The organism is Flagellimonas sp. 2504JD4-2 (assembly GCF_053642935.1).
In genome coordinates this window covers 748,068-863,410 of the sequence record NZ_JBSIOV010000001.1, presented here as the reverse complement: position 1 = coordinate 863,410, position 115,343 = coordinate 748,068, and the positions used below count along the sequence as shown (strand labels likewise).

Below are 115,343 nucleotides of genomic sequence, written 5' to 3'. Positions count from 1 at the left end.
CTTGAATTCCTCTAACCTCTTGGACGGGTCCAGAGCCAGGTCAGGATTAACATTGTAATAATCCTTTACCGCGTAAGGAGATCCAGCGCGCCCTTTTACCACATCGGGGTCATCATTGGAAATTCCATAGGCCGTATAATCATTGATCAACGCATGATGGGGAACTCCTGTGTACCATACATGTGTAATGCCCAACTCCTTTATTTCCTGTAACGCTTTTTCGGTAAAATCGGCAAACTTCCCAACTCCATTATCTTCAATGGTTCCCCAAGGTTTGTTAGTGGTATTTGTATTTCCAAAAAGTCTTGTAAAAACCTGATAAACAACAGTTTTTTTCTTCATTGTGGATTCAACGGGTTTTTTATCGGTTTTTTGTTCGCATGACAGTGCAACTCCAAGTATTATAAAAGTAATACTATAGAGGATTTTTTTCATGCCTTAACAGTTTCCCCTGGGGTTAAGGTTACAGGTTTGCCATTTACTTGTATGGTGAGTTCCTTATCTCCGGTTACCCCAAAACTCACGTCACTTTCAGAAACCGTAATTGTTACGATTTGATTTCTGAAATTAATTTTAAAAGAAAAGGATTCCCATTGTTTAGGCATCTGTGGTGTAAAACAAAGTTGGTCGTTTTTGACACGCATTCCTCCGAACCCTTCCACAATGCTCATCCAAGTTCCCGCCATTGAGGTAATATGCAAGCCTTCTTCCACTTCTTTATTGTAATCGTCCAAATCCAATCGTGACGTTCTCAAATAAAAAGTATAGGCTTGCTCCATTCGACCCAACTTGGCGGCCTGTATGCTATGCACACAAGGAGAAAGTGAGGATTCATGTACTGTGAAAGGTTCATAAAAATCGAAATGCTTTTTTAAGTCCTCATCGCTAAAATCATTTTCGAAGAAATAAAATCCTTGAAGCACATCGGCTTGTTTTATGTAAGGGGAGCGCAATATTCTATCCCAACTCCATTTTTGGTTAATGGGTCGCTCCGATTTTTTAAGATCATTCACCTTAATCAGCACCTTGTCCAAAAAGCCGTCTTGTTGTAAGAACACCCCATGTTTTTCAGAATAGGGAAAATACATATTGCTGGCCACTTTGAGCCAATCCTCAGTTTCAGAAGCTGCTATCTTCGTTTTTGAGGATATGCGCTGATAATCCTCGGGGTATTTCTCTTTGACCACATTCAATTGCTCGGCTGTATATTCTAAACACCATTTGGCCGTGTAGTTGGTGTACCAGTTGTTATTGACATTATTCTCATACTCATTTGGGCCAGTAACCCCCAACATGACGTATTTACCCTTGTCCTCCGAAAAATTAACTCTCTGGTACCAGAAACGTGCTATGCCGATCAGCACTTCCAGCCCCATCTTTGGAATATAACTGTAATCTCCAGTGAACCGGTGGTAGTTATGGATAGCAAACGCAATAGCTCCGTTACGATGGATCTCCTCAAAAGTGATTTCCCATTCGTTATGGCATTCCTCCCCATTCATGGTCACCATAGGATATAGGGCAGCTCCATTTATAAAACCAAGTTTTTCTGCATTTTCTATCGCCTTTTCCAAATGATTGTACCTGTACTCCAGGAGACTCCATGCCACTTCTTGGTTTTTAGTAGCCATGTAGAAAGGCAAACAATACGCCTCAGTATCCCAGTAGGTGCTTCCTCCGTATTTTTCGCCAGTAAAACCTTTTGGCCCAATATTTAGACGTGAGTCCCTACCTAGATAGGTTTGATTTAACTGAAAAATATTGAATCTGATTCCTTGTTGGGCTTTGGTATCACCCTCGATGGTAATATCGCTCATCTCCCATATTTTGGCCCAGGCATCCTTTTGTTTTTGAAGCAGGTTGTCAAAACCAATATCATCAACTTGTTTCAAAACATTCTTTGCAGCTTGCACCAATTCAGATCCATTATGGTTTCTTGAAACGGTATAGCCTCCATATTTGATGAGGGATACTTTTCCACCTTTTGAAATCTTTCCTTCAAAATCAAGAGAAATATAGGTGTCAGCCTGTTTACCTATTTTGGGTTCCAATGATTTCCCTGAATATTCGGCTTCCGCACCCATATAAGTGCAGGTGGCAAAATTGGTTTTCATGGTATGGGCCTCAATGAAGGCACTTTTTCCTTCATGTTTAACCCCGGTGGTATTCCAGAACTTATCATCCCAGTTGGTGTCCTCATTGGTTATTCCACTATCCAAATAAGGTGACAGTCGCACTGAAGCATCAGCATTGAGTAATTCTATTTCCATTTTTATGGCGCCGACCTCATCGATATCCAAACTTAAAAATCTGATGATATTTGTAGAAATTTCTATTCCATTGGAGAGTGTTGCAACAAAACTTCGTTGATACCACCCTTCTTTCATGTTAAGTTCGCGTTTGAAACTTGAGACCTTATCGCAGGTATTCAAGTCCAACCGCACATCATCAATGTAAACATCAATACCAATCCAGTTTGGTGCATTTAATACTTTGGCAAAGTATTCAGGGTATCCATTCTTCCACCAGCCCACCCTGGTCTTGTCCGGGTAGTATACCCCGGCAATGTAACTTCCCTGAAATGTCTCGCCAGAATAGTGCTCTTCAAAATTGGCCCGCTGTCCCATGGCACCATTGCCAATACTGAAGAGGCTTTCTGAGGATTTGACCGTTTCCCGATCAAAATTATCTTCGATAATGGACCACGGGTCCACCTTTATATAGTCTTGGTTCATTATTAATTATAGTAAGCGTTAGTTAGTAAACAAATTCGTCCTTAAAAAAGGCGATGAACTTAGTTGATTGTGGAGTTTCTAATCACCAATGTCGGTTCCAAAATTTTAGTTTGGAAAGATTCCTCTTCTTTTTCGCTTTCCACTTTATCTATCAGCATTTGGGCTGAAATCTCCCCCATTTTTTCTCCATGCTGGGCCACAACGGTTAGACTGGGGTTTGCATATTTTGACAGTTTCCCGTCGGTAAATCCAATAAAAGAAATGTCCTCTGGAATGTTAAGTCCCCTTTCTTGCACCAAGCGCATACTGTACACGGTAAAAATCTCATTTACGCAGAGTACCGCATCCACCTCATTGGTCTCAAAAAATTTCTGAATGCTTTCCTCGTCCATTTCCATGGTCGATAGCTTTAGAATCCTAGAATCATCAACCTCAATATTGCTTTCCTGTAGTGCCTTACGATACCCTTGCGATCTGGCTTTGCTTACACTGAGATAGTCATCAGTGGTTATAAGCGCTATTTTCCTTCTTCCTTGGTCTATCAGCTTTTTTGTTGCGATGTAACCACCCAATTGATCATCAATTATTACTTTATCGCAATCTATTTCATTGGTGATACGGTCGAACAATACTACGGGTATTCCCTGCTCCGTTACCTCTTTTAAATGATTATAGTCCCCTTTCTGTTGGGTTTCCGAAGAAAGCGACATGATGAACCCGTCAATACTTCCATTGGCCAACATTTCCATATTGATGACCTCTTTGTCAAAAGACTCCTCGGAAAGGCACACAATAACATTGTAACCCCTTGCATTTGCATACTTCTCAATACCGCGGATCACCGTGGTGAAAAAATGGTGCACAATGGCCGGAATCACAACACCAATATTCTTGGTTCTCTTGTTCTTCAGACTGATGGCGATATTGTTTGGCTTATAGTTGTATAGCTTGGCAAAAGCCTGAACTTTTTCTTTTGTATCCCTACTTATTTCCTCACTGTTCTTAAGCGCCTTCGAAACTGTGGAAATCGAAACTTCCAGTTCTCTTGCAATATCCTTTAAGGTAATTTTCGCTTTCAAAAATGTTCTAAGTTTTGACTGTACAATTTAGTGCTAAATTTTGAAATATCTCATTTCACATTGCAACAATACATTTTTGACTTTATGTTTTAATGAAAGGTTAAAAAAATGAAACGAAATCCTTTCCGATTGTAAAATTTCTAGAAAAAATAAAAATGGTATATTAGCCGAAAAATTACATTTTTCCTTATATTCTTATAGCAAAGTTGTGATTTGAACAAAATAATTGCTTAAATTTTGTCAAGCTTTCACAACATCTAAAGTTATTAACACGAAACCGTTTTCGTAACATACGATTATATGGTTGGATTTCGAATAATACTTTTTTTGCATATGTTTAACACTTGAATTAAAATTAACTAAACTTAAAATTAATTATTTATGAAGATTACGCTACTAAAAAGCCTAATGTTGCTTGGGGCATTCATATGCTTCAATGCGGCCAAGGCACAGACGGTATCAGGTACTGTTTCTGATGCCAATGGTCCGCTACCAGGAGCTAGTGTCTTGGTGCAGGGCACTACAAATGGTACCCAGTCGGATTTTGATGGTAATTACACGCTGAACGACGTAGACAACGGTTCAGTGTTGGTCTTCAGTTATATTGGTTTCAGCTCACAGCAAATCACGTATAACGGACAGGCGACCATCAATGTAACGCTTCAAGAGGACGCAACTGCTCTCGATGAGGTCGTAATTATTGGTTATGGTTCAACAACCGTAAAAGATGCAACAGGTTCTGTTGCCGCTGTGACATCTGAAGATTTCAACGGCGGGGTAATTTCCTCTCCTGAACAGTTGATCCAAGGTAAGACCGCGGGTGTAAATATTGCACAGACCAGTGGTGAACCCGGTGCTGGTATCCAAGTTAATATTAGGGGTGCAAACTCGGTACGTGCCAACAACAATCCGTTGTTTGTCGTTGACGGAGTACCTCTTTTTGGACAAAATACGGATGCCGCGGGTACATCAGGAATTAGTAGTACTCCAGGGGTAAGTGGAAACTCCGCAACTGGTAACCCACTGAACTTTTTGAATCCCAATGATATCGAAAGTATCAGTATCTTAAAGGATGCCTCCGCAACCGCTATTTATGGTTCCAGGGGAGCCAATGGTGTTGTTATCATTACTACTAAAAGTGGAAAAGCAGGTTCTGGCGGATCTCTTGAATTCAGTACTAACTTGAGTATATCAACTCCTGTAAGAGAGCATGACCTATTAGATAGAGATGGTTTTCTTAACGCTATCACTGCTTCTGGTGGAAATGCAGCCGGTGTAGATTTTGGAGGCAATACGGATTGGCAAAATGCTGTGCTTAGAACATCTGTTTCCAATTCGAGTAACATTGCCTATTCACATAACTATGGCTCTGGAAATGTTAGAGCTACCTTTGGTTATCAAGATCAATTTGGTGTAGTGGAGAAGTCTGAATTCGAAAGAATAACAGGAAGAATAAATTGGAATCAAAGATTTTTGGATGACAAATTAAAAATAAGTATCCAAAGTTCCATTTCTAGAACAAATAGAGGACAACCTCCATTAGAAGGTGGTTCTGGATTTAGGGGTGATATTTTAGGAGCAGCATATTCTGCGAATCCAACCATTCCAAATGACCCTACTATTGATCCAGGAGGCGGACTTTTGAATGCAGCCAATTACCTTGAAAATATCCAAAACGAAACTACTACCGATAGGATATTGATTAACGGATCTATTGAATACGATTTTACATCTGAACTGACCGGTAAGATAAATTTAGGTTACGATACCTCTGATAGTGACAATGTTTCGGTTTTGTCAGGAGATATTTTCAATGTTGATGGTGTCCAAGGAATTGGAGCAGGAACATTCAATCGTCTTGAACGCGAAAACCAACTTCTTGAAGCTACCCTAAGCTATGCAAAGGAGTTTGACAATTCCAATTTAGATGTGGTTGTTGGATATGCCTTCCAGGATTTTAGAACCTTTGGATTCAACAGTGCAGCTAGAGGCTTTGGAACCACTGTACTTGATGAAATGAGCAGAGATTTGACTACAACCGTGAATAGTGCGGTCAATTCGATTTCCGGCTCTTTCCAACAATTTTACTATGCTCCAAACAGAGCGGATTTGACAATTAACCGTCTCTTCCCTAATCCAGTTACCGAGAATGTCGGATTCCAGTTTAGAAGAGGGGTACAAGCTTTGGTCTATGATAACTTTGACAACACTGATGAACTTCAATCATTCTTCGGAAGGGTAAATTACAGCATTGCCGGTAAATACCTTTTTACTGCAACAATGAGGGCTGATGGTTCATCTAGGTTCGGTCCAGAAAATCAATATGGATACTTCCCTTCAGGTGCATTTGCATGGCAATTGGCCGAAGAAGATTTTGTAGGAGACTCTTTTTCCACATTGAAATTAAGACTTAGTGCCGGTATCACAGGTAACCAAGATGGTCTTGGATTTGGACAGTTTGTCGCAAGACAGCGTTACAGCGCTCTTACACTTGAAGATAATATTAGTAATGGAGGAACTATCGATAGCGAAAATGGTTTGTCCATTGTAGCAACTGATCAGCCAAACCTGCGCTGGGAGGAAACTCTTGATTTTAACATTGGTTTGGATTTTGGTTTTAACGATGATAGATTTAATGGTAGTATTGATGTGTATCGAAGGGATACTCAAGATATCTTGTTACAGACTCCACCGGCAGCTCCTTCCATTAATCCATTCCAATTTGGAAACGTGGATGCCAGTGTGATCAACCAAGGTGTTGAAGTTGCTTTAAACTATGATTTCATCCAGTCAGATGATACTTCTTTCTCCGCTGGATTCAACATTGCATATAACGAAAATGAGATTAAGGATTTTGATGGATCGATCAACTTAGGTCCAATTAATGGTCCTGGTCTATCTGGTGCCTTCGCACAACGTTTTCAGGCAGGTCAACCACTTTTCTCTTATTACGTAGCCATTTTCGAAGGATTTGACGGAAGTGGAAATCCAGTTTACACCGATATCGATGGTAATGGCGTAGGTGATCCCGATGCCGATAAAACTTTTGTTGGTGAGGATGGTCTTCCTGATGTTACTTCCGGTCTATCTCTGAATTTCAGCCATAAAAACTGGGATGTGAGCACATATTTCGCAGGGCAGTTTGGTTTCTCCGTATATAACAATACAGCAAATGCCTTGTTCAATGCCGGACAGTTGAATACTTCTCGTAACGTAACTGTTGCTGCTGCCAATGCTGGAGAATCTCCCAATGCATCAACTGCGGTTTCCACAAGATTTTTGGAAAAAGGTGATTTTGTAAGATTACAGAACGCAACCGTTGGCTATAATGTGCCTCTTAGTGAAGGTAGCGTATTCAAAAGTCTGAAACTTTCAGTGACAGGTCAGAACCTATTCTTGATAACCGACTATAGTGGAATTGATCCTGAAGTAACTACCAATACCGGTCAGTTAAACTCAGCTGCCCTACCAAGTAGAGGTATTGATTGGACGGCTTTCCCAAATCCAAGGACTGTTACTTTTGGTATAAATGCATCATTTTAATAAAAAAATTGTAGAATCATGAAAAGAAATCGAAGTATAATTTACACGCTATCCCTTCTGGTTGTGGCAGGACTCTCGTCCTGTACCGACTTGGAGATTGAAGAATCGGATTCGTTTATTGATGAAGGCTTCCAAGGTCTTGCCAATACGTCATCTGCCGTGACAGGTTTATATGGATCGGTAAGTGGTCATTTGGGAGACCAAGCAAATATCTATGCTCTAAGAGAAGTTACCACAGACGCTTTACTTATCCCAACAAGGGGTGCTGACTGGGGTGATAACGGACGTTGGAGAAAATTGCACCAACATGAATGGGGCTTGGAAGAAGGAGATATCATTACTCCTTTTGATAACTGGAATGCCCGTCAGCTTGATGCATCACAAATCTTGGATTCAAGAAGTAATGCCTCCGCAGGTGAGGCTGCAGATGCACATTTTTTAAGAGCATATGCAATGTGGTCAATCTTGGACCTTTACGGTCAAGTTCCTTTTAGGGACACACAACTACCGTCCACTTCGGTACCTGAGGTATTGACTGGAGCTACAGCCGTAGATTTTATCTTGGCTGATTTGGATGCTGCGATAGCAGGTTTGCCAACAACCGCTGCAGGTAGTGGTGCGGCTTTGAATAGAGGAAGTAAGGCTGCCGCGAGATTTTTGAAAGCCAAAGTGCTTTTGAACCGTCATATTTATGACAACCAACAAACTGGTGGTGGTGGTTCTCCAAATGCTGCGGATATGAATGAAGTAATATCTTTGGTAGATGCTATCACTGCTGATGGATTTGCTCTTCAAGCAGGTTATTTTGACCTTTTCAAGCAAAGCGACGACAATGAAACCATCTGGTGGACAGAATCAGGTGTAGGAAATCGTATTTTCAACGGCCTTCACTACAATTCAACTTCCATTGGTGGTGGCGGTTGGAATGGATTCAGTACGTTGGCTGAATATTTTGACCTATTTGAAGGAGACCCAAACAGTAATAATGTTGATTTGGACTTGACACCACAAGACGGTCAGGAAGAACGAAGAGGTGGTGTGCCTAACATGGGACTTGCTTTTACCAATAGAGATGACACTGCCGACAATGGAGGTTTCGAAGATGGATCTAATGTTGGTTTCGGATTCTTACTAGGCCAGCAATACGATTTAGATGGTACTCCGCTAGAAGATCGACAAGGTGCTCCTTTAGTATTTTCAAGAGAGTTTGTCGATGGTGATGGAGCTCCAAATCTTATTAACAATGATGAGAAAACCGGTATCCGTGTAATGAAGTATAATCCTCGTTTTGGTGGGTTCACCAGCCATAGTATTCAATTCAGATATTCAGATGCCCATTTGATGAAAGCTGAAGCTCAAATGCGAAGTGGTGGAGACCCAACTGCATTGGTAAATGAACTTCGTGCCATCAGAGGTGTAGCACCAATCGGAAGTGTTAGCGAAACCGATTTGTTTGATGAAAGAGCACGCGAATTGTTCGTGGAAGGTTGGAGACGAAACGATATGATTCGTTTTGGTCAATACCTAAGAGACTGGGAATTTAAAGTGTCGAGCGAAATAGCAAACGATACTCGATTGTTGTTCCCAATTCCGCTTCCACAAATATTAGCAAATCCTAACTTGGTACAGAACCCAGGTTACTAAAAGCTTCTCTTAGAATTCTCACAAGAGAGAATAGCGATAATTGAAAAAGGCTGCCGATCGGCAGCCTTTTTTATTTCATAATGTAAGATTACCTTCTCTTAAAATACTCATGGGAAGAAGCTACTTCCTCATATTCACTATTCCTTATCCAATATTGCTCAAACCAGAACAGACCATAGACCTTAAACGCCATTATAGGATATAGCTATAGAATAAAAATCCACACAACTATTACTATTATTCAATCTCGTGTTGTTTATGGAGTACATTTCCCAGAACAATAACATAGAACTATTATAAGAAAAGGGCATCCCTTTACATTGAAAGAATGCCCTCAACTTTGAACTGTTATTTTCTAATAGCTATTTGGCGAAATAAATGTAAATCCCTATCACAATAAAACAGATAATAGCTCCAGCCTGCTTTACATATTTGTAGGGTGTAATCTCAACCTGTTTGGTGTATTGCTGAACAAACGCTTCTTTCTTAGGGTAAAATTTACCTATCAGTAACATGATTCCAGCATTCAACAGAAACAATACGGCCATTACATGCAGATAATGCGGGTAGGCATCTGCCTCTACCAATCGAAGCGCAGCATCATCCGTTATCCCAGAAGCTTTAGCAGCCTCCAACGCCTTCTCCACTCTGTTCGGACCAATAATAAACTGACTAATAATATAAAGTCCTGATCCCAAAAATATAGCAATTTTTGCTGCTATTGCAGGTACACGCTTTGTAAGGTATCCTACCACAATAATGGTTAGAATGGGAATATTATATATTCCATTGATTTCTTGAAGGTAGTTGAACAAACTTCCTGCGTTGGCAATTAATGGTGCAATAAACATTGCCGCAAGGGCCAAACAAACCCCAAATATTTTACCGTACTTCACCACAGTGGCTTCCGAAGCTTCTTTATTGATATGCTGCTTATAAATATCTATTCCGAAAAGGGTTACCGAACTATTCAATACACTATTGAACGAACTTAGAATTGCCCCGAACAAAACAGCCGCAAAAAACCCGACCAAGTATTTTGGCAATACAGCACCTACCAAAGCTGGGTAGGCAACGTCACTTGATTCCAAATTTCCTTCAAAGTAGTGATAGGCAATCATTCCAGGTAATACCAAGATAACGGGGCCCAATATTTTTAGGAAAGACGCCAATAACAATCCTTTCTGACCTTCAGCCAGATTCTTGGCTCCCAACGCCCTTTGTATAATCTGCTGGTTGGTTCCCCAGTAAAACAGTTGCACCAACATCATACCAGTAAAAATCGTGGAGAATGGTACTTCTTGTCCATGATTCCCCGTAGAATCAAATCGTTCAGGATTCGTCGACATCAAAGTATCCAACCCATCAAATACACTTCCATCACCAATGGCCATCAAACCAAAAACAGGAATCAGCACGCCACCAATGATAAGTCCGATTGCATTGATACTATCGGAAACGGCAACGGCTTTCAGTCCACCAAAAACAGCGTATATGGAACCTATAATCCCAATCCCCCAAATACAAATTACCAGAGCTGTAGAATCTGAAACATTGAGCATTTCCGGCACGTTGAACATTCCACTGATTGCCACCGACCCCGAATAAAGAATTACTGGCAACAAGACCACCACATACCCGGTCAAAAATAATCCTGACGTTATTGTTTTTGTGGCAACGTCAAAACGGTCTGCCAAAAATTGTGGCACGGTTGTAAGTCCTCCCTTCAAATATCTGGGCAATAGAAATACCGCTGCCACAATCATTGCTATCGCAGCCAAGGTTTCCCATGCCATTACAGAAAGTCCATCCTTGTAAGCACTTCCATTTAAACCAACAATTTGTTCAGTAGAGAGGTTGGTCAAAAGTAAAGAACCCGCTATAACACCGGCGGTCAGACTTCTCCCTCCCAGAAAATATCCATCTGAAGATTTTTCATTTGTGCTTCGTGTTGCTAAATAAGCAATGACCCCAACAAGTCCCGTAAAGCCCAAAAAAGAAAGTATTCCAATCATAATTAATTTGTGTTTGGTTGTGACCTCTAAATATAGCCCGATTATTTTTTAAAAATGAAGGATTTTTGGAAAAATGGAGTTCTGAAAGCCATAATCACAAACCCTCATTTTTTATAGTCAAAACATCACAAATTACCTTTATACTTACCTTAAGTTTACTTATATTGTACGCTTATTTGAGAGATGTATGAAAAGGAAGGTGATCGCAGTTTTTGTACTCCTTTTTTCCGCGATTTCTTGTCAAAATAAAGTGGAAAAACAGTTCAAAAAATTACCATCTGAACACACCGCAATCGATTTCGCCAATCAACTTTCCGAAACTCCTGAGTTGAATATTTTAACCTATCTGTATTATTACAATGGGGCAGGTATTGTTGCTGGTGATTTCAATAATGACACATTGATCGACCTGTATTTTACAGGGAATCAAGCGTCGGATGAATTATACTTGAACAAAGGGGATTTGACATTTCAAAAAATCACCCAACAGGCGCAAATTGCAAATGATGATGGATGGACTACAGGGGCCACCCATGTAGATATCAATAACGATGGTCTACTGGATATCTATGTGTGCAAGGTGGGCAATTACAAGCATTTGGACGATGCAAATCGCCTGTACATCAATCAAGGAAGGGATGAAAATGGTATTCCCTCCTTTAAAGAAGATGCAAAATCCTATGGTCTGGATTTTTCCGGATTCTCCACGCATGCCGCGTTTTTTGATTTTGATTTGGATGGTGACCTGGACATGTACCTGATGAACCACTCCGTTTTTCCGAACAGGACTTATGGCAAAGGAAATCAACGCAAAAAAGTGGACAGACTTTCAGGGGATGTTTTATTTCGAAATGATGATGGAAAATTTGTGGACATCAGTGCCGAAGCTGGAATCTTTCAAGGCAAAAGTGGTTATGGCCTTGGACTTTCCATAAGCGATTTGAACAATGATGGATATCCTGATATTTATGTGGGAAATGACTTTTTTGAAAACGATTATCTCTACATAAATCAACAAGATGGCACCTTCAGCGAAGCCATTTCCAAACCCGAAAATAAGTTGGGCCACACCACGCACTTTTCAATGGGCAACGACATTGCAGATGTCAATAATGACGGGCTTATGGATATTGTTTCCCTTGACATGCTGCCAGAAAACTTGGAGACCTATAAGACCTCCGGGCTGGAATATGGATTCCCAATTTATCAACAGTACCTAAAAAATGGGTATGCTCCGCAATACATGCAAAACACGTTGCATTTAAATCTGAACGGCGAAAGTTTTGCCGAAATCGGAAATTTAAGTGGGCTAGCGGCAACCGAATGGTCATGGGGAACACTATTGGCGGATTTTGACAATGATGGAAAAAAAGATGTTTTTGTATCCAACGGAATAAAAGGAGCAACCAACGATATGGATTTTATCAATTTTATTTCCAACGATAATATTCAAAGAAGAATTGAGCAAGGCATGTCAAGTTCCGATATGCCGTTGATAGAGGAAATCCCTGAAAAGAAAATTGCCAACTACTTTTTCAAAAACAACGGTGACCTCACTTTTTCTGATGTCACCGAGCAGTGGCTGGATAAAGAAACATCGTTTAGCAATGGAGGCGTATATGCGGACCTCGACAACGATGGCGATCTTGATATTGTGGTAAACAATGTTGATCAAAAGGCCTATGTATTGGAAAACACAGGCACGGAAAACAACAGCCTCAATATCAAGTTTAAAGGCAATACAAAAAATAATTTCGGTATTGGAGCCAAAGTCTTGGCGTATTCAAAATCACATAAAATATCGCAGGAAAATTTTGTTTCCAAAGGCTATTTATCCGCAGTTTCCCCGGATATGCATCTAGGTTTGGGCAAAGATTCCATATTGGATTCCCTAAAGGTTATTTGGCCAGGAGGCAGTTATCAAACATTGCACAATGTTGCCTTGGGAAAAACCATAGAGCTAAATCAAAACAAGGCAACCGCCAACTACTATGGCACCGGAAATGAAATTCCGCAATCTAGGTTTTCAAAACTGGATTCCTTGATTGATTTTACCCATAAGGAACGAACCTCTTTGGATTTTGATCGCGAGCCGCTTGTTCCTTTTGCCAATTCCAACGAAGGTCCTGATATTTCAGTTGCTGATATTAACAATGACGGACTTGACGATTTTTTTATCAGCGGAGCAAAAACCCAGAGTTCCTCACTGTATGTCCAAGGAGAAAATGGACAATTTCTGCCACAACAGCAGCCTCTTTTTCAAGAAAGTGCTGCCAATGAAGATACCTCGCACCTCTTTTTCAATGCTAATAATGATGAATTTCTAGATCTTATTGTTTTAAGTGGTGGTAATGAATTTAGAAGCGGAAAACCACTTAAGCCTAGATTATATCTCAACCAAAATGGACAGTTTAAGCTTGATGAAAACCAATTCAATAAGATAGAAATCAATGCTTCCAAAGTCGTCGCCATGGATTTTGATAAAGATGGCGATCAGGATATCGTAATGCTCTCAGATCAGGTTCCCGGTCAATATGGAAAGACCCCTGAGCAATTTGTGTTCCGTAATGATGGGAAAGGGAATTTCATGGAACAAACCAAAGAAATTGCCCCAGAACTTGCCTTTTTAGGGAATATCAAAGATGCGGTTTGCACCGATATTGATTCAAACGGTTACCAAGATCTAGTTGTTGTTGGACATTGGATGTCGGTTTCCATATTCTTAAATGACGGCAAGCAATTAAAGCTTCAAAAAACTAATGGTTTGGAAAACACCCAAGGTTGGTGGAATTCAGTTAAAGTGGCGGATATGGACAATGATGGGGATTTGGATCTTATTTGCGGTAACTGGGGCCATAATAGCAAATTCAAGGCTTCAGAAGAGCAACCAATCAGACTCTACCTCGATGACTTTGATGATAACGATTCCGTAGAGCCAATAATCACCCACTATCATAAGAGTACTGAAACTCCTTTTGCTTCAAAGGATGAACTGGTAAAACAGATGCCCTTTTTGAACAAAAACTATCTGTCCTATAAAGATTTTGCATCCGCCTCAATTCAAGATTTGTTCGGCAAAGAAAAATTGGACAAAGCAGAAAAAAAATTAGTGGTAGAACTTGCAAGTGTATATTTTGAGAACACAGGCCAGGGAAATTTTAGTAAAAGGGAGCTGCCCAAAATGGCCCAAGCATCCTCAGTATACGATTTTGCATTGGATGATATAAATGAAGATGGTTATCTGGATGTGTTAATTGTAGGGAATAATTATGAAATAAGCACCCAGTTGGGTAGATTGGACGCTTTTCATGGATTAATTTTACAAAACGACACAAACGGTGGCTTTAACATCGCAAAAAATCATGGCTTTGATGTTTTTGGAGCCATTAGAACGTTGAAAAAAATTACTATCGCCGACAAACCATCTTATGTTGTTGGGCGCAATAACGATTCACCTATTTTTTTGGTCAAAAATCAATGAAAAAATGAGAACACCTATTTTGAAGATATTTTGTTTGTCGCTGCTAATTGGAGCGTGTAACTCAACAGAAAAGGAGACCAGTTCAGAGGAAAAATCCGAAACCCTGTTTACTTTGCTATCCTCGGAACAGACCGGGGTCAATTTTGTAAATAAAGTCGAAAATCAGAAAAACTTCAACATTTTTAAATACCGTAATTTCTACAATGGAGGTGGGGTTGCCATCGGCGATATCAATAACGATGGTTTACCCGATATCTACTTGACTGGAAACATGGAACCCAACAAATTGTATTTGAACAAAGGCGACCTACAGTTTGAGGACATTTCTGAAAAGGCCGGGGTAACCGGAAACAAACCATGGTCCACCGGAGTGGTTATGGTGGATATAAACGCCGATGGGTTATTGGATATTTATGTGAGCAATGCCGGGAATTTGGAAGGCAATAACCACGACAACGACCTCTACATCAATAATGGAGATTTGACCTTCTCTGAAAAAGCCCATGAATACAATTTGGCGGAAACTGGCTTTTCCACCCATGCTTCATTTTTCGATTATGATAAAGATGGGGATTTGGATGCCTATATTTTGAACAATAGTAACATTCCCGTAAGTAGTTTGGGCTATGCAGAACAGCGCGAAGTACGCGCCCAGGATTGGGAAGGTGTACCCCATATTTTTAGGGGCGTTGGCGATATGCTGCTAAGAAATGACGATGGCAAATTTGTCGACGTCAGTGAGGAGGCAGGAATTTATGGAAGCCTAATTGGCTTCGGTCTAGGGGTTTTGGTCACAGACCTCAACAAAGATCTCTATCCAGATATTTACGTATCCAACGATTTCTACGAAAGAGACTATCTATACATCAATAACCAAGACGGTACGTTTAGGGAAGAAATAAAAGATTGGACGCAACACTTGAGCCTTTCGGCCATGGGAATCGATATAGCCGACATTAATAATGATGGGCACAATGACATTTTTATTACCGATATGCTTCCGGAGCCCGATCAAAGGGTAAAGTCCGTAATGGAGTTCGAAGGATACAACATCTATGAGCTAAAGCGAAGCAAGGATTTTTACCAACAGTACATTCAGAACACCTTGCAACTCAATAACGGAAATGGTTCATTCTCTGAAATTGCCTACTATAGTGGTGTTGATGCCACTGATTGGAGTTGGGCAGGCCTAATGTTTGACATGGACAATGATGGCCTTCGGGATATTTTTATCACCAACGGCATCAACCATGATCTTACCGACCTTGATTTTGTTGACTTTTTTGCCAATGAAATCATCCAAAAAATGGCGCTCACAGGTCGTAAAGAATCCATTGACTCCATCATCAGTAAGATGCCAATAAAACCACAACCTAATTATGCTTATCGAAATAAAGGAGATATCACTTTTGATAATGCCAATAAAGATTGGGGATTTGAGCTTCCAACCCGGTCCAACGGAGCGGCCTATGGAGACCTGGACAACGATGGCGACTTGGATTTGGTAATTAACAATGTTAACACAGAGACTTTTATCTACCGTAACAACACCAATGAACAGAAGAACCATAATTACATCCAATTAGAGTTTGAAGGTGAGGGCTCCAATCCTTTTGCGGTAGGAACAACGGCATTTCTGTACTACGATGATCAAATTATCAATCAAGAATTGATTCCATCACGAGGGTTCCAATCCTCTATGGATTATATGATGACCATAGGTTTGGGAGATGCCAAAAAGCTGGATTCCATTAGAATTGTATGGCCTAATGATAAAACCCAAAAGATAGTAGATGTCGATGTCAATCGAGTATTGAGTTTTAAACAATCTGATGCCACGGAAACATATTCCGCTCCATCGGAGAAAATAAAAAAGACCCTAATTCGTGAGTTGAAAAATACCGCGTTGACCTCTCATGAGGAAAACACCTATAGCGATTTTGACTATGAAGGGTTAATCTATAAAAAGACATCCCAAGAAGGGCCTTCTTTGGCCGTTGGTGATGTCGATGGCGACGGAAATGAAGATGTTTTTGTTGGGGGAGCCAGGGGGCAGTCTGGTATCATTTACACCCATAGAGGACAGGGGCAATTATCCAAAACTGCACAAGGAGCTCTCGAAACAGATAGCTCATACGAGGACACTGCTGCGGCATTTTTTGATGCCGATAGCGATGGCGACCTAGACCTTATTGTGGGTTCAGGAGGTAACGAAGTTGGAAAAGAGCGCACATACCGACCGAGATTATATTTAAATAATGGTAATGGCAAGTTTTCAAAGTCCAGTCAATCGCTACCTTCCGCTTTTAAGAACATCTCTACAATATCCACCAGCGACTTTGATGCTGATGGAGATATTGATGTCTTTATCGGTTCAAGAAATATTGTTGGAGTGTATGGGTTGGATCCTAACCACATCCTACTGGAAAATCAAGGGAATGGGGAATTTACAGACGCTACGGAAAGATTGGGATATGACTTAAAAGATGCTGGAATGGTCACGCATTCCCTTTGGGTAGATATGGATGGTGACGAAAAGGAAGATCTTGTAACTGTTTCCGAATGGGGTACGCCGAAAATATACAAGAATTCGGGCCGCAGAATATCCAAACTAGATACTTCATTGGATACCCTCAACGGTTGGTGGAATATCGTAGAGGCCGCGGATTTGGATAATGACGGTGATTATGACCTAGTGCTCGGTAATCAAGGTGAAAATCTGCACTATACGCCAAAAGAAGGACATCCCATGAAAATGTGGATCAACGATTTCGATGACAATGGTACCATTGAACAGATTGTTACCCAAAACTATGATGGGGGGGATTATCCTGTTCATCAAAAAAAGGAACTGACCGAGCAAATGGTATCCTTGAAAAAGCAGAATCTGAAGGCTTCGGATTATGCAAAAAGAACAATTCATGAGCTTTTCCCAAAGGAAGTTATTGAACGCTCCATTGTGAAAAATGTCAGTTACTCTGGGTCTGTGATTGCCATAAACGAAGGAGGTGGCAGGTTCACCATCAAAAGATTACCCAGTCGCGTTCAGCTTTCCTGTATTTGCGGAATTACCTGTACCGACATCAACAATGATGGCAATCTCGACTTGATTCTTGCCGGAAACGATTTTGAATACAAACCTCAATTCTCTCGATTGGATGCAGGGTATGGCAATATTCTACTTGGGGATGGTAAAATGGGCTTTGATTGGCAGAATTATGACGAAAGTGGGTTCTTGGTTCGCGATGAAGTGAAACATCTTAAACAATTCAAGGATCAAAACGGCAAAAGGTTTCTTATAGCCGCAATCAACGATGAAAAACCTAAGATTTTTGCACTTGATGAATAGAATAATAGGTTTTCTCATTGGTATTAGTTTGATGGTGGGGTGTACAAATAGCAATTCGCTGTTTGAAAATCCCCCACCAAGTAAAACCGGTATTGGATTTGAAAACAAGATTACGGAGTCGGACGACCTCAACATTCTCGACTACCTCTACTTTTACAATGGTGGAGGTGTTGCCGTGGGGGACATCAATGGAGATGATCTACCCGATATCTTCTTTTCTGGAAACCAGGTAAAAAACAAATTATATCTCAACAGGGGAAATCTTCAATTTCAAGATATAACCAAGTTTGCTGGAGTTGAGGGCAACAGTACCTGGAATACTGGTGCCGTAATGGGCGATGTTAATGGCGATGGCCTGTTGGATATTTACGTCTGCGCGGTAGTTGGAATCAATGGTTTCAATGGGCATAATGAGCTTTACATCAACAATGGTCCTTCTGGTGACTCGGGAGCAGTGACTTTTACCGAAAGCTCGATAAGGTACGGGCTGGATTTTGATTCCTACAGTTCTTCTGCTGCCTTTTTGGATTATGACCTGGATGGCGATTTAGACCTTTACCTTCTGAATCATGCTGTGCACACCCAGGATTCCTACGGGAAGGCTGAGCTTCGGCATAAAAGATATTATGAGACTGGTGATAAACTATTGCGAAACGACAATGGGAAATTCACTGAGGTGAGTGAGGAAGCGGGAATTTTTGGAGGTATCAATGGCTATGGGCTTGGTGTTGCCGTTTCCGATTTTAACCAAGATGGCTACCCCGACATTTATGTTGGAAACGATTTTCATGAAGATGATTATTACTACCTAAACAATGGCGACGGAACTTTTACTGAAAGCTTGAAAGAACATTTTGGTCATATCAGCAGATTTTCCATGGGGAATGATGTTGCGGATATCAACCATGATGGGCTTCCGGACATGATTTCTTTGGATATGCTTCCAGAAGATGAAGTTCCATTGAAGTCTTCCGAAGGGGATGATAATATCCAAACCCAAAAGTTACGCATCGAACAGTACGGCTATCATTATCAATTTACCCGCAACATGCTCTATGTAAACCAGCAGGATGGCAATTACATGGAAACCGCCCTTATGAGCGGCATAGCGGCTACAGATTGGAGCTGGAGTGCCCTTTTCGCCGATTATGACCAAGATGGGGAACAAGATCTTTTTGTATCCAACGGTATTCCCAAGCGCCCAAATGATTTGGACTTCATCAACTTTTTATCCAGTGATCAAATACAGAGCAAGGTCAACAACACCAAATTGGTGGATCAAGAGGCCCTCAACATGATGCCAACGGGAGCTACCCACAATTATGTTTTCAAGGGAAAATCCAATTTGATGTTTGAGGATATGTCTTCCCAATGGATTTCCAACGACACATTGATATCTGGGGCTACAGCACTTGGGGATTTTGACAATGATGGTGATATCGATATCGTAACCTCCAACTTGAATAGTCCCGCCTCTTTGTACATCAATAGAACCAACGGGAAATCAAATTACTTGAAAATTAAGTTCAACTATTCCAAACCCAACACCTTCGGGATTGGAACCAAGGTATATGCCTATGCGCAAGGACGCCTTCAATTCAAAGAATTGTATCTAAGCAGGGGATTCCAAGCTTCCAGCGAACCTATAATACACTTTGGATTTGGATTGGACGAAAAGGTGGATTCCCTGAAAGTAGTTTGGCCAAATCGCACCTATCAGATATTGAAAGACATCAATACCAATCAAACATTGACGATTTCGCCTGAAAACACCAAACCTTTCAATTATGACGGTACAAAGGGTCAAAAGCCAACACTTTTTGAGAAGGTTGACGGTGCTCTGGGCATTGATTTTGTGCACAAGGAAGACAACTACATCGATTTTAACCGGGAAAAATTGATTCCCTATAAAGCTTCCGACCGAGGACCTGCAATGGCCATAGGCGACCTAAATCATGATGGAAAAGAAGACGTTTTTCTCGGAGGTTCAAAATTTATTCCATCCAAAGTTTTTATCCAGCGAGATTCAACTTTCATTTCAAATAAAATCCCCGGTATTAGTCGCGATTCCATCAAAGAAAATGTAACTGCAGCTATTGTGGATGTCAACGGAGACCAAAAAAACGATTTGATTGTTGGGAACGGGGGTGCCGATTTCTTCGGACAATCCAAGCACCTTGTGGACAATGCTTATATACAAAATGATTCAACTTTTGTTGAGAGCGTACTCCCTGAATACTTTCAAAATGCCAGCGTGATCGAACCGTATGATTATGATCAAGATGGTGATATGGATGTATATATCGGAAATCATATTGTTACTTCCAAGTTCGGTGAATCCCCTACCTCCTATTTGTTGAACAATGATCAAGGTGAATTTTCCATTGTAAAAGATTTTGTTGCCGGCCAAGCTGGAATGATTACAGACGCTATATGGCACGATTTTGATGCTGATGGAGCAAAAGACCTTATTGTGGTCGGAGAATGGATGTCGCCGCAATTTTTCAAGAATACCAATGGGACTTTTTCGGAGGCGAAGCCAATGAGCATAAATGGTTTATGGCAAACCATAGAACCTTTTGACATTGATCAAGATGGTGACGATGATTATTTACTAGGGAATTGGGGTGAAAATTCAAAGTTCAAGGCTTCCGAAGAAAATCCGTTGAAAATGTTTTTTTCAGATTTTGATGACAATGGAAGCACCGAAACCATCATCGTGCTCAATAAAAATGGAAAAGAATACCCTATCCATGATTTGGACGACCTAGCTTCCCAAATGGTGTCGCTTCGAAAAAAATTCAACAATTATACCTCCTTCGCAGGTAAGGAGATTAATGAGGTTTTGGATGCTGAGGCCATAAAAGTGGCCCAAATCTTGTCGGTTACCGAACTGCGTTCAGGGTATTTGAAAAATGAAGGAGGGACTTTTACGTTCGTACCCTTTTCGGTTGAACTACAGGTTTCGCCCATTATGGATTTTCTCTCTCATGATTTTGACGGGGATGGACAGTTAGAAGTGCTGGCCGGAGGCAACTACTTTGGCGTGAAGCCATATCACGGTAGATTTGACAGCTTTCCGGGGGCATTGATTAAAAATGAAAATAATGTAATTTTGGGCAATCGCCTGGGGCTCGATTTCAATCAGAAGTCGTTACGTCACCTTGGCGTACTATCTATTGAAGATAAAAACTACCTACTTGCCATTTTTAATGATGAAAAAGCCCAATTATATCGAATCAACAAATAAAATAAATTGGTTATGAAGAAAAGTTTAGGAACACTGCTGATCATCGCACTTACATGTTTCTCTTGCGCAAAAAAACAGGAGCCCATTGTAATAACCGCAGCAGATTATCACAGTTCGGTTGATAAAGTGACGGAGGTTATGATCCATGATATTTTTTCACCACCCGTAGCCAGTCGGATTTACACGTATCCAAATGTGGCCGCGTATGAAATATTGGCCTTAAAAAATGATGATTATAAATCACTACAGGGCCAGGTAACCGATCTGTCCCCTATTCCGCAGCCGGAAAATGCCGAGCATGTCAATTATGACCTAGCAGCCTTGATTGCCCATATTGATATGAACAAAAGATTGATTTTTTCAGAAGATCGCATTGAGGCTTATCGCGATAGCTTGTACCAAAATTGGGAGGAGCAAAATTCCGTTGAATTTGAAGCTTCAAAAAAATTCGGTCTTAAGGTGGCTGACCATATTGCGGCTTGGATGGACAAGGACAATTACAAACAAACCCGAACCATGCCCAAGTTTACTGTTGATTCCGAAGATCCTTCAAGGTGGCAACCCACGCCTCCTTCGTATATGGATGGCATTGAGCCCCATTGGAACAAAATAAGACCCTTTGTCATCGATTCTTCCAATCAATTTAAACCAACACCTCCACCACCCTTTTCAATGGAAGAAGGTTCTGATTTTTACAAGGAGGTTGTCGAAGTATATGATATTAGCAATGAAATTACAGCCAAAGGAGATGATTCAGAAGAAATAGAGATTGCCAAATTCTGGGACTGTAATCCCTATGTTTCGGTTACAAGAGGACATTTAATGTTCGCAACCAAAAAAATTACCCCTGGCGCACATTGGATTGGTATTGCAAAAATTGCTGCCAAAAAAACGAATGCTGATTTTGGCAGAACCGTTTATGCTTACACCAAAACCTCCATTGCCATAGCAGATGCTTTTATAAGCTGTTGGGATGAAAAATATAGAAGTAGCCTTATCCGCCCAGAAACCTTGATCAATGATCATATTGACGATAGCTGGGAACCGGTTCTTCAAACTCCCCCATTTCCAGAGTACACCAGTGGACACAGTGTGGCCTCAGGAGCCGCAGCAATGGCTTTAACCAGTGTTTTTGGGGATGATTTTGCTTTTGATGATGACACCGAAGTTCCTTACGGACTGCCCGTTAGGTCATTTACCTCTTTTAAGGCTGCAGCGGATGAAGCAGCCATAAGTAGAATGTATGGTGGAATCCATTACAGAGCCGCTGTTGAAATCGGGGTCAATCAAGGTCGATCTTTGGGGCAATTTGTTGTGGACAATCTTGATATGAATTAAAATCCTAAATCCTTTAAAGTCTAGCTTCATAGTATGAGAAAAGTTCTTTTGAGCGTTTTGGCAATTTTGCTGTTGGCCCTAGCATGGTATTTATTTATTAAACCATCTGATTATACGGTGCGGTTTGAAGCAAAAACCTTCCCCGGGGCCATTAACCAAACTCTAAAACTTTGGGAAAAAACCTTGGATACAGTAACTGCTATATCCCAGGAAGGGGATGATATCTACCGTCTACGGCAAAAGGTCAAGTTTGGAGATTCAATCCATGTTTACGATTGGGAAATGGAAGCGATTACCGATTCTACATCCAAGGTAAGGGTAAATATCCATGATGAAAATCATAGCTTGTCGAACAAAATCAAAATCCCTTTTTCCGATACTGATTTTGAAAAACGCTCCAGAAAGACCGTTCTGGATTTTATGGAAAACCTAAATGACCACGTAAACAAATTTAAGGTTACCATTATTGGGGAAGAAGAGATACCAACCAAGTATTTGGCTTATGTTCCTGTAAAGGTCACCCAATTCCAAAAGGCCGGCGGGATGATGAGAAATTTAAACTACATTACCCACATTTTGTTGGAAAACAAGGTACAATTGGACGGCCAACCTATGGTTCAAGTTACCAAATGGAATATGGAAAAAGATAGTCTAGAGTATAATTTTGGGCAACCCATTATCCGGTCCGAAACCTTGCCTATGGACACAGAAATCAAGTACCAACGTATTTTCTCCAAAAAGGCCCTAAAAGCAGAGTATAATGGAAATTACATAACTTCGGATAGAGCCTGGTATGCGCTGTTGGACTATGCCAAAGCAAATGGCATTGAAGTGGAGCCGACCCCAATTGAAATTTTTTATAACAATCCTAACTTTGGAGGTAATGAGCTAAGTTGGAAGGCCGAAATTTATATGCCTATTAAGGAGGGAAATGAATAAGCTTGTTCCCATATTGCTTCTTCTTTTTGTACAAGCTTGTGCTCAAAAACCTTGGTACGGCGATTTAAAATTCGAGTGCAAGATCCCTTCAAACTTGAGTGAAGTTTCTGGTATTGTATCAACCAATTCTTCCACCATATGGATTATCGAGGACAACGGTAACAAAGACCATATCTACGCACTCAACCTAAAAGGGCAGTTGGTTAAAGAATTCAAAGTAAAAAATGCCAAGAACAATGACTGGGAAGATTTGGCCAAGGATAAAGAGAACAATATTTACGTTGGAAATTTTGGGAACAACCACAACGACCGAAAAAACCTTTCCATCTATAAAATCCCTGACCCCGATAATGAACCGGGCAATAAAATTGAAGCCGAAAAAATAGCCTTTCACTATCCAGAGCAAAAGAAATTCCCTCCCAAAAAATCAAAATTACTGTTCGATTGCGAGGCCTTTTTTTATAAGGATGGCTTTTTATTCCTCATCACAAAAAATAGAACACGACCCTATACTGGGAAAGCTTTGATCTATAAGATTCCAGCAGTCCCAGGTTCGTATGAAGCAAAATTGGTGGGTGAATTTACCTCTTGCACCAATCAAAAATTCTGTTCCATTACCTCCGCCGATATTTCACCGGACGGAAAAACAGTTGCCTTGTTGGGCTCAGGTTATATTTGGCTGTTTTCTGATTTTTCTGGAGATGATTTCACAAAAGGAACCCAGAGAACCATCGATGTACAACATCGAACCCAGCAGGAGTCCATTTGTTTTAAGGACAATACTACTTTACTGATTGCGGACGAGCAATCGCAAACAAAGGGCAGAAATCTGTACTCGTATAAAATCGATTAGAAACCGAATCCTACGCCAAAGGCAAATCGCATTCCGTCGGAACTGCCAAACAATCCAAAATTTGCAGATAGAATATCGGCTCCGTTCAAAAAGAAACCTCCTCCGTATGAATTATGCCATTTGTCCGAATCATCACCTGGGAACCATACCCTACCATAGTCAAAACCGCCATAAATTCCAGGAGTAACCGGTAACAATCCGGTTTGTCTGTTTCTAAAACTTAAGCGGAGATCCGTATTCTGGTAAAAGGCTGATTTTCCCGTAAAACGTTGGAATCGGAAACCTCGTAATCCATTGTTGGCGCCAATATTGGCCCCTTGGTAAAACTCAAAATCATCTCCGATGTTCACATGTCCTTTGATCTTGGTCGCCAAAACCAGTTTCCCATTGGAGCACAATTTTTGATCGATGGACAGGCTTGGGATGATATACCCGAACGCTCTGTCAGAATCGCTGATGTTGGCTTTGTATCCCGCATGTAACGAAAAGCTCATACCCATCGTTGGGAACGCTTCGTTATCCGTATTAGAATAGCCATATTCAGCGTCCACACCGAAGAAATCTTGTTGGGTATCTCTTCCCATATCCGTAAAAAAGTCCTCAATAAAACGATCTTCCGTTTCCTCAACATCATAATTTTCATAGGAAACACCCAAACGTACCTTTGAGCCCAATCGTCCCCTCCAGACCAAGGAAGGCGCAAACTTGATAGTCTTGATTTTCACTCTATTGAAATCAAGTTCAAGGGGTTCATCATCGTCATTGTTTACGGTTTCATTGCCAAATCCAAAGAAGTTGATGGCAAAATTTGGACTGGTAAATCGTGCATCCAGCTCCAAGTTCACTCCTTCAAAGACATTTGCGAATTCTCCATTATATCCCAAATCAAAACCATTGGTTGCAAAATAATAGGATGCATTAATAATGTGTCGTTGTGTAAACGGATTCTGCCTAAAACCATTGAATATATAGGTATTGGTAAACCCGATTCGAAATCCATCATCTGGGTTAGCGCCTATTGTAGGTAAAAATTGATTGTTGCTAGCCTTAATTTTAAGAAACTCATAGGTGTTGGTATCATAATCGTTTATCTGATGGATGGTACCCCCAAAAGCCTCATCATACGTATTCTTTTTGGTTCTAAAGTCGTAGGTGTGCACCTTTCGGGACTTTTCATCAATTTTATAGATATCGTTGTTCTGACCACCCACGATTCGAACCCTGATTTTTGATGTTTTGGTATTCACATCAAAAACGTCATCATCATCCAGACCATACACCCAAACCTCTTTGGTGTATTCGGGTTTGTAAGTTTTCTTGAAGAACAGATCTTTCTTTTCACCATTTTTGATGCGATAGGCGCGTACCTCCAAATCCCCGTTTGGAGCGGAAACAATGCTGAAATAATCATCCTTATCGGTACCCGTGATCACACTGTACTTGTTGATGACTCTAAAATACTCTTGAGCGGTTCCTACAAGATTACGCTTGCGGGACAACAAGGTGTTTTTGATCTTGGTGACGGTTTCATCCCGCACTTCTTCTGGAAAATTCAAAAGGGCTTTATCTATTGTCGCTTCGGTGATATGCTGTTGAATATATTTGGCTTCTTCTACCCATGTATCCAAATCGACCTCAGAGAGAATTGCCATATCCAAAGCAAATGTTCTAGGGGATGAAGTAAAACCCTTCACACTTCGGATTTCCTCACCAAAACCTTCAAAAATTCGAAGCCCTGGCACGGCCTTAGAACCAAATCCCAATACAAAACCGTCTCCCCATTGGGAATATGCTTGATCCCTATCCCTTGGAATAGGTTTATATATTTTTTGGCCATCCTTGTCTTCAAATTCTGCCCAACGCCATTGGTCTACATGACGATCCCAATCGCCAATGAGCATATCGAACAACCGCGCTCTGGCATATGCTGTCCCATCCAAACTATATTTTTCATCCTTGCGCAATTTTTTGATAAGGTCGTAGGTACTCTCAATCTTTTTGGTTTTTCCAAAACTCTCCAAATCAGAATGTCCGTCAGAAACATGTTCCTCAATCATGTACAATCCACCACCAAAATCATCATTGAAATCACCCAAAACAGATTGTTTTGGGATATAGAATAGTTTTGGATTGGTGTGGTAAATGCCAACAGCATCCGATAGTGCCCCAACGGTGAATGGAGCATATGGATGGGCCCCAGTATACAAATCCAACAATAGCTTTTCGGTATAGGTATCATCAAATTCACCAATAACAAATCGTTCTTGAAAGGCAATGGCCTGCAAATAACGTTCAGCGCTCTTGCGAAGATCCCTCATTACATATTGTTTGCCATCACCATCTTTTAATCGAAGTGAGTTAGACTGGTTTCCACCTCCCTTTCTTACCACTGAAAGACCTCCATAAAGAGTATCGAGCAACACCGTTGGCGCCTCCACTTTGGTTGCATAGTATTTTCTGTAGCGTTCTCCCCAAAGCCATTTATGGAATCCACTTTTATCAATTTCCTCTTCCGTATATATAGATGCCGCTTTAAAGGGCGGAAAATCACTGCTGTACGACACACTTTCCGTCGATTTGTTCGGCGGAAGTACTTGGGTATGAAAAAGCAGCTCTTCGGGACCTTCTCCTGCACCATAATAGGCAACTTCAGATGAGCCATCCGTAAAGACTTTCAATATGGCATATCCCGTTTTTCCCGTGGAAAATTTGCTGCCATTCAACAATCGAGTCGCGCCTTTTTTAGCCCCAGATCCACTTACAATCTGAGGAATCCCATTTTCAACAATATGTTGAAGGGTATGCTCATGGCCGGAAACAAAAATCACCTTATCTGAATACTGGGACAGGGTAATAATCCTATTCTTCAAATGATTGTACATTTTGTTCGATAAATCGGTGGTCGAAGCTCCGGATGTTTCCCGTAACAAATTTGCCAGTGAGCTGATCCCTGGCAGTGGAAAACCTTTGCCGCTGGGGTTCATATGTTCTTTAAACGAAAAATACCCTCCATGCGAACCATAAGTGAACATGGGATGGTGCATCGCCAAAATGGTAGTTTTATCAACATTTTTCTTTATCAAGCTCTCCAATTCTTCAAACAGTCTTCCGCGGTCCTTGATTTCACAATCATCGTTCATTGTCGGATGTCTGTCCCAATTGGTTAAGTACCACTCCGTATCTATGGCTATCACCAAGATATCATCACCTATCTCAATTTTTTCAAGAGGACAACCATTATCTGGCAGAAATACATCTTTGCTATCCAAAGCTTTTTGCACGTATTTCTCCTGACGCTCCAACCCTTTTAGTCCATTGCTGTACCAATCATGGTTCCCGGGAATAAAAACGGTTCTTCCCTTGAACTCTTTTACCGTGTTCAGTTGGGCATCTAAATGGTTCTTTGCCAAAGCATGCCCTGAAGGGTTGCTATTTTTATCAGGAAATCCAGCTGGATAAATATTATCACCTAGAAAAAGCACTGTACTATTCTTGTTCGCCTTTTGAAGTCGACCCTTAAATTCCTTTAAGGTACCATTCATATCTCCCATCGGGGATTTCCCGGCATCTCCAATTAAATAAAAGGTATGTTCAATTTCTTTGTCAGCGGAAACATCCGTTTTATTGAACGGAGTGGCATATTTTGCTTCGTAGGTTGCACAACCGGTTATAAGAACTAATAACAGTGCAGCTAAGTAATGTTTTTTCATATCTCTGAGGTTGATTCCAAAATTTTGTATTTTGGAGAATTCAAAGTACTGTTATGTCGGAAATTGTAGAAAAAGCTGAACAATTTGTCTCTGAAATTTTGGAAAACAAGTTAGATCCAAAGTTCCTATATCACAATTTGCGACATACCCAGCGTGTAGTTAAAAGTACTAAAGAATTGCTCAATTTCTACAATTTGGGAACAGCGGAAGAGGAAAAGTTACTTTTGGCGTCATGGTTCCACGACACAGGTTATACTAGAGGGGTCCAAAACCATGAAGAAACAAGCTGCGAAATTGCAACCCAATTTTTGACCGAGCATAAATACGATGCCAAAGGTATTGCAGAAATCAGTGCGAACATCATGGCCACCAAGCGCTATCACGAGCCTGAAAATTTGCAGCAAGAAATTATCCGGGATGCCGATGCTTCCCATTTTGCCCAAAAGAGTTATTGGGAGACAACTGATTTTTTAAAGGAGGAACTGGAGCTTTTAGGCATCGCCAAGTATTCCGGTAAGGAATGGAGAGACGCCAACATTAAAATGTTCCGGAATGAGCATCAGTTTTATACTGATTATGCCAAAGAGCATTGGGAGGAAGGCAAAGAGCGCAACCTAAAACAATTGGTCAAGGAAAAAAAGACCGAAAAAGAAATCGCCAAAAAAGAAGCGTTAAAGGCCAAATATAAGAGCGAAAGCCCAGATCGAGGGATTCAAACTTTGTTCAGGGTCACTTTAAAAAACCATTTGACGCTAAGTGATATAGCTGATACCAAGGCCAATATTTTGCTTTCTGTTAATGCCATCATCATTTCGGTGGCCTTATCAAACCTTATACCCAAGCTTGATAACCCATCCAATGCCTATTTGATTTGGCCCACGGTCATTTTTATCACTTTTAGTGTGGTTTCCATGGTCTTGGCCGTGTTGGCGACCCGACCCAATGTCACCAGCGGTAAGTTTACCAAAGAAGATGTGGAAAACAAGAAGGTAAACTTACTGTTCTTCGGTAATTTTCATAAAATGAGCCTTGGGGATTACGAATGGGCCATTCAGGAATTGGTCAAGGACAACCAATACATTTATTCTTCGCTGACCAAAGATCTTTACTTCTTGGGATTGGTCCTCGACAGAAAGTATAAGATATTACGGTTGACCTATACCATTTTTATTATTGGTATTGTGATATCCGTAATCGCCTTCGCTATATCATTCAACTTTTTTGGCGGAGTGGATAGGCTGTAAATTAAGATTTCAGCTCTTCCATCAAATCTTCGTACGTATAGGTACGTTCAGATTTAGTGTCTTTGGTATAGAGAATTTCGGCCCTGATTGCTTTTAATCCGGTAACCCCTTGCAATCCTTCCAACTCTACAATCTCAATATTGTTGGTAAAATACCCTTTGGACTTCAAGAATTTGATATAACGCATATATTCCTTCTCGTCCTTGCGTTGACTGTAAACGATAGCAAGCTTTCCTTTTTGGGTCAAACGTTCATTGGTTCCCTTGATGTAAGACTTGTCGATACGTTTTTTGATAATCTCATATCTGGCATTGTAAGTTCCATCCACATCAAAACGTTTTTCATCCATCCTAAAACGAATGGCTAACGAAGTACTATAGACCAAAATCAGGGATGCAACATCCAATTTTACGGGCAATTTTGGTTTTAGCGCGTAATACTTGTTTTCCATATCGCACATTACCTGAAGTTGCCACAACCTAAGATTGCTCAAATAGAGCTCATTGAAATTTCTATCATTGGCGATGGAGCTTCCAATGTACATGTTGTGTTCCACCCCATCGGTTTTGTAACGCTCAAAATAATGCGGGAACATCTCTTGGGCCTCTACTTGTTTTCTATCCAACAAAGCTGCCAACTCCATATTGGCCTCCATGACACTGTTGTCATAGTTTCTTCGATGGTCGTAGTATGACTCCGTACTTTCATCTATCTGGGCCTCGTAGTTTTCCACCAAACCCTTCAACACCTTGTTTTCATCCTTTAAATGTTTGAAAACAGGAGCGATTTCTTCTTTTACAAAATCAAAGATGGCCTGTTCGGTATGGGTGTATAAAGCATCTTTTACTTCTTCGAGATAAGTATTTACCCTGAACATCAGCTCCTCATAAATGGGCAGCTTGAATTTTTTGAAGGCCTCTTCCAAAACTCCATTGATTTCGGAGAGTTGAATCATTAAATCGCGTTGAATTGAAAGATTTCTCTGCTTTGAGGATTCCTTGATGTCAATTTGACCATAAAGCGGATAAACATCCTTGAAGACGATTTCCTTAAAAACAGGTTGATTCCCTACCAACTCATCTCCCATAAATCGTTTGGCCTCTTCTTGAAACTTCCAATACACTGACGAATGAACGGTAGTACACTCGTGTTGGATAATGGCGTCAATCAGGTTTTCCTCTTCTTCGATAGATCGAAGCACGGCGGAAACAATAAATGGCATTACATCCTCCAATTTATTGGCATTGACACTGTTCAGCTCATTTACTTTAGTGGAGACCAGTTCCAGTACACCCAACAAATTGCCATCGCTGGCAATAGGAGCCAAAATGGCACTTTTAATACCCTGTTCATACAGGTTTTTATAGGGTTGTTCCCCATTTGACCTCTTATAGTATTTCTCTACGTTGGAGATAGCAAAATAGGTGTTGTCCTTAAAGAGTTTATCGTGGGAATAGCTACATAGCATATCATCGCAAGATTCCATATCCTTTCCTTTAAGGATGTAGCTTTCTATACCCTTACCATAAATTTTAAGGAATCTATTGGTATGCGAATCATAGCCAGCAAACCCAACATTTATTTTTCGCAGATTGAAAAGCGACCTAAAAGTTTCTTGAAAACTGTCCATAAAGTTTTCATTTGCCCTTTTGTTGCTTCCTATCAGCGTAGATTTAATTTCTGAAATGGAATGTTCGGCGGTTACATCGAACATATTGGAAATCACAAAGCCTTTGGAAATAAAACTATTTGGTGGAATTTTCTCCTTCCATAGGTCAATGTTGTCAAAGTTCTCAAGAAGCTCGTCAACATCGGCCTGCGTAAGCTCTTTGGCTTTTTCCGTAGGCACAATTTCCATAAAATCCGCATTGTACAATATCCGGTAATGGCGCATTACCCCATTGGCATCCGGAATATCATAGAACAATGGTCTTCTAAAATCCATCATAAACCCGTAGTAAAAACTCAATACCACGGTACAACGCATAATATAATCTACGTTCTGCGGAAGATTCCGAATTTCCAGCTCGAAGCCTTCGCCTGCGTTTTTAAGAATATTTTGAAAACGTTCAGAGGAATTGAAAACCAAGGTTTCAAAAGGCGTGGATGCCGTTTTGATCTCGTTTTTTGTAAGTACGGGTGAAAATGTATCGGCCAAAATAATGCCGATTACATCCTTATGTTTGTCCAAAAGCTTGACATCACTAAACCCCTCCCTTAATTCTGGGTACGGCGCTTGTGCATCAAGAACATATTTGGCTCTTTCCGCCAAATGTTTGTCTTTGCTTTTTAGCTGTTCATCATAGTGTTGCAACAACTTGTTGAAACTAACCAGATGCAACATGGGACTCTCTGCCTGGTAATTCTGCTTCATACAGTATAAGTCGAGGTTTACTGCGCAAAGTTACAAAAAGAAAAAATGCACTCTTGTTAAGGGAATCTTTATGGATTTGTTGGCATTTTTTGGATATTTAGTGAAAATAGTTCCATGTCGTCCAGTTTTAGGTTAGATCGAGCATACAAAAAGGCCAAAACCATCTCTTTTGATGATGCGTCGAAATTTATCTTCTTCAGCGACTGCCACAGGGGCGACAACAGCTTTGCCGATGATTTTGCCAATAACCGAAACATCTATTTCCATGCCCTAAGTCATTATTATCGTGAAGGATTTCAATATTGTGAACTTGGTGATGGTGACGAACTTTGGGAAAACCTACATTTTGAATCCATTTTTGAGGCCCATAAAAACGTATATCAATTGTTGCGACAATTCCATTTGGAACAACGGCTCCATATGGTATGGGGGAACCACGATATGGTCTATCGTCAAAAATCGTATGTGGACAAGCATCTCTCGAGCTATTTTGAGCCCATAGATGACATGGACAAAGAACTTTTTCAAGGAATAACCTATCATGAGGCACTGATTTTGAAACATAAAGAAACCCAACAAGAATTGTTCTGTACCCATGGGCACCAGGCTGATTGGTGGAACTATACTTGTTGGCGTATCGGTCGTTTTTTGGTCCGAATTCTTTGGAAACCTCTTCAAGTGGTTGGGATTGCTGATCCCACCAGTCCCGCTAAAAATTATAAGGAGCTTATCCGCATTGAAAAGCGAATCAAAAAATGGATCTTAAAGAACAATCTTCGAATTACCATTGCAGGGCATACACATCGACCTAGATTTCCCGAACCAGGCCAGATTCCTTTTTTTAATGACGGTAGCTGCGTCCATCCCAGAAGTATCACCGGTATCGAAATCGAAAATGGTGAAATTTCATTGATCAAATGGCAAATCTCCACCAAAATGGATGGTACGCTCCAAATTGTAAGGGTACTATTGGAAGGACCAGAGAAACTTTCGCACTATACCCGATAACCCATATTTAGGTTCGCTTTGCCAAAGTTTTCATAGCATCGACAAAGACATCCAGCTCTTTAGTAGTGGTGTAAATGTTTGGGGTAATGCGACAACCAACTACACCGGACTCATCAATGGCCACCGTCCAAATCTTGAATTCTTCAAGTAAGGTTGTAGCCAAGTCTTTAGGTTTTATGTGCACAATTCCGACATTGGCTATGCCACAACTTCGATGTTCTTCAACGGGTGTATTGACCAAAATATTTGGGACATTCCGCAATTGATTGCTCCAATATCGTTGCAGATATCGTAATCGTTTTTCTTTTCGATGGATTCCCATAACTTTCAAATAATCGATGGCTTCGTTAATCGCTAAATAAATCTGAACCGGGTTCGTCCCAGTATGGTTCAAGCGTAAAATATCATATGGTTCCCTTCTGTGTTCTGCCAATAAGGGCCATATTTTGGGAATGTTCTTTTTCGCAACATATAACAATCCAACTCCCAAAGGAGCATTCAGCCATTTGTGAAGACTGGATCCATAATAATCGCAATTCAGCTCTGAAATGTTAACATCGATATGGCCTACCGCATGGGCACCATCTACCATTACTTCAACCCCATGTTTATGGGCCATGTCACAAATTTTCCGAATTGGAAGTATGTGTCCGGTTATGTTGATCATATGGCACACCATCAACAACTTTGTTTTGGGCGTAATCCGGGATTCATATAATGCTACAATTTCCTCGTCAGATTTGGGGTGATTAGGCACGGATATCTCTTTGCAAATTACCCCATAACGATCTCGAATTAGGTAGAAGTGATCACGCATGGCACCGTAGTCCTGGTGTGCAAAAATGGCCTCGTCCCCTTCTTTCCAGGGAAAACCTCCTATGATAAGATCAAGAGATTCCGTGGCATTCCTTGTAATAACCAGGGTCTTTGGGTCACATCCCACAAAATCTGCTAGTTTTTCGGTTACCTTTTGCTTGTTTTCCCATTGTATGGTACGCATGTAATAAGAACCCTCATAATTCACCATTTGGGTATGTTCCCATAATTTATTCAATACCGGGGTGGGCGTAATGCAGTAATAGCCGTTTTCCAAATTAATGTAATCTGGTTTTAACCTAAAGTCTTGTCTAATACGTTCCCAAAACCCATCACTCTCTGGAACCGGATAAGATAATTCAGTATATGTTTCTTGACCATTAACTGTGAATGGCACAAAAGGCACCGCTATTCCTGCCCGACCCAAATACTTTAAAAATTGTCTTTTTTCCATTTTTGGACGAATTACAAAACGTATTAAAGCTTGTTAACCATCAAGTTACAACATTACGCTCCAGATGCCCAAGTTTTGCTCAAAAACTACATGGAATGGTTTCTTTATATCGAAAATCCAGCACATTTAACAGCTATTTATCACTTCTATGGCAAGGTATTTGTTAACTTTAAGAAAAGTTATCGACCTATTTGCTATGAAAAAACTGGTAATTTTTCTGTCTTTCCTTGTATTATCCGGCATATCAGTACAGGCTCAAGGAGATATTCCGACCACCCGACCGTTAAAAATTGGGGAACGGAATAATTTGGATATCAAATCCAGCAACCAAGGTACTTCACTTCGAATACCTTCGGTTATCAGCGAAAACCTTACTTCCAAAAACGAAAACCCTGGTGTTAAAATGTTACCGGATAGGCAATTGCTGCAAGCGGGACATGACTTGGTAATTGACCCCAAAGTAGGCGAAAAAGAGAAAAAGGGCTCTGACAAACATCACGGTGATCAATATTTGGGTGATATTAAAACCACCGCTAAGTTCATTGGGATTGTTTGTAGAGACCATGAGTACGTTGACGGTGATCGGGTAAAAATTTACCTTAATGGTATTGTAGTTGAAGCCAATATATTACTTACGGGTTCTTTCAAAGGGGTCAATATCGATTTGGTAGAAGGCTTTAATCGACTCGATTTTGAAGCCTTGAACCAAGGTTCTTCTGGTCCAAATACAGCCCAAGTGGTCATCGCCGATGACAAAGGGCAGGTTATTCATAATAATCGATGGAATCTTTCTACAGGCTCCAAGGCCAGTTTAATTGTGGTCAAGGAAGAAAAGTAAACACTGTCATTCTCCTGGCTTGTAGTTTTTAACAGCCCTTTTTAGCACATCTTCTTTGTAATACGCTGCTTCTTTCCATTGAACATCTGCATACATTTGAATTTGGTCATCAAAATGTGGTGAATCAACATCCCCGCTTTGTCCCCCGGCCAAAATGGTCTTGGCCCTGACCTTATCACCAAACTCCACAGCTGCCACAAAACTGTTACCCCTAGTTCCGTATATCTTTTTGGTTCCATTGGTATAACGAGCTCCATATGCGGCCAATGCTCCCCACCTTCCACTGGCAAAACCGATCGGAATACTTGGTTTGGCATCATCAAAAGCTTGTCGGATTTCACCATTCAGCCGCTGATATCGGTTCACCTCTCCCCACGCCATTTCCCAAGTACCAAAATCAGTTTCAAGTTTTTCGATTATCTCCTGAAATAGTCTAAGTTTTTCTTCATTTGGAGATTCACTTCCCCAATATTCCACCAATTGCAAGGCATACTTTCCTTCCGGGCGTTCCGCTTTGGCATAACAAATGGTTCCATAATAATGGGCCAAAGTCATCGCCACAGATTCTACGGAAGTTTTAAAATCCCAATCCCGTAATGTTTTAATGGGTGCTTCTAGTTTTGCGTTTGGATGCTGATCATACGCTGCAATTAATCCCGGTATTAGCGCTTTAAACGCCGGCAAATATGGGTCATGCCCCAACTGAATTAAATCATCCAAAGTATACCCGCTTCGATTCGTGAGCAGTTCGATAGCATGAACTCCCCTAAAATTTTCTTGGTCACGGGACATGTATTTCGGATAATCGCCGCGTCTCGGACTATATTCCAACGCCGCCGTATATGGGGTGGAATTGCAGTTTTGAATCCAACCATTTTTGGGATTCAATACTAAAATGTTTTCATCAATCGTATGCAAACCTTTCCAATCCGTTAGCGGATTGCTACCCTCCACAGGTTGGGTAAAATCAAAGCTATCATCCCTTTTAGGGATAAAATTTCCGTGGAAATAGGCAATATTACCTTCTGCATCGGCATAGACCGTATTGTTGGAAGAATTGGTTCGGATGTCCATCATTTTTCTGAAACCATCGTATCCGTTCTGTTTGGTTCGGATGTAGGATTGTTCCAATGCCTTGACAGGTTCCCACATCATGGCCGATGCGGTCCATTGTCCATCAACAGCATGCGTAATGGGTCCGTGATGGGTTCGATACATCGGGAAAGTTTTTTCTTTAATGGTCTCTCCATCCTTATACTTTAATGTTACCTCTTTGGAGCCGACCAGTCTTAACTCATCTCCATAGTGATAAAGGAGGTTATCATCGTTTTTTACAATGGTTTCCTTAAATTCATCCAGTACATCCGTGTAGGTCGAGGTATGCATCCAGCCCGTTTTCTCATTAAAGCCTTGATATACAAAAAACTGCCCCCACGTCACAGCTCCATAGGCATTTAATCCTTCTTCACTGACTACATGAACCTCACCTCTAAAGTAAAATGAGGTGTGCGGATTTATCAATAACATCGTATTCCCTGACTCGGTCAATTTTCCAGAAATCGCTATACCATTTGAGCCCTGTGGCTCAGCCATCTCAGCCTCCTTTTGGCTTTTTATGAGTTGCATTTCGGGGATTTCCATTCCACCTTCATAAAATGCTTTGATTTTTTCCACGGAAATGCGTTCAATATCTCCGCCAATACTTCCTTCACTGAAATACATAGGCATCCAAGGCTCAAATCGCGTCAATAACTTGGGTTTCACTTCTGGATGGGTATGCAAATAGTAGTTGATCCCGTCAGCAAAAGCATCGCAAAGCTCTTTAAGCCATTCCGGACTCTTCTCATAATTGGCAATGGCTTCTTCTTGGGTCATGAAGAGTCGGGCACGCAAATCGCTGTACAAGGCCTCTTCCCCTTCTACCTCTGCCAATCGGCCTGTGGCCCAAATATAATTTTGTTCCACGCGGTTAAAATCATCTTCGCACTGAGCGTATAGTAATCCAAAAACAGCATCGGCATCGGTTTTTCCATAAATATGTGGCACTCCAAAATCGTCTCTTATAATGGTAACGTTTTCGGCCTGGGCTTGCCATTCTTCAAGTTCGGTTTGCGGTTTTTGGCTACATGCTGTGAAAAGCAGTACGATGGTCGCCATGCACAAAAATCTCATAAGGTCCATTTTATGTCATCAATGTACTGTAAATAGTTTTGATTTGCCAATCCATAAAAAAGCATTTCCCATGAAAGTTACCAGCTCCCACTGGCGCCTCCGCCCCCAGAACTTCCACCCCCTCCAGAAAAGCTACTGGAACTGCCTCCAGAGGAACTAGAGCCAAAAGAATGACTCCCGCCCGATGAGAAAGTTTTGCTCATGTAGGTGCTATCGCTCTTGAACAGTGAAAGTTTGAATCCTTCTTTTCCTTTGATAAGAATTTTGGCCATTGCCAATAAAACCGTAAACCCTAAAAAGCCTGCAAGAAGATAATATCCCCATGAAAAGTCATCCAACAAATACAAATGATTTTCGAGATTAATGCCAAGACCGAATATTTCAGTTGCAAAGAATAAGGGCATCAGAATAAACACCATCGAAAAGACAATAGGTATCATCTGAAAAATTACCATGAACACACCTTGTACAATCCCGAGTTTACCAATTAACATTCCCCTAAATGCCTCTACAGTTCCCGAGTATGTTTTGACGAAAATAAAACCTCCGGCAGCAACAAATATGAGCAGGAAAAAGCCCATAAAAATTCCGACTCCCCAACCAAGATCATTTTCAGATTCCAGGGCCGTTTTAAATTCTTCCAGCGCTTCGGGATTGTTCAAAAACTCAATAAGTTGATCAGTTGCTAGGTTCAATCCTTCAAAATAATCTTCCTCCTTAAATTCCGGAATCATGGTATTTCTAATAATGCCAGAAGCAACCGCATCTGTAATGTAGGGTTCCAACCCATAGCCCACTTCTATCCGAACTTCCCTGTCTTCCTTGGCAAAGAGAATGAGAATACCATTGTCCTTCCCTTCTTGTCCCAATCCGTTTTGGTTGAATGTTTCATTCGCGTATCCCTCAATGGTTTCATTTCCAAGAGCATTGATGGTCAAGATTACCAATTGGTTTGTGGTTTCGGTCTCGAATTGGGTAAGTTTCGCCCTTAGACCCTGAAGTTCATGGGGTGTGAAAATTTGGGCACTATCAGTAACGATTTCCTCCAACTGTGGATAGGACCGTTGCCCATAGGTTATTATGGAAAATACCATCAAAAAAACAAAAAGAAGGCTTTTTTTCATCATAAGAACACTACGGAACCATCTAAATATACGATATGTTGGCCCGTTCCGATACTTCTTTTGTACAAACTGTATCAATGGTTTTATGTCCGTATAATTTCAACTAACTTGTACTTCCTTTTGCACGTTTTAATGTCCGAGAAAAAAGTAAGTATTCTAACAGCATTCAAAACCATAATCTGGCCGAAAAGGAAATTGGTCTTTATTGGTTTATCTTTAATTGCCATTAGCAAAGCGGCAAGTTTTGTTGCCCCGGTTGCATCCAAGTACCTTATTGATGATGTCATTGTCAACAAAGATATCGGGATGCTCAAATATTTGGTAGCCGGTGTGATCCTGGCTATTTTTATCCAGTCGGTCACCTCTTTTTTGTTAACCCGGATTTTAAGTGTACAGGCACAATTTTTAATCTCGGAGCTGCGCGCCAAGGTTCAGAAACACGTACTATCGTTACCCATACGTTTTTTTGACAATTCTAAATCAGGTGCTTTGGTATCCAGAATTATGACTGATGTTGAGGGCGTACGAAATCTGGTAGGTACCGGTTTGGTTCAATTAGTGGGGGGAATTATTACAGCGGTTGTCTCGTTGATTCTCTTATTGGATATCGATATTTTTATGACGCTTTTCACCTTTATTCCTCTTATCATATTTGGTTTGATTGCCCTAAAAGCCTTTAAGATTATCCGCCCCATTTTTAGGGAGCGAGGTAAAATCAATGCCGATGTTAAAGGCAGGCTTACCGAAACTTTGGGAGGTATTCGGGTCATCAAGGGATTTAATGCGGAAAAGCAAGAACACACCGTTTTTGAAGAAGGTGTTGACCGTTTATATCGAAAAGTCAAAAAAAGCCTTACCACAAACGCATTTATGACCAGTTCATCTACTTTTCTGTTGGGTGTTGCGACCACGAGCGTTATGGGGTTTGGAGGTTATAAAATGATTGAGGGAACACTTTCTTTGGGGGAATTTGTAGAGTTTAATATGCTACTTGGGTTTATGATCGCTCCCATTATGCAGATGAGCAATATTGGGAGTCAATTGACCGAGGCATTGGCTGGTTTGGACCGAACTGAAGAGCTTATGAATATGGTTCCGGAAGCAAGTGAAGCTGAACGTAGTGTTGCGCTTGAATCCATTCATGGTGATATGGACTTCAACGATGTTTCATTTGCTTACGAAGAAGACAAGGAAGTTTTGCACAATATCAGTTTTAAGGTGAAGTCGGGGCAAGTTATTGCCTTGGTGGGTAGTTCGGGTTCTGGGAAATCCACTATTGCGGGATTGGCCGCAAGTTTTTTGACCCCAGATTCGGGTATGATTACCATAGATGGAAAGGATATGTCCAAAGTCAACCTCAATAGTTTTAGAAAACACTTAGGTGTGGTTTTGCAAGACGATTTTTTATTTGAGGGCACCATTAGGGAAAATATTCTGTTTCCGAGACCCGATGCAGCGGAAGATTTGCTTCAAAAAGCCATTAAGGCAGCATACGTAGATGAGTTTACCAACCGATTTGATGAAGGATTGGACACTCTAATCGGGGAAAGAGGAGTGAAATTATCTGGTGGGCAACGGCAGCGGATAGCCATTGCCAGAGCCGTTTTGGCCGACCCCCGGATATTAATTTTGGACGAAGCTACCTCAAACCTGGATACCGAGTCGGAAGCACTGATCCAGAAAAGTTTGGCCGAACTCACCAAGGGCAGAACTACCTTTGTAATCGCCCACCGCTTGAGTACTATTAGAAAGGCCAATCAAATTTTGGTTATTGAAAATGGTAGGATTGCCGAACAGGGCACCCATGATGAACTGATTGCTTCCGAAGGAAGATATTACAATCTGTTTACGTACCAAGCAAGGATTTAAGCTTCCTCTGGGGCAAGCTCAACCTCCAGGCCTTCGAGCTCTGGGGTCATATGGATTTGGCAACCCAGTCTACTGTTATCCTCAACAAAAAAGGCTTCGGCAAGCATGGCTTCCTCATCGTCTGACTTTTCAGGAAGTTCATGATCAGATTTCACATAACATTGGCATGAAGCACACATCGCCATTCCCCCACAGATACCAATGGTACCTTCAGGTGCCAGTTCGTAAGAGCGAACTACTTCCATTAGATTCATGTTCATATCCGTTGGTGCATCTATTTCGTGTTGCACACCATCACGGTCTGTTATCTTAATCTTTATGTCTGACATTTTATTTAGTGCGCTAGTGGTTTAAGTTAATGAGTGGGTTAGTAGTTATCATAAATAGTCGATTGAGATCAAGCTTTATTTCATGGATTTGATAAAAGCATACAACATTTTTGAAACCTCATTGGTCTTTTCAATCAATAATATCGATTTGTTTTTGTCGGTATAATTTAATCTTTCTGACAAATATAACATTGACCTTACTTCACTATTGGAAGCTAGTGCGAAGTAAAGAAATCTTTTGAAATCGGCATTGGATTGTCTTTCGAAACCTTCGGCTATATTATTGGAAATGGAAACTGATGCCCTGGTTATTTGATCTTTGAACCCAAAATCCTTTATGGCCGAAAATAGGTTATAAATTTCGACAGCCAAATCTTGGGATTTTTGCCACATTTTTAGATCTTCAAAACGTTGTACCGTCATATTTTGACTATCTCACTGTTCCACTATCCAACTGGCAACTTTAATCAATAGATTTAACGACAGCTTTTGGTGCTTCTTTTTTACTACCATCAAATCCAGTAACGCCGCCTACCGTGGTATACTTCATCACATATTTTTTATCCGGAAAGATTCTTTGATACGCACTTTGGCACATCAACGTGGCTTCATGAAAACCACATAATATCAATTTTAGCTTACCCGGATAGGTATTTACATCGCCAATGGCATAAATGCCTGGAATATTGGTTTGATAATCCAAAGTGTTGTCCACTTTTATGGCATTCTTTTCAATTTCCAGTCCCCAATCGGCAATCGGGCCCAATTTAGGTGAAAGTCCAAAAAGCGGAATAAAATTATCCACCTCCAGATCAATTTCTTCCAAATTGTCCGTTTTTCTAACAATTACCTTTTCAAGCTTATCGGTTCCACGAAGGTCGATTACCTCGGCAGGGGTTATCAAATTGATTTTTCCCTGGTTTTTTAACTGCTGTAATTTTTCCACAGAATCCAAAGCTCCCCTAAATTCATTACGACGGTGCACCAATGTCACTTCGGAAGCCACATCGGCCAAAAATATTGACCAATCCAAAGCGGAATCACCTCCACCTGCAATCAATACTTTTTTATCACGATAGACCTCGGGTTCCTTAATCATATAGGCTACTCCTTTGTCCTCAAAATCCGAAAGGTTGTCTAACAATGGTTTTCTGGGTTCAAAACTTCCCAAACCACCTGCTATAGTCACAATCGGTGCGTGATGTTGGGTTCCTTTGTTGGTGGTGACAACAAAAGACCCATCTTCTTGTTTTTCAATTTTTTCTGCCCGTTCCCCCAAGGTAAAGCCGGGTTGAAACGGTTTTATCTGCTCCATTAAATTATCTACCAACTCCCCGGCCAATACTTCGGGAAAACCAGGAATATCATAAATGGGTTTCTTTGGATATATTTCTGAACATTGCCCTCCAGGTTGTGGCAAAGCATCAATTAAATGGCATTTTAGTTGCAATAGACCTGCTTCAAAAACGGTAAAAAGACCCGTAGGTCCTGCTCCAATAATTAAAATATCGGTTTTAATCATTCAGAATCGTATTTGGATATCTGTGCAACTTATGATTCGTAGCGGGAAGGATTTATGACTTTTATCAGCCTAACCAACGTTAATTACTTCTTCAATTTGCGGGGCATATTTTTTAATGGTCATCTCGACCCCGCTTTTAAGGGTCATTTGGTTGACGCTGCATCCAATACAGTTCCCTTCGAGTTTCACTTTTACGGAGCCATTATCTATTGAAATCAACGAAATATCTCCTCCATCACTTTGAAGAAATGGTCTTATTTCATCCAAAGCTTTTTCAACGTTACTTTTAATTTCTTCTGATGTCATGCTCATTTCTTTTTAACAGCAGCACAACCTGCCATTGTTGTAATTTTTATCGCTTCAGTAGGTGGTAAATCTGTATTTCGCCTTACCAACTCCTGAACCACATTTTTGGTCAATTCCTCAAATGCCTCTTCAATTGGTGTTGCGGTTTGTAAAGCCGCCGGTCTACCAACATCTCCCGCTTCACGAATGCTCTGTACCAATGGAATCTCACCTAAAAATGGCGTATCCAAGTCTTCTGCAAGATTTTTGGCGCCATCTTTCCCAAAGATATGGTATTTGTTGTTAGGCAACTCAGTAGGAGTAAAATAGGCCATGTTTTCCACGATTCCCAGTACAGGAACACTAATTGCCTCTTGCTGGAACATAGCTACTCCCTTTCTTGCATCGGCCAACGCAATTTCTTGTGGAGTACTTACCACAACAGCTCCAGTGACTGGCAACGACTGCATTATGCTTAAGTGAATATCTCCTGTACCTGGCGGTAAATCCAACAACAGAAAGTCCAGCTCGCCCCAGTGGGCATCAAAAATCATCTGGTTCAGTGCTTTGGATGCCATAGGTCCCCTCCAAATTACCGCTTGGTTGGGTTGGGTAAAGAATCCAATGGACAACAGCTTAACCCCATAATTTTCAACAGGCTTCATCTTAGACTTGCCATTGACATTGACCGATAGGGGTTTTTCAAGGGCCACATCAAACATAATGGGCATAGACGGTCCGTAGATATCAGTGTCCAACAAACCTACCTTAAAGCCCATTTTAGCCAAGGTCACCGCCAAGTTAGCCGTTACAGTAGATTTACCTACTCCACCCTTTCCGGAGGCTACGGCAATAATGTTTTGAATTCCCGGTATCGGGTTTCCTTTAATCTGGTTCACCTTTGGTTTTGCTGGTGCATCAACCTTAAGGTTTACCTTTATCTTGGCCTTTTCGTAAACTTCCCTGTGTATGATCTTTAAAATCTCAACCTCAGTTTTCTTTTTGGCCTGAAGACTTGGGTTTTTAATGGTCACATCTACCTCAACTTCATCACCAAATACTTGCACATTGGTCACTGCTCCACTCTCCACCAAATTTTGACCTTCTCCGGGAGCGGAAATGTTTTCCAATGCTTTAAGAATATCTGCCTTGTTCAGCTTCATCGATCCTGTTTTTGTTTGCAGTCGTTTAAACTTATTCTAAATTACAAAGATACGGCTTGGTCTTTATTTTAAGAAGTTTGGGCATTGAAAATGAAGATGATGTGATTGGGTAAGACTATCGTAGAAGGGTGTAAGGGAGATTGGGTGTTGGGTGTTGGGTATAAAGCTAGCTGTTTATTCGTTTGTTCGTTTGTTCGTTTGTTCGTTTGTTCGTTTGTTCGTTTAAATACTACAAAGTTTCTCCACTGACAACTGACCACTGACAACTGACCACTGACCACTGACCACTGACCACTGACCACTGACCACTGACTAAATTAATTCCTTTCCTGGATCCCAAAAGTGCTTTTGCAAATCGATAATCTGGTTGTCCTTGACTTCAATTCCCTCATTTTCCAAGAGCTGTTGCATGAGACTTGTTCCATCAAAATGATGCTTTCCCGTAAGTATTCCTTTCCTATTTACCACACGATGGGCAGGAACCTCCTTAGCGGCAGAATTATTCATGGCCCACCCAACCATCCTGGCACTTCGTGCAGCTCCTAAATATTTGGCAATTGCTCCATAGGAAGTCACCTTCCCATAAGGAATCAATCTGGCAACTTCATAAACCTTGTCGAAAAAGTTTTTCTCTTCCATATTACTTATAGAAAATACGAATCAAAGTAATGACCAAAAGTACCAACATCAAAGCACTCAGTATGTAATTCGAATTTTTTGAAAATCGATTGGTCTTGGTCTCAAGCTTGTTAAAATAAAAGGTATAAAGGTACAGCACGGAAAATGTCCCTGCTCCTGCAGCCACAACAAAAGTTGTGATGTCCCAAGCTTCAAACTTGATCCAGCCAGCTTCATTCCACATGGCGTTCAGCCCACTATAGTAAGGTATTGTGAGTAGGTTGAGCGCTGCCAACAAAGTGCCTTTAAAAAAGCTGTTTTTCCTGCTAACCTTAACCTCCGTTATCTTCTGTTCTTTCTTGCGTTTCGCGGTTACGAAAAAATAGACCGCAAAAAAGGCAAACACCAACAAGGCAATCTTGAGCAGTATATCAATTACCTCAGGATTTCGATACAAAAACTTGGAAATCAAGACTGCTATATAGGCCTGGACCATAATCATGGAAGAAACTCCCAAGCTGAAAATAATGCCATTCAGTTTTCCCTTTTCAACACTTGTTTTTGCCGCATTCATGTTCAACAAACCGGGAGGAACTGTTGCCATAAAAGCAGCCGAAAAGGTCGCAAAGAAAAGTATAAGTACGTGCGTCATCGGTTAGTTGACCCTAAACTGGATATAGGTAATTGGTTTTCCCTGATCAAGATACTGATTTTCATAAAATGTCTGGATTTCAAGAACTTCCGGTGGACTTCCCGCATTCTTGTACACATCGTGATTGGAATACAACATTTCGTGTCCTTGTCCTTGCAACAGCCCAAGTGTATAGCCGTGCATAAATTCGCTGTCGGTTTTCAGGTGCACTACTCCTTTTGGTTTTAAAATATGTTTATATTTCTGTAGAAACACCGGGTTGGTAAGACGGTGTTTGGTTCGTTTGTATTTGATCTGGGGATCCGGAAACGTAATCCAAATTTCATCTATTTCATTTTCCTCGAAGAGCAGGTCAATCAATTCAATTTGCGTGCGCAAAAAGGCTACATTTTCCATGTTTTCTTCTATGGCCGACTTGGCACCACGCCAAAAACGTGCACCTTTGATGTCTATCCCAATGTAATTCTTGCTTGGATTCCGTTCAGCAAGCCCGACCGTGTATTCACCCTTTCCACAACCCAGTTCCAATACTATGGGTTGCTCTTTCTTAAAAAAGGAATTCCACTTTCCTTTGAGCTCAAATCCTGCAATTATCTCATCCCTTTTGGGTTGAATAACATTTAAAAATGTCTCGTTCTCCTTAAACCGTTTTAGCTTGTTCTTACTTCCCACCTCCTTTAAATTGAGCAAAAATTTAATGTTTTGGCAAAACTAAGGAAATCCAAAAGCAAAACAGCTTTTGTTTTTTTGTTGTCATGGAAAGTTCTAAACGTATCCTTGTGGCTCCATTGAACTGGGGGCTTGGACATGCTACTCGTTGTATCCCGATCATTAATGAACTTTTGGCCCATGGCCACCAACCCCATTTGGCTTCTGATGGAGTAGCTCTATCGCTTTTGCAGAAGGAGTTTCCCAATCTCCCCTCGTTCGAGCTGCCCTCTTATAAAATCACCTATGCTGAAAAGGGAAAGAATTTCAAAATAAAAATGATTTGGGATTCTCCCAAGGTGGTCAAGGCAATGGCGAAAGAAAAAAAGGTCGTCAAAAAATTGGTCAAGGAGCATCAAATTGATGGCATCATCTCAGATAATAGATTAGGTGCCCATTATAAAAAAGTGCCATGCATCATTATCACACACCAATTGAACGTTCTCTCCGGAAATACCACTTGGATGAGTTCCAAAGCCCATCAAAAAATCATTAAAAAGTTTGATGTGTGCTGGGTACCTGATGTGAAGGACAAACCTAATTTGACCGGAAAGCTTGGCCATTTAAAAAAATCCAAGATGAACATAGAATATCTAGGCCCGTTAAGTCGCTTTGAAAAAATGGATGTCAACGTGATTTATGACCTGATGGTGCTTCTTTCAGGTCCCGAACCACAACGTACATTTTTGGAAGAGAAAATTCTAAGCTTGCTTGCCGAATACCAAGGGAACGTGCTTTTTGTAAAGGGAAAAATTGAGGACAAACAAACCAAAGAGGAAACCATTTCAAAAAATGGAACTGTTAAAATTTATAATTTCATGCAGTCCGATGAATTGCAATTGGCATTGAATCAAAGTGGCAAAATTCTATGTCGTTCTGGATATACCACAGTAATGGATTTGGCAAAGCTGGAAAAAAAGGCATTTTTCATTCCTACTCCAGGTCAATATGAACAGGAATATTTGGCCATACGTTTGCAAAAGCAAGCTTTGGTGCCTTGCAGTTCGCAAGATGATTTTCAATTGGATGACCTGAACCGCTTGGAAGACTTTAAGGGATTGACTCAGTTTGATTCGCCTGTTGATTTTACAGTACTGTTCGAAGCCTTTTCCAAGGTGAAGGAAAATTCAGAGCCTACCCCTTCCTCACTTTCCACATAAATCTTTTCATCATGGGCCTCAATAATATGCTTAACGATAGATAGCCCCAACCCTGAACCTCCTTCGTTACGGCTCCCACTTTGGTCAACACGGTAAAATCGCTCAAAGAGCCTTGGAATATGTTGCTTGGGAATTCCATAACCGTTGTCCGTTACCCTGACGATTACCTTGTTCTTAATCAAATTTTCTACACTTACCTCCGTTGTTCCATTGGAGTGGCCATATTTTATGGAGTTCACCAGAAGATTACTGACCAGCTGTTGGATTTTTTCCTTATCAGCGTTCACATAAATGGGCTCATACTCCATATCGAACGTAAGCATGACATCTTTTTTGGCAGCCCTCATCTCCAATAGATCAAAGACATTTTGAATCAGCTCTATTATGTCAAAACTTTCACGTTCCAACTTTAACTCCCCAACTTCCAGCTTGGTGATCAGATCCAAATCTTTTACGATATAAATCAATCTTTCAACCCCTTTATTGGCTCTATTTAAATATTTTTCCCTGATTTTTTTGTCGTTCATTGCTCCATCAAGCAAAGTAAGAATGTAGCCCTGGACGGTAAACAAGGGAGTTTTAAGCTCATGGGATACATTCCCCAAAAAATCCTTTCTGTATTCTTCTCGGATTTTTAAAGTATCTATTTCAATCTTCTTGCCTTCAGCAAACTTCTCAATTTCCTGAATCAAAGTTTTCATATCGGTAGTAACATGTTTTGAAGAGAATGATGAAGATTCCAAAAGAGAAACATCATCATATATTTTTTTAACTCTTCTATAAATGAACCGTTCGACCCTTACCTGAATAATTATAAAACAGATCGCAAAGGTGATGAATGCATCGAAACCAAGAACCAACCAATCCAATTGATCGCTGGAATTGAGAAAAATGGCAAGTAAAGTGGTAAGGACTATTGTAATCAGTAGTGATGACCTAATGGCAAATTTGTAAGATTTCCTAAACCGTACAGCCATTATAAGACAAACTTATACCCCACGCCCTTAACGGTTTTAAAATGATCATCGCCAATTTTTTCGCGTAGTTTTCTAATGTGAACATCGATGGTACGGCCACCAACTACCACCTCATTGCCCCACACCTTGTCCATAATCACTTCTCTTTTAAAGACCTTATTGGGTTTTGAGGTAAGTAAAGAAAGTAGTTCAAACTCTTTTCTGGGCAACAAAACCTCCTCACCGTTGTTGATAATTTTATATTCTTCTCTATTTATAACAATGTTACCCACCTTTACAATCTCTTCAGATTCTTTTTTATCTTCCTTCAAACGTCTAAGCAAAGCCTTTACCTTACTCACCAATACTTTTGGTTTGATAGGTTTGGTGATATAATCATCGGCACCGGCATCAAATCCAGCAACCTGGGAGTAATCCTCTCCACGGGCAGTCAAAAATGTGATGATTGTATTTTCCAATCCAGATGTGTTACGAATAACTTCACAAGCTTCTATTCCATCCATTTCTGGCATCATTACATCCAGAATAATCAAATGGGGGTTCTTCTTTTTGGCCTTTGCAACACCTTCTGCTCCATTTTTGGCTGTGTAGACTTGATATCCTTCCGCAGTAAGATTATAGCTAACTATCTCCAGAATATCTGGCTCATCATCTACCAATAAAATCTTTATGTCCTTAGTATCCATAGGATAGTTTTTACAATGATCAGTGCCCAAATGTAAAGATAATACTATAACGGTGTTAATGCTTAACATTCATTTAATGTCATAACATTATTGTAACAGTTTTCAAATAAACACTTAACCTGACCGTAACATCGCATTTACACCCTGTAGCGTTCTTTGCCACCAAATTAAAAAATCCAACAGCGTTTGTATGAAAGCTTATTTAATACTTGTCTTTTCGTTTTTCACCTTAGCTAGTATTGCGCAAGAAAACGGCAGTATTGTGGGTAAGTTAACCGATAAGGAACTTAACAATGACCCGCTTCCTTTTGCCAATGTATTGATCAAAGGAACTACCCAAGGAACAACCTCAGATTTTGATGGCTTGTTTGAAATTGCCGATGTTGAATCTGGGACCTACACCTTGGTGATCAGCTTTTTGGGGTACGAAACATTGGAAATCCCCAATGTGGTGGTCGAATTGGGAAAAGTTACTGAAATCAATGCCGGATTGGGTGCCAGTAGTGTTGGATTGGACGAAGTGGTTGTAACAACCACTGCTAGAAAGGATTCAGAGGTTGCGCTTTTACTACAGCAGAAAAATGCGCTTGTCATTCAAGAAGCCATCAGTGCCGAAGCACTTACTTTAAAAGGCATTGATGATGCCGCTTCCGCGGTTGCACAAATTTCAGGTATCTCCAAGCAACAGGGATCGAGCAATGTATATGTAAGGGGGCTTGGTGATCGATACCAAAATACGACCATGAACGGTTTGTCCCTTCCATCCAATGATGTAAACAAGAAAAACATCGATCTTGATCTCTTTTCCTCAAGCATTATAGAAAATGTTTCCGTAAGCAAAGCTTACAATCCATCTTTTTACGGAGATTTTGCCGCAGGGAATGTCAACATCGATTCAAAAGAATATACAGGTGACGGTTATTTAGAAATTTCACTGGGAAGTGGTTTCAACAGCAACGCTTCTGGCGAGGATTTTGTAAGAAGCGAGGGACCAAGCAATTTTGGATTTTACAACAGGTACGACAATGATCCTTTTGCCGTAGTTCTTTCCCATGGTGTAGATCCACAGGAAGCTTGGAATCCCGTCAATATTTCCGGAGCAATTGAAGGAGGGTATTCCTTCAACTTTAATGATGATGAGTCCAGATTAAGTTTCTTCGGAGCCGCTAGTTTTAGCAATGGCTATCAACTGTTGGAAGGTCCTGCGCGGGACTTTACCAATGTTTTGAAAGTTGACTTTCCCAATGTACAGGAATTTAACTATAGCACGACTACCACAGCTTTAGCAAACGTTACCTATAAAATCAATAATGAACATAAACTGAAATACAGTTCTCTTTTTATCAACAGCTCTTCTGACGCTGTGGGCTTCTATGGTATCAACGGGCAGGGGACCAACCGGGATGCGATCATCACGACCGATGAAGGTTTTTATGTGATGAACGTTCAGTTTAACCAAGATATGATCTTTGTTAACCAATTGACCGGTCAGCACATATTTAATGAAAAGCTTACTTTGGATTGGGGAACTGGTTTTAACAAGGTGTTTTCCGATGAACCTGATAGAAAACGGATCACTTTGGAGAATTATCAGTTCGCATTGGACAATGATGATACTACAAATCCTGTTTTCTATACCAACATTCCTTTTGACAACCAACGCTTCTTTCAAAGCATTGAAGACGACGAATTAAATAGCTTCGTAAATCTTGGTTATCAAGCTTCTGAAAAAGTCAAGTTCAATTTTGGCTACAACGGCAGAAGAAAGGAAAGAAGGTTCAACAGTATCCGCTACGGGTATGAAATTCAAGATAGGGACAATACACCTATTACAGATGTAAACAACTTCAACACCATTTTTGATGTCAATAACATCAATATTCCAGAAGGTGAAGGGCTTTGGGATCTGCTTGTATTGAATCCCATCAACAACGAAATCGGTAACCGAAATAGACCAGGTCTTCCTGAAAACACCTATAAAGGTAATTTGAACATCCATGCCATCCATGCCGCTGCAGAAATCAGTTTGGGTGAAAAATTGGGCATAGTACCTGGTGTTCGATTGGAATCGTATAGCCAAAAAGTGGAATACGACGTGATTAACATCAGCGCGGTAGACCCAGGATTCAGAAGCGTTTATGAAAACATCTTCTTGCCCAGCTTGAACGTTCGCTATTCCCTGACTGAGAACTCTAATCTGAGGCTTGGGTTTAGTAAAACCGCATCTTTCCCAGAATTTAAAGAGGTTGCACCGTTTGTTTACGAATCCGTAACGCAAAGGGTCGGTGGTAACCCAGATCTTTTGGGTGGATTGGATGGAAATGGTTCAACATACTCGGACATATTCAACTACGATATAAAATATGAATGGTTTTTGGAACGCGGTGAGATTATCTCCATTGCCGCCTTTGCAAAGACCATTAAAGACCCCGTCAACAGAGTTGTTGCTGCCGATGCAACTGGTACGCAGCGCTACTTTAGAACCGGTGATCAAGCGGATATCTATGGTGCTGAATTAGAGGTTAGGAAAAACCTTTACACAGATGCTGATGACAACGCAATTGTATCGGTAGGTCTGAACGCTGCTTACACACATACAGAACAGGATTTGAAGGACATTCCAGGAGGTACTGAAAACACCTTCGGAACTGCATTTGACCGTGATTCGGATGAGCTGGAAGGAGCTTCACCATTCATTATCAATGCCGATGTAAACTATAGTCCAATCATTGGAAATTATAGACCAAAAGCAACTGTCGCCTTTTCATATTTCTCCGATCGCATTTTCTCATTGGGATCCGGAAGTTTGGGCAACATTGTGGAAAAAGCTGTTCCCACCTTGAACTTCGTATGGAAAAACTCCTTTGGAGAACATTTTGAAGCAAATCTAACAGCGAAAAACATCTTAGATCCAGACGTTACCCTTGTTCGTGAAGGAACGGATCTTGGAGACATTATCATAAGAGAGTATAACCTTGGGGTTAACGTTGGGCTAACCCTTAAATATAAATTTTAAATTTTTTTAAACTAACAGAAATGAAAAACAAGTTTTTATTTTTAGGTATAGCCGCTGCATTATTCATTGCTTGTGAGAGCGACGACACCTCAGACATCATCATTAATGACAACAGCATTACCACCACAAATAACAACAGCGGTGGTGGAGGTGACACTGATAGTTCCGTTAACCTAAACGGATTGTACACAGAGAACCTTACCCTGGATGCTGATATCGAATATATTATTACTGGACCAGTTTTGATGGCAGAAGGCACTACTTTGACCATTCCTGCTGGTATGACCATTAAGGCTGAGCCTATTGGTGTAAATGCATACATTGCCATTCAGCAGGGTGCAAGAATCAATGCGGTTGGTTCATCAAGTGAGCCCATCATTCTAACATCGAACGCTGCAACTCCTTCATCAGGTGACTGGGGAGGACTGATTCTTTGTGGTAGAGCACCTATCAACTCTACTCCTGATGGTTCTGACGATATCGCAACATCAGAAGTTGGCGCTTTAGGTTTCGGTGGAAATGTCCCTACGGACAATTCTGGTAATGTAGAATATGTAAGAATCGAATATGCTGGTGGTGCAATTGATGGAAACGCCGAGCTGAACGGTCTTTCTGTTTATGGTGTTGGTACTGGTACAACCATTGATTTTGTTCAAATATTTGAAGGATCTGATGACGGTTTTGAATTCTTCGGAGGGACTGTAAATGCAAGCCACTTGGTTGTTGTAAACGCAGAAGATGATTCTATTGACTGGACCGAAGGTTTCACAGGTTCTTTGACCGATGTTTACGTGCAGCACGGAACTTCACATGATAAAGCTTTTGAATGTGATGGATTCAACACTGACTTCAGTAACGAAGCAGGTTATTTTTCTGCACCAACAGTTACCAATGTAACCATTGTAGGAGCAAATGATGCTAGCGAAGCTATCAGATTGAGAGCTGGTACCAGATTTACCTTCACAAACATCGTATTCAATGATTTTGATGAAGCTTTTGATTTGGACGATGCCGATACTGGTACAGGTGTTGTTAACGACGAATCCAATATTATTGATGTTACCTTTAACAACGTTACAACCAACTTGAAAAACGATACGGGAGCTGCTTTCACAGAAGCAGATGTTATCTCAGGAGTGGGTAACGGAACAGGTACCGACGTTGCGACTTGGGGTGCAGGTTGGACCAGAGGCATCAACTAAAGCATAACGTATTTCAACGATAAAGCCCTGCAATGCAGGGCTTTTCTTTTACCGTTCATCGAAAAATGTAGCTTTTTTCCACATCTAAAGTCCTCTCAGTCTGCAAATTAATTATATTTGTGGCATAACCTTTGCAACCAAATCTTTATGAAGCAACTTTACTTCGTCTTTTTCTTTTTTGTTTGTTCTCTGGCATTTTCCCAACATGCCCAGAAGAATGCAGATATTGACGGGTTCAAGTTGTATCCCAATCCGGTTACTTATGGCAAGGTTTTTATTGAGACCAATCTCAATGCTCCCAAGAAAATTTTGATTTTTGATGTGCTTGGCACCCAGGTGCTGCAGACCACCATATTGGGCAAAGAGCTTAATCTATCCAGTTTGGACAAGGGAGTTTACATACTTCGCGTATTCGAAAACAATAAAGTAGCCACTAGAAAACTTATTGTCAAATAGTTACTGTTTTTAGCGTGTTTTGGCGATAAAACACCATCTTTTATCTCTTTACATACATAATTCTTTGTTTCACAACATTTTGTAGCCCAAAAAGGTAGGTTTATCTATTTTTATATTGCTATACCCCAAATCAGCATTCATGAAGAAAATCTACTTTCTATTCATTATGGCGTTACCTATTTTCAGTTTCGGTCAAGAATTGGTCAGTGTCAATACTGAGCAAAGACAAGAACTTAAGGGATTCAAGATGTATCCCAACCCAGCTTATGGAGATGAGGTATATGTAACAACCGCTTCAAACGGAACCAAGGAAATCAAGATATATGATGTTTTTGGTGAGGTGGTATTAACGGACAAAATTTCAACCAATACCTTAAATATATCCAGACTGGTTCCGGGAGTATATGTGCTGCAGGTAACGGAACAAGAAAAAACCATGACCAGAAAACTGGTCGTCAAATAAAAATTGCTGTAAAAAAGGCCTTTCCTCGGAAGGGCCTTTTTATTTTTGGGTACTTTTATCCACCAATGGAAAACAAGAGTATTCAACAAATTTTCTCCATATCCAGTCAAACTGATTTTAAAGAACTGGCGCTAAAAGTCTTTGCTTTTCAATTTCAACATAATCCTACATACAGAGCGTATTGCGACCATTTGCAAAAATCCCCCTCTAACGTTTTCCACATCCCAGATATTCCATTTCTTCCCATTGAGTTTTTTAAAACTCAATGGGTGGTTTCCTCTACAAAAGCACCACAAGCAATCTTCGAAAGCAGTGGGACCACTTCAGACAATACAAGCAAACATCATGTTGCAGATCTTTCCCTTTATGAAAAGAGCTTCGTTGAAGGATTCAATACCTTTTATGGACCGGTTGAAGATTATTGTATTCTGGCTTTGTTACCCTCCTACTTGGAACGCGAAGGTTCTTCTTTGATTTATATGGTCAATGACTTAATCAAGCAATCAAAGCATCCGAGTAGTGGCTTTTATCTTAATAATTTGAGCGAGTTGAGTCAAAAGCTTAATGGACTTCAAGATCAGGGGACCAAGATTTTGCTCATCGGGGTTTCGTTTGCTCTATTGGATTTGGCTGAGCAATTTGAAATGCCCCTGCGCAATACCATAGTCATGGAAACCGGAGGAATGAAAGGTCGTAGAAAGGAACTGATTCGGGAAGAACTCCATAGCATCCTTAAAAAGGCTTTTCAAGTTCCGGAGATTCACTCAGAATATGGAATGACGGAGCTGCTTTCCCAAGCCTATTCAAAAGGTGACGGCCTATTTGAATGCCCTCCCTGGATGCAAATAGTCACCCGTGACACCGAGGATCCCCTTGGAATACAATCCCATGAAAAAACTGGTGGGATAAACGTAATTGATTTAGCGAATGTGTACTCATGTTCCTTCATAGCGACCCAAGATTTGGGCAAGACCTATGCGAACAGGACTTTTGAAGTTTTAGGCAGATTTGACCACTCCGATGTTCGGGGTTGCAATTTGATGGCGCTTTAACCCTTTGTGTAGAAATAAGTAATCTCATCATCGGCAATCAATGGCTCATCCACAAAATATAATGTCAAAGTATCGTCTTTGATTTCATAGGTGAACTGTTTCCCATCTATTTCAATGATCTCTCCATTGTCTGAATAGGAATAAGTGCCTTCAGGAGCTATAAAGGGAGTCTGCTCGCTGTTCGCTATCAGTACTGTTCCATTTGCATCGTTAAAAGTCAAACTGTGGTTGGTAAAATCGAAGTCATCGCCAAAGAAACAAAAGCAGACCACATTTTGCAGCACCCACTTTTCTCCTAACTCGGGATTAATTGAACCGTCGTCCGACGAACAGCTCATCAGCACCAAAAGAATCACAAAAAGACTGATACCTTTTCTCATTTTATTTTAAGATTGATTCACCTTGTAGACGAGAAATTAAGCCAAGCGTTGCGTAATTAAGCAACAACCAAAACAAAATAATTTCTTCTACCCCGCTGAAGAATTACAAACTTATCATTGATCAAATCCACTTCGGTAATGCTGTAATCCTCCTTTACCTTCTGTTTGTTTACAGAAATGGAATTCTGTTTTAATTCCCTGCGTGCCTCTCCGTTTGAACCTAAAAAGCCTGTTTTGGCAGCTAGGGCACCGATCATATCCAACCCCGCATCAATATCTTCTTTGGATACTTGAGCTTGGGGCACTCCTTCAAACACATCCAAAAAAGTTTTCTCATCCAACTGCTTTAAGTCATCCGAGGTAGATTTCCCAAATAAAATATTACTCGCTTTAATGGCATTTTCCAAATCTGATTTGGAATGTACCATCGTGGTTATCTCCTCTGCCAATCGCTTTTGAAGTAATCTTAAATGTGGTGCTTCCTGATGCTCAGACACCAAACTTTCAACCTCTTGTTGCGTCAAAAAGGTGAAAATCTTGATATATTTTTCTGCATCCTCATCAGAGGTGTTCAACCAGTACTGATAAAACTTATAAGGAGACGTGCGTTCAGCGTCCAACCAAACGTTTCCACCTTCGGTTTTACCGAATTTGGTACCGTCCGCCTTGGTAATCAACGGGCAAGTCAGGGCAAACCCTTTTCCTCCACCAATTCTGCGAATCAGTTCGGTTCCCGTTGTAATATTTCCCCACTGATCGCTCCCGCCCATCTGTAGGGTACAATTATGGTTTTGATAGAGATATAAGAAATCATATCCCTGCACCAACTGATAGGTAAATTCAGTAAAGGACATTCCTTCTTTGGCGTCGGAGGAAAGTCTCTTTTTAACGGAATCTTTGGCCATCATGTAGTTGACGGTAATGTGTTTCCCAACATCCCGAATAAAATCAAGAAATGAAAAACTCTTCATCCAGTCATAATTGTTCACCAAAACAGCCGCGTTGGGCTCATCGCTTTCAAAATCCAGAAATCGACTTAACTGCGATTTCAGCGCTTCTTGATTGTGGCGAAGTGTTTTCTCATCCAAAAGATTCCGTTCTGCGGATTTTCCCGATGGATCCCCGATCATTCCAGTAGCACCTCCCACTAAAGCAAAAGGCTTGTGGCCAGCCAACTGAAAATGCCTTAGCATCATTACGCCTACCAAATGTCCAATGTGCAGTGAGTCCGCAGTAGGGTCAATCCCAACATAAGCTGCTTGCATTTCCTCCATGAGATGCTCCTCCGCACCCGGCATAACATCATGAATCATTCCTCTCCATTGTAGCTCCTGAACAAAATTCTTCACCTTCAAAATCTTTTAGAATAGGTGCAAATATAAAATGAAGTTCTTACATCACTGAATAAATCCAATACAATTGGGTACTTTTATCCAATGATTTTGGTAACTGGAGGTACTGGTCTAATAGGTTCGCATTTATTGTTCCATCTAACAAAAAGTGGGCAGCATGTAAAAGCCAGTTATCGAAACAAAGATTCCATTGAAAAGGTCTTGGAAATTTTTGGGTACTACTCTGACCACCCTAACGCTTTATTTGAGAAAATAACATGGATAAAAGCCGATATCTCGGATATCAGTTCATTGATGCCAATATTTGCGGGCATTGAATATGTTTATCATTGCGCAGCTCTGATTTCTTTTAGTCCAAAAGATTATCGGGCCCTTGTTAAAACCAATATAGATGGAACAGCCAATATTGTGAACCTCTGTTTGGAACATCAGGTAAAAAAACTTTGTTATGTAAGTTCCATAGCGGCAATTGGAGCGAGTGTCAAAGGAGAGGTCACTCATGAGGATAATGAATGGAACGATACGAATGTTTCCGTATATGGACTCACTAAGAATGAAGCTGAGTTGGAGGTTTGGCGTGGGTCGCAAGAGGGACTTTCAGTGGTGGTGGTGAATCCAGGTGTTGTTCTCGGGCCGGGCTTTTGGCATTCTGGAAGTGGAACTTTTTTCAAATATGCATCCAAAGAGAAAAAAAGTTATTTCCCAGGAGGTACTGGCTTTGTTTCCATTAATGATGTAACCCATGCCATGATTGCCTTAATGCATTCCAAGATTGATAGGGAACGATTTATTTTGGTAAGCGAAAATCTCTCCTATCGGGAACTTTTTGAAAAAATGGCTTCTAAGTTGGGCGTACAGCCCCCCACAAAACCAATTCCGTTTTGGCTATTGGAAATCCTCTGGAGGATAGACTGGTTGCGAAGTAATTTGATGGGAAAGAGAAGGAAACTTACCAAGAATGTTGTCAAAGGATTGTATCATCAAGAAACATATAGCAGCGATAAAATCAAAAATGCCATTGATTTTAAGTTCGAGGATTTAGATGACGCTATCGCGTTTTGTTGCAAAAAATTTAAGGGGTAGGAGTTTTATCTTTTGCCACCTTTACAATGGAGTCCCTTTTCTTTTCTTGGGCTTTTCGAACACTATCGTTTCTCTTCTGGGTAATCTGTTCTAAATCACCTGCTTTTTTCTCCAATATTGCCTCTACCTTTTCATAAATGGATTGATATTCCAACGGTATTGAAGCGTAATATAGATCGCTCTGTGCAAATTGGATACTGTCAATATCATACTTCTCGTAAAGAAAATCCATAATCTTCACCCCATTTTGCTCGAGAGCTGCTTTGTATGAAGATTTGGTTGAATTGAGCAGCGCCAAATCATGTAAAATGGAGACCATTTTTTCTTTTGGAATCAGGTTTTCGGGCTCTTCCACAACCTTCTCGTTGCAAGAGAACAACAATATTCCCAAAAAGAACAAAATACCTCTTTTCATATTTTATCGGTCGAAAGTGAGTCGTTTTGCGTTCTTTTCCGTTGAAAAGCTACCAAATTCGTAGGCCAAATGACCATTGACAAATGTGCGTGCCACTTCTGAGCCAAAGGTAACGCCTTCAAACGGGGACCAACCACATTTATACAAAATATTGGCTTTTTTAACTTCGTTTTGTGTGTTTCTGTTCACGTGGACCAAATCAGCATAGTAGCCTTCTTTGATAAACCCCCGTCTATCCAAATCGAAAAGTTTAGCAGGATTATGACACATCTTTTCAACGATTTTCTCCAAAGAAATCTTCCCTTGTTGTTCTTTTTGTAGCATCGCCAACAGCGCATGTTGCACTAATGGCCCTCCTGAGGGAGCTTTGGTATATGGATTGTCTTTTTCCTCTAGGGTATGGGGTGCATGGTCTGTGGCAATTACATCAATCCTATCGTCCAGTAGTGCTTCCCAAAGTTTTTCACGATCAGATTTTGTCTTTACCGCTGGGTTCCATTTGATCAATGTTCCTTTTTCAGCATAATCTTCATCCGAAAACCATAGATGGTGAATACATACTTCTGAGGTAATCTTTTTTTGTTCCAAAGGAATTTCATTGGTGAACAAATCCGTCTCTATTCCGGTGGAAAGATGAAAAACATGCAATCTCGCACCTGTTTTCTTGGCCAAAGCAATCGCATTGGAGGAAGAAATATAACAGGCCTCCTCACTTCTTATGATAGGATGAAGTTCTATCGGAATATCATCGCCATACTTTTCCTTGTATTTGGCAAAGTTGGTTCTTATGGTAGTCTCATCCTCACAATGTGTGGAGATAACCATTTCTGTGTTTCTGAAGATTTTTTCAAGTACTTCTTCGTTATCGACCAACATATTACCAGTTGAAGAACCCAGAAACAACTTTACACCTGAGCAGGCATTTTTATCCAACATTTTAAGCTCTTCCAAATTATCATTGGTACCTCCGAACAAAAAGGAATAATTGGCAAAAGAATCCCGGGAAGCTATTGCAAACTTTTCTTCCAGTTTTTCAATGGTAGTTGTTTGGGGATTGGTATTGGGTTGCTCCATAAAAGTTGTAATTCCGCCGGCTATCGCGGCACGACTCTCAGTAGCAATATTGCCCTTGTGGGTAAGCCCCGGCTCCCTAAAATGGACTTGGTCATCAATTATACCTGGAAGTAAAAGACTACCCTTTAAATCAATGGTTTTTGCATGGGAATCCGTTATATCGCTGTCCAACCGGGTTATGAAATCCCCTTCGAGCAGTACATCAGTTTCAAAAACCCTGTTTTCATTGACAACGGTAGCATTTTTTAGGAGGGTCTTCGACATTATAAAAAACTCTTTTTGAAAAATATACTTCTAAATTTCATGGCAATTACGCCAAATATGGCTTCGCGGATAATGGCGGAATTCATCTTCGATTTTCCATTGATTCTATCGGTAAAGATGATGGAGACCTCATCAATTCTGAATCCCTTGAGGTACGCCCTATATTTCATTTCTATTTGAAAGGCATATCCGATGAAGCGTACTGCATCCAAATTAATGGCCTCCAAAACTTTTCTATGATAACATACAAAACCTGCCGTGGGATCGTGTACCCGCATCCCTGTGATAATCTTTACGTAAAACGATGCGCCATAGGACAGCAATATTCTGAACAAGGGCCAGTTTACCACATTAACCCCTTTTTTGTATCTAGATCCAACGGCAACATCTGCGCCATTTAAACAAGCGCGGTGCAATCGGGAAAGATCGGCAGGTCGATGCGAAAAATCGGCATCCATTTCAAAGATGTACTCATAGTCACGTTCCAGTGCCCACTTAAAACCATGGATATAGGCGGTGCCTAGACCAGATTTTTCTTTTCTTACTTCCAAAAAAAGACGGTCAGCAAATTGATTCTGCAACTTTCGAACGTTATCGGCAGTGCCATCAGGCGAATTGTCATCGACTACCAGCACATGAAAATGCTTTTTTAAATCGAAAACTGTTTTAATAATGGCTTCAATGTTCTCAATTTCATTGAAAGTGGGTATGATCACCAGGCCGTCTGCCATTCGCAATAGATTAGAAGCGCTAAAATACGGTTTTCTCTGTTGCCGATCTATGTTGATAACTGTATAAATCACTATGCAGTAATCCAATATTTGTACCTTTGCGCCATCTAAAATTTCATTTGATGACCCAAAAGTTTCCCAGACTTTTTCTTGTTCTTCTGGCCATTCTTTTTGTTCTCAACCTTGTACAAAGCTATTTTACCGAGCTTATTTACGACGAAGCCTATTATTGGTACTACGCACAGCATCTGGACTGGGGCTATTTTGACCACCCCCCAATGGTTGCTTTTTTGATTAAGTTGAGCAGTCTCTTTTTTGATGGGGAACTCGGAGTGCGTTTTATGAGTTGTGTACTTTCTGTAGGAACATATGCCTTTCTTTGGTTACTTATCGACAACCCCAAAAAGAATGATTATATAATCCATTTTTTCCTATTGATGTTCTCAATGACCTTGATGAACGCCTATGGGTTTTTAACCTTGCCAGATACGCCTCTTTTGTTTTTTACAGCGCTGTTTCTTTGGTTGTACAAGCGTTTTTTACAGCATCCCTCATTGTTGATCTCAGTTTTTTTGGGTATTACAATGGCTGCTTTGATGTACAGTAAATATCACGCGGTACTGGTGATTCTTTTCGTATTTCTTTCCAACGTTAAACTGGTTACCGATAGAAAAGCGTGGTTGGCGGTGGCTGTTGCCTTAGTGTGTTATATTCCACATTTCCTATGGTTGTATCAGCACGATTTTGTTTCCATAAAGTACCATTTGTTCGAAAGACCCAACCAGGCATATTCCTTTGAAAAGTTCACATTGGGTTACTTTATAAACCTTATTGCCATTTTTGGACTGTTGTTTTACTGGGTCTATTTATCCCTGATAAAGACCAAATCTTCAGATCAGTTCGTAAAAGCATTGAAGTACCTAACCTATGGGGTGATTATTTTCTTTTTTATATCGAGTTTTAACAGAAGGGTGCAAACGCAGTGGATCATTGTGATTTCCATTCCGATGGCGGTTCTGGCATTCAACCATCTTTTGGAAAGTGCAAAAAGCAGAAAATGGATGCATCGGATGGGAATTGTCAGTTTGGTCATCTTGCTTTATGCCAGGGCTTGGTTGGTACATCAACCCTTAGTTCCTTTAATATTTGAAACCCATGGAAATAAACAATGGGTAAAGACATTGAAGTCCAAAGCGGAAAATGCTCCAATCGTATTCGCAAACTCCTACCGAAGAGCGCCCATGTATGAGTTCTATTCTGGAGAACCCACCTTTTCTTTAAACAACCATATGTATAGGAAAAATCAATATTCCATTGATAATTCAGAAGAACGTGTGCGGCATAAAAGAATTCTGCATGTCACCCAATATCGAAAAAGTGGTGATATTACATATTCATCCCCTTACGGGACAGTTTTTCATGGTGTTTTTATGGATGATTTTCAATCCTACCGTAAATTGCAATGTTTAGTGGCATTGTCAAGTGATTCAACCTCGCATGTATTGAAAGTTTACAATCCATATTCGTTTGACATTCCATTGGACCAATTGAGTTACAAAGTGGCGTACTCCAATAAATACAAAGAGGTGAAACAATTATTGCCAATCAAGGTAGCACCCCTTGCGGACAATCAAATTTTATTGAAATCAAACGATACAGCATATTACAGTTTTAAACTCCCTAAGCCGACAATTGAAAATCCTGGCTATTTTCGAGTTGGTGTATCAGAAAATGGACTTCTCCCTGGACTTAATGGCAAACCAATTAAAGTAAACCGATGAACCCTGTTTATAAAGTAGTGGATTCTTTAGATTGGATGACCATGGTCCTTTTCCTCAGTATGGTGGTACTGGCCCTTGGAAAGTATCTTTTTCAAAACAGATTCTTGAACTTTATTATTCTACCGTTCAATAACAAGTATGTGGTACTCCATAGCAAGAAAGGTCGATTATTGAATTGGTTTCATATTTTGTTGACCCTGTTCCAATTGGTGAACTTTTCGTTATTCCTTTTTCTGGTCGCAAAGACTTTCTTCAATTTTGAAACCGAAGATTTGCTCTTCTTTTTTATAATAATGGGAGGTGTTGTACTATTTCAATTGCTTAAATTGGTGCTCCAGTTGGTCAAGGGCTACATATTCAATACCCAAAACCTGATTGCAGAACTTCTTTTCAATAAAACTTCTTATCTAAACTATAGCAGTCTAATTATGTTTGTGGCCAATGTAATCCTTATTTACATTGCAAATGACTCTAAAATTGTGTTTTATGTGGCTTTTATCTTAATTGTTTCCATAAATGCCATAGGTTTTGTCAAGCTATTAAAGAACTATCAAAAAGCCGTTGTTCCGCATTTGTTCTATTTTATTTTGTACCTTTGCACACTCGAAATCGCACCCCTAGTGATAGTTGGAACCTATCTAAAAGATTGAAAGTTTATGAAAGTAAAGACAATTTTGGTTTCCCAACCTGAACCTAAAATCGAAAATTCACCTTATTCACGATTGATTGAAAAAGAAAAGGTAAAAGTTGATTTTAGACCTTTTATCCATGTTGAAGGAGTTCAAGCCAAAAGTGTAAGGCAACAAAAGATCGATCTCAACAATTTTACCGCCATAATTCTCACAAGTAGAAATTCTGTTGATCATTTTTTCAGGATTGCGGAAGAAATGCGCTTTAAGGTTCCGGATACCATGAAGTATTTCTGCCAATCTGAAGCGGTAGCCTACTATCTTCAAAAGTATGTTGTATACCGAAAGCGTAAAATATATGTAGGCAAGAGAACCTTTAACGAATTGGTTCCCTTAATCAAAAAATATAAGGATGAAAAATTCCTTCTACCTTCATCAGATACTTTAAAGGTTACTGTTCCCCAAGCATTGGACGAGCTGGAAGTTGATTGGAAGCGAGGGATATTCTACAAAACCGTTATTAGCGACCTTTCCGATTTAAGAAATGTCTATTATGACGTTTTGGTGTTCTTTAGCCCATCGGGAATTGAGTCCCTGCTAAAGAATTTCCCAGATTTTGAGCAGAACAACACCCGAATTGCGGTATTTGGAAACAGTACGGTCAAAGCTGCCACTGCTGCAGGTCTTAGAATTGATATTCAAGCGCCAACTCCTGAAACTCCGTCAATGACCATGGCGCTTCAGAAGTATATTACCAGCGTGAACAAATAATAGTTTCTTTTACAGAAATAAAAAAGGCCCGATCATCTGATCGGGCCTTTTGTTTAGAAAGCATATCGTTGCGGACCTCCCCGCCTGATTTCCTCACTGGCATAGGCCTCATACTTTTTGAAATTTTCCCGAAACGCATTCGTCAGTTTAAATGCCGTTTTATAGTAGGCATCATCATTGTTCCAGGTAGCTCTGGGACTCAGCACACTAGTAGGGACTCCCGGGCACTCCCGTGGTTGCGCCACACCAAAAACAGAATGGATATGGTAGTTGTCATAGTTGTACAATCCCAACGCACCACTTAAAGCCGCACTGATCATTGCGCGCGTGTATTTTAATTCCATACGTTTTCCAACTCCATATGGCCCTCCGGTCCAACCTGTATTGATCAGCCAAACATCGACTCCCGATTCCTGCATCTTGTTGCTCAGCATTTCTGCATACTTAGCTGGATGCAAAGGCATAAAAGGAGCTCCAAAACAAGCTGAAAAAGAAGGTTGTGGTTCGACCACACCAGCTTCCGTACCCGCTACCTTAGCTGTATACCCCGAAATAAAATGATACGCAGCTTGCGCTGGTGTCAATTTGGAAATGGGAGGAAGCACACCAAAGGCATCCGCAGTTAAGAAAAAGATATTTTTTACGTTTTTACCGATGGACGGAGTTTGAATATTATCAATATGATGGATAGGATAACTAACCCTTGTGTTCTGGGTGATTGAGGTATCTGCAAAATCGACAGTGCCTTTTTCATTCATGATCACATTCTCTAGGATTGCTCCTTTCTTAATGGCTCCATATATTTCAGGCTCCTTCTCTTTGGATAAATCGATCACCTTGGCATAACAACCCCCCTCAAAATTGAAAACTGCGTTATCCGCTGTCCACCCATGTTCATCATCACCGATCAATTTACGATCAGGGTCTGTTGAAAGGGTGGTCTTACCTGTCCCGGAAAGACCAAAGAAAATTGCGGTATCCCCTCCTTCACCCACATTTGCTGAGCAGTGCATGGGCAATGTGTTCTTGTACACGGGAAGAATGAAATTCAGCGCTGAGAAAATTCCCTTTTTTATTTCTCCGGTATACCCTGTCCCTCCTATCAATGCAATTTTTCTTGAGAAGTTCAAGATGGCAAAATTATGTTGACGTGTCCCGTCTACTTCTGCATTTGCAATAAACCCTGGGGCGTTCACCACTGTCCATTCGGGGTCAAAACCTGCCAATTCCTGCTCGGTTGGCCTTAAGAACATGTTATGGGCAAACATGTTCGACCAAGGATATTCATTGATTACCCTAATGTTCAGCTTGTAATCAGCATCCGCACAGGCGTAGCAATCCCGCACAAAAAGCTCCTTGTCGTTTAGATAAGAGATGACCTTGTCATATAACTTATCAAACTTTTCACTCTCAAAAGGGATGTTGATATTTCCCCACCATACTTTATCCTTGGTGATTTCATCTTCCACAATAAAGCGGTCCATAGGCGACCTTCCAGTAAACTCTCCTGTGTTGACGGCCAAAGCTCCCGATGAGGCTTCTTTTCCCATTTCTTTTTCAATGGTAACTTGATGCAAATCATCAGATGAAAGCTGATAATTAATACGATTGTGGTCGATTCCATAAGGCTTTAACGAAATCGATTTCGTAGTTGAGATAGGCGTACTCATTTAATTAATTTTAAGTTGGTACAAAGCTAGAAAATCTAGTCAGTTCCACCTTAAAATATTGCTTAATTATCTGATTTTTTGGTTAAAACATAAATGCCGAAGAGTGCCCATTTTGTCAATTCAAACCCTACATTCATCAAACCTATATCTGTCAACTTCCCATTTTGCATAATATTAGCCTGAATAATTGTAACACCAAAGTATGAAAATTACATCTGCCACCATTTTTACCACAGCTTTGGTTTTTCTAATGAGCTGTGGGAATAATTCGAGAACCAATAAAATTGAAGATTCCCAATCTACTAAAGCCTCCGTCCTAAAGGATTCAGAAATAAACGTTAGCGAGGAAGTGATAAATGCCATTTGCTTATGGCCAAAAGTTGGCTTACGCGACCACCCAGGCAGAAAAAACACTAAATACCTGACCACCATCTATTTTGGGGAAACTGTTCAATTTCTTAACAAGAGAAAACAAGCAGATGATAATAAAGAATATATTAATGTTAAGCTGTCCGATGGAACCGAAGGTTGGGTCAATGAATATTTGTTTGCCATGGATGGAAAGTTAGGTGTAATTGAAAATGCCACTGAAATATATAAAAGACCTGATGTGATGACTTTTCAGGGAGAAAAAATGGACCCACTTGACATGGTGATGGTTTCGGAAGCCGAACAGGAAGGTTGGTATAAAGTTGTTGGCCCAAAAAAAGAAAAAGAGGGGTGGGTTCAAAATACAGATGACATTATAATGGATGAACTTGAAATTAAAATGGGAATTCTTTATTGGCGAGCACAGGAAGAAACAGGAGTAAAGAAATATGATTTACTGGAAAACATAGTAAATAATCCTGCCTTTGAAAGAACAAAATTAATCACCCTTGTAAACGAGGTTCTATATTCTGATGAGGATTTGCAAGAAGACCATGCTTATATTGACGCGATTGACGAATTCATGAACCTTCCTTCTAATAAACTCGGAATTACTGTCTCATCGGTAAATGTGAGAAGTAATCCTGAGATAGATGTTGACAATGTAGTCTTTCAACTTGAACAAGGTGTCATTTGTAATATCATTGCCCAAAGCGATACTTTGGAAAAAGTAAATAATAACACCGATCGCTGGTATAAAATTAATTACCAAGGTAAAGAAGGATGGGTCTTTGGAAATTATACAACAAAACGAAGAAATTAAAATATTAGACTTTTCTTGAAGCCAATATGTAATAAGCGGTAAAACCCCAACCCAAAATCAAAAGGACACCTCCTATAGGGGTCAAATAGGCAATGGCATTAAAATCAATGCTCATTAAGCTTTTCAATGCAAGCAAGTATATTGAAAATGAGAAAAGAACAGTCCCAATAAATACCATTTGGTATACTCTCCTTTTTTGTCTTTCTGTAATGCCGTTCCACATTCCTAAAAAAAGCAAGAACAATGCATGATACATTTGATAACGAACCCCAGTTTCAAATGATTCTATAGCATCTTGGTCAACAACTTTTTCGAGACCGTGGGCACCAAATGCTCCTAAAATTATGGCAGTCAACCCAAATAGGGTTGCCGTCATCAAAATTGTTTTGTTCATAACTTTGTAATCTTATTTTTTTATAGATATAACAATTTGATACTTTAGTGTCCGTTTTAATCAAAAGTAAATAAAACGCATGGTTCGTACTATTTTGGTTCTTGGAGCAGGAAAATCCACCTCATATCTTCTGGATTATATCCTTAAGAATGCTGAAAAAGAAAAACTTCAGTTGGTTATCGGTGACCTTCATCCTGAAAACATTTCCAAAGATATTTCCTCCCATTCCCATTGCCAAGTCGTTGCCCTGGATATATTTGATGATGACAGCAGAAGAAAATTGATTGAATCATCTTCCATCGTAGTGTCCATGCTGCCGCCAAGGCTGCATATTAAGATTGCCGAGGATTGCATCCATTATAAAAAGCACCTTGTTACCGCCTCTTATGTTAGCAATGAAATTGAGAAACTGAATGATGAAGCCAAGAAAAATGGTCTAGTTTTTATGAACGAAATCGGCCTTGATCCCGGAATCGACCATATGAGCGCTATGGAAGTTATAGACCGTATTCGCAACAGTGGCGGAAAAATCCTTCTTTTTGAATCCTTTACAGGTGGATTGGTAGCTCCTTCAGACGATTCCAACCTTTGGAATTACAAGTTTACATGGAATCCTAGAAATGTGGTCCTGGCTGGACAAGGAGGTGCTGCCAAATTTATTCAGGAAGGTACCTACAAATATATTCCCTATCAGAAACTTTTTAGACGTACGGAACTTGTCGACATTGAGGGATACGGCACATTTGAGGTGTATCCAAATCGAGACTCTCTGAAATACACGAACGCCTATGGCCTCCAAGACGCTCTGACCTTATATCGTGGAACGATGAGACGGGTCGGTTTTTCCAAAGCATGGCATGTTTTCGTAATGCTCGGCATGACGGATGATAGCTATACCATAGAAAATTCCCAGGGAATGTCTTTCCGAGATTTTGTGAACTTATTTCTGCCCTACTCTCCGACAGATTCGGTCGAGTTAAAATTGCGACACTATCTAAAGATAGATCAGGATGATATTCGATGGGGAAAACTGCTCGAATTGGATTTGTTCAATCCTTCCAAGAAAATTCCTCTAAAGAATGCCTCGCCTGCCCAAATATTGCAGTATATCCTTGAAGACAGTTGGACTTTGGAAAAGGACGAAAAAGATATGATCGTTATGTACCATAAGTTCGGTTATGAAATGGATGGTCAAAAAAAGCAGATTGATGCCAATATGGTGGCATTGGGTCAAAACCAGACCTACACCGCAATGGCAAAGACCGTTGGTTTGCCGGTTGCCATAGCTACACTTCAGATTTTAAACAAAAAGATTACCACTCCAGGCGTCCAGATTCCCATAAGCAAAGAGGTATATGAACCCATTCTTTCAGAACTGAAATCTTACGGAATCACCTTTAAAGAGTATGAGGTTCCTTATCTGGGGTACAATCCTGATACCATTGGAAGTTAGTTAATTTCTGTTTTTCGGTATCTTTAGCTTCAATTTAGAAGCTTTGACATGAAAAACGCTAACACTTCAGTAAAGATTGATGGGATTGACAAAAAAATACTCAGGTATTTAATGGAAGATGCCCGTCGGCCAATTTTGGAAATTGCCCGGAACATTGGCATTTCTGGTGCGGCAATACATCAGCGTTTACGAAAGTTGGAGAATTCCGGATTATTGTCAGGGTCAAAGTTCGTCATCAATCCCAAAGTATTGGGATATACCACTATGGCCTATATTGGTATTTTTCTGGATAAGGCAATGTCCAATCCAAAGGCGGTGAAGGAATTGGAAAAAATTCCCGAAGTACTGGAATGTCATTACACCACCGGTAACTGGTCTATTTTGATCAAGGTACTCTGTAAGGATAACGAGCATTTGATGCATGTGTTGAACAAGCGAATCCAACAAATTGAAGGGGTTTCACGAACTGAAACTTTTATTTCCTTAGCGCAACAAATAGACAGGCAAATTCATATCTGATATTTGGATTGAATCTAAATAAGCATTATTTTCGCTTCGTGAAAGTAATATATCGGTCCACATACTACACCTTATACCAGTCGGAGAACGAGCGCTGTTTTTATATTGATTTTGCCCAAAAAATAGTGCGCGTTTCCTTTTGCCAATTATTGGCCATTCGACACAAGGTGCTATCGATTCCCATAGAGCATCATTTCGACAGTGAACTGAACCAGCATGGATTTGAACTTTTACAACTTTGCAACAAAGAGCATCTTTTTATCCTGAACACCTTTGAGGTCCTTGACCTAAAGGAACTTGTTGAGCATGGATTTGCCCTGCTCGGCATTGCTTCAAACAGTAAAGTTTCTGTGGCTTAGCCCTTCTTCTTAGCTAGCTTATTTTTATTCAGTCTTAAATTGCTTTTAAATAGAGGGTTAGCTAAAAAGCGCCTGTTAAATTCCATACTTTTACATTGGAAAATGAATTTTTGAACGATAAACTATTCACAAATGAAGGATATAGCCAGACAATCAATGAGCATTAAAGTGGAATCCATGGATTTGCTCAACAATCAGATAAAAATGGAAGCCCATGCCTCGGCCACTTATTTGGCGATGGCATCATGGTGCGAACAGAACGGTTTTTTCACCAGTGCCAAGTTCTTTCGGAAGCAATCTGAAGAAGAGCGCGAGCATATGATGAAGATTTTTGACTTTTTGATTGATGTGGGTGGAAGCCCATATTCCCCTGAAGTCACTAACTTAAATCACGATTATTCATCCATCGTAGAAGTTTTTGAAACTACTTTGGAACACGAGACAGCTGTAACGCAGTCTATACACAACATTGTTCTACAAGCACGCAAAGTAGGTGACATTACCACTGAACGCTTCTTAGATTGGTTTGTATTGGAACAAGTAGAAGAGGAAAACACCATACGTGATATCCTGGATATGATTTCAGTCACTGGGACAGAAGGTGTGGGATTACAACTCATCGATGACCATGTCGGTAACTGGATAAACTAAGTAACCAGCATAAAAAAACGGAGCATTTAGCTCCGTTTTTTGTTTCTTCTTTTCTCTGTTTGGGTTAATCCCGCCCTCCAAAAACCTGGAAGGCCCAATATACCAAGGAGGCCAATGCACCCAAGGCAGCAACCAAATAGGTTCTGGCGGCCCATTTTAAGGCATCCTCAGCACCAGCGTATTCTTCTTGGCTTACCATATTCTTTTGTTTCAACCAAGCCAAAGCACGGTTACTGGCATCATATTCCACAGGAAGAGTGATGAAGCTAAATACCGTCGCCAATCCCATCATTACCAATCCGGCTACGGCAATGTAATACCCAAGTCCAACTCCAGCGGCTGCGCCCAACATTAATCCCCCGAATACAATCCACGTGGACATTCCAGAAGTAACACTTACCACAGGAACCAATTTAGAACGCATGGTCAGCCACTCGTAAGCTTGGGCGTGTTGCACAGCATGACCTACTTCGTGTGCAGCCACTGCCGCTGCCGAAGCATTTCGTTGGCTATATACTCCTTCACTAAGGTTAACGGTTTTGTTTTTCGGATTATAGTGGTCCGTAAGCATTCCTGGAGTGGAAATCACCTTTACATCGCGGATACCATGGTCATCCAGCATTTTTTGGGCAATTTCTGCACCGCTCATCCCATTACGCAGATGTACTTTGGAATAGTGCTTGAATTTGCTTTTCAATCTGCTGCTTACCAACCAACTGATAAGCGCGATTCCACCAATTAATATATAATATGTCATCATAACTGTTTCGTTTTGTCTTATAAATATACCAACAATACAGCAAAAATCTAGCCATTGCCATGATACTGACATTTTGCTAGTCGGCTTATACTCAAGTCATCAATATTTTAATTTGAGAACAATGACAAAAACAATCAATACTCCCGTAACCGCATTGGCCAAAATCACGGGAAGACTTCCGATGGACATGCCGTAATAAAACCATAGTGCAACCCCCGTGAGCATGACAAGATACATGGATAGGGAAACATCTTTGGCTGACTTATTTTTCCAAGCTTTAAAAACTTGGGGCACAAAAGCAACAGTGGTAAGCGTAGCCGCTAAAAGACCGATGATTTCAGTAGTGTCCATATCATATGGTTAATTACAACATATTATTGCGCACAAAAGACACACCCCTAATGTCCCACTTCGACTGCGCTCAGTACAGGCTCTCAAGGGGACAATGGCATTTATCAACAAACTCATTCGAGCAATTTGTGCAATTCGTGTCAAATTGGAATTCACCCCCAATCATCCCTTCCGTCTTCTGACCATTGGTCAGAATCCACCTTCCCTTAAAAAGGGAAGGAGCTAATTCCAAAAATTATTAAATGACACTTGTGATAATACGTATCATTACACTCAACACCATTTATCCCACAATGTTAACAATCTTGCCGGGAACTACAATCACTTTTTTAGGTGTTCTCCCCTGTAACTGTGCCTGCGTTTTTTCATGTGCCATGACAGTAGCTTCAATATCTTCTTTGCCCATATCCAAAGGCAACTCCAGTTTGAAACGCATTTTTCCATTAAAGGAAATCGGATATTCCTTGCTACTCTCCACCAAATATTTCTCCTCAAACTTAGGGAACGAAGCTTCAGAAATAGATTGGGAATGTCCTAGTTTCTCCCATAACTCCTCAGCAATATGAGGCGCATATGGTGATACCAAAATAGCTAATGGTTCCAAAATGGCTCTGCTGGTGCATTTTTGGGCCGTTAATTCGTTTACGCAGATCATAAAAGTTGAGACAGAGGTGTTAAATGAAAAATTCTCAATATCCTCTTCCACCTTTTTGATCGTCTTGTGCAAGGTTTTTAGGTTTTCGGCAGTGGGTTCCGCTTCGACTTCGCTCAGCGAACCATCTATAAAGGGGGAATAGAGTTTCCATAATTTTTTAAGGAAAGAATGCACCCCGGTTATCCCAGCCGTGTTCCAAGGTTTGGATTGTTCCAACGGCCCTAAGAACATTTCATACAAACGTAATGAATCTGCCCCATACTCTTCACAAATGGCATCAGGGTTGACCACGTTGAACCATCTTTTGGACATTTTCTCCACTTCCCGGCCTACAATGTATTTTCCATCTTCCAGAACGAACTCAGCTTCTTTATATTCAGGTTGCCACTTTCTTAAACCTTCTATATTAATTTCATCAGAAGTATTTACCAAATTGACATCAACCCTCAATTCTTCCACTTCGTAATCCTTTTTTAAACCAAAGGAAACATATTTGTTGGTCCCCGATATCCTGTAGACAATTGCACTGGTTCCCGTAATCATACCTTGGTTGATCAGTTTTTTGGCAAATTCTTCTTTAGGAGCAATGCCCATATCGAACAAAAACTTTTGCCAAAAACGCGAGTACAATAGATGCCCCGTAGCATGTTCACTACCTCCAATATATAAGTCTACATCCTGCCAATAGTCAATCGCTTCTTGGGAATAGATAGCTTCATTGTTCTGAGGGTCCATATAGCGGTTAAAGTACTGGGAGCTCCCAGCCCAGCCTGGCATGGTATTCAATTCCAGTGGAAAAACCGTTTCGTTATTGCTCAATTGATTATTGACCACTGTGCATTGTTCCGAATCCCAAGCCCATTGCGTAGCATTGCCCAATGGTGGTTCCCCCGTTTCCGTGGGAAGGTATTTCTCCACTTCAGGCAATTCCAAAGGCAAATGCTTATCCGCTATCATTTGGGGCATTCCATCCACATAATAGACAGGGAAAGGTTCTCCCCAGTATCGTTGTCGACTAAAAACGGCATCCCGAAGACGATAATTGATCTTACCTTCACCCTGACCAATCTTTTCCAACTCGGCAATGACCTTTTTTGTTGCGTCTTTATAGGAAAGGCCGTTTAAAAAGTCGGAGTTGCCAATAATCGTTGTGGCCTTGTCCGCAAATGCCTCTTCGGAAATATCCACTCCTTCAAAAATGTTTGGAATTGGAATGTTGAAGTGTTTTGCAAAATCGTAGTCACGCTGGTCACCGCAAGGAACGGCCATAACAGCTCCTGTCCCGTAACTTGCCAAAACGTAATCCCCAATCCAGATTGGAATAGGTTCCTTGGTGAAAGGATGTTCCGCATAACCTCCGGTAAACACTCCTGAAATTGTCTTTACATCAGCCATTCGGTCACGTTCAGAACGCTTAGCGGTAGCTTCTACGTAGGCATCAACGGCTTCTTGTTGTTCTGGTGTTGTGATTTTGGCCACAAGTTCATGCTCTGGGGCCAAGGTCATAAAGCTCACCCCAAAAATGGTGTCGGGACGAGTGGTGAATACTTCAATTTGATATGGGTGATTGCGCGCAGTCGAAATCACATTTTGGTCGCTTCGACTACGCTCAGCGTCCAAATTATCAATGACATTAAATGTTACAGAGGCCCCTTCAGAACGTCCAATCCAGTTGGTTTGGGAATCTTTTAAAGGTTGAGGCCAATCAATAGTGTCCAATCCGTCCAACAAGCGTTGGGCATAAGCCGTGATACGCATCATCCACTGTGTCATTTTCTTCCGGATCACCGGATGTCCTCCCCGCTCCGAAACTCCGTTGACCACCTCATCATTGGCCAGAACAGTACCCAATGCCGGGCACCAGTTCACTTCTGCATCCGCCAAATAGGTCAATCGATACTTTAAAAGCATTTCTTGCTGGGTCTTACTGGAAAAACTTCCCCAATCTTCAGCAGAAAATGTTGGTGTATCGTCATCACAAACAGCATTCACAGTTGTGTTACCTTCTTTCTCAAAAATGGAAATCAAGCTTGAAATGTTCTCGGCCTTACCCGATGCTTTGTTGTACCAGGCGTTGAAGAGTTGAATGAACACCCATTGTGTCCATTTATAATATTTTGGATTTGAGGTCCGCACTTCCCTGCTCCAATCAAATGAAAATCCCAATCGATCAAGCTGCTCTCGATAGCGCTTGATGTTGGTTTCTGTAGTAATTGCAGGATGCTGTCCGGTTTGTATAGCATATTGCTCGGCAGGCAATCCAAAGGAATCATACCCCATGGGGTGTAGTACATTGAATCCCTTGTGTCTTTTGTAACGGGCATAAATATCACTGGCAATATATCCAAGCGGGTGCCCAACATGTAATCCAGCACCGGATGGGTAAGGAAACATATCCAATACATAATATTTTGGCTTGTCCGAACCATTGTGGGCCTTGAATGTTTGGTTATCTGCCCAATACTTCTGCCATTTGACCTCTATTTCCCGAAAATTGTAATTCATTTTATATCTTACTCCGTTGATTTGGCAAAAATAGGTTTAATAGCGCAAAGCGGAAAAGATAAAATGCGCTGTCCTGTAAAGCCCTAAACTTTAGCACAATTGCAAAAATTTACTCGACTATTTTCAATCCTTGTTTTTTGCATAATTGTCCATCAGGCAGATGCCCAACTTGGCTTCTGTGGAGGAAATTCAGGTGACGCCATATTCACTGAAACTTTTGGCACCGGAACCACCAATGGTCCTGCCTTGCCTCCCGGTACCACAACGTATACCTATTCTAATGGTTTGCCAATGGATGGAAGCTACACCATTTCTAGCTACACTGCTTATTACGATTGGTTCGATACCGAAGATCATACCCCTGGAGATGTGGATGGAAAGGCGTTTATAGTGAATGCAAGTTTTACTGCCGGAGAATTTTTTAGGAGAACAATAGATGGTCTCTGCGAGAACACCTCCTACGAATTTTCTTCTTGGTTAATTAACCTCCACCCTGTATCAGGATGCGATGGTAATGGTATCCCTGTAAATGTGAAGTTCGAGATTTGGGACAATACAGACTCGAATTTGCTTGCATCAGGGGATACTGGAAATATTTTTGACAAGAACCGTCCAGTTTGGGAACAGTATGCCCTGGTTTTTCAGACATTGCCGAGCCAAACGTCAGTCATCCTTAAAATGATAAACAATGGTGCTGGAGGTTGTGGTAATGATCTGGCCATAGATGATATCGTTTTTAAGACCTGTGGGGACAGAATTACTTTGACAGATGCCTTCAATAATACAAGATTATATGGGGTGTGTCAAGAGAATTCCCCTACTACGGTGGACTTAATGGCAAATCCTGATTTTTCAGTCTATAGCAGTCACACTTATCAATGGCAGGAAAGCACAGATGGCATAAATTGGGCAGATATTGCTGGGGCAACTAACCAAACCTACTCCTCTCCGTTAATATATGGGGACACTTTTTATCGAGTAAAGGTGGCGGAGGATGCTGTGAATCTTGCTAACCCTAAATGCAATACAGTATCTGATGTCTTCCAGGTTGTTATTGAAGGGAAGCCACAAGCTCCCACATCTAATGGAGATGTTGTCAGGTGTGCTGATTCACCTGGTGGAGTCTCTGCAGCAGTCCCGAGTGGTATTACTGTAGATTGGTATGACGCCCCAACAGGTGGAAATCTTTTGGAGGCCGATAACCTATTTTACGCGACAACAATTAGCGGTACTTATTACGCCGAGGCCGTCACAGAAATTGCTGGTTGTTATTCAGATACAAGAACTGCTGTTTCAATTGCTTATAATGACCTGCCTGTTTTGGAAGATGAAAATCTGATTTTATGTGAGGGCGAATCTTTGGTACTTTCTGCAAACTTCCCAAACGCCACATATTTATGGAGCACCTCAGAAAATACAGCTGATATTTCCATAGAATTACCAGGCACATATACAGTGGTAGTTACTAACGTTAATGGCTGCATGGCAACCAAGACCATTGAGGTTACTCAAATTGACAAACCCCGAGTTGAAGGTGTGGTTTCCAATCATCGGGATTTGACCATTGTTCTTCAAAACACAGGAGATTTTGAATATTCCCTGAATGGATTTACGTATCAAGACAATCCCATCTTTGAAAATCTGACCGGAGGAATTTACACAGCTCATGTTCGGGAAAAAAGTAATTGCGGCATAGTTCAGTTTCCTTTTGTCCATTTGGTCCTTCCCAAGTTCTTTACTCCCAATGGAGATGGGTTCAACGACTACTTCGCCCCAGAAGGCATTACGGTATTTGAAGATTTTGAGATCAGTATTTTCGACCGTACCTCTAGACTTATTGCCCAGTCCACAAGTAAGGACTATTCTTGGGATGGCACCTTCAATAATAAACCATTACCTGCTTCAGATTATTGGTACACCGTTAAAATTGGTGACAATCTATATAAAGGCCACTTTGCGTTAAAGCGCTAATTGCATAAGAATTATACGGTTGTTAAAGCATACTTTTCTATTTTTACACACTCATTTAGTTCTATGGCCCAATATATTGAACGATACCAACGAAGAAGGCTTATTTCTTCCTATTTCTCCGTAGTCTTAAGTATTGCCCTTGTTCTTTTTTTGTTGGGGGTATTGGGGCTGTTGGTATTGAATACCAAAAAATTGGCCGATCACTTTAAGGAACAAATCACCGTTTCCGTTTTTTTAAAGGACAATGCCAAGCCCGTTGAGATAGAACAATTGCAAAAAAGCTTGGCCATGGCCGATTATACCAAATCGGCGGATTTTGTTTCAAAAGAAGACGCTGCGGAGCAGTACAGTGAAGATATTGGAGAGAATTTCATTGAGTTTTTGGGATATAATCCCCTTAAGAATTCCATTGATGTCAATTTGAAAGCTGACTATGTATCCACAACACAGATTGCCGAAATTGCCGAAGAGCTCGCGGCCAAAACCTATGTGGATGAGGTGAGCTATGACAAGCCCTTGATTTCTTTGTTGAACGACAATGTCAAAAAAATCAGTCTCTGGATTTTGGTGGCTAGCGCTGCTTTTACTTTAATAGCCGTTTTGCTCATCAATAGTTCGATAAGACTTTCAATCTATTCCAAACGATTTATAATCAAAACCATGCAAATGGTCGGGGCCACCAAAAAATTTATTCGAAAACCTTTTGTTTGGACCAATATTAAACTTGGTATGTTAGGCGCCTTGATCGCACTACTTGCATTGGGAATTGTGCTCTACTATGTGAATACCAATTTCCCCGAGTTGAACATCTTTCAAGATGTGCTGGTTCTCATAATCCTGTTCGCCGGGATTTTTGGCCTTGGCGTTTTGATTTCATGGTTGAGCACGCATATTGCAACCCAACGTTTCCTGAATTTAAGGACAGATGATCTTTATTATTAACTTTACAGCATGAGTAAGAAAAATAAGAACGTCCAAAAGCCAGCCAAAGCGTTTATATTCCAAAAGAAAAATTACATTTTCCTTTTTATTGGTCTGGCATTAATTGCTTTAGGGTTTATTTTGATGAGTGGAGGTGGAAGTGATGACCCCAACGTCTTTAATCCGGATATCTATCATTTTAGAAGAATCCGTTTAGCTCCCACTTTGGTGCTCATCGGTCTTGGCATTCAGGTTTATGCCATTTTGTTGAACCCTAACAAAAACAAGAAATAACTTTGGATATTATTGACGCCATTATCCTTGGCATTATTCAAGGACTCACGGAATTTTTACCCGTATCATCAAGTGGACATTTAGAATTGGGAAAAGCTATTCTCGGGGCAGAGGCACTTCCTGAAGAAAGTTTGTTATTCACCGTTGTCTTGCATTTTGCAACGGCTTTGAGTACCATTGTTGTCTTTCGGAAAGATGTTTGGGATATCATCAAAGGATTGTTTCAATTCAAATGGAACGAAGAAACCCAGTTTTCGCTAAAAATTGTCATTTCTATGATTCCGGCGGCTCTCGTCGGCTTCTTTTTGGAAGATTTTTTGGAAGTCTTTTTTGATGGCGCCATCATAATTGTAGGTATCATGTTGCTGATCACAGGATTCCTTTTGTATTTGGCCGACTTGGCCAAAACTACAGATAAAGGTGTATCGTATCGTAGTGCATTCGTGATCGGTATGGCTCAAGCTGTAGCCATATTACCGGGTATATCGCGTAGTGGCGCCACTATTTCGGCTGCTGTACTATTGGGTGTGGACAAATCCAAATCTGCTCGGTTTTCTTTCTTAATGGTGGTTCCATTGATCATTGGTAAAGTGGCCAAGGACCTCTTAAGTGGTGACATCAATTTTGTGGGCGATCAAGCTGTAGCCATGGGAGTAGGTTTTATAGCCGCTTTTATCGCTGGACTGGCGGCTTGTACTTGGATGATCAAACTGGTGCGTCAAAGTAAGCTTACCTATTTCGCCATTTACTGCGTAATTATTGGTCTTATCGCCATTGCTTGGAGTATTTGGGGGTAATCTTATGTTAGTACCTTTACCTCAAAACCTGCAGATTTGTTAAAAACCAAGGACGACTTTCTAAACGGACAAATCCTCTTGATAGATAAACCTTTGGAGTGGTCCTCATTTCAAGCGGTAAATGCACTCAAATGGGCCATCCGCAAAAAGTTCGACCTTAAAAAGATAAAAATCGGCCATGCAGGCACATTGGATCCATTGGCCACCGGATTACTGATTATCTGTACTGGAAAGTTCACCAAGAAAATTCCAGAACTTCAAGGGCAAGTCAAAGAATATACCGGAACTTTCACCTTGGGTGCTACCACCCCTTCCTATGACTTGGAAACCGAAGTTGACCAATCCTTTCCTGTTGACCATATTACGAAGGAGCTTATCCAAGATACACCCCAACAGTTTTTAGGGGAAATTGAACAAGTACCTCCTGTGTTCTCTGCCTTAAAAAAAGATGGCAAGCGTATGTACGAATTGGCAAGGGAAGGCAAAAAATTTGAGGTAAAGCCCAGAACCATCCAAATATTTGAGTTCGAGATTACTCAAATAAGCATGCCCAAAGTTGATTTCAGAGTGGTCTGTAGCAAGGGGACATATATTCGTTCATTGGCCCACGATTTTGGTCAAGCGCTAGGGTCAGGGGCTCATTTATCTGCTCTCAGAAGAACCAAAATAGGTGATTTCAACGTAAGTAATGCTGTAAGTCCGCTTACTTTCAAGGAAAATTTACAGTCCGATTAGTACCGATTCTTCTTGAAAAATGGGCTTGGACCTGAATATTGGGTAAAATAATTTTGCAAAAAAAAGGTTATAATAGGACCATGAATCTAAACAGAAACCAGTTATCATTTTTAATAACTTTTTTCTCCATGTCCATAATTGTCTTGTTGTTGTTCAACATTCATTTAGGGGGCATGCAGGAAGAAGAATATGTTATTGAAATGAGTCTGGCGGACGAGGACATCGAAGAATTGCTGAAAGAAGAGGAAAAAAGGTTGGAAGAATTGATGAACAATGACCCCATTAAGAGCCATATGGCTTTTAATGAAACTGCAAAACCTTCTGTAAAAAGTCCCGAGCCTTTAAAGACGTTGGAAGAACTCATGGAAGAGCGAGCATTGAACAGCGATGCCGGTGAACCTTCCGAAGCTGATGGTGCGTTCGCGGAACACCTCAAGGAATTGGCCGCAAAGCGTGAGGAGAAAAAACAACAACTTAGTGAACGTGAAGCCCAAAAGGAAGAATTTACCAACAACTTGAAGGATAAGCGAACCTCTATTTCCTATTCTTTACTTGACAGAAATGCGTATTCACTCCCCCCTCCCATTTATACCTGTATTGAGGGCGGCAAGGTTGTCATCAACATAAAAGTGGATTCAAGTGGATATGTAACCGAAGCCACATTTAACGATAGTAGTTCAGGTACAAGCAACGGTTGTTTGGTAGATAATGCCATTGCTTATGCGTACAAAGCAAGGTTTAACCCAGATTCCAAAAATTCCCAGATAGGGACCATCACCTACCTATTTCAAAGTAAGTAGTTCGGCGAGGTCTTTTACAATATTCTGCCCTTTATCCTTATTGTACCAAACTTGTAAATCTTGTTTGAATTGCGCATCCAAATGACCGTGTTCTTTTTTGTGATCCTCTACCATTTGAGTGGCAATACTAGGTCTTGGCCCCCATTCGCCAACCACTTCTTCGCTTTGGTCATCAAAAATGATTAGTTTAGGGATTGAACGGGAACCATTGGTCAAGAATTCGTCCATCAACTCCAAATTTTCATCCCGCAATACTATTTTAAAGTCAATATTGGGATTTAACTCGGTAATCTTATTAAGTACCGGAAGGCTAGGAGAGGCATCTCCACACCAACTCTCACTCAAGACCAAAAACGTAATTTTGGTGTCTATCTTGGCGATTTTTTCTAGAATGATAGTAGGAATTTCTAAGGTTTTATCCCATCGTTTCATCCTTCTGTCATTGAGTTCGGTATAATTGATCAACGATTCCAATTGCTCTTCACCGGTCGTTTGCCGGTTCTTGGCCAAATCACTTACCAAATCGCGATACTCTTGATAAGACATTCCTTTAGCAATGCCCTTCTGAATATATTCCAATTGCTTTTCTGATATGTTTCTTTCTGCTACTTGCATGTCAAATTTTCTCCAAAGTTAAACTGCATAAATCTTCTAAAACGTGACTTCCGTCATTGGTAGGTTTCTTTGGACATACCTTACAATCAAGAAATTATTGTGAAAATTTAGGCCTTCAGGAATCTTTTTTTGACCATACCTCCTTTTGTATCGTTGATACTGCTCATGACCACAAACGCTGAGGGGTCAATCTTACTGACTTCAATATTGAGTTTTCTTATTTCCAATCGGGTGATCACCGTGTAAATCACATCATACTCATTTCGCATCCCCTGCTTGCCATAACCACCAGTGGCCTTATACACTGTAAGCCCCCTTCCCAGCTTTTCGGTAATTACTTGCCGGATTTCTTCACTTTTTAATGAAATAATGGTTACCCCCGTATATTCCTCGATACCTTCCACCACAAAATCCAAAGTTTTGGATGCCGCCAGATAGGTCAGCATGGAATAAAGTGCAGTTTCAACCGAAAGCAGATAAGCTGCAGCTAAAAAGATTATAATATTGATAAGAATGATGACATCACCAATCTTCACCGACATTTTTCTACTTAAAAATATGGCCAAGACCTCAGTGCCATCCAAGACACTACCTCCCCGAATTGACAGTCCTATTCCGGCCCCCAGAAAAAATCCCCCAAAAACCGCCACCAATAATTTATCCTGGGTCACTTCGGGAAACTCAACTAGGGCAAGTGTCAATGCCAAACCTAAAATTGCTGCAATGGCCTTTATGGTAAAGGTCCTACCAATCACTCGATAACCCAATATCAAAAAAGGAATGTTCACCAAAACAATGAGTATCCATAAGGGAACAGCGGTAATTTCAGAAATCAAAAGAGAAATCCCGGTAGCACCACCATCAATAAATGTATTGGGTAATAAAAAACTTTCAAGACCAAAAGCTGCAGAGAAAATACCAACAATTATGAAAAACATATCCCTCAAAAAGGACTTCAGGGTAATCTGTGTCCGTGGTGTCTTCAGTAATCGCCTGTATATCTTCCATGTTTTGATCTCCGCTCTCATAATCTAAAGTATTTCTGGGTTAATGGCCAAGGTTTTAAACAACATTGCCTTGGCATGGAAAAATTTATTCTGTACCTCATTTTGCTTTAGGTTAGCGTCAATGAGCTTCCCTTCTCGGGAATTGATCAAAAAGACAGAGCTTTCACCAAAACTGAATTTCCGCTCTTCCGCAGTCAAAAGAGTTTCATAATCTTGCACAATATTGGCAATCAACCCATTTTGGGTGGTATAGGAATCCAGTTCCCGATAGATGCCAATTACCTTATTTTGAATCTCCACTTGGGCATTGTCCCTTTCAAACTCTGCATCCCTCAATTTGAACTTGGCCAGTTTCAAATCTCCACGTTCCTTTCTTAAAAATAGTGGAAATCGGAATGTAAGTCCACCCTTGAACTCCTCAGTCACAAAAGAATTGATAAGCTCGGGACTCTCGGTCAAAAAGTTGTATTCCACATCCAATTTAGGCAATAATTTGTTCCCTTTTAAGCGCTTATTTACCACAAGTCCATCCACCTTGTATTGCAGAGACCTTATTTTTGGATGGTTCTCCAACACAAAACTATCCAAGGGTTTTTCCATAATTTCCAAAGTGGCATCAATATCCGTTTCAACTTGGATATCCGGAACTACACCAGGTTGTAATTCTACGGGCACATCATTGATCCATAAAAAGTTAGACAGCTCCAAAGATTTTTTCATCAACTTCACCTTTGCCTGCTCTAGGCTCAAAGCGCGATTCTGAACCGTGATTTTCGTCTCCACAGTGTCAATTGCCGCTATATCCCCAGCTATTGCACTTTGCTTTATGCCTTGGAAACGGATGTTGGCGTTTCTTAGAAAATCAGCAAAGATTTTAGTGTCCTGATAGGCTCTCAACCAATCAAAATAAGCAAGGGAAGCTTCATATAGTACCTTGTTAACCAAAATATCCTGATCTGCCCGGGACTGTTCCCTAAAAAATTTGGCTTGTCGTAAGGCCGCCATGCGCTCGTTGATCCAGAAACCCTGTCCCAATGACATGGAAACCCCTGCGCTGTAAAGACCATTCGATGGAACTGTTTCAGCGCTATTTATAAAATCCCCTTGATTTTGCTCAAAGTTTCCTTTCAGTTCAATCCCAAACCAGGTCGGAATCTTAAAGGTAGTGTTCAATCTATCCCAATATTCGGTTCCCTTGAATTCCTTTCGGTCGTAATCCACTTCGATTTTTGGGTCAAAACCTCCTCTCGCCTTCATTAAATTGGCTTGCCCAATTGCCAAGGTCAGATTAGCCTGCTTAGCAGTAGGGTGGTATTTTTTAACATACCCTAGATATTCCTTAAACCCCAAGACTAAGGAATCATTTTGGCCATAGACGCTCAATCCCACAAGAACAAAAATGACCAACAATAATTTTCTATTTTTTCTTGGCATCGGCCACGGTATTTTGAGGTTGATAATAATCTGGAGGGAAGCCATTCAATTTTCTCCAAAGCTCGAACCAGATTGGCACATCGTTGAGCAAGGCGATTGTATTGGCTCCGGAGCCCACCCGTATTGCTTCAGGCCAGGGTGCATCATTTTTATCTGGAGCCAAGAGCACCCGATACTTTCCATTGTCACTAATAAATGTTTCAATGGCCACCACCTCACCGCCAAAAGTCCCGAAAGAGACATTGGGCCAGCCATTAAAGACTATAGCTGGCCAGCCATCGAACTGAATCCTTACCTTTTCGCCGATATGCAACAAAGGCAAATCTATGGGTTCAACAAAGGTTTCAACCGCCATATCATATTTTGCGGGCATTATTCCCACCAAGCGGTCACCTTCTTTAAAGGTTTCCCCTATACCAGACTGAATGGCTTTATTAATAAAACCACTTTGCGGTGCCCGAATGTACATCAGACTGTTCCGCATTTCATAGTTGGTATATGCATTCTCGAGCTTCGTAACTTGGGCTTCTGAATCAAATTGATTGGATTGGGCAGTGAGCATATCGCTTCTTGCCTTTGAAATTTTATCCGTATACTCAGCTTTGATCCTGCTTATCTCGACCTGTGCATTGATAACATCGTTTTTGCTGGCCAAAAGTTTATTTTCCTGTGAAATCAATTTGGCCTGGGTCTCTTGGAGCTTAAGTTTTTTGCCTTCCACATCCGTTATGGCCTTAAGTCCTTCTCCCTGCAACTGCAATGTTCGATTATACTGCCGATCTGCAATGGAAATATTGGTTTTTGCAGCTTCCAGGTCGATACTATCACTCTGAACTTTCAGTTTGGATTGAATCAATTTGTTTTCGGCCTGCTTCAATTTCAGCAGACGCTCATCGGTTAGGGCTCCCACTTGAAGATTCAATGCCTTTACTTTCTCCTGATAGGAATTGACGGCCATGGTTTTGGCTTCAATTTGCTTACCGGTACGAGCAACCAGGTTGGGGTCGAAATATTCACTTTTGATTTCGGATATATGCAGGATCGTATCTCCCTTTTGCACAAAATCACCTTCTTTAACATACCATTTTTCAATACGTCCGGGTAAGGGCGATTGAATGGTCTGGGGGCGTTGGTCCGGTCTAAGTGTGGTCAGGTAACCTTTACCCGAGATGGTCTGGGTCCAGGGCAAAAACATAACAATAAGTGTAATTGCCGAGAAGATAGTCAATAGCCTATTAAAATGCTTATTATGCCTCGGATTAAACACCTTTTGGCCTGCTTTGTAAATGGTTAAATCAACTTTTTGGTTGAGTTTATTAGGGGATATATTAAGCATGGCGTTATCTTTCGTTTATTATTTTTCCGTTTTCCATGGTTATAATGCGTCCACAGCGCTGTATCCATTTGGGATTTTCGCTAACAATTACCAAGGCCCATCCATTCTCCGGACTGGTCAAAAAGTTCATAATTCTTTCCGCTTCCACCTCGCCGAATTGATCAAGGGGGTCTTTAAGAATCAGTAGTTTTGGTTTGCTTACAATACTTCGGGCCAGAACAATTTTTTTGGAAATGGCATAAGGTATCTGACGTCCCTCTGGATATAGCACAGTTTTCAATCCCTGGGGCTGCTCCTTCACAAATTGGGTAAGCCCTGTATTTTCGAGGGCCCAATACACATTTTCCAAAGCAATTGACTTATCACCAAAGGTGATATTGTTCAAAAGTGTTCCTTCAAATGGCGTTTCTTCACTGAGTGATTGTCCCAAATGCGAACGATAATAATTCAGGTTCATTCCCTGGATTGCAACATCATTGACAAAAATCTTCCCTTCGTCTGGCTCCAAAATACCGGCAATCAGCCTCAAGAGCGTTGATTTTCCAGACCCACTGGAACCTTGTAAAAGAATAGAACATGATGGAGTAATAGTCAGGGAAACATCATCGATTATTTTCTTGTCCCTTTCTGGAACGTTGTAAGAAATATCACTCAGTTCCACCGTAAATCCTTCGTCCTTGCCAAAAGGCTTCTCGCCATCCTGGGGCTCCAATTCCTTATCCACAACCTGACCTAGTTTTTCCAAAGAAGTCAATAGGTCATAAAAGGTCTCAAGACCCAATATCATTTTTTCTACGGAACTGATTACAAGGATTATGATAATTTCCGCGGCCACAAATTGACCAATGTTCATTTGTTGGTTCAATACCAATAATCCTCCTATTAAAAGCAGTCCGGCCGTAACCAACACCTTAAAACCAATCATTTGAATGAATTGGACCACCAAAATCTTGAAATGACCTTCCCTTGCATCCAAATAATCTGCCACCAGCGTATCATTTTTGTCCAGGGCATGTGTTGTTTTCCCAGATAGTTTAAAGCTTATCAGAGATCTTGCAATCTCTTGAATCCAGTGAGCGACTTTGTACTTATTCTTAGATTCGTCCAAGCTCGTTTCCAATCCTTTTTGAGCAGTGAATTTGAATACCACATAGATCAGAAATACCAATAGAAGTCCATATAATATGAAGAAGGGGTGATAGAACGAAAGCAACAAAAGTCCAAAAACTACTTGCAGAAATGAAGCTGGAAAGTCAATCAGAATTTTTGAAAGTCCCTTTTGAACCGTCAATGTATCGAAAAATCGGTTTGCCAACTCTGGCGGATAATAGTTTCGCAGTTCATGCATCCGTATTTTAGGGAACCGATAGGCAAATTCGAAGGAAGATCGCGTAAAAATCTTCTGCTGTACATTTTCGATAATACGCATCTGCATTAACTGTAGCGTCCCAGAGAAAGCCACGCCAAGTGTCACAAGAATTACCAAAACGATCCAGGAGGTACTTACCTGTGCCCCTTGAATGAGATTGATGATGGCCTGTATCCCCAATGGAAGGGAGAGGTTCACCAATCCGGCAAATATTGCATAGTAAAAAATTTGGAGGATATCTTTTTTATCCAGTGCAAGCAGCCCCATTAGGCGCTGCCATGCGGTCAAGACTTTTTCAGCCATTTGTTCTTAAGGTTTTAAAGTTCGGAAAACCAAGTCGATAAAATATTGGGTAGGTGTTGTCTTGTCATCACAGTCCGTAAGCATCGGAAAATGCTCTTTTAAAAAATATTGGTGTAAAGAGCCTTCCAAAATAGTACTGGCCAAACTAGAAGGATAAGGATATGCTCTATCCATCGCTACAATCATATCATGTAAGCGATTAACCAGCCTTTTGTATATTTCAAAGTAACCCTCCTTGTTTTCTTGGTCTACTTCCTTAGTAAGGTATGATTTGGAATATTCATTGATCACTATTTTGTTCAAAAGCACCTCGTTGACATGTGAGAATGACACATCCTGTTGAACAGTCTGTGTAAGTATTTCAATTGCCTTGTGCAGTTTTTCACTGGGATCAACAATGGCGTTGGTGGCAAACACCATTTTGTACTCCAACCAACCCCAATACCATGAAGCTAGATAAAGCAAAAGTTTGTGCTTATTTTCAAAATAGCGATAGATGGAACTTTCGTTGGACTTGATGCGGTCCCCAAGCTTCCTAAAGGTAAAGTTTTCAAAACCCATCTCATCTATCATGAGTATGCTTTGCTCCACTATTCTTTTTCCTAAATCAGATGATTCAGGTTCCTTTATATAAATCTTCTCATTGATTCCTATTCGAATGGATTGCATAAGTCTTTCCATGAGCTCCTTTTTTTATTTGACATCAAAAATAATAGTATTGCTATTAATAATTAATAGTTTAACTATCTTTTAACAAAAGTAATACTTTTCATTTCGCGATTATACCTATTTTTATGTTGGGAAAATGAATTGCTATGAAAAAAATTTTACTGTTATTGTTTTTGGTCGTCTTGAGCGCAAACGCCCAGCAAGAGCGTTATCACTTGAAATTTGAACACTTTGTGGAGAGTAGAGGGGATTTTGAATCTGGAATGCTCTTGGAAATACCATATTCCAATGTGGTAATGGTCGAAAATTCGCTGAAAACCTCTTCAGGTTTCGGGCTTACGCTGAATTTCCATGGCCACATTGTGATGATAGATCATATGGAAACGCTTTCGGATGGAAGTATTCAGGTTGTGCTACGAAGGGAAGATGGCCGAAGTTTTTATGGGTATAAACCCACAATAAAAGCTATCTTGGTAAAGGATACTCATCCGGACAGGAAACGGATTTGAACAAAAGCATAATTCTAAAACCTAACAAATGAAACAGATTTATTTCCTTTTAGCTGTATTTTTCTCGGTATGTAGCATGCATGCCCAGGAAAACTATGTAGATCTTGTACAAATTGGTGATCAACTTACTCTTGGCGAGCCTTCTGGGGCTTCTTATGCACATGTATTGGTGCCTAGAAAGAACTTTATCATTAAACGTGGGGCTATTCCCAATGTAAAGGCTTTGGAAGACACAAAGGTGGTCATTACCGATATTTCGTACGGAAAAACACCGCAAATAACTTTTAAGAAGTCTGACGGCACCAAATTTTTTAGATTCTACAAAACAATGACGGCCAACTTTAACCAAGCTGTGGCCTCAGGAGAATTAAAAATTCCGTCAAACGGTGGAAAAGGAGCTGTAGTCAGATAAGAATGTTTCCATATTCCTATAGCGCACTAAGCAGCATAATGCTTATGTGAATAGGACCGTATGGGATAAAATCCGCTATTATGGTGATGATTCATATTTGCTGTAATTCTGTTACCGAAGCCCATGAGATTGCTAATGTTCTCTTGGATGAAAAACTTTTGTCCACAGCGTCCATCAATAAAAATCTTTCGACCATGGGACCAGGGGAAAGCTCCAAAAGCGATGGTGATCAAACTTTGTTGTTCGGAACGACCAAAGCTTTGCTTTTCCACAAAATTGACATCCTCTTAAAATCGAAATTTCCCGGGGCCATCTCATCCATCTATGCCATCCCTATAATTTATATGGGCGAACAGGAAGCCCAAAAAGTGAAGAACGAGACCCAAAAAGTATAGTCATGAAAAAATGTCCAAATCATAGGTTTTGGTCAAGTGAAATGATTCTCCAAAGATCGTTTTTGCCTTATCTTTAGCGAAAAACCATATAATATGGCAAAACATCGCTGTGGTTGGTGTGAGGGAGATTCGCTTTACGAAGCTTACCATGATGAAGAATGGGGCACACCTGTAAAAGACGATGCATCTCTTTTTGAGTTTTTGGTATTGGAAACTTTTCAGGCCGGGCTCAGTTGGATCACCGTGTTGAAGAAGCGCGAGAACTTTAGAAAAGCCTTTGACAATTTTGACTATTTAAAGATTCAGCAGTACGAACAGTCCAAAATTGATGAGTTGCTTAGCGATGCAGGTATTATTCGAAATAAATTAAAAGTTCATGCCACCATTTCCAATGCCGAGGCCTTTATGAAGGTGCAAAAAGAGTTTGGAAGTTTTAGCAAGTACATTTGGGCGTTTGTTGGACACAAACCCATCAAGAATTCATTAAAAAACTATAAAGAAGGGCCTGCGACCACACCGCTTTCGGACAAAATCAGCAAGGATCTAAAAAAACGTGGATTCAAATTTGTAGGAAGTACAGTGGTGTATGCTTTTATGCAAGCTACCGGAATGGTCAATGACCATGAAACAAGTTGTTTTAGATATGATGAGGTGTAGATTTGTTATATCAATATCTTTAAGAACTTCTCTCTTGCTATATGTCGAGCTCCCAAACTTTCCAAATGATCGGTATGCACTTGGCAATCTATGAGTTCGTATCCTTTTGCATGTAATTCTCCCACCATTTTAATAAAGGCATATTTTGAAGCATTGGGAACTAGACTGAACATGCTTTCACCACAAAATACGTGTCCCAAATCCACCCCATAAAGTCCGCCTACCAGTTTTCCATCGATCCAAACCTCATATGATTTTGCCAATCCCCTTTTGAACAGCTCCATATAGGCCGACTTCATCTTTGGTGTTATCCAAGTTCCTTCTTGATTTTTGCGCTCTACCGTTGAACAATTATCCAGTACTTGTTCAAAACAAGTGTTTTGTGTAAGCCTAAACTGCTTACTTCGCAAGATCTTGCGCATACTTTTGGACACCTTAATTTCTTCCGGGTAAAGAACCATTCTGGGGTCAGGGCTCCACCATAAAATCAGGGCATCTTCATTAAACCATGGAAAGATTCCATTTTTATAGGCAAGTAATAAGCGTTCAGGGGATAAATCACCGCCAACTGCCAAAAGACCATCTTCATTTGAAGCTTCCACCGGTGGAAACTCCAATCGATCTCCCAAAAAGAACAATGGAAATTTTTTCTGATTCTTTTTCACAACGCAGTTTTACATAAAATTACGTAAAACCAACTAAAATATCAGAAGTCCTGCAATATAGATAACACTACCCACCAACATAAAAATTAGGGTATAAGGCAGTATTTCCTTGGCCTTAAGCTTGGTGATTCCCAGAAGCGGTAAGGCCCAGAAAGGTTGTAACATATTTGTAATTTGATCTCCGTATGCCAGGGCCATAATGGCTTTGGGCAATGGAACTCCCAATTGCAGTGAGGATTCGAGCACCAATGGTCCTTGAATGGCCCACTGGCCGCCCCCACTTGGCACAAAAATATTGACCAACCCCGCACTAAAAAAAGTAAATATGGGCAGCGTAGTTGCGTTGCTAATCGATGCAAAGAAATCGGAAATGCCCGTAATCATCCCGCTACTGGACATGATTCCCATAATTCCGAAGTAAAGCGGGAACTGAATTAAGATTCCAGCGGTGTCGCCAATAGCTTCCTCAACTGCCATCAAAAAACTTTTAAAGCTTCCATGAAGCACAATAGCCAACCCCAACATAAAAAAGTTGAGCATATTTGGTGTAATGTTAAGCGAGCGTAGCGCCGGTAGATATTGGAATAAAAAAGTCAATAGCAAAAGACCTCCGAAAATCGTGGCCGCAATTTTGGAATAATCCAATTTTTCGGCACCCTTCAAATCCTTCTTATCAATGGATTGGAATCTGTATTCTATCAGTTCCAATTTCTGGGGAGACGTCTTTTTTCCCAAGTAATAGGCCATTACACTAACAGCTAGCACAACCAAAACGAACAGTGCAAGGTTCCAGCTGCTAAATACCGTAAGTGAAGTGGAAATAGTTTCAGGTAATTGATTGGCCAATTCCATATTGGAAATTCCACTGACCAATTCTTTTAAATGACCCGCTTCTGCAACTTTGATTGGAGCAGATCCGCTTATACCCCCATGCCAAATCATCAATCCCGCATAGCCTGAAGCGCCAATCAATGGGTAATTGATAGGGATATTGTTTGCTTGCGCATATTCGCCGACCTTTCTTGCCAAAATTGCTCCGAATATCAACCCAAGCCCCCAATTGAAAAAAGAGACCAGCATGGTAGACAAGGCAACCAATACAGCAGCATTGGAGGTATTCTTAACAGACTTGGTAATGGCAAGAATCAATCGCTCCATGGGCTTGCTCAACACCAAAACATGCCCCAATACCAAAATGAGCATCATTTGATAGGCAAATACCAAGAGCCCATTGTTCCAGATCCCATTTTCCCAATAGGACAGAATGGTTACAAAATGATTTTTCCCTGAATTGTTTTCGGTAAAAACGAGGGCCAAAACAATTGTCAGAACGGTTAATAGGACCGCAATTGTAAAAGGAGAAGGCAAATACCTTCTGAAGATTCTTTCTATAACCTTAGTAAGGCCCAAAATGTATTAGAATGGTAGATCGTCATGGTCCTCTTCATTGAGGTCATCAGCCGGTTCAAAGGCTTCCATTGGAGGTACAGGTGGCATCTCATCGGTGCCTTGTGCCGCTTCCAAATTTTCAATGCGCCATCCTTGGATAGAATTAAAGTATTTGGTCTCTCCCTGCGGGTTGACCCACTCCCTACCTCTAAGATTGATGCTCACCTTGACCATTTGGCCCACATTGTACGAATTCAACAGATCACATTTGTCCTGTACAAATTCCACCAATATATGTTGAGGATATTGCTCCTCTGTAGTAACCACCAATTCTCTTTTTCTGAAACCATTGTTGCCGTAGGTTTTGGTCTCATCAATCATTTTAATTCTTCCTTGAACTTCCATGTATTTTACTTTTCAATAGGCATCAAATGTACATAAAATGAACACCCTTAATAAAATATCGAATAAAGAACTATCAACAAATTTTTACTTTTTCCGTTATCTTTAAAATCAATTCACCCAAAAATGAACTTCAACCCCAAAAAGAAAGCTTCCAATATCATATTGCTGATTTCCGCTTTTGTAATTGTAAGCCTTATCCTTTGGAACACCAACAGCTTTTTTAAGAAGTTCAAAGAGGAGGAACGCTTGAAAATGGAGATATGGGCAACCGCCCAGTTAGAGCTCATCCAATCTTCGGTAGATCAAGAATTGGGGAATTTGACCTTAAAGGTTATGGGAAACAATACCTCAACCCCCATGATCTTGGTCAACGAGGAGGGAACCATAAAAACCCATAACATTCCGACAGAAAAAGCTTCGGACAGTGTTTACATACAGAAAAAAATACGGCAGTTTTCCAGTGAAAATGAGCCCATCCATATTATTCAGGAGGGTGAGCTTTTGGAAACCCTTTATTATGGGAATTCAGAAGTATTGAACAAGTTAAAATACTACCCTTTGGCCCTATTGCTCATTATATGTCTTTTTGGGGCGGTAATTTTCTTTTTCTTCCGAATCAATAAAGCCTCTGAACAAAATAAGCTCTGGGCAGGAATGGCCAAGGAAACAGCGCATCAAATAGGAACGCCATTGACCTCTCTCCTAGGATGGAACGAGTTATTGAAATCGGAGAACATCAAACAAGATATTACCAAGGAAATTGAAAAAGACATTAGGCGACTACAGACCATAACCGAACGTTTTTCAAAAATAGGATCCATTCCCAATCTTGGGGAATATGATATTGTTGAAGAAACCGAAAAGGCCTATCAGTATTTAAAACGAAGGAGCTCTAAGCTCGTCCACTTTTCATTTAGTTCAGAAATAGAAAAGTTACCTGTACTTCTTAATCCTCCGTTGTACAACTGGAGCATCGAGAATTTGGTCAAAAATGGCATTGATGCAATGAAAGGCAAGGGCAACATCGCCATTCAAATTGAAAAAAAGGGGCAAAACGTCAATATTTTGGTCTCGGATACTGGTAGAGGTATCCCAAAAAGTGATTTCCAAAACATTTTCAACCCTGGAGTGACCTCTAAAAAAAGGGGTTGGGGGTTAGGACTTTCACTTGTTAAAAGAATTATTGAAGAGTATCATAAAGGAAAAATTAAAGTACTTTCGTCAAGTAAAGAAGGAACAATCATGCAAATTTCCTTAAAAGCAAATACTTAAAGTTATGGCTAAGGAAAAACGAATTGCAATCAAAGAAGCCGAGATTACCAACAATTGCCCTGAATGTTTCAATCAGGACTTAAAGCTCTCTTTTTACCAAAAGCACACTTATAATCCCTTTTTCCATAGGACAACAGGTGAGGTCGTTCATGAAATAAAGTGTAGAAAGTGCTATTCGATCATCTATCCCGTCAACTGGACCCCGGATATTGAGCGAGTATTTGATTATTACAACAAGTTGGTCACCCCTGACAGGCCCTCAGTGCGGTTCACCACTTTATTTTTTATACTGTTGATTCTTTTAATCAGTGCGGTAGCAGCCTTTGTTTATATGTATTTGGAAGGTCTTGTTTAGAGAAAGGCCCTTATCTGTTCGGCCGTTTTCCCAAATTCTTCAGGCGTCATGTTTTCCTTATGCTGAAAAGTTGCGTTTTTCATGCTATTTAGCGGAATAAGATGAACGTGCACGTGAGGAACTTCGAGTCCTATGACCGACATTCCTACCCTATTGCATGAAATTGCAGACTCGATTGCCTTGCCCACCTTTCTTGAAAACGCCATGAGCCTCATATAGGAAGCTTCGTCCAAATCCATAATTTTGTCCACTTCTTTTTTGGGAACACATAGGGTATGTCCTTTTGCATTCGGATTGATATCCAAAAAGGCAAAATTATCCTCATCCTCTGCAATTTTATAACAGGGAATATCTCCATTGATGATTTTGGTGAATATACTAGGCATATTAGGGTTAGTTGGTTTGGTTAAATAAAAAAATCCCGTCAAGTGACAGGATTAAATATAGCGATTTTGTGACCCTTATTCTCGTGTGATTTCCAAAATATCAAACTTTAACGTTCCATTCGGGACTTGGATTTCGGCCACTTCGCCAACTGATTTTCCCAATAATCCCTTACCTATGGGCGAGGTTACCGAAATTTTACCCGCCTTTAGGTCCGCTTCGCTTTCAGCAACCAAGGTGTACTTCATCTCCATACCATTGGCCCGATTTTTCAGTTTGACGGTTGATAATACCAATACTTTTGACGTATCAAGCTGTGATTCATCTATCAATCTGGCATTCGCCAAAGTTTCCTCTAGTTTGGATATTTTCATTTCCAAAAGACCTTGCGCCTCTTTGGCCGCATCATATTCGGCATTCTCCGATAAATCTCCCTTATCCCTAGCCTCGGCTATGGCCTGTGAGGCCTTGGGTCGTTCAACATCCTTTAACTGGTTCAACTCTTCCCTAAGGTTTTTTAATCCTTCCGCAGTATAGTAAGATACCTTGCTCATATCGTCATTTTTAAATACAAAAAAGGACATGCAGGAAAACCCATGAAGCTTTCCCAATGCGTTTTGTCCAAATAGAAAAAATCCTCAACGATCACTATGCACGGCACAGTTTTTTTGCGAGGATTTAACGCAAATATAGACAATTTTTGCTCAAATTTGTCCTTGTAAAGCTTTCAAATTCAAACTATGAGGCAACTCGGAGGGTATATTTTGTTATTTTTTTTACTAGCCTGTTCTTCAGATAGCACCAATCGCAATCCCTTTCTTCAAGAAGTCAATTTCAGATTCGAAGTGAACCTGAACTTACCGCTCTACAATAACCTGAACAATATTGGAAATCCAGTTTATATTGGCAATACAGGTGTAGGTACGCGAGGTGTTTTTGTTATGCGAGCAGGTCTGAGCGGCGCACAATATGTGGCTTGGGAAGCAAGTTGCCCGAACCACGCTCCAAACAGTTGCTCTACCATGACCATAGATGGACAAAATGCCGTATGTCCATGCGAAGATTACACCTATAGCCTTTTTACGGGTCAGCAGTTGGATAGGCCCAATGATGGAAATCGCTATTATGACCTGCTTTTTTATAGGGCTACTCAAAGCGGAAACACCGTAACCATCTTCAATTGATCATTTTAATGGATTTCCAAGGATACAGTCCATGACCCAGCTGGTGTGCAAACCTGATATTCCCTGTGAAGGGTGCGGTGTTTCTCCCAATAACTGATTTTTAATGTTTTCCACATGAAATTGTTGGACATGTTTGGGATGTGGAATATCCAAAATCTGATGCCCTTTACCATTTTCCAATGCAATAGGGCCATCGTCCAATACCGAGAAGGTAATTTTTCCTTCGGAACCTAAAATTTCAACCTTATCCACTCGATGGTAGGTCCCAAAATTCCAATTTCCCTCTCCAGTAACTCCATTTTCATGAATCCAAGATGCCGTGATAGCATCATAAGCTGAATATAGGCTTTGTTGATTTATGGCCATTCCGCTCGCCTTCTTTATGTCACCTAGCAAATAGGTAAACAAGTCCAAGCCATGACTTGCCAAATCATCAAAATAACCTCCAGGCGCTACCGCTTTATCAGTTCTCCAATTGTATGTATCGCTAAGATCTAATTCGGAAGGGGGTTTTGTCTTTTGCCAGTGGATATGTCGCACCTTGCCTATTTGTCCCTCATCCAACCATTCCTTGATCATGTTGAACCTGGGCAAAGACCTTCTGTAATAGGCTATAAAAAGTGGCAACCCTTTGGACTTGAAAGCCTCATGGACCGTTAAGCTATCCTGAAAGTTTGGGGTCATGGGCTTTTCTATACAGCAAGGTTTGCCTGCCGCAGCTACCTGAAGTGCGTAAAACTTGTGTGAATCCGGAGGGGTTGCGATGTAGATGGCATCAATTTCTGGATGTTCAATGACTTCCGCTGCACTGGTGGTCCATTGTGGCACATTGTGTCTTTGGGCGTAGTCTTTGGCCTTCTCACCATCTCTTCGCATTACCATATTCACCTCAAACCCAGGTGTCATTTGGTAGGCAGGAACGCTTTTTATCTCGGTAACGCTTCCACAACCGATTACTCCCCATCGAATCGGGGTTTTATCAAAAAAATTGAGGGATTCTGTCATGGTTTATAAAAGTACAGAATCCCTCAAAAAAGGTCATATTTCTACCTAAAAATTAATTGTAGCTCCCAACAGAAAGTTGATACCTGCTTGGGGATAAAATCCAGCTCCCTCCACAGTTGTAATGGTCCCAGGATTTGAAAAATCGTCATCAAAAGTGAAGAAATACCCATTGGAAACAATGTCCTGATCAAAAATATTGTTCACCAAGCCTGAGAACACAATACTCTTTACAAAGGAATTGGTTTCAACAACATATTGAAGGTTTAGATCGGTTTGGGAATAACTTTCAAGCACCGAATTCTCCGAATCGATATTTCCCATGTATTGTTTGCCCACAAATTTGGACAACAACGAAACCTGAAAATCCTTCGAGGGCAAAAACGAAAGGATGTTTCCTGCCACCAAGTTCGGCGAATAGGCAATGTTTGTATTGCCCAAGTTTTGAAGTGTTCCGTCTCGCTGAAAGAAAAAGTCTTGATTTCTGTTATCACTCAACGCCACATTGGGTCGAATTGCAAATTTATCGCCCAACTGTATGTTCGCATCAAGCTCCAATCCCAATCGATAGCTATCTCCCACATTAGCTCTCAATGGCGCACCAACATCATTCAATTCACCTGTAAGTACCAATTGATCCTTATAACTCATGTAATACACATTGGCATTCAACTGAAAGGTTGGGGAAACATAACGCCATCCCAATTCAAAATCATTTAAACGCTCTGGTCTTGGATTACCATTTTCATAATCGTTTCTGTTGGGTTCCCTATTGGCAACTGCATATGAAAAATAGAAGTTGTTATTGGGATTCAAATCAAAAGTGATTCCCGCTTTTGGGTTGAAAAAATCAAATGTATCATCAACCAATCCTGTATCCTCTCCATTGGCTTCGTAGCCCACTCCTCGATATTGCAAATCACCAAAAACCGACCATTTATCATCCAATTTATAGTTGGCCTTTGCATATATATTGAAATCTGTCTTTGTGGAATTATCATCATAGTAACGATCACGAATATTGCTGTCTGTGGCAAAACGCGCCCATATTACCTCTCCAAAATGGTCTCCTTTGTATATGTTGTATCCTCCTCCTAATATCACATCCAGGTTTTCTCTTTTATGGTTAAGGGAAACCACCGTTCCGTAAAAATCATTGTCCAACCACCTTCTTCGAATCAAATCGGTGGTATTGACGGTTTCCCAGTCTACCGTTATTGCATCAAAACCATAGGTATCGAAGTCGTCATCTTCCCGGAATTGCTCAAAATACCCTCTTCCACGGGTATAATGCAAGGCTATGTTGGCGCTCCAAGCGGAGTTGATTGTCTCATTCCAATGCAATTGAAAATGGTCTTGCTTATAATTGTCTTCCTCCCTTTCATAAAAAAGGGCATTCCCATTTTCATCGGTATAAGCCCCAGCAGGATTAAAAGTTCTATTGGTCCGCAAGGTTTCAGCATCAATCCCAAACCAAGATTGATAAGTAATCTCATGTCCGCCAAAAAGCAAAGCTTTTACCAGCGTGTTATCATCTTTATAAGCGCCTTGCAAAAAATAACTCTCCAGCTCGGAGCTCGCCCTATCGATGTAACCATCTGAAGTGACGCGGGACAATCTCCCTGAAATTTCAAGATTATTGTTGAGCAGGCCCGTACTAAATTTGATGTTGTTTCTGAGCGTGTTAAAACTTCCGACGGAAGAGGAAATTCTGGCATAAGCATCTTCGGAGAAAGCATCCGTTAAAAGGTTCAAGCTAGCGCCAAAAGCACCTGCCCCATTTGTTGATGTTCCCACACCACGCTGAAGCTGTAAACTTTCGGTCGAAGAAGCAAAGTCGGGCATATTGACCCAAAATGTCCCTTGTGATTCGGCATCGTTGTACGGAATACCATTAATGGTCACGTTTACCCTAGTTGCGTCGCTACCCCGAACGCGAATTCCGGTATAACCGATTCCGGCTCCAGCATCCGACGTAGTGACCACAGCTGGTAAAAAATTCATCAGAATAGGAATATCCTGTCCCAAATTTCTGGGAGCAATTTCTTCCTTATCCAAATTGGAAAATGTGATGGGAAACTCTTTGGTTACCCGAATCGCTTGCACCAAAACTTCGTCAAGTACAATTTTTTTACCCTCGAGGGAGTCTGTTGGTGATTGTTGTGCACTGCCCACCAGTGCCAGCCCGACAAGGGCCAAAGTTGTGAATAAAGTTGTCTTCATCCGTAAAAAATTTTTACGAATAAAAGGGGCTATTATTCTTGTTGATTAAAATGATTTTGTTTCAATAGAAACGTTGAAATTCCAAGATGCGCCTGGCGCAATCCCTTGGCAGCATTACCCGCCCAGGTTCATTGGGTATAATCTCAGCCTCCCGATAACTACCGGGAAGCACCCCTTTGAGATGGCGCAAATGTACTACCGAGGAATTAGTTTTCATAACAAAAAACATCTTAATTAACATTTTCGATACGCTGATTGCCCCGCATTGCAACGTATATAATTCAGCAACACTTTTTTATGCTCCCCAAGTCCAGAAATAAATTTGCCGTAAAAATCATTACCAGTTATTTAACATTGGGCACTCTTGTGCTTCTGGCGGGCTATTTTATTTATGCTGAATTTAAAGACTACACCGAAATTCAGGACCAAAAAGATGGAAGTACGAAGTTGTTGCAAGTCAATGCATTTTTAACGGAACTCTACGAAGCGGAAAATCTTTCCAAATTGGCTCTCCAACATAAAAAAAAGCAAAATGTTCTAGCGTATACCAATAAAGTAGATTCTGTCAGCAATTCCATACAGTCCCTAAAATTGATACTGAACAGTGACAAACAAATTTTTAAACTCGATAGTATTCAACATTTACTGGAACAAAAGGCCGCTAACTATGCCGAACAAAGAAAGTTGAAGGTTAAAAACGAAAACAATGCCCCTTTGGATTCATTACTGGAAGCATTCAAACAGATGGAAATTGATATGGGAAGGATAACCCCTGAGGCTTTTGTTCCAGATTTCCATTCACTTCCTATAGAAACACAAAAATCAATTCGCGAATATGTAGTCATTCTAAACAAAAACATTCCAAAAAATGGATTGGGAAAAGCAAGTGTTCCCAATATCGATTCGATTTTGACCTTATCCAAATCCCTTTTGCAAGAAGCCAAAACCGAAAATGTAAAATTGGAACGCTCAATGATGGTCAAAGAACTTCAGGCATACAAGGCCGACCTGGAACTTTCCCAAAAACTGAGAAGCTTTGTTTCCGCTTTCGAGCAAGAGATTATCTTGGAAATCCATTCCGAGAACCACAATAAGCAAACCTTGTTAAAAAGGGGGTCATTGCTTGCGTGGACAACCGCAATCCTCGGATTCGTACTAGTTTGCATCTTTACCTTTTTAATTGCAAATGACTACTGGAAAACCCAATCCTATAGGGCTCAACTGGAAAAGGAAAAATCGTATTCTGAGGGTCTTCTAAAAAGTCGCGAGCAGCTAATTTCCACAGTAAGTCACGATCTACGGTCTCCCCTAAACAGCATTATGGGGTATTTGGAATTGATGGAATTGGACATATTGAACCGTAAACAACTCGATTACCTTAAAAACATTAAATCTTCTACCGGTTATGTAGAATACTTAGTCAATGACCTTCTGGAGTTTTCACAGCTGGAAGCAGGAAAAATACAAGTATCAAATTCTTCCTTTATTCTTTCGAAGCTACTTATTGAAATTGCCTCCAGTTTTAAAGAGGTCCATAACTCAAAATCCCTAGTACTGGAAATCGATGTAGAAGAAGTCCTAAAAACACCTATTATCGGCGATGCCCAAAGAATTCGGCAAATACTGACCAATCTAATCGGAAATGCGTTCAAATTCACTCATGAGGGGTCCATAAAACTAAAAGCCTTTGTACAAAATGAAAATTCAGCTTCCACCGTCACCATCCAAATATTCGATACCGGAATCGGCATTGCAAAGGAAAAACAGGAAGTAATATTTAAGGAATTCACCCAACTAGCAAACTCTGGTGAAGAAAACACCAAAGGCTACGGACTGGGCCTTACTATCTCAAAAAAGCTTTCCGAAATACTTGGAGGGACACTGATTGTCGAGAGCGAACTCGATAAAGGAAGTGTATTTACCTTTTCCATACCCTTAAAATTTGCGAATAACAAGGTCTCTACAGAAAAACTGAAAAGACCTGATTTTGAGGGTGGATTTTCCGTGGTTATTCTTGATGATGATGAAAACTTACTAAAGCTCCTGACCGAAGTCTTCAAAACTCATGGTATTACCGTAAAGACATTTTCAAGTTTTAATGCATTGAAGCAAAAAGTCCCGAATACTTATAATTTGGTTCTAACGGACATTCAAATGCCCAAAACCAACGGATTTGAGGTGGTAAAAGCTTTTAGAAAAGGCACTGTTCCCAATTACAATAATCAACCCATAATTGCGATGACAGGTCAGCGAAAGTTTTCGCGAAATCATTATCTCGAAGCTGGATTTGATGATGTTTTATTAAAACCTTTTTCTACGTCAAGTCTTTTAAGGATTCTAAATGAATCGGAAAAATCCTTTGATTCTACCGAAAGGGACACAAACAAATTTCAAACAAAATCCACTACCCTGTTTAGCACGGAAATCCTTTCTTCTTTTTTGGATAACAACGAATCTGTGTGCGAGGTTCTTGATATATTTTTAAGTAATACGGATAAAAATCTCTTACTGCTTTCCAAGGCTATCAAAAAAAAGAATTATAGAAAAATTAGGGCCATTTCCCATAAAATGCTCCCCATGTTCAGGCAATTGAAAATCGAAAGTGCAGTTGGTTTTTTAGAGGGTTTTGAGCACCTTACACCCAATACTTCTTTTAAAAATATCCTGAAAGACCTAGAGTTGCTGGAGCATTCCGTTTGGAATCTAAAAAAAGAAATGCAAGCTTATTTGACTACACTTTCAGCTGATAGTAACTGATTTTGTTGTACAGTGTTTTTCTAGTCATTTGCAAAAGTTTGGCAGCTTTACTTTTATTAAAGTTTGTTTGTTTTAGCGCTTTGAGTATCCTGTCTTTTTCAAAATCATGCTTTGAAAAATTGGTCAATTCCTTTGCTTTCAATCCGGCTTGAAGCGTTTGGGGAATAGCATCCAAATCTATGGTATCCCCTTCGGTAAAGAGAACAGCTCGCTTTATCACATTCTTTAGCTCCCTAAGGTTTCCAGGCCAATCATAAGCCAGCAGCTTTTTTTTGACCTCCTCAGATAATTGGCTAACGTTTTTGTTAAGTTCTTCGTTGGATTTTCCCAAAAAGAACTCCACAAAGAGCATCAAATCGTCTGCCCTATCCTTTAACGATGGAATTTCTATTGAAAATTCATTCAAACGATGGTACAAATCTTCCCTGAAACCTCCTTGCCCAATTGCATCCATCAAGTTTTCATTGGTTGCCGAAATGATTCGTACATCCACAGAAACCTCATGGGTACTCCCAATTCGTTTTATTTTGCGTTCCTGAATCGCCCTAAGCAATTGCACTTGATTATCATAGGACAGGTTTCCTATCTCATCCAGAAAAAGAGTTCCGTCATTCGCCGCCTCAAAATGTCCGATCTTATCATCAATTGCACCTGTGAAACTTCCTTTGATATGTCCAAAAAACTCACTGGTTGCCAATTCCTTGGGAATGGCCCCGCAATCAACGGCTACAAATTTTTTATGTTTTCGATCACTTTTGTTATGGATTGTTCTAGCGGTAACTTCTTTTCCAGTGCCACTTTCCCCAGTCAGTAGAACCGACATGTTGGTAGGTGCGATGAGTTCAATATACTGTTGTATTTTTTTCGAAGCTTCGCTATTCCCCACAATCCCTGTAGTCAATTTCGGTTTAGCTGTGGGCCGTGTCTGTTCGAACCCTTGAGGTTTCCTTTCATTTGTATTGTCATCCAATGCCGCAGTTATAACCTGCAATATGCTTTCCGGAGTAAAAGGTTTGGAAACATAATCAAAAGCTCCTTTTTTAATGGCGCTTACCGCAGTTTTAACCTCGGCAAAACCAGTCATTAAAATTACGTGGGTCTTTGGAGATTCCTCCTTGACTTTGGAGAGTAGCGAGACACCATCTCCTTCGGGTAGTCTTACATCGGATAGGACAATGTCGAAAAAATTCGCAGCTAGATGCTTTTTTGCCTCTTTTAAGTTAAAGCATGGAAAAACCTCAAAACCATGTCGTGCCAAAAACTTTTCGAGCATTTGGCAAAATGCGGTATCGTCCTCAATGATCAAGATTTTGGGCATATCTCAGTATCATATATACGACACTCAGAGTATAAGGGATTTTATGTGTTTGGTAAAATTATCACAAAAGACGGGAGCCACATCCGCAGCTCCCATCAAACCAAACTAACCTAACACGATTAATCAAAACTTATGTTATAAATCTATCCAGTTGCCATCGGCATCGGCATAGACAGTGCCTTTAGCGCCATCATTCAATGAAAGCTCCAATTTGAACTGATTCGACTCATTCTTGTATGCCTTATCGATGCTTGCAGTGGGGTAATCTTTTTGAACCGCCGCCTTAACAGCATCCGGAAGATCCGAAACGCTGATCTCTTCAAAATCCTGAACAGTTTTTATGATAGTATTATCGGTCTGTAGTTCTGCGGTTTCTTCCTGTGCAAAAGCGGTTAGTCCGATAAAGGAAAGGGCTGTGGCAAAAATCAATTTTCTCATGATGTGTTTTTTAAAAAATTAAACTTGACCATATGTATGAAAATCCAGTGCCATCTTCTCTTTGATGTGTTGTTTATTTACAATCTCCTGTATATCAACGAATTGTATGCTCTTTATCGATTTCCCTGTTTGTATAGTTTTGTGTAAAAAATATGCCGGCTGTGTAATTTTTATACAAAAAAAGGCTGCTTTCGCAGCCTTTAAATCGCCAATTCCTATTCCCTGTTATGGAGCAAACAGGATACGAACAGAACCAGCTATTGCGGATAACGCAAAGGTTAGTGTTTGCATAGCATTATCCTAGTTTCTTTCTTTTCTCCTTTTTATATTCTCGATTTAAATGAGGTACTACCAAAAAAACTGCCAATACAAATGACAACAAACCGAGAATAAGTACTATTTCAAAAATCATATGCTGTGTTTCATCTAATTGGACACCTGTTTTTTGATTTGGTCACAAAAAAAGGAGGACCGTGCAAGCACAGCCCTCCTGCCAACCAAAAAATCTAGACACCGACGTCTAGAAATACTTATGTCCCAAATTGGCTGAACTCCATTCTCTTCTTTTTTTTATTAGACACCACTTTACGGTCAAAGTCACATAGAAGAAAAGGCCGCACTTTGTGCGACCTTTAAAACCAAATCAACCAACCAAAAATCCTAGGCCTGCGCCTAGTAAAATCTTTATCTTTTTATCTAACAACCGTATTCAATTCCTTTTTATCTAACCTTTTCAATTAATTAGACACAGGTTCTGAAAAAAGGTCACAAAAAAACCGCTCCAGTAATTCTAGAACGGTCTAATTACTCAAATTTTATGCTTTTTTACACCTGATGTGTGGGCTTTAAAAGATCGTTCACGGTTTTTACAGGATTAAAGGTAACCAAGGGTACCTCAACAAATATCGTATTCCAGAATGCCATGGCCCCATTCCACAATCCAGGGAGTTCCAAGGCCTTAAGTTCCTTGCCTTCTTTTGTCTTTCCGGTTATGAAACCCTGTTTCACATCGACAAAATCCAACAGATTATATTTTTCTCCCTTGTAGTTTCTAATTCCACATACCAAATCCACCGGATTAAAATGCGTTGAGTTTTTAAGAATCGAAGCTTGCTGCCCATCGGACAAATCGACCTGGGCCGATTCAATAATCTGCAACGAGATATTTCCATTTTCATCGCTTATCCAAAATGGGCCACCTCCCGGTTCACCTTCATTTTTAACCATCCCGCATACCCTTAGCGGTCGGTTAAGCCTGTCTTTCAAAATGGAAACTTGTTCATCCAACCCTAGGTTTGCATAGTCTTTTGAGAATCTTACGTTGAGTTCTTCCTCCAGAAAAGCTTTAATTTCTTGAGCGTCTCCTTCGGAGATAGTCCCATTTTCAATTGCTTTGGCATAACCAAAAGCCCTTGTTTGCGCTTTTCGCAAAACTCCGGCCAACATCTTTTTACTATTGGCAACTTCACTTAGATTCTCATCGATAACCACGTTGTCAATGTTCTTGATAAAGATCACATCGGCATCTTGATCATTTAAGTTCTCAATTAGTGCACCATGGCCTCCCGGACGGAACAATAATGACCCATCACTGTTTTTAAATGGCTGGTTTTCCATATCTACTGCGATGGTATCCGTGGATGGTTTTTGATTGGAATACGTTACCTCAAACGTGGTGTCTGTAGCCTCCGAAACTCTAGGAGCAGCCAACGTATGCTCTTCTTTAAACATCGTATCATGCTGCTCGGAGATGGTAAAGTGAAGATTCGCCTTCCCATCCGTTTTCGCATATAATGAAGCCTCTTTCAGGTGTTCCTCAAAGGGAGTAGCGGTTCCCGAGCCATATTTATGAAAAGGTAGCAAGCCCTTTGGATAAAAACCATAATCCAATCCATCCGCTACCAGCATTTCCTTGACAAAAAGATATACTTCTTCATCCTTATTCGCTGCTTTGCCGGAAATCCTTTCCATAATCAAATCATAAAAGGGAAGGTTTTCCATAGTATCCGAAAACTGTTTAACGGCAGCATCCCCAGTGCGTTCTATATAGTCGGACAACTTTTCTTCTGCGGCATTATAGGTGTCCAAAAAGCTGAACATGGCCTTGAACATGCGGGAAGCTGCTCCCGATGCCGGCACAAACTTTAAAAGGTCCATCCTTCCTCTTTCATCTTCAAAAAATTGGATAAGTTCTTTTTGCTCATCTGCAGAAAACCTTAAAATTCCGTCCGAGACCACAGCAGCTTTCTCCAGTTTTACAAATGGAATACCTGCTTTGAAGGTTGCTATTTGGTTTTCAACTTTTTCTTTGGAAATGCCCTTTTTTTCCATTTGGGCCAAGTCTTGTTGACTTAATTTGTTCATGATTTGAGGAGTTTATCGATATGGTTGATTGCTGTTTGAAGTCGAGTTTTTTTATCTCCTTTCAAGATAACGAAATTCCTGTCATATTTTTCCAAGGTTTCTTGGAAACACTTGAACATTTCTTCTCTTTCATTTGGTTTGTCCCGCAAGTCATCCGGTTCCCATGGCGTATCTATGTAGGTCAAAAAATAGAGATCATAGTTGTTTTGCAGCGCATATTTTTCCAAGACCGGATCACAATGTCCAATATAATAGGCTTCAGAATATACCTTGGTCTCCAACAGATCAGTATCGCAAATAAGCAAATCTGTTGTTTTTTTGGAAAGCTCATTTTCCAAACGGATTTGACCTTCTGCTATGGGCAATAGATCATGCGGCTCACAGGTTTTCCGTTCATTGTTCCATTTATTCTGCAAATACTCGCGCGCATACTCCGGAACCCAAACAGTATTGTAATGTCTGGCCAACTGTTGTGAAAGTGTCGTCTTTCCAGTTGACTCAGGTCCAAAAAGGACTACTTTAACAAGGTCTGAGGGCTCTTGCCTAAGTTTTTCTTCCATGCTCTATAACCGTAAATGGCAATAATCGTAAATAAAAAATATTGGAATGATGAGAACACCAATCCTTTATAAAGATATAAGGGTACTGAAATTACATCCCCAATGATCCAAAATGTCCAGTTCTCCAGTTTCTTCTTCGCCATCAGCCACATCCCCACAAAAAAGATAGCCGTTGTAATAGTATCCACATAAGCCGTCCATGTGTCAAACTTATCCGCCACAAAATAAACTGCGCTTACAAATAGAATTGTGCCAATAAAAAGCAGAACAGACCACCTCTTTTCATTTTCAGTGGTTTTGGTAATGGGCACAAAGTGTGTCTCATCAACTTTTCGGGTCCATAGGTACCATCCTATTACACTCATTATAAAATAATAACCGTTGATAAGCATATCGCCAAGAAGTCCATACACCAATAAAATGTAGACAAAGATTCCTGTGCTTATTATTCCTGTTGGAAATACCAGAATGTTCTCCCTTTTCGAGTACCAAACACTCAAGAAACCAAATACTACTCCGATCATCTCCAGAACGACCAAGTGCGTAGGGACGTCTTGATATTGCGAAAAAATCCAATCAAAAATGTGGCTCATACCCGCTTCGATCCGATTTTACCAACTTCATTGTCAATACCACATGTTCCAAATTCGTGAAAGTTTCTTTTATCTCCCCTTGAAGAAGCTCCATCACCTCATCATAGGCTCCATATACTTGTGTGCTCAACGGATTCTCCAGGACCGTAAGTCCAGAAGCTCTTAATTTTTTAATGAAATTGATGATTGAAGGTTCAAAATCATCTTGAAGTGGGGTCAATGTAAGCTCTACGGAAATGTTCATGGGCCACGCAAAATTTTCAGGGCAAAGCTACTAAAAAGAAGCATCAACCGCCCATCATTCGAAGCGCATAAACACAGGTAAAGCCCTCAAATTCTAAAAATTCAACCTCATAATGTGATTTTTTCCCTTTATAGAGAATTTGGGCCACCGTTCTTTTGTCATCAAAGGCAAAATCCATGACATCAATATGTTTTAAAAAACTAAGGCCGTGCTGTGCATAAATTTTATAAAGTGATTCTTTTGCACCCCAAACTATGGTCAGTTTTCTGATAATCGCATCGGTGTTTGCCAGTGTTCGGTATTCTTCCAACGGGGTAAATTTATTCGCTATTCTCAAAATTTTGTCCCGCTGCATTTCAATATCAATACCAACCTCATCGGATTGACTTACAATTATCCCAGTGAAATTGTGGGAATGGGTAATGGAAATATGATTACCGTCCTTTAAATGGGGTTTGCCAAAATCGTCATAGTAGAGATCATGGTCTTTATATCCTGCCTCATCCATTAGGTGCCGAATGCTCAAAAATGCCCTTCTATGCATTTCCGATTTCATCCCATCCATTCGGTCTTGGCAATGCAATGTGAGTTCCACACCTGTGGACAATTCCTTCTCCGGTTCGGTAACCTTCCAAATATATGCCGAAGTGGTGGGTGAAATTGTTATGGTTTTGTAAATAGGCACGACTAAGAGTTAAGCTATTTCGTATCTTTGCACACGATAATAGCTAAGCTACAAAAAGAAAACGAAGTTAAATATGAGCACAAAGACAATTCCATATGTTCCTTACAAAGTGAAGGATATTTCCTTGGCAGATTGGGGACGAAAAGAAATTGAACTTGCAGAGGCGGAGATGCCTGGTCTAATGGCATTGCGTGAAGAATATAGAAACGAACAACCTCTGAAAGGAGCAAGAATCGCTGGATGTTTGCACATGACCATCCAAACCGCGGTTCTTATTGAAACCTTGGTAGAGCTGGGAGCCGATGTTACTTGGAGTTCCTGTAATATATTCTCTACCCAAGACCATGCCGCAGCGGCCATAGCAGCAGCTGGAATTCCAGTTTACGCTTGGAAAGGAATGACAGAGGAAGAATTTGATTGGTGTATTGAACAGACCTTGTTCTTTGGTGAGGAAAGACAACCTTTAAATATGATATTGGACGATGGCGGAGACCTTACCAATATGGTTCTAGATCAATACCCAGAGTTGTCAGCTGGAATCAAAGGGCTTTCCGAGGAAACCACCACTGGGGTGCATCGCTTATACGATAGGGTGAAAAATGGAACATTGCCCATGCCCGCCATTAACGTGAATGATTCTGTTACCAAATCAAAGTTTGATAACAAATATGGTTGCCGCGAAAGTGCTGTTGATGCGATTCGAAGAGCAACAGATACCATGTTGGCAGGAAAACAAGTAGTTGTTGCGGGATATGGAGACGTAGGTAAAGGAACTGCAGCATCCTTTAGAGGAGCTGGAGCAATAGTGACGGTTACCGAAATCGACCCTATTTGTGCATTACAAGCCTGTATGGATGGGTATGAAGTAAAGCAATTGGAAACCGTTGTAGGTAAGGCCGATGTGGTCATTACCACTACTGGAAACAAGGACATTATTCGCGAAGAGCATTTCCGTGGGTTAAAAGACAAAGCCATTGTGTGTAACATTGGTCATTTTGACAATGAAATTGATATGGCTTGGTTAAACGATGCTTATGGTAATACCAAAGATGAAATCAAACCTCAGGTAGACAAGTATACCATCGAAGGTAAAGATGTTATTGTATTGGCTGAAGGTCGATTGGTAAACCTTGGTTGTGCCACAGGACACCCAAGTTTTGTGATGAGTAATTCATTTACCAATCAAACTTTGGCCCAAATCGAGCTTTGGAACCACAGTGACAAGTATGAAAATGACGTTTACATGCTTCCAAAACATTTGGATGAAAAGGTAGCCAAACTTCACTTGGCACGTTTGGGCGCTGAACTTACTGAACTTAAAAAAGATCAGGCCGATTATATCGGTGTGAAAGTTGAAGGACCTTATAAGCCTGAATATTATAGATATTAGATTTGGAAATCAAATCGGATGGAAACCCTCGCAGTTCTGCGGGGGTTTTTTGTTACATATCCAACCATTTTTTAAAGTTGGTGGTACGTTCGCGAGATACAATGACCTGCTCTTCCTCCTTGGGCAGTAGTTTGAGCAATAGGCGACTATTGAAATAGCTATGGATCTCGACCACCGCCTTCACCGATACCATAAATTTTCGGTTAATCCTGAAAAAGTGGATGGGATTAAGAATGTTTTCCAATTGATCTATGGTGTACTCAATGGGATACGATTGCCCTGAATGTGTAAATAAACAAATCATTCCCTCATGAGATTTAAAAAAGGCGATGTCCTCTACATTAAAAGACCTAAACTGATTGCCCACCTTGACCATAAAACGGTGCTTATATTCTTTATGGAACAATTGCTTTAAATGTTCCAGGTTTTCCGTGGCACCTTTACCATTTCGGGTCACATTTTTTTTGAACTTTTCAAGAGCTGCCTTTAAATCCATCTTTACGATGGGTTTTAAAAGATAATCCACCCCATTGTATTTAAATCCCCTGATGGCAAACTCGTTATAGGCTGTGGTAAATATTACAGGCGGATGGTCTTCCATACCGTCCAGAATGTCGAACCCATAACCATCATTGAGTTGAATGTCCAAGAACACCAAATCCGGTAGACTGTTTTTGTTGAACCACTGCGTTCCACTCTCCACGGAACTTATTTTGGCAACAATTTCAATCTCTGGGGCCAATTCTCCCACGAGTTGTGCCAAACGCTTGGATGCAAACTCTTCGTCCTCTACAATTACTGCCTTCATGTTAGGATATTGCTATCAAATTCATATCTATGACCTCTTTGTCCAAAAGTGGAATGATCACCTCAAAAAAATCGTCTTCTTGGCGAACCAAAACCTGCTTGTTGGTATAATAGGCGTATCGCTTTTTAATATTTTTCAATCCCAATTGGGTTGTTTCCTCCTTCAGTTCTCTTTTTTGCAAATTGTTCCGTACTACTAGGGCATCGTTGCCAATTGTGGAAATTTCAATATGCAAGGGTTTTTCCTTACTGTAGTAATTGTGTTTAATGGCATTCTCGACCAACATTTGAAGTGACAGGGTTGGAATCAGGTAATTGTCTGTCCGTACTTTCACTTCCGACTTGATCACAACGGCATTTTTGTGTCTGACATCCATCATAAAAACAAAAGCGTCCAAGAATCCCATTTCCTTTTTCAAACTGACCAAATCCTGTTCCCGATTATCTAAAATATAGCGATAACTAGATGCCAATCGGGTAACAAAATCTGAAGCCAGATCACGATCTTCATACATTAATGAAGTGAGCGTGTTTAAACTATTAAAAAGAAAATGTGGACTTATCTGGCTTTTAAGTGAAGCGTATTTTGATGCGGTCATTTCCCTTTTTAAATCCTCCATTTGCTTGTTCATTTCATCCCTTTGATTCATGGCGAAGTGGAACATGTTGAAAAAGATAACGGTCAAGCCCAAAAGACATGCCCTTAGAAAATCCACAGTAAACTCCACTAAAGGTGGATCATCACAAATAATCCCCAAAGGTTCCCTTAAAGGAAATAAGCCTAAATAATATACTAGGGCAGCCACGGGAGCTAGCAGCGCCATATTTTTCACAATAATCACCAAGCTACTTTTAAAATCGAGTCCACCTTTGGATCGCTGTTTTTCAAGAAACCAATCGTTGAGCTCCCAGGTAACCATAAATAAAATGAAAGCTGTGACGTAATAAAAGATACTTGTCGGGTTAAAAAAAGTATGGGCCTTGTCCTCGTCGGGTTCCATGGTAATCTTCACAAGGAAAAAGACCACGTTGATCACCGCCAATCGAAACAAGAACTTATATACCCTTTTCTTTTTGAACATATGCTTTGCCTTAGGGTAAAGATACTGATCATAAAAGAAGATAGGACAGGTCTATTTCTTGATCGTCAAAAAACCACTTGAAGCGTCATCTGAAGGTTTTTATTGAAAATCAGGAGAAAACCCTGTGTATTTACAATTCGAGGTGAGTGATGCCAATCTAAGGGACCAAACAACATCCTAGGAGTTTCAAGTCTCTTCAAACCAAATGTTTAAGAGACTTTCGAGTAAACTAAAAATAATCCTATCATGAAAAAGACCATTTTGGCAATCACTTTTTTGTTTTCATTCCTCGGTTTTTCGCAAACCGGTATTATCAAGGGTGTAGTTCTTGATAAACAATCTGAAAGTCCTTTGGAAGGTGCTACAGTCGAGCTTCTGGACATGGAAATTGCAACGGGTGTGATAACTGATTTGAATGGACAATTTACACTTAAAGATGTTCCCATTGGCAGACAGGCCATTCGGATAAGTTACATTGGTTTTGAGAGTTCCTATGTCCCAAACATCGAAGTTACCACCGGGAAAGATGTTGTACTTAATATCACATTAAGGGAAAGTTTTAATGCGCTCAAAGAGGTCGTCATCACCTCAAACTCCAACTTAGATCGTCCAAAAAACAAAATGGCCACCGTTTCGGCCAGGCAGTTTGGTATTGAGGAGGTGGGCAGATTCTCTGGTGGGCGTGGCGATATTGGTAGATTGGCCGCCAATTTTGCCGGAGTCTCCGCTCCGGATGACAGCAGGAACGATATTATTATCCGAGGAAACTCCCCTACCGGCCTACTTTGGCGAATAGAGGGAATTCCTGTTCCAAATCCGAACCATTATTCTTCGGCCGGAACGACCGGAGGTCCGGTATCCGCTTTGAATCCCAACATGCTTAAAAATTCCGATTTTATTACCTCAGCCTTTCCAGCAGAATATGGGAATGCCATAGGCGGTGTTTTTGATATTGGCCTGAGAAATGGCAATGTGGATGATTATGAGTTTGCAGCCCAAGTGGGTGCATTTTCAGGTGTAGAGGCCACTGGAGAGGGCCCTTTGGGTAAAAAAGGTTCCTTTTTGGTTGCTGCCCGATACTCCCTTGTTGGGTTGATTGGTTCCGCGGGAGCAGGAACTTCGGCCAATCCGAATTATGGAGATTTCTCTTTCAATCTAAATTTTGGAAAAGGGAAACTTGGTAGTTTATCCCTTTTTGGAATAGGAGGAACTTCGGATATTGAGTTTTTAGGAGATAGTATTGAGGCCGATGATCTATTTGCAGCGGAGGATGAGGATGCCTACGTTAAATCTGGTTTTGGCGTAATTGGAGTGAAACACACTGTTCCCTTAGGAAAAAATTCATTTTTTAGAACAGTAGCGGGTTACACCACTTCCTCGAGCGAATATACCGCGGACCGTTATTTCGAAAAAGACACACCCCAAGAAACCCTTTTGTTGTATACTAAAGATGATGAAAAGGAACATCGATTTACGGTTTCATCCTTGTTCAACACAAAATTGAACAACAGGGTTACCCTAAGAACAGGAGTGCAGTACGAACATTTGACCTTGGATTACATCAACCAAGACCGTGAGGAACAACCAGATAATGATAGCGATGGGTTCTCCGACCTTGTAACTCTAATTGACACTGATGAAAGTCTTTCGTTGGTTCAACCCTTTGTCCAAAGTCAATTTAGACTTACCAAAAAACTTACGTTGAACACAGGACTTCATGGGCTTTACAGTAATCTAAATCAGCAGTTTGCCATTGAACCCAGGGCCGGGTTAAGTTTCGAAGCTACGGAGAAACATAGATTCAGTTTAGGCTACGGTCTTCATTCGCAAAATAGTCCGACCCCAATATTATTTCTGAATGAGGAGGTCAATGGAAGCACCGTACAAACCAACAGGGATTTGGATTTTGTGAGAAGTGCCCATTATGTCTTTGGGTATGATGTGAAACTGGGAGATAAATGGCGCGGAAAAGTTGAAGCTTACTATCAAGATATCGATAATGTTCCCGTAGACCCATTCCCATCGAGCTATTCTACCTTGACGGAAGGAGCGGATTTTGGATTTAGCAATGATGCCGTATCCCTTGTCAACCAAGGAACCGCCACAAACAGAGGGGTGGAGTTGACCTTGGAAAAGTTCTTTAGCGATGATTATTACGTGTTACTGACCTCTTCTTTTTATCAGAGTAAATACACCGGTAGTGATGGCATCGAACGAAATTCTCCCTTTAACAATGGACAGGTTATAAATCTTTTGGCAGGAAAGGAATTTCCGATGGGAAGGTCCAGAAGGAACAAGCTTTTTGTGGATACCCGATTGACGTATTCCGGGGGGAGATATTACACTCCCATTGATCTTGAAGCTTCGCGGAATGCAGGATATGAGGTCCTATTTGATGACCTGGCCTACAGCCAACAATATGACGATTACTTTCGGTGGGATGTAAAACTTGGACTGAAGATCAACAGCAAGGGGAAAAAATTATCCCATCAATTCTATGTCGACCTTCAAAATGTAACTAATCGGACCAATATCTTTTCTAGAAGGTACAATAGGTTGACCAACAATATTGATCGCGAAGATCAAATAGGGTTTTTTCCGGACTTTGGGTATCGCTTTCAATTTTAAGTGTTACAAAACTGTTCGTCACGAAAAAGGCAGGGTTATTTTTTTTAGTAGTTTTAGGAGCTGGATTAACTATTATCATTTTGAATAAGAACTCCGAATCCGACCCGAACTTTTTAGACGAGCAGTTTTCCCAAATTGTCGATTATATCCCACATAGGGATTCTATAAATCCTAAAGTATCCAAAGTTGACGTGGCCTGGCATTTGGACCATATGCTCAAGACCGTCAATGTGATATGCAAGGCGTTGGAAGCATCCAATCCTGACGAATACAAATCGAACTTTAACCTTACGAGAACTTTAATCTATGCATGGGGAGATTTTCCTAGAGGTGTTGCCAAATCTCCGAAAGTAGTACGCCCGCCAGATGTGATTCTGACCGAAGATCTGCATCGGCAAATTGAAATGGCGAAGGAAAATTTAAAAGTCCTTCAAGGTCTGGAGGCAAATGTTCATTTTGAACATCCTTATTTTAGCGTGCTAGATAAAAAAAAGAGTATTAGGTTCTTAAAAATACATACCCGGCATCATCTAAAAATTGTTCGGGACATCGTAAAAAAATAATCGGAGACCAGAGCAGAATATGAAAGACAATTGGTTCGAAATTGAAAATATTGACACCGTAGATTCACCCTCCGTGGTGCTATACAAAGAACATTTGAAGTTCAATATCAATGAGATGGCGACTTTGGTCGATGGCAACACTGATAGGCTGATGCCACACATTAAAACAAACAAAATGCCGGAGGTCTTAAAGCTATTGTTGGCCTCGGATATTGCCAATTTTAAGGCTTCAACCATAGCAGAAGCGGAAATTGCCGCTGAGGCCGGGGCACATTCAGTTTTGATAGCACATCAATTGGTTGGACCCAAAATTGATCGTTTTCTCAATTTGATGGAGCATTTCCCATCTACCAATTTCGCAACTATTGTAGATGATGAGGACACAGTCCGTATTTTCAACAAAAAAGCGCTTGAAAGAGACTCCAAAGTCGATCTTTATATTGATATCAACAATGGCATGAACCGTTCAGGAATAAAGATTGGATCGGCTCTTGATTCGCTTCTTTTGGTAATTAGGGATTGTAAAAACATTGAATTTAAAGGTCTCCATGTTTATGATGGACATTTAAGAGATGCCGATTTTTCGGTTCGAAACGAAAAGATCGAATCCGGATTTGAAGATGTGACCGTCTATTTTGAGGCCTTGCAAAAAATCTATCCGAATATTGAGCTGGTTTGTGGTGGGACACCTTCCTTTACTTCACATCTTTTACAAGAATCGAGAATTACCAGTCCAGGCACCTGTGTTTTATGGGATTGGGGTTATGGTGATAAGTTGAGTGAGCAAAACTTTAAGTATACTGCTTTACTGGTCACCCGCATTATCTCAAAACCTACGGAAGGGATTGTTACCCTAGATTTAGGACATAAATCCGTGGCTTCTGAAAACCCAATAGACAAAAGGGTCAAGTTTTTAAATATTGACAACTATGAACTGCTTTCACAAAGTGAAGAACATGGCGTGCTCAAAGTATCCAATTGGGAGCAACTGAAGATAGGAGACGTCCTTTATGGGGTCCCCTATCACATTTGCCCGACCATTAATCTGCATGATGAGGTTTCTGTCATCGAAAAAGGGCGAAAGATGGCTTCTTGGGAAATCTCTGCCCGAAAACGAAAGCTTCGGTTTTAATTTTCAACAGGTCCATGAAGAACTTTTCCAAGATCATGGAAAAAAAAGATACAAGCAGGACTTTGTGAACAAATAAAAGCTAGGAGGGAAATGAACCAATTTTGATACATGAAATTTTGTTCAAATACAGAGAAACATAATTATATTTGAAATTAAAAGTCCATGAATCAGGGCTTACAATATTAAGGTTCATTTAATAATGCACGTGCGTCCAAAATGTGCAGGAAATTGTGCAAGGTTGATATTTTATAGGATTCAAAAGAATCATATCTACATCACACACTTAACTAATCGTTCTAAATTAGAAGTTCTTTTATATAAATATAACATACTCTACCATTCTAATTCCACCAATTTATCCTTATGATTTCGAAATTAATAGAGCGGACTAACCAAACCAAGTTTTATCAGACAGGAAGGATTAAGTTAATCAAGTTTGAAGGACAAATAGGGACAAACAATGCTATGGAATTTGATTACCTTATTGATGAGCAAAATAATGAAGGAAACTCTATTAATATCGAGAATTGGAGAATAACATCACATCAAACCATTGATTTAAAAGGAGTTTTCGCATCTTCCTATCTTCCATATATTAAAATTAATATTTTGGATAAACATCCTTTGCTTAGTATATATCATGAAAATAAGCTTGAATGTGAATTAACTGGGTTTCATTCCAATACAAATGATTTCATCGTTGATTTATATTTGGCATTTGAAACCCATATGGGAAATTGGTTCCCTTTTAATAAATCCTTTATTAACCTAAGGGAAAATTTTAAAATGGATGACAGAACATTTTTTAGAATACCAGAACAATTGTTAATCCCTGTAAAAAATGTTTGTGCCTACCATAATATTAATTTAAAAGTTAACAGAACAGTAGAAGGAATCAACAAGGGATATGAACACCACCCTGAGGCAACGCTTTTGATTTTCGGTAATGAGGATATTTGCCCTAATACTCTTAACTTAGGGCAACCCTATATCATTGCCAACAAATTCACTGCAATACGTATCTAGTTAGTAGCCTTTTTTTTGTGAGATTTAATTAATATTTCCATTGTATATTGACAATCTCCCATAATTGTTAACCTATTCGATACGCTTATCTTTAAAAAAGATAGAAAGTCCTGTGGGTTTTTCCTACTTGTCTTGAAATCATCCCAAATCACTGATTCAAATTGCTGGTATTCTGAAATGTTCGGAGTTGATTCACTTCCATAATCGTTTATCAATCGAGATTTTTTTTGCATCTCTTTTAATTCATTAGAAGAATAATTCCTCCCATCACTTCTTATTGTAACTCCAGATATTTTACCATATTTATTTTCAACATCTATATAAAATGATTCAATGTCAAAGACTTTTTGCATAACTATAATTCCATCGATGATACCGTTTTCCACCATAATGCCTACCGCCAGAACAGGCCTACCCATATATGTAACGTCGGCTAAGGTGCTTTTTGAAATTGCATAATCACAACCTGGGAACATCAAGTAGTTTTCGTCTTCGAGGCTTTTATCTACAATAACAAATTCGTTTTCATATTTTGAAAACTCCTCACCAATCATTAATGGCGAAATATCAATACCATTTGGATTCATAATCACCAAGCAAAATTTTAGTAAAAAACTCAAAAACATAATATCTTACATATTTAATAATTATTCTATAAAATACTAATCACAACTACCGTATCCAATTGGAGTAGGTCTATATATTGTAGGTATTAAATTAGTTGTTGAGTTTGTATTGGCTCTACCTCCTGGAACGAATAAAGCATAATTATCTGCAATACTTTGTTTAAAATATGCAAGAACAACACTGTAGCTAGTTTGAGTACCTCCATATTTATTCGCTGTTTCCTTCATTGCGGCGTGTAATGCACCTGCCGAAACCTCGGCAATCAATCCCGGAGACGTCTCGTTACCAAAACGGTCCAAAACGGGAGCGCCAAATAGAACTGGTTGATCTAAAACAACAGTTTTGTCATATCTCAGATAAGGTGGTTCATGCATTACTAAAACTATATTAAAATATATCCCTACAACCGCACTTTGTTGCCAATTTGAGGATGTTTGAACAAAATGAAAACTTTCGCAATCAGGAGGAGAGTCTTTATCCAAAATTGGACTTAATCCAGACCATTGCCCAGAAACATAACCAACAGAGCCATCATCAACAACTCCTAAATCAAGGCCAACTACCCCAGGTGAAGGAAATGAACTTGAACTAGGTACCCAAACCCATCCCATTCTATCTCCCCCATCATATCTGTATGCAAACTCACTTGGTTCTCCAATCCCATTGGCATTTCTATCCATATAAACCTCAACTACATATTCTCCAACAACACCCCATTCGTAGCTACCACCAGAGGTACAGCTGCCCGTTGGAAGATCGCTTGGATCACATTGCTCAGGATTTAAGTAACAAATGTCATTTGCCGACTTATAATCGCAATAAGACTGGAAATCAGGTATTTCAAGTGTGTCTAATGTTCTAGATTCACTATATTTTTCAAGATTTTTCAATCCTGGACTAGGACTTCCTTTGC

Annotated in this window: 100 protein-coding genes (2 of these 100 cut by a window edge); 46 read left to right on the top strand and 54 right to left on the bottom strand. The window is 40.4% G+C overall.

What is annotated here, in order from left to right; translation table 11 throughout:
* The 3 genes in view from ACULLH_RS04020 to ACULLH_RS04010 are tightly spaced (at most 59 nt apart) and all read right to left on the bottom strand, a layout consistent with a single transcriptional unit that may run on beyond the window.
* Positions 1–435, bottom strand: the start of a protein-coding gene (locus ACULLH_RS04020; RefSeq protein WP_454087439.1) for an alpha-amylase family glycosyl hydrolase. Its footprint begins 1,437 nt before the window's first position; only the first 435 of its 1,872 coding nucleotides appear in the window; the start codon lies at positions 433–435; its stop codon lies beyond the left edge, outside the window.
* Positions 432–2,735 carry a glycoside hydrolase family 65 protein gene (locus ACULLH_RS04015; protein WP_454087438.1) on the bottom strand — a complete coding sequence of 768 codons (2,304 nt, stop codon included), beginning with the start codon at positions 2,733–2,735 and terminating at the stop codon, positions 432–434. Before ACULLH_RS04015 ends, ACULLH_RS04020 begins: the two co-directional genes overlap by 4 nt.
* A gap of 59 nt (positions 2,736–2,794) precedes the next feature.
* Positions 2,795–3,814 (bottom strand): LacI family DNA-binding transcriptional regulator, encoded by a 1,020-nt coding sequence (locus tag ACULLH_RS04010; protein ID WP_454087437.1) that lies wholly within the window; start codon positions 3,812–3,814, stop codon positions 2,795–2,797.
* 381 nt (positions 3,815–4,195) lie between these two features.
* Between ACULLH_RS04010 and ACULLH_RS04005 the strand changes: the two genes are divergently transcribed.
* Together ACULLH_RS04005 and ACULLH_RS04000 are read left to right on the top strand one after the other, a co-directional pair.
* Positions 4,196–7,357: a SusC/RagA family TonB-linked outer membrane protein gene (locus ACULLH_RS04005; protein WP_454087436.1), complete on the top strand. Its 3,162-nt coding sequence runs from the start codon at positions 4,196–4,198 to the stop codon at positions 7,355–7,357.
* Positions 7,358–7,375: 18 nt separating this feature from the next.
* Entirely contained in the window at positions 7,376–9,001 is a 1,626-nt protein-coding gene (locus ACULLH_RS04000) for a RagB/SusD family nutrient uptake outer membrane protein (protein WP_454087435.1), read from the top strand.
* Between the two features lie 362 nt (positions 9,002–9,363).
* Here ACULLH_RS04000 and ACULLH_RS03995 read toward each other — a convergent pair whose 3' ends face one another.
* The gene (locus tag ACULLH_RS03995; protein WP_454087434.1) at positions 9,364–11,016 is read right to left on the bottom strand and encodes a solute:sodium symporter family transporter; all 1,653 of its coding nucleotides are present in this window, start codon (positions 11,014–11,016) and stop codon (positions 9,364–9,366) included.
* 187 nt (positions 11,017–11,203) lie between these two features.
* Between ACULLH_RS03995 and ACULLH_RS03990 the strand changes: the two genes are divergently transcribed.
* From ACULLH_RS03990 to ACULLH_RS03965, 6 genes are read left to right on the top strand one after another with little or no spacing between them, the layout of a single operon-like run.
* On the top strand, positions 11,204–14,497 hold the full coding sequence (locus ACULLH_RS03990) for a VCBS repeat-containing protein (protein WP_454087433.1): 3,294 nt from the start codon (positions 11,204–11,206) through the stop codon (positions 14,495–14,497).
* A gap of 4 nt (positions 14,498–14,501) precedes the next feature.
* Complete coding sequence (locus ACULLH_RS03985) at positions 14,502–17,846, top strand: VCBS repeat-containing protein (RefSeq protein ID WP_454087432.1); 3,345 nt, start codon at positions 14,502–14,504, stop codon at positions 17,844–17,846.
* Positions 17,839–21,096 (top strand): VCBS repeat-containing protein, encoded by a 3,258-nt coding sequence (locus ACULLH_RS03980; protein ID WP_454087431.1) that lies wholly within the window; start codon positions 17,839–17,841, stop codon positions 21,094–21,096. Before ACULLH_RS03985 ends, ACULLH_RS03980 begins: the two co-directional genes overlap by 8 nt.
* A gap of 12 nt (positions 21,097–21,108) precedes the next feature.
* Entirely contained in the window at positions 21,109–22,434 is a 1,326-nt protein-coding gene (locus ACULLH_RS03975) for a vanadium-dependent haloperoxidase (RefSeq protein WP_454087430.1), read from the top strand.
* A gap of 33 nt (positions 22,435–22,467) precedes the next feature.
* The gene (locus ACULLH_RS03970; protein WP_454087429.1) at positions 22,468–23,373 is read left to right on the top strand and encodes an AraC family transcriptional regulator; all 906 of its coding nucleotides are present in this window, start codon (positions 22,468–22,470) and stop codon (positions 23,371–23,373) included.
* Complete coding sequence (locus ACULLH_RS03965) at positions 23,366–24,226, top strand: hypothetical protein (protein ID WP_454087428.1); 861 nt, start codon at positions 23,366–23,368, stop codon at positions 24,224–24,226. The genes ACULLH_RS03970 and ACULLH_RS03965 overlap by 8 nt, the downstream gene beginning before the upstream one ends.
* Here the strand turns inward: ACULLH_RS03965 and ACULLH_RS03960 are convergent.
* Complete coding sequence (locus ACULLH_RS03960; RefSeq protein WP_454087427.1) at positions 24,223–27,936, bottom strand: metallophosphoesterase; 3,714 nt, start codon at positions 27,934–27,936, stop codon at positions 24,223–24,225. The two genes, ACULLH_RS03965 and ACULLH_RS03960, sit on opposite strands and share 4 nt — an antisense overlap.
* Positions 27,937–27,989: 53 nt before the next feature.
* On the opposite strand from ACULLH_RS03960, the gene ACULLH_RS03955 reads away from it, so the two are divergent.
* Positions 27,990–29,180 (top strand): Pycsar system effector family protein, encoded by a 1,191-nt coding sequence (locus ACULLH_RS03955; RefSeq protein WP_454087426.1) that lies wholly within the window; start codon positions 27,990–27,992, stop codon positions 29,178–29,180.
* 1 nt (position 29,181) lies between these two features.
* Here ACULLH_RS03955 and ACULLH_RS03950 read toward each other — a convergent pair whose 3' ends face one another.
* Positions 29,182–31,554 (bottom strand): GAF domain-containing protein, encoded by a 2,373-nt coding sequence (locus tag ACULLH_RS03950; RefSeq protein WP_454087425.1) that lies wholly within the window; start codon positions 31,552–31,554, stop codon positions 29,182–29,184.
* Positions 31,555–31,668: 114 nt separating this feature from the next.
* Here ACULLH_RS03950 and ACULLH_RS03945 point away from each other — a divergent pair, with 114 nt between their 5' ends.
* On the top strand, positions 31,669–32,562 hold the full coding sequence (locus tag ACULLH_RS03945) for a metallophosphoesterase (protein ID WP_454087424.1): 894 nt from the start codon (positions 31,669–31,671) through the stop codon (positions 32,560–32,562).
* Positions 32,563–32,569: 7 nt separating this feature from the next.
* Here ACULLH_RS03945 and ACULLH_RS03940 read toward each other — a convergent pair whose 3' ends face one another.
* On the bottom strand, positions 32,570–33,832 hold the full coding sequence (locus ACULLH_RS03940) for an aminotransferase class V-fold PLP-dependent enzyme (protein WP_454087423.1): 1,263 nt from the start codon (positions 33,830–33,832) through the stop codon (positions 32,570–32,572).
* Positions 33,833–34,028: 196 nt separating this feature from the next.
* Here ACULLH_RS03940 and ACULLH_RS03935 point away from each other — a divergent pair, with 196 nt between their 5' ends.
* Positions 34,029–34,670 carry a hypothetical protein gene (locus ACULLH_RS03935; RefSeq protein ID WP_454087422.1) on the top strand — a complete coding sequence of 214 codons (642 nt, stop codon included), beginning with the start codon at positions 34,029–34,031 and terminating at the stop codon, positions 34,668–34,670.
* 6 nt (positions 34,671–34,676) lie between these two features.
* Here ACULLH_RS03935 and ACULLH_RS03930 read toward each other — a convergent pair whose 3' ends face one another.
* Positions 34,677–36,851: an acylase gene (locus tag ACULLH_RS03930; protein ID WP_454087421.1), complete on the bottom strand. Its 2,175-nt coding sequence runs from the start codon at positions 36,849–36,851 to the stop codon at positions 34,677–34,679.
* Positions 36,852–36,919: 68 nt separating this feature from the next.
* The gene (locus ACULLH_RS03925) at positions 36,920–37,936 is read right to left on the bottom strand and encodes a TPM domain-containing protein (protein ID WP_454087420.1); all 1,017 of its coding nucleotides are present in this window, start codon (positions 37,934–37,936) and stop codon (positions 36,920–36,922) included.
* A 162-nt stretch (positions 37,937–38,098) separates the two neighbouring features.
* Here ACULLH_RS03925 and ACULLH_RS03920 point away from each other — a divergent pair, with 162 nt between their 5' ends.
* Entirely contained in the window at positions 38,099–39,835 is a 1,737-nt protein-coding gene (locus ACULLH_RS03920) for an ABC transporter ATP-binding protein (protein ID WP_454087419.1), read from the top strand.
* Here ACULLH_RS03920 and ACULLH_RS03915 read toward each other — a convergent pair.
* The 8 genes from ACULLH_RS03915 to trmB form a co-directional block, all read right to left on the bottom strand.
* The gene (locus tag ACULLH_RS03915) at positions 39,832–40,164 is read right to left on the bottom strand and encodes a 2Fe-2S iron-sulfur cluster-binding protein (RefSeq protein ID WP_454087418.1); all 333 of its coding nucleotides are present in this window, start codon (positions 40,162–40,164) and stop codon (positions 39,832–39,834) included. The two genes, ACULLH_RS03920 and ACULLH_RS03915, sit on opposite strands and share 4 nt — an antisense overlap.
* 75 nt (positions 40,165–40,239) lie before the next feature.
* The gene (locus tag ACULLH_RS03910; protein WP_454087417.1) at positions 40,240–40,587 is read right to left on the bottom strand and encodes a four helix bundle protein; all 348 of its coding nucleotides are present in this window, start codon (positions 40,585–40,587) and stop codon (positions 40,240–40,242) included.
* Positions 40,588–40,627: 40 nt separating this feature from the next.
* Positions 40,628–41,686 (bottom strand): NAD(P)/FAD-dependent oxidoreductase, encoded by a 1,059-nt coding sequence (locus ACULLH_RS03905; RefSeq protein ID WP_454087416.1) that lies wholly within the window; start codon positions 41,684–41,686, stop codon positions 40,628–40,630.
* Between the two features lie 69 nt (positions 41,687–41,755).
* Positions 41,756–41,992, bottom strand: a complete 237-nt coding sequence (locus ACULLH_RS03900) for a NifU family protein (RefSeq protein WP_454087415.1) — start codon at positions 41,990–41,992, stop codon at positions 41,756–41,758.
* 2 nt (positions 41,993–41,994) lie between these two features.
* The gene (locus tag ACULLH_RS03895; RefSeq protein ID WP_454087414.1) at positions 41,995–43,134 is read right to left on the bottom strand and encodes an Mrp/NBP35 family ATP-binding protein; all 1,140 of its coding nucleotides are present in this window, start codon (positions 43,132–43,134) and stop codon (positions 41,995–41,997) included.
* Positions 43,135–43,446: 312 nt separating this feature from the next.
* Positions 43,447–43,773, bottom strand: coding sequence for an MGMT family protein (locus ACULLH_RS03890; RefSeq protein WP_454087413.1), 327 nt, complete (start codon positions 43,771–43,773; stop codon positions 43,447–43,449).
* 1 nt (position 43,774) lies between these two features.
* Positions 43,775–44,404, bottom strand: coding sequence for a LysE family transporter (locus tag ACULLH_RS03885; RefSeq protein WP_454087412.1), 630 nt, complete (start codon positions 44,402–44,404; stop codon positions 43,775–43,777).
* A gap of 3 nt (positions 44,405–44,407) precedes the next feature.
* Positions 44,408–45,076: a tRNA (guanosine(46)-N7)-methyltransferase TrmB gene (gene trmB / locus ACULLH_RS03880; protein WP_454087950.1), complete on the bottom strand. Its 669-nt coding sequence runs from the start codon at positions 45,074–45,076 to the stop codon at positions 44,408–44,410.
* 83 nt (positions 45,077–45,159) lie between these two features.
* On the opposite strand from trmB, the gene ACULLH_RS03875 reads away from it, so the two are divergent.
* Positions 45,160–46,272, top strand: a complete 1,113-nt coding sequence (locus ACULLH_RS03875; protein ID WP_454087411.1) for a glycosyltransferase family protein — start codon at positions 45,160–45,162, stop codon at positions 46,270–46,272.
* On the opposite strand, the gene ACULLH_RS03870 is transcribed toward ACULLH_RS03875, so the two are convergent.
* Together ACULLH_RS03870 and ACULLH_RS03865 are read right to left on the bottom strand one after the other, a co-directional pair.
* Positions 46,176–47,249, bottom strand: coding sequence for a sensor histidine kinase (locus tag ACULLH_RS03870; RefSeq protein WP_454087410.1), 1,074 nt, complete (start codon positions 47,247–47,249; stop codon positions 46,176–46,178). The two genes, ACULLH_RS03875 and ACULLH_RS03870, sit on opposite strands and share 97 nt — an antisense overlap.
* Complete coding sequence (locus tag ACULLH_RS03865; protein WP_454087409.1) at positions 47,249–47,935, bottom strand: response regulator transcription factor; 687 nt, start codon at positions 47,933–47,935, stop codon at positions 47,249–47,251. The genes ACULLH_RS03870 and ACULLH_RS03865 overlap by 1 nt, the downstream gene beginning before the upstream one ends.
* A 190-nt stretch (positions 47,936–48,125) precedes the next feature.
* Here ACULLH_RS03865 and ACULLH_RS03860 point away from each other — a divergent pair, with 190 nt between their 5' ends.
* From ACULLH_RS03860 to ACULLH_RS03840, 5 genes are all read left to right on the top strand, one after another.
* On the top strand, positions 48,126–50,951 hold the full coding sequence (locus tag ACULLH_RS03860; protein ID WP_454087408.1) for a TonB-dependent receptor domain-containing protein: 2,826 nt from the start codon (positions 48,126–48,128) through the stop codon (positions 50,949–50,951).
* A 20-nt stretch (positions 50,952–50,971) separates the two neighbouring features.
* Positions 50,972–52,153 carry a multidrug transporter gene (locus tag ACULLH_RS03855; RefSeq protein ID WP_454087407.1) on the top strand — a complete coding sequence of 394 codons (1,182 nt, stop codon included), beginning with the start codon at positions 50,972–50,974 and terminating at the stop codon, positions 52,151–52,153.
* Between the two features lie 147 nt (positions 52,154–52,300).
* Positions 52,301–52,609: a T9SS type A sorting domain-containing protein gene (locus ACULLH_RS03850; RefSeq protein WP_454087406.1), complete on the top strand. Its 309-nt coding sequence runs from the start codon at positions 52,301–52,303 to the stop codon at positions 52,607–52,609.
* Positions 52,610–52,748: 139 nt separating this feature from the next.
* Complete coding sequence (locus ACULLH_RS03845) at positions 52,749–53,072, top strand: T9SS type A sorting domain-containing protein (protein WP_454087405.1); 324 nt, start codon at positions 52,749–52,751, stop codon at positions 53,070–53,072.
* A gap of 65 nt (positions 53,073–53,137) precedes the next feature.
* Complete coding sequence (locus tag ACULLH_RS03840; RefSeq protein WP_454087404.1) at positions 53,138–54,124, top strand: LuxE/PaaK family acyltransferase; 987 nt, start codon at positions 53,138–53,140, stop codon at positions 54,122–54,124.
* On the opposite strand, the gene ACULLH_RS03835 is transcribed toward ACULLH_RS03840, so the two are convergent.
* Positions 54,121–54,504 (bottom strand): hypothetical protein, encoded by a 384-nt coding sequence (locus tag ACULLH_RS03835; RefSeq protein ID WP_454087403.1) that lies wholly within the window; start codon positions 54,502–54,504, stop codon positions 54,121–54,123. The two genes, ACULLH_RS03840 and ACULLH_RS03835, sit on opposite strands and share 4 nt — an antisense overlap.
* A 56-nt stretch (positions 54,505–54,560) precedes the next feature.
* Positions 54,561–55,853, bottom strand: coding sequence for a tyrosine--tRNA ligase (tyrS, locus tag ACULLH_RS03830; protein WP_454087402.1), 1,293 nt, complete (start codon positions 55,851–55,853; stop codon positions 54,561–54,563).
* Positions 55,854–55,940: 87 nt separating this feature from the next.
* Here tyrS and ACULLH_RS03825 point away from each other — a divergent pair, with 87 nt between their 5' ends.
* Positions 55,941–56,939 carry an NAD-dependent epimerase/dehydratase family protein gene (locus ACULLH_RS03825; protein ID WP_454087401.1) on the top strand — a complete coding sequence of 333 codons (999 nt, stop codon included), beginning with the start codon at positions 55,941–55,943 and terminating at the stop codon, positions 56,937–56,939.
* On the opposite strand, the gene ACULLH_RS03820 is transcribed toward ACULLH_RS03825, so the two are convergent.
* The 3 genes from ACULLH_RS03820 to ACULLH_RS03810 are packed head-to-tail and all read right to left on the bottom strand — an operon-like array spanning position 56,929 to position 59,423.
* Entirely contained in the window at positions 56,929–57,354 is a 426-nt protein-coding gene (locus tag ACULLH_RS03820) for a DUF4296 domain-containing protein (protein ID WP_454087400.1), read from the bottom strand. The two genes, ACULLH_RS03825 and ACULLH_RS03820, sit on opposite strands and share 11 nt — an antisense overlap.
* A gap of 3 nt (positions 57,355–57,357) precedes the next feature.
* Positions 57,358–58,692, bottom strand: a complete 1,335-nt coding sequence (locus tag ACULLH_RS03815; protein WP_454087399.1) for a dihydroorotase — start codon at positions 58,690–58,692, stop codon at positions 57,358–57,360.
* Complete coding sequence (locus ACULLH_RS03810; protein WP_454087398.1) at positions 58,692–59,423, bottom strand: polyprenol monophosphomannose synthase; 732 nt, start codon at positions 59,421–59,423, stop codon at positions 58,692–58,694. Before ACULLH_RS03810 ends, ACULLH_RS03815 begins: the two co-directional genes overlap by 1 nt.
* 122 nt (positions 59,424–59,545) lie before the next feature.
* On the opposite strand from ACULLH_RS03810, the gene ACULLH_RS03805 reads away from it, so the two are divergent.
* The 3 genes from ACULLH_RS03805 to ACULLH_RS03795 are packed head-to-tail and all read left to right on the top strand — an operon-like array spanning position 59,546 to position 62,604.
* Positions 59,546–61,204, top strand: a complete 1,659-nt coding sequence (locus tag ACULLH_RS03805; protein WP_454087397.1) for an ArnT family glycosyltransferase — start codon at positions 59,546–59,548, stop codon at positions 61,202–61,204.
* Positions 61,201–61,854 (top strand): DUF4271 domain-containing protein, encoded by a 654-nt coding sequence (locus ACULLH_RS03800; protein WP_454087396.1) that lies wholly within the window; start codon positions 61,201–61,203, stop codon positions 61,852–61,854. The genes ACULLH_RS03805 and ACULLH_RS03800 overlap by 4 nt, the downstream gene beginning before the upstream one ends.
* A 6-nt stretch (positions 61,855–61,860) precedes the next feature.
* Positions 61,861–62,604, top strand: coding sequence for a uroporphyrinogen-III synthase (locus ACULLH_RS03795; protein WP_454087395.1), 744 nt, complete (start codon positions 61,861–61,863; stop codon positions 62,602–62,604).
* 53 nt (positions 62,605–62,657) lie between these two features.
* On the opposite strand, the gene pckA is transcribed toward ACULLH_RS03795, so the two are convergent.
* Positions 62,658–64,274 (bottom strand): phosphoenolpyruvate carboxykinase (ATP), encoded by a 1,617-nt coding sequence (gene pckA, locus ACULLH_RS03790; RefSeq protein ID WP_454087394.1) that lies wholly within the window; start codon positions 64,272–64,274, stop codon positions 62,658–62,660.
* A gap of 349 nt (positions 64,275–64,623) precedes the next feature.
* Here pckA and ACULLH_RS03785 point away from each other — a divergent pair, with 349 nt between their 5' ends.
* The gene (locus tag ACULLH_RS03785; RefSeq protein WP_454087393.1) at positions 64,624–65,466 is read left to right on the top strand and encodes an SH3 domain-containing protein; all 843 of its coding nucleotides are present in this window, start codon (positions 64,624–64,626) and stop codon (positions 65,464–65,466) included.
* Positions 65,467–65,470: 4 nt separating this feature from the next.
* On the opposite strand, the gene ACULLH_RS03780 is transcribed toward ACULLH_RS03785, so the two are convergent.
* A complete protein-coding gene (locus ACULLH_RS03780) occupies positions 65,471–65,860 on the bottom strand; it encodes a DUF423 domain-containing protein (protein ID WP_454087392.1) in 390 nt (129 codons plus the stop codon).
* Positions 65,861–65,939: 79 nt separating this feature from the next.
* Here ACULLH_RS03780 and ACULLH_RS03775 point away from each other — a divergent pair, with 79 nt between their 5' ends.
* The 4 genes from ACULLH_RS03775 to ACULLH_RS03760 all read left to right on the top strand — a co-directional run bounded on the left by ACULLH_RS03775 (position 65,940) and on the right by ACULLH_RS03760 (position 68,842).
* Positions 65,940–67,313 (top strand): saccharopine dehydrogenase family protein, encoded by a 1,374-nt coding sequence (locus ACULLH_RS03775; RefSeq protein ID WP_454087391.1) that lies wholly within the window; start codon positions 65,940–65,942, stop codon positions 67,311–67,313.
* A gap of 48 nt (positions 67,314–67,361) precedes the next feature.
* Positions 67,362–67,832, top strand: coding sequence for an Lrp/AsnC ligand binding domain-containing protein (locus ACULLH_RS03770; protein ID WP_454087390.1), 471 nt, complete (start codon positions 67,362–67,364; stop codon positions 67,830–67,832).
* A 38-nt stretch (positions 67,833–67,870) separates the two neighbouring features.
* On the top strand, positions 67,871–68,191 hold the full coding sequence (locus ACULLH_RS03765) for a hypothetical protein (protein ID WP_454087389.1): 321 nt from the start codon (positions 67,871–67,873) through the stop codon (positions 68,189–68,191).
* Between the two features lie 132 nt (positions 68,192–68,323).
* Positions 68,324–68,842, top strand: a complete 519-nt coding sequence (locus ACULLH_RS03760; protein WP_454087388.1) for a ferritin — start codon at positions 68,324–68,326, stop codon at positions 68,840–68,842.
* Between the two features lie 64 nt (positions 68,843–68,906).
* Here the strand turns inward: ACULLH_RS03760 and ACULLH_RS03755 are convergent, their stop codons facing one another.
* The 3 genes from ACULLH_RS03755 to leuS form a co-directional block, all read right to left on the bottom strand.
* Positions 68,907–69,602: a zinc metallopeptidase gene (locus ACULLH_RS03755; RefSeq protein ID WP_454087387.1), complete on the bottom strand. Its 696-nt coding sequence runs from the start codon at positions 69,600–69,602 to the stop codon at positions 68,907–68,909.
* A 99-nt stretch (positions 69,603–69,701) separates the two neighbouring features.
* Positions 69,702–69,953 (bottom strand): SemiSWEET family sugar transporter, encoded by a 252-nt coding sequence (locus ACULLH_RS03750; RefSeq protein WP_454087386.1) that lies wholly within the window; start codon positions 69,951–69,953, stop codon positions 69,702–69,704.
* Between the two features lie 283 nt (positions 69,954–70,236).
* A complete protein-coding gene (gene leuS, locus ACULLH_RS03745) occupies positions 70,237–73,113 on the bottom strand; it encodes a leucine--tRNA ligase (protein WP_454087385.1) in 2,877 nt (958 codons plus the stop codon).
* Between the two features lie 99 nt (positions 73,114–73,212).
* Between leuS and ACULLH_RS03740 the strand changes: the two genes are divergently transcribed.
* The 6 genes from ACULLH_RS03740 to ACULLH_RS03715 all read left to right on the top strand — a co-directional run bounded on the left by ACULLH_RS03740 (position 73,213) and on the right by ACULLH_RS03715 (position 78,631).
* On the top strand, positions 73,213–75,084 hold the full coding sequence (locus ACULLH_RS03740; RefSeq protein WP_454087384.1) for a T9SS type B sorting domain-containing protein: 1,872 nt from the start codon (positions 73,213–73,215) through the stop codon (positions 75,082–75,084).
* 63 nt (positions 75,085–75,147) lie between these two features.
* On the top strand, positions 75,148–76,026 hold the full coding sequence (locus ACULLH_RS03735; protein WP_454087383.1) for a cell division protein FtsX: 879 nt from the start codon (positions 75,148–75,150) through the stop codon (positions 76,024–76,026).
* Positions 76,027–76,035: 9 nt separating this feature from the next.
* Positions 76,036–76,299 carry a DUF3098 domain-containing protein gene (locus tag ACULLH_RS03730; RefSeq protein WP_454087382.1) on the top strand — a complete coding sequence of 88 codons (264 nt, stop codon included), beginning with the start codon at positions 76,036–76,038 and terminating at the stop codon, positions 76,297–76,299.
* Between the two features lie 2 nt (positions 76,300–76,301).
* Positions 76,302–77,096: an undecaprenyl-diphosphate phosphatase gene (locus ACULLH_RS03725; RefSeq protein ID WP_454087381.1), complete on the top strand. Its 795-nt coding sequence runs from the start codon at positions 76,302–76,304 to the stop codon at positions 77,094–77,096.
* A 36-nt stretch (positions 77,097–77,132) separates the two neighbouring features.
* Positions 77,133–77,831 carry a tRNA pseudouridine(55) synthase TruB gene (gene truB / locus ACULLH_RS03720; RefSeq protein WP_454087380.1) on the top strand — a complete coding sequence of 233 codons (699 nt, stop codon included), beginning with the start codon at positions 77,133–77,135 and terminating at the stop codon, positions 77,829–77,831.
* Between the two features lie 80 nt (positions 77,832–77,911).
* Positions 77,912–78,631 carry a hypothetical protein gene (locus ACULLH_RS03715; protein WP_454087379.1) on the top strand — a complete coding sequence of 240 codons (720 nt, stop codon included), beginning with the start codon at positions 77,912–77,914 and terminating at the stop codon, positions 78,629–78,631.
* On the opposite strand, the gene ACULLH_RS03710 is transcribed toward ACULLH_RS03715, so the two are convergent.
* From ACULLH_RS03710 to ACULLH_RS03685, 6 genes are all read right to left on the bottom strand, one after another.
* Positions 78,614–79,246, bottom strand: a complete 633-nt coding sequence (locus ACULLH_RS03710; protein WP_454087378.1) for a thioredoxin family protein — start codon at positions 79,244–79,246, stop codon at positions 78,614–78,616. The genes ACULLH_RS03715 and ACULLH_RS03710 overlap by 18 nt on opposite strands.
* A 107-nt stretch (positions 79,247–79,353) precedes the next feature.
* The gene (locus tag ACULLH_RS03705) at positions 79,354–80,184 is read right to left on the bottom strand and encodes a YitT family protein (RefSeq protein ID WP_454087949.1); all 831 of its coding nucleotides are present in this window, start codon (positions 80,182–80,184) and stop codon (positions 79,354–79,356) included.
* A 93-nt stretch (positions 80,185–80,277) separates the two neighbouring features.
* Positions 80,278–81,687 carry a TolC family protein gene (locus tag ACULLH_RS03700; RefSeq protein WP_454087377.1) on the bottom strand — a complete coding sequence of 470 codons (1,410 nt, stop codon included), beginning with the start codon at positions 81,685–81,687 and terminating at the stop codon, positions 80,278–80,280.
* Entirely contained in the window at positions 81,671–83,023 is a 1,353-nt protein-coding gene (locus ACULLH_RS03695; protein ID WP_454087376.1) for an HlyD family secretion protein, read from the bottom strand. Before ACULLH_RS03695 ends, ACULLH_RS03700 begins: the two co-directional genes overlap by 17 nt.
* Before the next feature lie 4 nt (positions 83,024–83,027).
* Complete coding sequence (locus ACULLH_RS03690) at positions 83,028–84,695, bottom strand: peptidase domain-containing ABC transporter (RefSeq protein WP_454087375.1); 1,668 nt, start codon at positions 84,693–84,695, stop codon at positions 83,028–83,030.
* A 6-nt stretch (positions 84,696–84,701) separates the two neighbouring features.
* On the bottom strand, positions 84,702–85,376 hold the full coding sequence (locus ACULLH_RS03685; RefSeq protein ID WP_454087374.1) for a TetR/AcrR family transcriptional regulator: 675 nt from the start codon (positions 85,374–85,376) through the stop codon (positions 84,702–84,704).
* Positions 85,377–85,510: 134 nt separating this feature from the next.
* On the opposite strand from ACULLH_RS03685, the gene ACULLH_RS03680 reads away from it, so the two are divergent.
* The 4 genes from ACULLH_RS03680 (at position 85,511) to ACULLH_RS03665 (ending at position 87,337) form a co-directional block, all read left to right on the top strand.
* Positions 85,511–85,873 (top strand): hypothetical protein, encoded by a 363-nt coding sequence (locus ACULLH_RS03680; protein ID WP_454087373.1) that lies wholly within the window; start codon positions 85,511–85,513, stop codon positions 85,871–85,873.
* Positions 85,874–85,901: 28 nt separating this feature from the next.
* Positions 85,902–86,285, top strand: coding sequence for a hypothetical protein (locus ACULLH_RS03675; RefSeq protein ID WP_454087372.1), 384 nt, complete (start codon positions 85,902–85,904; stop codon positions 86,283–86,285).
* A gap of 80 nt (positions 86,286–86,365) precedes the next feature.
* Positions 86,366–86,680 (top strand): hypothetical protein, encoded by a 315-nt coding sequence (locus ACULLH_RS03670; RefSeq protein WP_454087371.1) that lies wholly within the window; start codon positions 86,366–86,368, stop codon positions 86,678–86,680.
* Positions 86,681–86,773: 93 nt separating this feature from the next.
* Positions 86,774–87,337 carry a DNA-3-methyladenine glycosylase I gene (locus tag ACULLH_RS03665; protein ID WP_454087370.1) on the top strand — a complete coding sequence of 188 codons (564 nt, stop codon included), beginning with the start codon at positions 86,774–86,776 and terminating at the stop codon, positions 87,335–87,337.
* Between the two features lie 5 nt (positions 87,338–87,342).
* Here the strand turns inward: ACULLH_RS03665 and aat are convergent, their stop codons facing one another.
* From aat to ACULLH_RS03650, 3 genes are read right to left on the bottom strand one after another with little or no spacing between them, the layout of a single operon-like run.
* Positions 87,343–88,002 carry a leucyl/phenylalanyl-tRNA--protein transferase gene (gene aat / locus ACULLH_RS03660; protein WP_454087369.1) on the bottom strand — a complete coding sequence of 220 codons (660 nt, stop codon included), beginning with the start codon at positions 88,000–88,002 and terminating at the stop codon, positions 87,343–87,345.
* A 33-nt stretch (positions 88,003–88,035) separates the two neighbouring features.
* The gene (locus tag ACULLH_RS03655) at positions 88,036–89,412 is read right to left on the bottom strand and encodes a short-chain fatty acid transporter (RefSeq protein WP_454087368.1); all 1,377 of its coding nucleotides are present in this window, start codon (positions 89,410–89,412) and stop codon (positions 88,036–88,038) included.
* A 6-nt stretch (positions 89,413–89,418) separates the two neighbouring features.
* Positions 89,419–89,796 carry a DUF3127 domain-containing protein gene (locus ACULLH_RS03650; RefSeq protein WP_454087367.1) on the bottom strand — a complete coding sequence of 126 codons (378 nt, stop codon included), beginning with the start codon at positions 89,794–89,796 and terminating at the stop codon, positions 89,419–89,421.
* Positions 89,797–89,919: 123 nt separating this feature from the next.
* Here ACULLH_RS03650 and ACULLH_RS03645 point away from each other — a divergent pair, with 123 nt between their 5' ends.
* Together ACULLH_RS03645 and ACULLH_RS03640 are read left to right on the top strand one after the other, a co-directional pair.
* Positions 89,920–91,068, top strand: a complete 1,149-nt coding sequence (locus tag ACULLH_RS03645) for a sensor histidine kinase (protein ID WP_454087366.1) — start codon at positions 89,920–89,922, stop codon at positions 91,066–91,068.
* A 4-nt stretch (positions 91,069–91,072) separates the two neighbouring features.
* A complete protein-coding gene (locus tag ACULLH_RS03640; protein WP_454087365.1) occupies positions 91,073–91,423 on the top strand; it encodes a hypothetical protein in 351 nt (116 codons plus the stop codon).
* On the opposite strand, the gene ACULLH_RS03635 is transcribed toward ACULLH_RS03640, so the two are convergent.
* The gene (locus ACULLH_RS03635) at positions 91,420–91,809 is read right to left on the bottom strand and encodes an HIT family protein (protein ID WP_454087364.1); all 390 of its coding nucleotides are present in this window, start codon (positions 91,807–91,809) and stop codon (positions 91,420–91,422) included. The two genes, ACULLH_RS03640 and ACULLH_RS03635, sit on opposite strands and share 4 nt — an antisense overlap.
* 75 nt (positions 91,810–91,884) lie before the next feature.
* Positions 91,885–92,361, bottom strand: coding sequence for a transcription elongation factor GreA (greA, locus tag ACULLH_RS03630; protein WP_454087363.1), 477 nt, complete (start codon positions 92,359–92,361; stop codon positions 91,885–91,887).
* Positions 92,362–92,547: 186 nt separating this feature from the next.
* Between greA and ACULLH_RS03625 the strand changes: the two genes are divergently transcribed.
* Positions 92,548–92,991: a hypothetical protein gene (locus ACULLH_RS03625; protein WP_454087362.1), complete on the top strand. Its 444-nt coding sequence runs from the start codon at positions 92,548–92,550 to the stop codon at positions 92,989–92,991.
* Here ACULLH_RS03625 and ACULLH_RS03620 read toward each other — a convergent pair whose 3' ends face one another.
* The 3 genes from ACULLH_RS03620 to ACULLH_RS03610 form a co-directional block, all read right to left on the bottom strand.
* The gene (locus ACULLH_RS03620) at positions 92,992–93,996 is read right to left on the bottom strand and encodes a Gfo/Idh/MocA family protein (protein ID WP_454087361.1); all 1,005 of its coding nucleotides are present in this window, start codon (positions 93,994–93,996) and stop codon (positions 92,992–92,994) included.
* Positions 93,997–94,041: 45 nt separating this feature from the next.
* Entirely contained in the window at positions 94,042–96,216 is a 2,175-nt protein-coding gene (locus ACULLH_RS03615) for a TonB-dependent receptor (RefSeq protein WP_454087360.1), read from the bottom strand.
* Between the two features lie 61 nt (positions 96,217–96,277).
* Positions 96,278–96,433 carry a hypothetical protein gene (locus ACULLH_RS03610; protein ID WP_454087359.1) on the bottom strand — a complete coding sequence of 52 codons (156 nt, stop codon included), beginning with the start codon at positions 96,431–96,433 and terminating at the stop codon, positions 96,278–96,280.
* Between the two features lie 80 nt (positions 96,434–96,513).
* Here ACULLH_RS03610 and ACULLH_RS03605 point away from each other — a divergent pair, with 80 nt between their 5' ends.
* The gene (locus tag ACULLH_RS03605) at positions 96,514–98,973 is read left to right on the top strand and encodes an ATP-binding response regulator (protein ID WP_454087358.1); all 2,460 of its coding nucleotides are present in this window, start codon (positions 96,514–96,516) and stop codon (positions 98,971–98,973) included.
* On the opposite strand, the gene ACULLH_RS03600 is transcribed toward ACULLH_RS03605, so the two are convergent.
* The 7 genes from ACULLH_RS03600 to ACULLH_RS03570 form a co-directional block, all read right to left on the bottom strand.
* Entirely contained in the window at positions 98,948–100,291 is a 1,344-nt protein-coding gene (locus ACULLH_RS03600) for a sigma-54-dependent transcriptional regulator (protein WP_454087357.1), read from the bottom strand. The genes ACULLH_RS03605 and ACULLH_RS03600 overlap by 26 nt on opposite strands.
* Before the next feature lie 135 nt (positions 100,292–100,426).
* Positions 100,427–100,729 carry a hypothetical protein gene (locus tag ACULLH_RS03595; RefSeq protein WP_454087356.1) on the bottom strand — a complete coding sequence of 101 codons (303 nt, stop codon included), beginning with the start codon at positions 100,727–100,729 and terminating at the stop codon, positions 100,427–100,429.
* Positions 100,730–101,554: 825 nt separating this feature from the next.
* Entirely contained in the window at positions 101,555–103,093 is a 1,539-nt protein-coding gene (locus tag ACULLH_RS03590; protein WP_454087355.1) for a DUF4301 family protein, read from the bottom strand.
* Positions 103,090–103,653, bottom strand: coding sequence for an AAA family ATPase (locus tag ACULLH_RS03585; protein WP_454087354.1), 564 nt, complete (start codon positions 103,651–103,653; stop codon positions 103,090–103,092). Before ACULLH_RS03585 ends, ACULLH_RS03590 begins: the two co-directional genes overlap by 4 nt.
* A complete protein-coding gene (pnuC, locus tag ACULLH_RS03580; RefSeq protein ID WP_454087353.1) occupies positions 103,608–104,246 on the bottom strand; it encodes a nicotinamide riboside transporter PnuC in 639 nt (212 codons plus the stop codon). Before pnuC ends, ACULLH_RS03585 begins: the two co-directional genes overlap by 46 nt.
* Positions 104,230–104,490 carry a YkoF family thiamine/hydroxymethylpyrimidine-binding protein gene (locus tag ACULLH_RS03575; RefSeq protein ID WP_454087352.1) on the bottom strand — a complete coding sequence of 87 codons (261 nt, stop codon included), beginning with the start codon at positions 104,488–104,490 and terminating at the stop codon, positions 104,230–104,232. Before ACULLH_RS03575 ends, pnuC begins: the two co-directional genes overlap by 17 nt.
* A gap of 43 nt (positions 104,491–104,533) precedes the next feature.
* A complete protein-coding gene (locus tag ACULLH_RS03570) occupies positions 104,534–105,175 on the bottom strand; it encodes a 4'-phosphopantetheinyl transferase family protein (protein ID WP_454087351.1) in 642 nt (213 codons plus the stop codon).
* Positions 105,176–105,248: 73 nt separating this feature from the next.
* On the opposite strand from ACULLH_RS03570, the gene ahcY reads away from it, so the two are divergent.
* Complete coding sequence (gene ahcY / locus ACULLH_RS03565; protein WP_454087350.1) at positions 105,249–106,565, top strand: adenosylhomocysteinase; 1,317 nt, start codon at positions 105,249–105,251, stop codon at positions 106,563–106,565.
* A gap of 52 nt (positions 106,566–106,617) precedes the next feature.
* On the opposite strand, the gene ACULLH_RS03560 is transcribed toward ahcY, so the two are convergent.
* Together ACULLH_RS03560 and ACULLH_RS03555 are read right to left on the bottom strand one after the other, a co-directional pair.
* The gene (locus ACULLH_RS03560) at positions 106,618–107,373 is read right to left on the bottom strand and encodes a LytR/AlgR family response regulator transcription factor (RefSeq protein WP_454087349.1); all 756 of its coding nucleotides are present in this window, start codon (positions 107,371–107,373) and stop codon (positions 106,618–106,620) included.
* 1 nt (position 107,374) lies between these two features.
* The gene (locus ACULLH_RS03555; RefSeq protein WP_454087348.1) at positions 107,375–108,454 is read right to left on the bottom strand and encodes a sensor histidine kinase; all 1,080 of its coding nucleotides are present in this window, start codon (positions 108,452–108,454) and stop codon (positions 107,375–107,377) included.
* A 246-nt stretch (positions 108,455–108,700) separates the two neighbouring features.
* Between ACULLH_RS03555 and ACULLH_RS03550 the strand changes: the two genes are divergently transcribed.
* From ACULLH_RS03550 to ACULLH_RS03535, 4 genes are all read left to right on the top strand, one after another.
* Positions 108,701–111,082: a TonB-dependent receptor gene (locus ACULLH_RS03550; RefSeq protein ID WP_454087347.1), complete on the top strand. Its 2,382-nt coding sequence runs from the start codon at positions 108,701–108,703 to the stop codon at positions 111,080–111,082.
* Positions 111,083–111,162: 80 nt separating this feature from the next.
* Entirely contained in the window at positions 111,163–111,645 is a 483-nt protein-coding gene (locus tag ACULLH_RS03545; protein WP_454087346.1) for a DUF1569 domain-containing protein, read from the top strand.
* Positions 111,646–111,664: 19 nt separating this feature from the next.
* Complete coding sequence (locus tag ACULLH_RS03540) at positions 111,665–112,777, top strand: alanine racemase (RefSeq protein ID WP_454087345.1); 1,113 nt, start codon at positions 111,665–111,667, stop codon at positions 112,775–112,777.
* A gap of 363 nt (positions 112,778–113,140) precedes the next feature.
* A complete protein-coding gene (locus ACULLH_RS03535; protein WP_454087344.1) occupies positions 113,141–113,803 on the top strand; it encodes a hypothetical protein in 663 nt (220 codons plus the stop codon).
* Here the strand turns inward: ACULLH_RS03535 and ACULLH_RS03530 are convergent.
* Positions 113,800–114,390, bottom strand: a complete 591-nt coding sequence (locus tag ACULLH_RS03530; RefSeq protein ID WP_454087343.1) for a hypothetical protein — start codon at positions 114,388–114,390, stop codon at positions 113,800–113,802. The genes ACULLH_RS03535 and ACULLH_RS03530 overlap by 4 nt on opposite strands.
* A 75-nt stretch (positions 114,391–114,465) precedes the next feature.
* On the bottom strand, positions 114,466–115,343 hold the 3' portion of the coding sequence (locus ACULLH_RS03525; RefSeq protein ID WP_454087342.1) for a hypothetical protein. It continues 475 nt past the right edge of the window; the window shows 878 of its 1,353 coding nt (coding positions 476–1,353); its start codon lies beyond the right edge, outside the window; it ends in the stop codon at positions 114,466–114,468.

Excerpts from the sequence above, each read along its gene's own strand:
- ACULLH_RS04015 (WP_454087438.1), bottom strand. The coding sequence starts at position 2,735 with ATGAACCAAGACTATATAAAGGTGGACCCGTGGTCCATTATCGAAGAT.
- ACULLH_RS04005 (WP_454087436.1), top strand. The coding sequence starts at position 4,196 with ATGAAGATTACGCTACTAAAAAGCCTAATGTTGCTTGGGGCATTCATA.
- ACULLH_RS04000 (WP_454087435.1), top strand. The coding sequence starts at position 7,376 with ATGAAAAGAAATCGAAGTATAATTTACACGCTATCCCTTCTGGTTGTG.
- ACULLH_RS03995 (WP_454087434.1), bottom strand. The coding sequence starts at position 11,016 with ATGATTGGAATACTTTCTTTTTTGGGCTTTACGGGACTTGTTGGGGTC.
- ACULLH_RS03990 (WP_454087433.1), top strand. The coding sequence starts at position 11,204 with ATGAAAAGGAAGGTGATCGCAGTTTTTGTACTCCTTTTTTCCGCGATT.
- ACULLH_RS03985 (WP_454087432.1), top strand. The coding sequence starts at position 14,502 with ATGAGAACACCTATTTTGAAGATATTTTGTTTGTCGCTGCTAATTGGA.
- ACULLH_RS03980 (WP_454087431.1), top strand. The coding sequence starts at position 17,839 with ATGAATAGAATAATAGGTTTTCTCATTGGTATTAGTTTGATGGTGGGG.
- ACULLH_RS03975 (WP_454087430.1), top strand. The coding sequence starts at position 21,109 with ATGAAGAAAAGTTTAGGAACACTGCTGATCATCGCACTTACATGTTTC.
- ACULLH_RS03970 (WP_454087429.1), top strand. The coding sequence starts at position 22,468 with ATGAGAAAAGTTCTTTTGAGCGTTTTGGCAATTTTGCTGTTGGCCCTA.
- ACULLH_RS03965 (WP_454087428.1), top strand. The coding sequence starts at position 23,366 with ATGAATAAGCTTGTTCCCATATTGCTTCTTCTTTTTGTACAAGCTTGT.
- ACULLH_RS03960 (WP_454087427.1), bottom strand. The coding sequence starts at position 27,936 with ATGAAAAAACATTACTTAGCTGCACTGTTATTAGTTCTTATAACCGGT.
- ACULLH_RS03955 (WP_454087426.1), top strand. The coding sequence starts at position 27,990 with ATGTCGGAAATTGTAGAAAAAGCTGAACAATTTGTCTCTGAAATTTTG.
- ACULLH_RS03950 (WP_454087425.1), bottom strand. The coding sequence starts at position 31,554 with ATGAAGCAGAATTACCAGGCAGAGAGTCCCATGTTGCATCTGGTTAGT.
- ACULLH_RS03945 (WP_454087424.1), top strand. The coding sequence starts at position 31,669 with ATGTCGTCCAGTTTTAGGTTAGATCGAGCATACAAAAAGGCCAAAACC.
- ACULLH_RS03940 (WP_454087423.1), bottom strand. The coding sequence starts at position 33,832 with ATGGAAAAAAGACAATTTTTAAAGTATTTGGGTCGGGCAGGAATAGCG.
- ACULLH_RS03935 (WP_454087422.1), top strand. The coding sequence starts at position 34,029 with ATGAAAAAACTGGTAATTTTTCTGTCTTTCCTTGTATTATCCGGCATA.
- ACULLH_RS03930 (WP_454087421.1), bottom strand. The coding sequence starts at position 36,851 with ATGGACCTTATGAGATTTTTGTGCATGGCGACCATCGTACTGCTTTTC.
- ACULLH_RS03925 (WP_454087420.1), bottom strand. The coding sequence starts at position 37,936 with ATGGTATTTTCCATAATAACCTATGGGCAACGGTCCTATCCACAGTTG.
- ACULLH_RS03920 (WP_454087419.1), top strand. The coding sequence starts at position 38,099 with ATGTCCGAGAAAAAAGTAAGTATTCTAACAGCATTCAAAACCATAATC.
- ACULLH_RS03915 (WP_454087418.1), bottom strand. The coding sequence starts at position 40,164 with ATGTCAGACATAAAGATTAAGATAACAGACCGTGATGGTGTGCAACAC.
- ACULLH_RS03910 (WP_454087417.1), bottom strand. The coding sequence starts at position 40,587 with ATGACGGTACAACGTTTTGAAGATCTAAAAATGTGGCAAAAATCCCAA.
- ACULLH_RS03905 (WP_454087416.1), bottom strand. The coding sequence starts at position 41,686 with ATGATTAAAACCGATATTTTAATTATTGGAGCAGGACCTACGGGTCTT.
- ACULLH_RS03900 (WP_454087415.1), bottom strand. The coding sequence starts at position 41,992 with ATGACATCAGAAGAAATTAAAAGTAACGTTGAAAAAGCTTTGGATGAA.
- ACULLH_RS03895 (WP_454087414.1), bottom strand. The coding sequence starts at position 43,134 with ATGAAGCTGAACAAGGCAGATATTCTTAAAGCATTGGAAAACATTTCC.
- ACULLH_RS03890 (WP_454087413.1), bottom strand. The coding sequence starts at position 43,773 with ATGGAAGAGAAAAACTTTTTCGACAAGGTTTATGAAGTTGCCAGATTG.
- ACULLH_RS03885 (WP_454087412.1), bottom strand. The coding sequence starts at position 44,404 with ATGACGCACGTACTTATACTTTTCTTTGCGACCTTTTCGGCTGCTTTT.
- ACULLH_RS03875 (WP_454087411.1), top strand. The coding sequence starts at position 45,160 with ATGGAAAGTTCTAAACGTATCCTTGTGGCTCCATTGAACTGGGGGCTT.
- ACULLH_RS03870 (WP_454087410.1), bottom strand. The coding sequence starts at position 47,249 with ATGGCTGTACGGTTTAGGAAATCTTACAAATTTGCCATTAGGTCATCA.
- ACULLH_RS03865 (WP_454087409.1), bottom strand. The coding sequence starts at position 47,935 with ATGGATACTAAGGACATAAAGATTTTATTGGTAGATGATGAGCCAGAT.
- ACULLH_RS03860 (WP_454087408.1), top strand. The coding sequence starts at position 48,126 with ATGAAAGCTTATTTAATACTTGTCTTTTCGTTTTTCACCTTAGCTAGT.
- ACULLH_RS03855 (WP_454087407.1), top strand. The coding sequence starts at position 50,972 with ATGAAAAACAAGTTTTTATTTTTAGGTATAGCCGCTGCATTATTCATT.
- ACULLH_RS03850 (WP_454087406.1), top strand. The coding sequence starts at position 52,301 with ATGAAGCAACTTTACTTCGTCTTTTTCTTTTTTGTTTGTTCTCTGGCA.
- ACULLH_RS03845 (WP_454087405.1), top strand. The coding sequence starts at position 52,749 with ATGAAGAAAATCTACTTTCTATTCATTATGGCGTTACCTATTTTCAGT.
- ACULLH_RS03840 (WP_454087404.1), top strand. The coding sequence starts at position 53,138 with ATGGAAAACAAGAGTATTCAACAAATTTTCTCCATATCCAGTCAAACT.
- ACULLH_RS03835 (WP_454087403.1), bottom strand. The coding sequence starts at position 54,504 with ATGAGAAAAGGTATCAGTCTTTTTGTGATTCTTTTGGTGCTGATGAGC.
- ACULLH_RS03825 (WP_454087401.1), top strand. The coding sequence starts at position 55,941 with ATGATTTTGGTAACTGGAGGTACTGGTCTAATAGGTTCGCATTTATTG.
- ACULLH_RS03820 (WP_454087400.1), bottom strand. The coding sequence starts at position 57,354 with ATGAAAAGAGGTATTTTGTTCTTTTTGGGAATATTGTTGTTCTCTTGC.
- ACULLH_RS03815 (WP_454087399.1), bottom strand. The coding sequence starts at position 58,692 with ATGTCGAAGACCCTCCTAAAAAATGCTACCGTTGTCAATGAAAACAGG.
- ACULLH_RS03810 (WP_454087398.1), bottom strand. The coding sequence starts at position 59,423 with ATGGCAGACGGCCTGGTGATCATACCCACTTTCAATGAAATTGAGAAC.
- ACULLH_RS03805 (WP_454087397.1), top strand. The coding sequence starts at position 59,546 with ATGACCCAAAAGTTTCCCAGACTTTTTCTTGTTCTTCTGGCCATTCTT.
- ACULLH_RS03800 (WP_454087396.1), top strand. The coding sequence starts at position 61,201 with ATGAACCCTGTTTATAAAGTAGTGGATTCTTTAGATTGGATGACCATG.
- ACULLH_RS03795 (WP_454087395.1), top strand. The coding sequence starts at position 61,861 with ATGAAAGTAAAGACAATTTTGGTTTCCCAACCTGAACCTAAAATCGAA.
- pckA (WP_454087394.1), bottom strand. The coding sequence starts at position 64,274 with ATGAGTACGCCTATCTCAACTACGAAATCGATTTCGTTAAAGCCTTAT.
- ACULLH_RS03780 (WP_454087392.1), bottom strand. The coding sequence starts at position 65,860 with ATGAACAAAACAATTTTGATGACGGCAACCCTATTTGGGTTGACTGCC.
- ACULLH_RS03775 (WP_454087391.1), top strand. The coding sequence starts at position 65,940 with ATGGTTCGTACTATTTTGGTTCTTGGAGCAGGAAAATCCACCTCATAT.
- ACULLH_RS03770 (WP_454087390.1), top strand. The coding sequence starts at position 67,362 with ATGAAAAACGCTAACACTTCAGTAAAGATTGATGGGATTGACAAAAAA.
- ACULLH_RS03760 (WP_454087388.1), top strand. The coding sequence starts at position 68,324 with ATGAAGGATATAGCCAGACAATCAATGAGCATTAAAGTGGAATCCATG.
- ACULLH_RS03755 (WP_454087387.1), bottom strand. The coding sequence starts at position 69,602 with ATGATGACATATTATATATTAATTGGTGGAATCGCGCTTATCAGTTGG.
- ACULLH_RS03750 (WP_454087386.1), bottom strand. The coding sequence starts at position 69,953 with ATGGACACTACTGAAATCATCGGTCTTTTAGCGGCTACGCTTACCACT.
- leuS (WP_454087385.1), bottom strand. The coding sequence starts at position 73,113 with ATGAATTACAATTTTCGGGAAATAGAGGTCAAATGGCAGAAGTATTGG.
- ACULLH_RS03735 (WP_454087383.1), top strand. The coding sequence starts at position 75,148 with ATGGCCCAATATATTGAACGATACCAACGAAGAAGGCTTATTTCTTCC.
- ACULLH_RS03730 (WP_454087382.1), top strand. The coding sequence starts at position 76,036 with ATGAGTAAGAAAAATAAGAACGTCCAAAAGCCAGCCAAAGCGTTTATA.
- ACULLH_RS03715 (WP_454087379.1), top strand. The coding sequence starts at position 77,912 with ATGAATCTAAACAGAAACCAGTTATCATTTTTAATAACTTTTTTCTCC.
- ACULLH_RS03710 (WP_454087378.1), bottom strand. The coding sequence starts at position 79,246 with ATGCAAGTAGCAGAAAGAAACATATCAGAAAAGCAATTGGAATATATT.
- ACULLH_RS03705 (WP_454087949.1), bottom strand. The coding sequence starts at position 80,184 with ATGTTTTTCATAATTGTTGGTATTTTCTCTGCAGCTTTTGGTCTTGAA.
- ACULLH_RS03700 (WP_454087377.1), bottom strand. The coding sequence starts at position 81,687 with ATGCCAAGAAAAAATAGAAAATTATTGTTGGTCATTTTTGTTCTTGTG.
- ACULLH_RS03695 (WP_454087376.1), bottom strand. The coding sequence starts at position 83,023 with ATGCTTAATATATCCCCTAATAAACTCAACCAAAAAGTTGATTTAACC.
- ACULLH_RS03690 (WP_454087375.1), bottom strand. The coding sequence starts at position 84,695 with ATGGCTGAAAAAGTCTTGACCGCATGGCAGCGCCTAATGGGGCTGCTT.
- ACULLH_RS03685 (WP_454087374.1), bottom strand. The coding sequence starts at position 85,376 with ATGGAAAGACTTATGCAATCCATTCGAATAGGAATCAATGAGAAGATT.
- ACULLH_RS03680 (WP_454087373.1), top strand. The coding sequence starts at position 85,511 with ATGAAAAAAATTTTACTGTTATTGTTTTTGGTCGTCTTGAGCGCAAAC.
- ACULLH_RS03675 (WP_454087372.1), top strand. The coding sequence starts at position 85,902 with ATGAAACAGATTTATTTCCTTTTAGCTGTATTTTTCTCGGTATGTAGC.
- ACULLH_RS03670 (WP_454087371.1), top strand. The coding sequence starts at position 86,366 with ATGGTGATGATTCATATTTGCTGTAATTCTGTTACCGAAGCCCATGAG.
- ACULLH_RS03665 (WP_454087370.1), top strand. The coding sequence starts at position 86,774 with ATGGCAAAACATCGCTGTGGTTGGTGTGAGGGAGATTCGCTTTACGAA.
- ACULLH_RS03650 (WP_454087367.1), bottom strand. The coding sequence starts at position 89,796 with ATGGAAGTTCAAGGAAGAATTAAAATGATTGATGAGACCAAAACCTAC.
- ACULLH_RS03645 (WP_454087366.1), top strand. The coding sequence starts at position 89,920 with ATGAACTTCAACCCCAAAAAGAAAGCTTCCAATATCATATTGCTGATT.
- ACULLH_RS03640 (WP_454087365.1), top strand. The coding sequence starts at position 91,073 with ATGGCTAAGGAAAAACGAATTGCAATCAAAGAAGCCGAGATTACCAAC.
- ACULLH_RS03635 (WP_454087364.1), bottom strand. The coding sequence starts at position 91,809 with ATGCCTAGTATATTCACCAAAATCATCAATGGAGATATTCCCTGTTAT.
- greA (WP_454087363.1), bottom strand. The coding sequence starts at position 92,361 with ATGAGCAAGGTATCTTACTATACTGCGGAAGGATTAAAAAACCTTAGG.
- ACULLH_RS03625 (WP_454087362.1), top strand. The coding sequence starts at position 92,548 with ATGAGGCAACTCGGAGGGTATATTTTGTTATTTTTTTTACTAGCCTGT.
- ACULLH_RS03620 (WP_454087361.1), bottom strand. The coding sequence starts at position 93,996 with ATGACAGAATCCCTCAATTTTTTTGATAAAACCCCGATTCGATGGGGA.
- ACULLH_RS03615 (WP_454087360.1), bottom strand. The coding sequence starts at position 96,216 with ATGAAGACAACTTTATTCACAACTTTGGCCCTTGTCGGGCTGGCACTG.
- ACULLH_RS03610 (WP_454087359.1), bottom strand. The coding sequence starts at position 96,433 with ATGAAAACTAATTCCTCGGTAGTACATTTGCGCCATCTCAAAGGGGTG.
- ACULLH_RS03605 (WP_454087358.1), top strand. The coding sequence starts at position 96,514 with ATGCTCCCCAAGTCCAGAAATAAATTTGCCGTAAAAATCATTACCAGT.
- ACULLH_RS03600 (WP_454087357.1), bottom strand. The coding sequence starts at position 100,291 with ATGCCCAAAATCTTGATCATTGAGGACGATACCGCATTTTGCCAAATG.
- ACULLH_RS03595 (WP_454087356.1), bottom strand. The coding sequence starts at position 100,729 with ATGAGAAAATTGATTTTTGCCACAGCCCTTTCCTTTATCGGACTAACC.
- ACULLH_RS03590 (WP_454087355.1), bottom strand. The coding sequence starts at position 103,093 with ATGAACAAATTAAGTCAACAAGACTTGGCCCAAATGGAAAAAAAGGGC.
- ACULLH_RS03585 (WP_454087354.1), bottom strand. The coding sequence starts at position 103,653 with ATGGAAGAAAAACTTAGGCAAGAGCCCTCAGACCTTGTTAAAGTAGTC.
- pnuC (WP_454087353.1), bottom strand. The coding sequence starts at position 104,246 with ATGAGCCACATTTTTGATTGGATTTTTTCGCAATATCAAGACGTCCCT.
- ACULLH_RS03575 (WP_454087352.1), bottom strand. The coding sequence starts at position 104,490 with ATGAACATTTCCGTAGAGCTTACATTGACCCCACTTCAAGATGATTTT.
- ahcY (WP_454087350.1), top strand. The coding sequence starts at position 105,249 with ATGAGCACAAAGACAATTCCATATGTTCCTTACAAAGTGAAGGATATT.
- ACULLH_RS03560 (WP_454087349.1), bottom strand. The coding sequence starts at position 107,373 with ATGAAGGCAGTAATTGTAGAGGACGAAGAGTTTGCATCCAAGCGTTTG.
- ACULLH_RS03555 (WP_454087348.1), bottom strand. The coding sequence starts at position 108,454 with ATGTTCAAAAAGAAAAGGGTATATAAGTTCTTGTTTCGATTGGCGGTG.
- ACULLH_RS03550 (WP_454087347.1), top strand. The coding sequence starts at position 108,701 with ATGAAAAAGACCATTTTGGCAATCACTTTTTTGTTTTCATTCCTCGGT.
- ACULLH_RS03540 (WP_454087345.1), top strand. The coding sequence starts at position 111,665 with ATGAAAGACAATTGGTTCGAAATTGAAAATATTGACACCGTAGATTCA.
- ACULLH_RS03535 (WP_454087344.1), top strand. The coding sequence starts at position 113,141 with ATGATTTCGAAATTAATAGAGCGGACTAACCAAACCAAGTTTTATCAG.
- ACULLH_RS03530 (WP_454087343.1), bottom strand. The coding sequence starts at position 114,390 with ATGAATCCAAATGGTATTGATATTTCGCCATTAATGATTGGTGAGGAG.